The organism is Sorangium sp. KYC3313, assembly GCF_052075895.1.
GTDB lineage: Bacteria > Myxococcota_A > Polyangia > Polyangiales > Polyangiaceae > Sorangium > Sorangium cellulosum_B.
Window position 1 is genome coordinate 57,672 of sequence record NZ_CP197255.1, and the last position, 115,343, is coordinate 173,014.

Sequence of the window (115,343 nt, forward strand, 5' to 3'; positions counted from 1 at the left end):
GTTCCTCGACGGCTCGCACGACCGCGCGGCCGTGCTCGCCGATCTCGAGGCGTGGTGGCCCAGGCTCAAGCCTGGCGCCGTCCTGGCGGGCCATGACCACAACGAGGATCACCCGGGCGTCCTGGAGGCCGTCGCTCACTTCATGTCCCGCGCCGGGCGGGCGATCGAGCGCGGCGCAGGCTCGGTGTGGTGGGCGCGGCGGTAGGTGGGCCGGGGATGGGCAAACCCCTCTTCGTGGCGACAGGGGCCTATTCGTGCGGCAAGACCACGACGCTCCGTCACCTCGCGTCCACGCGGGGCTACCGCGTGCACGGCGAGGCGCACCGGCGCGTGCTCGACGAGCTCGGCGCGCGCACCCACGGCCACGCGCCGGACGCGCCGTTTCGCCCGATCGACGCGCCGGAGCACCTCTGTCCGATGTGCCGGAAGCGGGAGTTCGCCGCGCTCGTGCTGGAGGCCCAGAAGAAGATCGAGGCGGACGCGCGGGAGGGAGACTGGCTGGAGCGCGGGTACCTCGATCCGGTCGAGTACTACCTGCGCACGAGCGGAGAGGCGGAGTACCCCTGGCCGGCAGGCGAGCCCGCGTTCGAGCGCTATGCGCTGGTGTTCCTGTTCTCCGTGATGCCGGAGCTCCAGGAGCCGCGCTGGGGCAAGAGCAGAGAGGCGCGCGCGGCCGAGGCGGAGCGGATCAACCAGCGGCTCGGCGCGCTCTACCGCGCTGCGGGCTTCGAGGTGATCGACGTCGGCCCCGGCGCGGTGGAGGAGCGGGCCGAGCTCCTGGCGAGCCGCGCGCGGCTCATCGAGCGTGCTATCCTCGGCACGAGCCCATGGTAGCCGCTGCGCACATGCCGCTTCCGTCCTCGACCGCTCCTGCTGGGGAACAGCGGTTCGTGATGCACGACGTCCCCTGGCAGACCTACGTGAGGCTGCGGGACGAGCTCGACACCCCTGGCCTGCGGATGACCTTCTGCGAGGGAACGCTGGAGCTGATGAGCCCGTCGACCGATCACGAAGTGGCGAAGACGACCATCGCCCGCCTCATCGAGCTCTTCGCGCTGGAGCGGGACGTGCCTCTCTACGGCTACGGCTCGACCACGTTCCGGCGCGAGGCCAAGTCACGCGGCCTCGAGCCCGACGAGTGTTATTGCGTCGGCGGCACGCTGAAGGAATTCCCCGATATCGCGATCGAGGTGGTGTTGACGAGCGGCGGGCTCGACAAGCTGCCTGTGTACAGCGGGCTCGGCGTGCGCGAAGTCTGGTTCTGGGAGCGCGACGCGTTCCACATTCATGCGCTGCGCGGCGAGCAGTACGAGCCCATCGCGGCAAGCGAGCTCATTCCGGATCTGGATCTCGTCGCGCTCGCGCGCTTCGTGCGCTGGCCGGATCAACACGAGGCGGTCAAGGCGTTCCGCAGCTGGCTGCGAGACGGAGGCTGAGGCCGCCCCGCCGTCAGTCCACGGCCGTGCCCGGCGCGCCAGGGCGCATGGCGCGGCGGCGCGGGGCCCTCACCCGTCCGCGAAATCCTGAGCGAGCCGCACGTCCTTGAGCTCCGCGCCGAGCAGCTCGATCGCGGCCGTGACGAGCGGGTGGTCGGCCACGGCGCGCTTGGCGGCCTCGATGCGGGCCTTGCGCTCGGCGGTCTCGACCTGGGCGAGCGACGGGCCGGCGCTGCCGCGGGTGATCGTCTCGAAGACCAGCTCGGTGGGGGCGCCGAAGTGGGAGCCGAGGACGCGGGCGAGCAGGTCGCGGGACGCCGGCTCGGTGGCCTGGCCGGACAGAAACGAGTTCGCCTCGTAGCCGAGCGCGACGCGGGTCGGCGTGAGCTCCAGCACCGCCGCGTGCTCGAGGACGGAGGCGAGCGCCGGCCGCTGCACCCGGACCGCGGCGATCACCGCGCGCCAGGTGGCGAGGTCCTCGGCGCTCATCGATGGCGGCGGCGGCGCGCTCGACGCCGGCGCCGGGCTCTGCGCCGAGGGCGGCGCGCTCGACGCCGGCGCCGGGCCCTGCGCCGAGGGCGGCGCGCTCGACCTCGGCGCCGAGCCGGGCGCCACGAACTGCGGCGCGCTCTGCGGAACGGAGTACAGCGCGCCGCGCGGCGACGGAGGCGGAGCGCTGTCGGCGCGGTACGCGGGCGCGACCGCGCCGCTCGCGTACGGCGGCGCCTTCGCGAAGGCCGGCGCGGCGCCGCCGCTCGCGAAGCTGGTCGCGGCGCCGTGCACACCCGGCGCGCCGTTCACGAAGGGGACGACGTTGGCAGCCGACGTGCCGCTCGCCGCGACACCGCCGTTCGCCGCCATGCCGCCGTGCGCTCGCGCGACCCCGCCCCCGCCCGGCGCGCCATAGACGGCCGCCGCACCGTTCGCTCTCACCACGCCGTTCGCCGCTACCGCGCCGTTCGCCGCCGCGCCAGCCGGTCTCCCCGCCACGCCCGCGCCCGCCGCGCCGCTCGCGAAGGCGACGCCGTTCGCCGGTGCGCCGGTGGCCGCCACGCCGTTCGCTCTCGCCGCGCCGCTCGCCGCCGCGCCGTTGAACGCCGCCGCGTCATTCGCCCTCGCCGCGCCGGCCGCCGCCGCGCCGGAGGCGCGCGCGTCCTCGGGCGCTGCCTCGGCCGATGCCGCCCCGCGCCGGGGCGCAGCCGCTCCGCCGGACGGCGCGCCGGGCCGCTGCGGCCCGCGCTCCGGCGCGCCGCCGCCGCCACCCCCGCCGCCGCCTCCGCCGTTCAGGCGCCGCTCGAGATCGCCGAGGCGGCGCAAGAGCTCGTCGATCGGCAGGAGCGGCGGCCTCCGGGCGAGCCGGACGAGCGCCATCTCGAACGAGGCGCGCGGCTGGCCGCTCCGGGCGATGTCGTCGAACGCGCGCGAGAAGCCCTGGTGCAGCCGCGTGAGATCGTCCGCGTCCGCCCGCGCCGCGAGCGCGCGCGTGTCGGCGACCTCCTCGTCCGCGAGATCCAGGAGCGGCGCCGGGTCCTCGCAGACCTTGGCCACCACGAGATCGCGCAGGTGCGCGAGGAAATCGCGGGCAACGTGCGGCAGATCGTACCCCTCCTGCGCGAGCTCGCCGACGATGCGCACGCACGCCGCAGGGTCGCCGTCCACGAGCGCACCCGCGAGCCGGTGCAGCACGACGCGGTCGGCGACGCCGAGCACCTTCGCCACCCCCTCGGCCGTGATGCGATCGCCGCTCGTCCCCACCCACGCGATCACCTGGTCGAGCAGGCTCATCGCGTCGCGCATGCTCCCCGCCGCCTCCCGCGCGAGCGCGCTGAGCGCCGGGTCGTCGGCGGGGATCTTCTCCTGATCGAGCACCCAGCGGAGCCGCGCCGCGATCGCCTGCGCCCCGATGAGCTTGAAGTCGTAGCGCTGGCACCGGCTCAGGATCGTGACCGGGACCTTGTGCACCTCCGTCGTCGCGAAGATGAACTTCACGTGCGGCGGCGGCTCCTCGAGCGTCTTCAAGAACGCGTTCCACGCCGCGTTCGAGAGCATGTGGACCTCGTCCACGATGAAGATCTTGAACCGGTCGCGCGCCGGCCGGTACGGCAGGCTCTCCTGGAGCTTGCGCACCTCGTCGACGCCGTTGTAGCTCGCGCCGTCGATCTCCTGGACGTCGACGTCCGCGCCGACCGTGATCTCGGCGCACGGCGCGCACGTCTGGCAGGGCGTCGCCGTCGGCCCGTGGACGCAGTTCAGCGCCTTCGCGAGGATGCGGGCGCTCGTCGTCTTGCCGACCCCGCGGACGCCCGTGAAGAGGAACGCGTGGGCGACGCGATCCCGCGCGATGGCGTTGGCGAGCGTCGTGGAGACGTGCTCCTGTCCGACGAGATCCTCGAAGGACTGCGGGCGCCATTTCCGCGCGAGGACGACGTAGCTCATACGCTGCTCGACTAGCACCTTCTCGCGGGCGCGTCGCCGCGGCTGTGGCCGGTACGGAAGTCGCCCTGCATTCCGGAGAGTTTGCCAGAATTGCCGCACAAAATGCACCCCGCCCCGCGCCAGGGCCGGAACCGGCCGGAACCTGCCGGAACCTGCCGGAATCGAGCCACAGCACGCGCCAGGGAGCCCCTGGAGAGCGCGCCAACCAGCCCCCTGAAGAGACGGAGGAGCCCGCTCGCAGCGGGTAGCCCCGGAGGGCGACGCCCGCGGTGCCGCGCGCTGCGTCGAACGGCCGCGCGCTGCGTCGGCGGGCCACACGTCCAGCGCCCCTCCTCGTCCCCCGTCCCCCTCCCCTTCACGGTTGCGGCGCGGCGCGGTTCACGGCATAGACGCCGATCTGAATATGCAATTTCGCGGCGGAATGAACGAGCTGGTTCGCCAGGCGGCGCGCATGCAGCGCAAGATCGACCAGGTGAAGGGCGAGCTGAAGGACCGCGAGGTGAGCGCGACCGCCGCCGGCGACAAGGTCACCGTCGTGGTCTCCTGCGAGGGCAAGGTGCGCCGGATCGAGGTCGACCCCGCCTTCCTCGCGAGCGAGGGCCTGGAGATGGCGCTCGACGCCATCGTGGCCGCCTCGAACTCGGCGCTCGACGCGGCCGACAAGCTCGTCGAGACCGAGATCACCAAGGTGACCGGCGGCGTCAAGCTCCCCGGCATGCACACTTGACGGCGTTGCGCTCCCCGGCCTCGCTCCCCGGCTCCTCGAAGGTCCCGAACGGCGACCGGGGCGCGCCCGCGGCCGGCTTCCGGAGCGCGCCCGGCGGCCTGCCCGGCCGGCTGTCGCGGGTCGCCCAGCTGCTCGCGCGCCTGCCGGGCGTCGGCGAGAAGACGGCGCAGCGCTTCGCCCTCTTCCTCGTGACCGCCGGCGAGGACACCGCGCGCGACCTGGGCGGCGAGCTCGTCGAGCTCTGCGATCACATCAGGCCGTGCATCCGGTGCGGCCACATCACCGAGGTCGACGACGGCGGCCGGACGCTCTGCGCCATTTGCCTGGATACGCGGCGCGACGGCGCGCTCCTGTGCGTGGTCGCGCGCGTCCAGGACCTCCTGGCGATCGAGCGGAGCGGGGCGATGCGCGGGCGGTACTTCGTGCTCGGCCGGCTCCTCTCGCCCCTCGAGGGGGTCGGCGCCGAGGAGCTGCCGCTCGAGGCGCTCCGGGCGCGCGTGCGCGATCCCGAGCAGCCGGTGAGGGAGGTGCTGGTCGCCACCCCGCCTTCCGTCGACGGAGAGGCGACCGCGCTCCTGCTCGCGCGGGAGCTCGGCGCGATGGGGATCCAGGTCACGCGGATCGCCAGCGGCGTGCCGCACGGGGGAGATCTGGAGTTCGCCGACCAGGTGACGCTGGGGCGAGCCATCGAAGGCCGGAAGAGCTTCGGCTAGCAGGAAACGCGAGAATCGGCCCCAGCCCACGAAAGCGAGGGCCGGGGCGGGCGGGCGTTCTTCACGCCGAAGCGCTCACGAACTTCAGAGGTCCACATGTCCAAAATCGCCATCACATCTGATCGGGCCCCGCGCGCCATCGGCCCCTACTCGCAGGCCGTCAAGGCCGGAGATCTCGTGTTCTGCAGCGGCCAGATCCCGATCGATCCCGCGACGGGCGAGCTCGTCGCCGGGGGGATCGAGGAGCAGACGGCCCGGGTGATCAAGAACCTGACCGAGGTGCTGTCCGCGGCCGGCGCGAGCTGGAGCGACGTGGTGAAGACCACGATCTACCTGACGGACCTCGCGGATTTCGCCATCGTCAACCAGGTGTACGGAGCAGCCGTCGGCGGCGTGCTGCCCGCACGGGCGACGGTGCAGGTGGCGGCGCTGCCCAAGGGCGCCGCCGTCGAGATCGAAGCTGTTGCCCATCTTTCGCGATAATCGGGGAGCCGCGGCCGCGGTCCCCATCTCCACTATGTCCCCGGGAGCCTCGACATGAGCACAAAGAACGAGAGCGAGAGCACGGAGCGGACCGCCAGCGCAGTTCCCGAATCTGCGCGCGAAGGCGCCCCCGATGCAGAGAGCGGAGACAAGCCGCGCGCGCGGAGGGTCGTCCGCTCGGCGAGCACGTCCGTCGGCGCGAGCGGCGCGAGCGGCGTGAAGCGGACCGACGAGCCCTCCGAGGGCGCGCCGGCGCAGCCCGCAGGCGAGGCGCCGCGTCCCTCGTCGAAGGCCGCCGCAAAGGAACCGCAGGGCTCGCTGCTGGACCTCATCGCGCCCCGCAAGCGGCCGGCGCTCGCGGACGCGCCGCCGCCGACGACCGAGGACGCCGCGCCGCCGCCGGCCGCCGCGCCGCGGGTGGTGCGCGACTACCGCGCGCCCAGGCCCGAGCGGCCCGCCGTGGCCTCCGGCGGGCCGAGGCCCGACCGCGGGCCCAGGCCCGATCGCGGCCCGCGCCCCGACCGTGGACCGAGGCCCGACCGCGGGCCGCGCCCCGACCGCGGGCCCAGGCCCGACCGCGGGCCCAGGCCCGAGCAGGGCCCTGGAGCGGCGCAGGTAGCAGGCGCAGAGCAGGGCGCGAGGCCCGAGCGCGGGCCGCGCCCCGACCGCCCCTGGTCCGACCGTGGACCGAGGCCCGACCGTGGACCGAGGCCCGACCGCGGGCCGCGCCCCGACCGTGGGCCGCGCCCCGAGCGCGGGCCCAGGCCCGACCGCGGCTTCTCGGCGCGGCCGGCAGCAGAAGGCGGTCGGCCGCAGGGCCCCGGGGGCGCCGAAGGACGGGCGCCCGCCGCGGCGAAGCAGCAGCAGAGCGACCGGATGGTGACCGTGGTCGGCCAGGGCGCGACCGCGACGGTCGTGACGGGCAAGAGCGCCCGGCAGCCGCAGGGGCCGGCGAAGCCGGCGCACCTCCTCTTCGCGCTCCCGGCCGCCAAGGCGAAGCCGGTCGCGACGGCGGAGAAGCCGGCGCTCACGGCGCGCGAGGCGCTCGGCGCGCGCACCGCGAAGGCCCAGCAGGCCGCGGCCACCGCGAAGAGCAAGGCCGAGAGCGGCGCCCGCCCGGAAGGCAGCCCGAGCGCCGGGGCGACGAAGGTCGACTTCGACGCCGAGGTGCTCGCGGCGGGCTGGGATCGGGCGCTCGAGGCGCTGAAGTCGGCGGGCGACGCCGCGCCGGCGCTCGTCGACGCCTGGCTCGGCGCCTCCAACGCGGAGGCGATCGCGGCGGCCGCCGAGTCGGAGGACGCCTCCGGCGCGGCGCGGAAGGCGGCGCGGCGCGCGCTCAACGTGCTCAAGTCGCGCGGGGCGGCGATCCCGACGCGCCCGCGCGTGGTGCGGCTCGCGGAGGAGCGCGCCGAGGTGGTCGAGGCGACGCTCATCCCGCCCGACTCGAGCGGGACCGAGGCCATCGCGATCACGAGCCGCGACACCAGCGGCCGCTACCGGATCGCCGAGGTGATCGTGCGCGACTCGGTCGGCGTGCTGCACGCCGGCGCGGGGTGGCTCAGCGGCTCGCAGATCAAGGAGGGCCGCGCGCGCGCGTACGAGAACCTGGGGACGGCGCCCGTGCCGGTCTCCCTGGAGTGGGCGCGCCACCGGATCGCGGTCGCGAAGCGGCAGAACGCGGTGTCGGGGCAGGTCGTGCCGCTCGGGTTCGAGGGGTGTCGCGATCTCATCGAGCCCGCGCCGGACGCCGAGCCGAGGCACCCGGTGGCGGAACTCGAAGAGAGCCTGACGGACGAGCTGGTGACGGCGCAGATCGCTGGCTCCGCCGCGCTGCACGAGGAGCCCGAGTTCCGGCACTGGCTGCCCGCGCGGCAGGCGCTCGACGAGCTCCTGCAGAAGGTCGGCCAGCGGCTCGGCGCCGCCGGGATGCGCGATCCCGGGCTGGTGAACACGGCCATGCGGGAGGAGATCGACCTCGCGACCGACCGGTTCTTCTCGCCCGAGGTGCGCGGGCAGCTCGCGACGCGGATGCGGAGCAGCGCCGTGTCGCTGCGGGCGCGCAAGGGCGACGCGGCGGCCACCACCGCCCTCGCCGTCGCGCGCGCCATCAAGGACGCCGGGCTGATCACCTCGCCGCCGCGGGAAATCCCCTTCCTGGCGGCCTTCTTCCAGAAGGCGCTCGGCGTGCTCGCCCAGCAGGGTGGCGGGCAGCTGCGGATCCCGGTCCCGGCCGGCGCCGTCCCGCCCGCGAGGGAGGCCGCGGCGGGCGGCGAGGAGCCCGCCGAGGGCTCCGGCGCCGAGGCCCAGCCGTCGACCGGCGGGTGATCGGGAACGCCGGCCTCGCCGGCGCGCCGGCGACGCAAAGCCGGTGACCCAAAGACCAGGAGGCGAGCCCGGGGCGACCCGGCGCTCGCCTCTCGGCTTTTGTCCCGGCGGCGCTACTTCACCGCGATGGTGATGTCGCCGTTCTCGGTGAAGAGCTCGAGCAGGCCGCCGTCGCCGTCACCCATCGTGTACGACGTCGCGCTGCCCTCGCCGGCGGTGGCCCACGTCGAGGGGATGCCCTGCTCCACGACGTCGCCGTTGAGCGTCTGCGCGGTCATCGTCCCGTCCACCCCGGCCGGCACCGCGAGCTCGATCGCGCCGTTGCCGGAGCTGATCGCGCCATCGGAGGCGCTCCACGCGTCGAGGTCGACGAAGACATGGCCGTTGTCGGTGGCCACGTCGATCACGCCGCGCGCGCCGACCACATCGATGCTGCCGTTGTCGCTCACCACCGTGGTGCCGCGGGACGGGGCGCCGTCCAGGTTGATCTCGACGCCGCCGTTGTCCTGCTCGACGCGGAGCCCGCCGTCGAACGCGGCGGGCAGGACGACCTGGATGTCGGCGCCCAGCCCTCCCCACCCGCCCGAGACGCGCCGCGTCGAGATCACGACATCGCCGTCGATGATCGCGGCGAGCTTGAGGTCGTTCTCGATCTCCTCCACCGCGACCTCCCTCTCGTCCTTCTTGCGCATCGTGAACGGGGAGAAGCTGACCTCGACCTCGCTCACGTCCCCGGTGACGACCTCGACGTCCCCGTTCTCGCTCACGATGCGGACGCTCTGGGTGGGTAGGTAGTCGACCCGAGCACGCTCGTTGGTGCCCTCGTAACGCACGAGGGTCTCGGCGGTGATGGAGTTGTCGTCGATGCTCAGGGCACACCCGGCCGTCGCTGCAGCGGACACGGAGCACACCAGGAAGCAGGCGATTCGAAGCGAGCGATTCATCATGGATTCCTCTCGGGCAGATTGTACGGCGGGCGAACTGCGAGCCCCATCCGACCCGCGCAGGGAACATGCCGGCCAGTTCCTTGGACGCGCGCTCTGAACGGCACGTCATGGATCGCAAGATTTCGACGCTGTCGAGCCGGCCGCGGCGGGCTCAGGGCGTCTCCCACGGGAGGGGCATCGCACCGGCGCCCACCCTCCTGCGGAAAGCCGCGTGCAGCGCCCGGGCCTTCGGGCCGGGGACACCCGCGCCGATCGTGTGGGCGTCCACGCGAACGACGGGGACGATCTCCCGGAGGCTCGAGGTGATGAACACCTCCTCGGCGGCGAGGAGCCGGGCCATCGTGACCGGCTCGCAGCACACCGGCATGCCGAGCTCACCCGCGACGTGCATCACGTGGGCCCGGGTGATGCCGACGAGGATCCCTGCCTCCCTGGGCGGCGTGATCAGCATGTAACCCGGGTCCTCCGCGCCCTCGTGCGCCGCGGGCCGCCGCTCGACGAGGAAGACGTTGGACGTCGTGCCCTCGACGACATGACCGGACGGGTCGAGGATCAGCGCCTCGTGCGCCCCCGCGGCCCGCGCCTCGCGCAGGGCGAGCAGGCTCTCGAGGTAGTTCGAGACCTTGGCGCCCGGCGCCGCGTCGCCGGCCCGCTGGGTGCGGATCGTGACGACCGCGATCCCCTCGCGGTAGAGCCCGCCCGGCAGCGGCTTCAGCGGCTCGACGAGGATGACGCGCAGGGGCGCGCCCGCGAGCGAGGGATCGAGCCCGAGCGGGCCGCTGCCGCGCGTCAGCATCACGCGGATGGTGCTCTCGAGCGGCGCGGCGGAGCTGCCGGCGGACGCCGAGCCCGCCGTGGCCCCGGCGCTCCCGGCCGCCGTCGCTGCCCGGAGCAGCGCGACGACCTCGCGGCCGAGCTCGTCGCGCGGGATCGGCAGGGCGATCGCGATCCGCTCGGCCGAGCGCTCCAGGCGGGCGAGGTGCTCTTCCAGAGCGAACGGCTCGCCGCCGTAGGTGCGGATGGTCTCGAAGACACTATCGCCGTAGAGGAAGCCGCGGTCGTAGACCGAGACCCTGGCCTCCTCCGGCCGGTGGATGACACCGTCGATGCTGACTAGCCGCGTCACGCGGCGAGATTACGTCACTTCTTGAGCTGCGCCAGGAGCTCCTTCGCCGGGGCGAAGTCGCGATCGTTGTCGAGCGCGCGCTCCAGCATCTGGATCGCCTTTTTGTCGTCGTTCTGACGGTGGCTGATCACGCCGAGGTAATAGAAGACCTCGCCCTTGCTGATCGGCGCGCTCTCGTCGAGCTTCTGGAGGAGCAGGGCGCGGAAGGTCTTCTGCGCGCGATCGATGTGCGCCGTCTTCGCCGCGTCGTCGCCCGACTCCGACAGATCGAGCGCCAGCACGCCGAGGTCGCGGAGGATGGCGATCGAGCCCGGGTCGATCTTGAAGGCGATGTCGAGCTCGGCGAGCGCCCGCTCCCGCTGCCCCTCGGCCAGGTAGGCCTTGGCGAGGCGGTGGTGGATCGCGGCGAGATCCTTCGAGCGGCGGCCGCCGTAGGACTCGACGATCTGCTGGAGCGCCTCGGCGGCCTTCTGGCCGCGGCCCGAGGCGCTGTACGCGTCGCACAGCGCGAGCAGGAGCTCGCGGTCGCCCGGCACGAGCTCGGTGGCCTTGACCAGGAGGTCCGCCGCGCGGCCGGGATCGCTCCGCTTCGCCAGGTGGATGCCGGCCGCCTTGCGGTAGAGCGCCACCTTCTCGGCCGGCTGCGCGGCCGCGTCGGCGTCGCCGGTGATGAGATCGGCGAGCTCGGTGAAGGCCTGCTGCTTCTCGTAGAGGGCGAGGAGCTGCTTCCTGATCTCCTGCGCCGACCCGTCCGCCGCGAGCCCCCGCTCGAGCACGCGCCGGACCGCGCCCTCGTCGCCGAGGGACCGGTGCAGCTCCGCGAGCCGGAGCGCCGTGCCCACCGCCTCCGCGGCGCGGGCGTCCTCGAGGATCACCTCGAGCCGCTGCGCCGCATCGGCCTTCTCCCCGCGCTGCTCGTGCAGGCGCGCCAGCGCGAGGAGCGCGCCGTGGTGGCGCGGCTCGCGCTCGAGGACCGCGCGGTAGGTCTCGATCGCCCGCGCCGTGTCGTTCAGCCGCGCCTCGTAGACCTCGCCGAGGCGAACGCTGTACGAGAGCTCCGCCGCGACGTCGCCGCGGTCCTTCGCGCGCTCGATCTGCGTGACGAACAGGTCCGACAGCTCCTGATCGCGGCCGGTCTTCTCGAGCAGCTGCGCGAGCAGGACCGTCGCCTTCTCGTTGTCGGGCTGCTCGTCGAGGACCGCGCGCAGGTGCTCGGTCGCCTCGCTCACGGCGTCGAGCCGCGAGAGGCAGATCTCCGCGCTCTCGAGGCGCAGCGCCGAGCGGGCCTCGGGCGACTCGGCCAGGTCGGTGAGCCGCTCGAGCAGCGCGAGGAGCTCCTTGTGCTTGCCGGCCTTCGCGTAGAGCTCGCGCAGCGCCGTCGCGGCGCGCTCGTCGCCCGGATCCGCCTCGAAGAGCGTCTCGTAGAGCTCGATCGCCGCCGCGTCGTCCCCGAGCCGCTCGCGCGCGACCGCCGCGGCGGCGTGCCGCGCGTCGCGGATGCGCTCGGCCTCGGCGTAGAGCTCGGACTGGCGCACGAGCAGCCGGAAGACCTCCTTGTGGTCGCCCGCCTCCTCCCGCACCTTCGTGAGCTCGGCGAGCGCCCAGGTGTCGCCCTCGTCCGCGGCGATCATCTCGCGCAGGATCGCCTCGACGAGCTCGCGGTCGCCCAGCGCGCGCTCCGCCAGCTCCTTCGCCTCGCGGCGCAGCTCGCCCGCGCTCCCTTCCATGCCGTCGAGGGCGGCGATCCGGCGCAGCGTGCCGATGAGGTCGCGCTCGCGCCCCGGCGCCCGCTGCAGCTCCTCGATCGACCGCAGGATGTGCTCGCTCGTGGGATCGTGCGTGAGCGCCGCCTCGTACGCCGCCTCGGCGGCCTTGGCGTCGCCCACCTTGTTCTTCTGCCACTCGGCGATGCGCATCCAGAGGTCGCGCGCCGTGTCGCCGTCGAGCTCGGTCCCGGCCTGCACCGCCCGCTCCAGGGCGGAGGCGGCGCTCGCCCAGCCGCCCGTCAGCGGGGCCAGGCGCTCGATCTCGCCGAGCACGTCGGGGTCCGACGGGTCGTCGGCGAGCGCCTTCTCGAGGGTCTCCAGCGCCGCCCTCGGGTCGTTCGAGCGCACCTCGAGCACCTTCGCCAGGTCGAGGCGCATGCGGATCCGCTCCGCGCCGCCCGGCGCGAAGCGGATGCGCTTCTCGTAGAGGCGCGCCAGCGCGGCGTTGTCGCCCCGCGTCCGGTAGACGCCCTCGAGCGCCTCGGCCGCCTCGTCGAAGAGCCCCGGGTCCTCGGTGAGCGCCTCGAGCGCGCCGCTCGCCCGCTCGTGATCGACCGCGCGATCGAGCGCCTGCCGCAGGGTGTTCAGGCCCTGGGACTTGTCGCCGAACGACCCGATCTGGATCACCGCGAGCCGGTAGAAGAGATCCGCCTGGTCGCGATCGCCGGGCGTGACCGCGACGCGGCGCTCGAGCACGTCCGCGAGCGCCCGCTCGTCGCCGAGGCGGCCGTAGAGCCGGTCCAGCGCCTCGAGCAGCTCCGGCGTGTCGCCGGCGTGCTCGACGGCCTTCGCGTAGGCCTGGGCGCTGCGCCGGTCGTCGCCGAGCTTCTCCTCGGCGATGCGGCCGATCCGCAGGAACAGGTCCTTCGCGATCGTCGCGTCGAACGTCGCCCCGGCCCGCTGCGCGAGCGCGTCGCAGTAGCGGCCGAAGCCGCCCGTGCGCTCCGCGAGCCGCTCGATCTCGCCGTGCAGCGACGCGTCGTCCGGCGCGTCCTCCAGCGCGCGGAGCAGCGCCTGCTCCGCCTCGAGCGGGCGCCCGAGCTGGACGTCCTGCACGAGGGCGATCGCCCGGAGGGTCGCGGCCCGATCGGTCGGCTCGGTCTGCGCGCGCAGGCGCAGCTCGAGCGCGGCCGCGAGCTCCTCGTGGCGGCCGGCCGCGCGCAGGACGGGCTCGAGCACCTCGGCGGCGTCGAGCCGCAGCTCCTCGCGGCCCTCGCCGATGGCGCGGACCGCCTGGATCGCGTGGTCGTTCACCGCGTCCTCGTCGAGGACGAGCCGGTACTGCTCGATCGCGTCGCTCGGGCTCTCCAGCTCCCCCGCGTAGAGGTCGCCGATCGCCGTCCGCAGCTTGATGCGCGCGTCCCTGTCCGCGGCCGCGCTCGCCTGGAGCATCAGGTTCGACAGGAGCTCGTCCCACATCCGCTCGGCCCGGTAGAGCCGCTCCAGCGAGGACAGCACCGCCGGATCGCCCTGCTTCGCCTCGAGCGCCGCGTTGAGCGCCGCGATCGCGTCGCGCGGGCTCGAGAGATCCCGCTCGTAGCGCTCGGCGGCGCGCACGTTGAGGTCGTAGCGCAGCTCCTCCTCGTCGGGGCCCGCGAGCTCGACGCGCCGGCCGTAGAGCTCGACGAGGCGGCTCGCGGCGCCGCGCGGCTCGTGCAGCTCGATGAGGGCGTCGATCGTCATCGCGCTCTCGGGATCGAGCTCGAGCGCCCGCTCGTACGCCTGGATGGCGCCCTCCGTGTCCTCGAGCATCTCGAGCTTGGTCTCGGCGATGCGCCGGCAGATCGAGGCGTTCTCCTCGTCCGACGCCATCTCGCTCTTCTTCTCGAGGACGGAGATCAGCGTGTCCCAGTCGCTGAGCAGCACGGCCAGGGTGTCCATCTGCTCGAGCGGCTCGGGATCGCTCGGGTCGAGCGCGGACAGCCGCGCGTAGGCGCGGAGCGCCCGGCGCGGGTCGTCGATGCGCGTGTCGTAGACCTTGGCCAGCGACGAGAGCAGCTCGCGCTTCGTGAGCTCGTCCGACGTGGTGCTCACGCCCGCCTCGAGGCTGTCCGCGAGCTCCTCCCACGCGCCGAGCTGCTCGGCGAGCCGCTCGAGCTCGCCGCGCGTCTCGCCGTCGTCCGGATCGAGGCCGAACGCCGTCCGGGTCGCGTCGAAGGCGCGCAGCTCGTCGTTGCCGCGCGTCTCCCAGAGCTTCGCCGTCTCCCGGAGCACCGCGACCTTCTCGCGCGCGTCCGAGGCGAGGCCGAACCGCTCGTCGTTGAGCCGGACGAGCTGCCGCCAGTCGTCCGCCCCCTCGTAGAGCGGCCCGAGGATCTCGACGACCCGCGCCTTGTGCTCCGGGTCCTGGATGAGCGCCTCGAGCGCCCGGATCGCCTCGGCGTGCGAGGGCACCTCGCCGACGATCGCCTCGAGCTGATCGATCGCGCCCGAGGTGTCCTCGAGCCGCGTGCGCAAGAGCGCCGCGAGCGCGAGCCGGTAGGGCGCCGCCCGCTCGCCGTTCGGGGCCGCCTCGGCCCGGCGCAGGTAGAGGTCGGCGAGGTCCCGCGGCCGGTCGAGCTCGCGGTAGAGCTCCGTCAGCGCGTCGAGCGCCCGGGCGTCGTCCTCGTCGACGTCGAGCGCCGCGCGGTACGTCTCGATCGCGAGCGCGGGCTCGCGGAGCTCCGTCCGCTCCAGGCGCGCGATCGTGTGGAGGGCGTCGAGCCGGTCCTCGTCCTTCCGGTAGTCGAGCGCCGCGCGGTAGAGCTGGATGCGCTCCGCGTGGCGCCCTTCCTTGACGAGCAGCCCGTCGATCGCGTCGAACAGCTCGCGCGAGTCCGGCTCGAACTCGTGGGCGCGCCGGTACCACCGCAGCGCGTCGGCCACGTCGCCGAGCTGGGCGTAGAGCTCGCCGGTGCGCCGGCTGAGCTTCGCGCTCGACGCGTCGTCCGAGGTGAGCTCCCCGAGCTCCGCCGCGTAGATCTCCGCGAGCCGCCGCTCCGCGCTCGCCACCTTCGCGAGCCGCTCGAGCTCCGCCCAGACCCCCTCGTCGGTGAGGTCCTCGTGGAGGAGCTTCGCCACCGTCTCGAGCGCCGCGCGGTAATCCTCGAGCTGCTCCTCGTGCAGCGTCGCGAGCCGCTGCAGCAGATCGCGGCGCTCGACCGGGTCCTGGCTCGCGGCGAGGCGCGCGTCGAGCGCGATCTTCACGCGGTTCCAGTCCGCCCGGCGCAGGTACACCGGCTCGAGCATCTCCCCGGCGCGCGCCCGGTGCTCCGCCTCGGCCGAGCCCTCGAGGATCGCCTCGAGCAGCGAGACCGCGCCCTCGTGCGCCGGATCGATGAGCAGCGCCTCGGAGAGCTCGTCGAACGCGCGCTGCACGTCCTCGGTGTGCCGGTGCGCGACGAGCGCGATCTTGACGTGCAGCTCGGCGAGGTCGCCGGCGCGCACGTCGAGCTGCCGCTCGTAGAGCCGGATGAGGTCCTGGAAGCGCCCCGCCTCGCGGTAGAGGGCGTCCAGCGCCGCGATGGCGTCCGGGTGGAGCGCGATGTCGAGGATCGTCTCGTAGGTCGCGATCGCGCCGGCCTGGTCCCCGAGCGGGCCCCGCTCGAGCTCGGCGATCCGGAAGAGCAGCCCCGTCTTCTCCTCGTCGATCTCGGCGTTCTCGACCCGGAGCTTCAGGATCTCGAGCAGCCGCCCGGCGTCGCGCGCCTCGCCGTAGAGCTCCTCCAGCGCGATCATCGCCCGCCGGTCGTCCCCGCGGGCCTCGAGCGCCTTCTTGTACTGCTCGACCGCGAGCTCGCGGTCGTCGAGCTTGTGCCGCGCGAGCTCGCCGACCCGCAGCCGCACGTTCTGCTGCACGTCGCCGTCGAGGATGTCCGGCGCGATGCGCTGGAACAGCTCGCACACCTCGGACCAGCGCCCGGTGGCCTCGCCGAGCCGCTCGACCGTGGCGATCCAGGTCGTCACCTCGGGCTCGCCCGCCGCCTCCCGCACGCCGCGGAGCGCGTAGCCGAACGCCCGCGACGTGTCGCCGAGCGGCCCCTCCGCGGTGCGGAGCGACTTCTGCAGGGTGGCGAGCCGCTCGCTCGGGAGATCCGAGGTCTCGACCTTGATCTCCAGGACCCGGAGGAGGCGCTCGGCGTCGCCGTCCGCCTCGTAGAGCGGCTCGAGCGTCTCGGCCGCGTCGCGCCGCGCGTCCTCCCGCTCGAGCATCGCCTCGAGCGCCGCGCGGCAGCGCCCGTTCGACGGGTCGAGCGAGAGCGCCTGGCGGTACGCCTCGAGCGCCCCCGTCGCGTCGGCCTGGTGCAGCCGCCGCACGTCGCCGAGCCGCGCCAGCAGATCGAGCCGGGCGGGCGTCTCCACCGCGAGGGACAGGTCCACCTCGAGCGTCTCGGCGAGGTCGACCCAGCGCTCGTCGAGCTCGTAGAGCTCCTCGAGCGCCGCGAGCGTCGGGCGCTCGGGGCCGAACTCGTCGAGCACCGCGCGCCACGCGTTGATCGCCTCGGGCACGTCGGCGAGCTTCTGCGCGAGCGTCTCGGCCGCCTTGGTCATCGCGCGCCGCCGCTCCTCCGGATCCGTCGTCGACTGCTCCCGCGCCCGGAGCACGGAGACGAGCTCCCGCCACTGCGACGTCCGCTCGTAGAGCCGCTCGAGCGCCGCGAGCGCCGCCACGTCGGCGCCGTCGTCGCCGAGCCGCGCCTGCCAGGCCTCGATCGCCTTCGCCGGATCGTCCAGCACCGTCTCGTGCAGCGTCCCGATGCGCTCGTAGAGCGACCGCCGCGTCTCGACGTTCTCCTCGAGGCGCACCTCGATCGCGAGCACGCCCGCGAGCGCCTGGTGCTGCTCCTTCGCCGCGTAGATGCGGCCGAGCGCCTGGGCCGCCGGGATCACCAGCGTCGGATCGGTCGGATCGATGGCGAGCACGCGCTGGTAGACCTTCTCGGCCCGGTCGGCGTCGCCGAGGAGGTCCTCGCAGATCCTCGCGACTTCCATCAGGATTTCGCCGCGGATGGTCGCCGTCCCGCACGCGTCCGCGGCCGCCGTGAGCACCTCGGCGACCTGCTCGTGCTCGCCGAGGCGCCGGCCGATCTCGATGAGCCGCTCGCGCGCGGCGAGGTCCTCCGGCTCGAGCGGCAGGAGCTCCGACAGGCTGGCGAACGCGCCCGCGTCGTCCCTGAGCCGCTCGTCCTGGAGCACGCTGACCCGCCGGAGCAGCTCGCGCCGCTCCGACTCGGTCTCGGCGCCCTGGCGCCGGATCTCGAGGACCCGCACGAGCTGCCGGATCTCGTCCCGCGCCTCGTACACCGCCTCGAGCACGCGCGCCGCGCGGAGCCGGAGCGCCCCGATGTCGAGCAGCCGCTCGACGAGCTCGCGCGCCTTCGGGTCGTTCTGGCGGATCCGCAGCACGTCCTCGAGGTGCCCGAGCGAGCCATCGGGCTCGTGCAGCCGGTCGAGGTAGATGCTGCCGAGCGACAGCTTGATCTCGACGCTCTCGGCCTCGGTCGCCGTCTTCAGGCGCTGCTCGAGGAGCGCCGCGAGGTCGCGGAAGCGGCCCTCGCGCTCGTAGAGCTTCTCCAGCGAGTCGAGCGCCGCCGTGTAGAACGGATCGAGCTCGAGGATGCGCTCGTAGTAGCCGATCGCCTTGGCCGCATCGCCGATGATCTCCTCGGCGATGAGCGCCACCTCGTTGAGCAGCTCGATGCGCTCGCTCTGGTCCGTCGTGCCCTTCGCGGCGCGGTCGTAGAGCTCCTCGAGCTCGCCCCACCGCTCGGCCGCCGTCAGGATCTGCTTCAGCCGCTCGAACGCGCGGTGGTTGTTCGGGTCGAGGCTCAGCACCCGCTCCAGGTAGGGCTTCGCGCCCTCCGGGTCGCCGAGCTGCTCGTCGTGGAGGCTCGCCGCGCGCTCGCAGAGCTCGACCTCCACGGAGCTGCCGAGCACCTTGTCGCCCTCGGTGCGGCCCGCGACGAGGTGCACGCGGTACGCCTCGGCGAGGTCGGTCGGGCGGCCGGCGCGCCGCGACAGCTCGGCGGCGCGGTCCCAGAGCTCGATGTCGTCCGAGAACTCGTGCAGCGCCCGGAGGAGCGCGTCGAACGCCGTCCCGGCCGCGTGCAGCTTCGCCTCCTCGACGCTCGCGAGCGTGAGGTAGAGCTCCCGCCGCCGCGCCGGCTCCCGCTCCGCCTCGAGGATCACCCGGAGCGCCATGGCCTCGCGCCGGTGGTTGCCCGTCTCGGCGTACTCGACGGCGAGCACCTTGGCCGCGCGCACGCGCGTCTCCGGGCGCTCGACGAGCCGCGAGAGGACGGCGATCGCGTCCGGATCGTGCGCCGCCAGATCGAGCGCGCGCACCGCCGCATCGAACGCGTCCGCCGGCCGATCCAGCCGGTCCAGGTAGAGCGTCGCGAGCTCGATCTCGCGGCGCGCCCGCTCGTCGCCCTCGCTGACGTCGCGGTGCGTGGCCACGATCACGGACGCCGCCTCGTACTCGCCCGCGGCGTTCAGGAGGCGCGAGAGCACCCGCAGCGCGTTGATGCGCCCGGGCGTCAGCGCGATGACCTTGCGCAGGAGCTCGATCGCCTTCGCCGGGTCGCCGAAGACCTCCTCCTCGAGCGTCGCCCACTCCTCGAGGATCTCGGCGCGGTCCTCGCCCCCGACCTGGCTCGCCCTGAGCTCGAACAGCCACCGCAGATCGGCCTGCCGCTCGTTCGCCCGGAGGAGCGCGTCGAGCGCCCGCACCGTGTCGTCGTCGGACGGGTCGTCCTCGACGAGGCCGCGGTAGACCGTCACCGCCTCGTCGAGCTTGCCCATCTCCCGCGCGTACACCTCGGCGAGCTTCAGCCGCAGCGTGCGCTGCACGTCGGTCGCGAGGTCCTCCGCCGTCCGGAGCCGGCCCTCGACCGCCTCGACGAACGGCCCCCACGAGCCCGCCGCCCGCGACCAGGCCTCGAGCAGATCGAGCCCCTCGTCGTCCGGCTTCTGCTCGTAGGCGCGGCGCGCGTAGCCGAGCGCGCTCGGCTTATCCGAGAGCGGCCCGCCCGTCACCGCCGCGAGCTTGCGCAGCATGCCGACCTGCGCCTCGGCGTCGTCCGTCGCGTCGAGGAGGATCTCGTAGAGCGCCGGCAGCCGGGCCCACTTCTCCTCCTCCTCGTAGATCGGCACGAGCGCCGCCGCGGCGCGCGCGTCCTTCGGCGAGACGCTGAGCACGCGCTCGTACGAGCGCGCCGCGCGCTCGGGCGCCTTGAGCTGCGCCTCGAAGATGCGGGCGGCGCGGAAGGAGATGTCGAGCTTCGTGGCCGGGTCGGTCGCCTTGTCCGCCGCGCCCGAGAGGAAGTCGACGAGGCCCTCCCAGTCGTTCTGCGACGCGTAGAGCTCCTCGAGCCCGTCCCAGTCGCCCGCGGCGAAGTACGCGTCGCGCAGGACGCGGAGCGCGCGCGCGTGCCCCGGCGAGAGCGTGAGCACGCGCCGCCACGTCCGCGCCGCCTGGGCCGGATCCTTGAGGCGCTCGGCGTACACGGCCCCGAGCTTCTGCAGCGAGACGAGCCGCGCCGCGTCGTCGGGCGCGAGGTCGACGCGGCGCTCGAGCACCTCGGCGACCGTGGCGAAGTCCTTCTCGCGCTCGGCCTGCTTCTCCAGCGCGTCGAGCACCCCGGGGGCGCTCGGGTCGAGCTCGAGGATCCGCTTCTGCAGCGCGATCGCGTCCGCGCCGCGGTCGAGCCGCTCGGCGGCCAGCTTGGCCATCTCGCCGAGGAGCTCGATCTTCGCGGCGCCCTCGGCGGCCTCGAGCTTGCGCTCGTAGAGCGAGTAGAGCTGCGGCCAGGCGCGCCGCTTCAGGTACAGCTCGCGGAGCTTCTGCTGCGCCTCCTCGTCGATCGGCTCGACCGTGAGCAGCGCCTCGTACGCCGCGATGGCGTTCTGGACGTTGGAGAACTGGTCGAACCAGCGCCGCGCCACCGCGCGGTAGAGCCCCGCCTTCTCGGCGGGGCTCTCGGTCAGCTCGGCGAGGCGCTGCTGGTACGAGAGCAGGTCGCGCCAGCGCCCGAGCGACTCGTAGATGCGGGTCAGCTCCCGCACGGCGTCGGCGTCCTTGTCGTCGAGCTGGACGATCTGGGTGAGGACCGTGACGAGGGCCGCGTCGTTCTTGGCGCGATCGCGGTAGATCCCGGCGATCTCGCGGAGCACCGCGACCCTGCCGGCGACGTCGTCGGCGGGCGTGCGCTCCAGGTCCTGCCGGTGGAGCTCGACGAGGGCGTTGTACCCCTCGGTCTGCAGGTAGAGGCGCTTCAGGGCGTCGCGCGCCTGGCGGTTCTCCGGGTCGGTCCGGAGCACGGACTTGTACTGCTCGATCGCCTTGGCGGCGTTCTCCTGCGACTCGGCGAGCCGCGCGAGCTCCGTCGCGATGGCGCGCCTCTCGGGGCCGTCGGGCACGGCGCGCTGCGCGTCCGTGAGGATCGTCGTGAGCCGCGGCTTGTCGCCGCGCTGATCGAGCACCTCGCGGTAGAAGTTGAGCATCCCGGCGTGCGCGGGGTCGGCGCGGCGCACGCGGTCGAAATAGGGCTCGGCCGCCTGGGGCTGGCCGCGCATGCGCCAGTGGACCATCGCGATCTGCACGAGCATGCCGAGCTCCTCGCCGGGCTTCACGCCGCCGCTGCGGAGCTGGTCCTCGTAGAGGGCGACGAGGCGATCCCAGTCGCCCGCGGCGGAGTAGGCCTCGGTCAGGAACGAGAGCGCCTCGGGCTGGCCGGGCGAGAGGTCGAGCAGCTCCTCGTACGCCGCGACCGCGCGGGCCGGATCGCTCAGGTGGGCCTTGGTGGTGCGCGCCGCGCGGACGGCCGCCGCGATGCGGTCCTCCTTGAGCTGGGCCTCGCCCTTGACGAGCGACTGGACGCGGACGACGGCGTCCCAGTCCCCCGCGGTGGAAAAGGCGATCTCGGCGAGGTTGGCCGCGCGGAGGTTCTTCGGGTCGAGCATGAGGGCGAGCTCGATGAGCTCGGCCACCCTGGCGCCGAGCTCGGCGCGGCCGTAGCGGTAGCCGATGTCGGCCGCGCTCGTGTAGAGCGCGCTCTTGAAGGCGCCGTCGGTCGCGCCCTCGGCCTCGGCCACGTACCGGTCCACGAGGTCGCGCCAGCGCTCGCGCTTCGAGGCGTCGGTCTCGAGCGCCTCGGCCGCGGCGTCGTCGTCGGGGCGCAGCTCGAGCAGCCGCTTGTACGCGGCCGCCGCGCGGTCGACGTCGATGAGCTCCTCGTGGTAGACGCGGGCGAGCTCGGCCTGCATCGCGGGCTCGACGGCGCTGCCTGCGGCGAGGGCGATCTCCAGCTCGAGGAGGCGGGCCACGGCCTGCCATTCCTTCCGCTGCTCGTGCCGCCCGCGCGCCGCGCCGAGCAGGCGCTCGACGTCCCCGGGGCCCGCGCCGTTGTTCGGAGCAGTCACGGCCTCCGCGAGCTCGTTCCAGGCTGCCTCGTTCTCGGGCTCATCCTGCAGACGCCCAAGGGCCATCCGAATCGTCTCAACGCTCATCGTCTCTCCGCGGACCTCGCGAATTCGGTCCGGTCCGTTCACGGGCCGGGCGAAGATAGCCGGGCGGACGACACGGTTTCAAGGTTCCTCGCCCCCGCGGGCCTGGAAGGTCGGCCGGAGCTTTCGCGCCCTTCTGCTCCTGTGGCGCGGGGACGTCCGAGCGGGCGGGCCGTCGGGCCGCGGGCGAGGGCGGTTCACCGCGCTCTCGGCTTCGGCTATCAACCGCGGCCATGGAAGCTACGACGATCAAGCGCTTCGGGGTGATCGGCGCGGGCCAGATGGGGCGAGGCATCGCCCAGGTCGCCGCGGCCGCGGGCCTCGAGGTGGTCCTGTGCGACGTCTCGAGGGCGCTGGCGGAGTCGGGCAAGGCCCAGATCGCCGCCATCCTCGCGAAGCAGGTGGAGAAGGGCAAGCTGGCCGCGGAGGCGCGAGAGGCGCTCCTCGGCCGGGTCGCGGTGGCCGACGGGATCGCGGGGCTGGCCGGGGTCGACCTGGCCGTGGAGGCGGTGACCGAGAGCTTCGACGTGAAGAGCGGGATCTTCAAGCTCGCCGACGCGGCGCTGCCGAAGGGGGCGATCCTGGCGTCGAACACGTCGTCGATCTCGATCACGCGGCTCGGGGCGGTGACCGGGCGGCCTGAGCTGGTCATCGGGATGCACTTCATGAACCCGGTGCCGCTGATGAAGCTGGTCGAGCTCGTCCGCGGGGTCCAGACGTCGGACGCGACGTACGAGGCCGTCCGGGCGCTCTCGGTGGGGCTCGGCAAGACGGTGATCACCTCGAAGGACCAGCCCGGGTTCATCGTGAACCGGATGCTGATCCCGTTCCTCAACGAGGCGTGCTTCGCGCTCCAGGAGGGGCTGTCCACGCCGGAGGACATCGACGCGGGGGCGCGGCTCGGGCTGAACCACCCGATGGGGCCGCTCGAGCTCGCGGACCTGATCGGGCTCGACACGGTGCTCTCGATCGCGGAGGTGCTGCACCGGGAGTTCGGGGACTCGAAGTACCGGGCGGCCACGCTGCTCAGGAACCTGGTGGCTGCCGGGTGGTACGGGAAGAAGAGCGGGCGGGGGTTCTACGTGTACGACGAGAAGGGGCAGAAGAGCGGGCGGGCGGTGTAGGCGGCGGCTACGGAGCCAGGAAGGGAGGGGGCGCCGCGCGGGGGGCCGGCGGGGGCCCCTCCCACGAACTCGCGCCTTTTGGGGGGCTGTGGCCGGCTGAACGGGCGAGGCGGTCAGGGAGGGCGTCGCACGGAGCGGGCCGGCGCTCGGCTTCGTGGGGCCCTACCCCGCCGGCCCCCCGCGCGGCGCCCCCTCCCTCCCTGGCTCTCTCCAGGGGGGATGAGGGGGACGGCGACGGGATATGCGCGAGGCGAACACGGGTGTGCGGGTCGGAGGACGGGCGGTCTGCCCGACTGCCCACGATTGCGCGCGGGCTCGCGGCAGGGCGTCAGAGGATCGCTCCCGCACTCAAGCGGTGAGTTCGGATCATCGAGCGACGGGGCGTGTCCCGGAACAGGCGCGTGACGTCCTCTGGGAATCGCTCGAATCGCTCGCATGGGAATCGCTCGCTCGTCGGCTCGGCAACGGCCTCGGCACGGAATGCGGCCTTCGCGGGCGACGGCAGGCGCTTCCCACCGGCGCGGCGCGCTGCTAACCACGCTCCATGACCGCTCAAGAACAGCAGCCGGGGGCCCCTGCTCGCGGTACGCTCCAGTTCGTCGCCGTCGAGCGCGCGGATCACGTCGCCACCGTGACCATCCAGCGGCCCGACAAACTCAACGCGCTGAACCCCGCCGTGCTCGGCGAGCTCACCGCGGCCTTCCGCGACCTCCTCGCGCCCGCCGAGGGCAACGAGGTCCGCGCGGCCGTGCTGACCGGCGCCGGCAAGGCGTTCGTCGCCGGCGCCGACATCGCGGAGATGGCGACCATGAACAGCATCGCCGCGAAGCGGTTCGCCGACGCAGGCCACCGGCTCGCCGAGCTCATCGAGACTGCCCCCTTCCCCGTGATCGCCGCCGTCAACGGCTTCGCGCTGGGCGGCGGCTGCGAGCTCGCCCTCGCATGCGACTTCATCTACGCCGCCGAAGGCGCCAAGCTCGGCCAGCCCGAGGTGAACCTGGGCGTCATCCCGGGGTTCGGCGGGACCCAGCGGCTGCTGCGACGGGTCGGGCCCGGACGCGCGCGCGAGCTCGTCTATTCAGGTGACATGATCACCGCCCAGCAGGCGCTGTCGATCGGGCTCGTCAACGCCGTCTTCCCAGCGACCGAGCTGCTCGCGCGCGCCCGCGAGACCGCCCTCAAGATCGCCTCGCGCGGCCCGCTCGCCGTCGCCGCCGCCAAGCGCGTCCTCCTGCGCGGCGAGAGCCTCGACCTCGCCGCCGCCAACGAGCTGGAAGCACAGGCATTCGCCGCGCTCTTCGGCAGCGAAGATCAACAGCTCGGAATGAAAGCGTTCCTGGCGAAATCGCAGGCCACGTTCACCGGAAAGTGACGCCTCGGAAGGCGCGAACCGCGCGCTCGAGGGCAAAAAAAATACCGCGCATCACGCTGGAGGGGGGCCCAGAATGACCGCGGCAGGGAAACCGCGCCGGAGTCTTGAACGTCCGCCACGGTGCAGAAGAAAGACCGCATGCGCTCCGGGCTGGGGGGTCCGCGCCGGTGCGCATGCGGTAGTCAGATTGTGGCATCCGCAAGCGCGTTGTCGATAACAAAGTGCAACGCGTGCACGCCGAGCGAGCAGAACGCTCCAGGCGCGAAGGCGGCCAGGCAGCCAGGCGGGCGCGCGGCCCCCACACACACGATCTGCGGGAATTCACGTTCGAGCCGGGCATACCCCTCCACCAGAGACAGCACCCAGCACAGCGTTCGTCTCGCATTCCGAGACGAGCGAACACGAAATCCCTCATCTCTTCAATAAGAGAGGCCACGAGGCAACAGGCCGTACACCGGACACCTGCTCCCGAGTAAAGAGCCAGGACGAACAAAGCACACTGCGGAAGGAATGCGCCGCCGCCCGCATTCAAGCGCACGAGAGCCCCTCGTCCGGGCCCCAACCGAGACGGGGGCTGCGCCCGCGCGGCGACAAAGTAAACAGTCTTTATCTAAGGGGGACATAATTCGAGACGTGCGCTCGACGACTCGTCGCGTGATGCGTCTGGGTCAATTTCTCGACCTCGGGCCACAGCACGACAGGGCCTCGAGCGCTCGTCGGCGCCCATGACCGCTCGATGGGGGGCGCCGACGGGCGCGCGGCGCGCCTCGGCGGCGATGGCCTCGTGCGCCTCGGCAGCGCCCCCGAGGGCAGGGTGTCCACCAGCGCAGGCATCACCGCCGCGCCGACGCCGCGGACGAGGGGGCTCGCGGCGGGCCGCGAGCCCCCTCGTCCACGATCGGGGCGCGACGTCCTTGACGCCGGGCACGAAACGGGATTACCGAGCACCGGCCTGACAATCCATTCCTCGGGTGCCCTCCGGGGCATAACAGGGAAGCCGGTGCAAAACCGGCGCGGTCCCGCCACCGTGAGTGGGGAGCTGCTTCCGAAGACCACTGGGCCTCATTGAAAGAGGCCTGGGAAGGTGGACGCAGCGCTGGGAGCTCGAGCAGCTCCCTGAACCCATGAGCCGGGAGACCTACCCGAGCCTCCCACGAGGTGCAGCTTGCGCACGTCTTCGTGGCGTCCGGGTGCGGACTTCACCCGGAGCGCCGAAATCGGTCTTCACGGCCGCGCATTGTCGATCGCCGCCGTGTCCTTGGGAACGCTCCTCGCGCCCCGGCCCGCGGCGGCGATGCACCTCGCGGAAGGTGTCCTGCCGCTCGGCTGGTGCGCCTTCTGGAACGCGCTCGCCCTGCCCTTCGTCGCGATCGCCCTCCACCTGCTCCGGCGCCGCACCCGGCAGGACGCCTTCTACAAGCCGTTCGTCGGCCTCATCGCGGCAGCCGTCTTCGCGATCTCGTGCATGCCCGTGCCGGTGCCGACCGCCGGGACCTGCTCCCACCCGTGCGGCACAGGGCTCGCGGCGGTGCTCATCGGCCCCTGGATGACCGTCCTCGTCACCGTGGTGGCGCTCCTTATCCAGGCCCTCTTCCTCGCGCACGGCGGCCTCACAACGCTCGGCGCCGACGTCGCGTCGATGGGCATCGCGGGCGCCTTCACCGGATACTTCGCCTTCCATCTCGCGCGGCGCTGCGGCGCGAACCTCTGGGTCGCGGGCTTCCTCGCGGGCGTGACGTCGGACTGGGCAACGTACGCCACCACGGCGCTCGCGCTCGCGCTCGGGCTCTCGGGCGAGGGCTCGGTGACGTCCATGTTCACGGGCGTCGCCCTCGCCTTCGTCCCCACCCAGCTGCCGCTCGGCATCCTCGAGGGCGTCATGACCGCGGGGGCGCTCGTCTTCCTGCGCGCCCGGCGGCCCGACATCCTGGACCGGCTCCAGGTCGTCCGGCTCGCCCCGGGGGCCTCGTGACCCGGCGGCTCGGACAGCGCCCGCTGCCAGCGCCGCTCGCGCGGCGCGCGCGCGCGGCGCTCCTGCTCGCCGGTTCATTCTGGCTCGCCGCCTGCGGCAACGCGTCCTGGGACGGCGTCGACGAGGCCGTGGTCCGCCGCGTCGCCGAGGACGCGGGGCGCCACGACACGGGGCCGCTGTTCGCGGGCCTCGAGGGCGACCTCCTGCTCTTCGCGTTCCTCTGGGCCGGGCTCCTCGCCGGCTTCGCCGTCGGCTATTTCTCGCGCGTGCTCTTCGTCGAGCGCGCGGGCGCGCCGGCGGGCAGGGCCGACGGCGAAGGCCTCCGTGCGGACTGACCCCCCCGCGCGGCTCCGGGACGTGGACGCCCGGCTCCGCCTCGGGGCCGCCGTGGCGGCGTGCTGCGTCGCCGCGGGCGCGCGCTCGCCCGTCACCCCGGCCGCGCTGCTCCTCCTCGCGTGCGCGGCCCTCCGCCTCCAGGGCACGCCGGCGCGCGCCGTCCTCCGCGCCGCCGCGCCCGCCGCGTGGCTCGGAGCGGTCGCGGCGGCGCTCGCGCTCGCGCTCACGCCGGGGGCGCCGCTCCTCCCCGGCGCGCCGTTCCCCGTCGACGCGCTCACGGCCGAGGGGGCCCGCCGCGCCGCCGCCATCGGCGCGCGCGTCCTCGCGGCGGCCGCGGTGCTCCGGTGGCTCGCCGGCGCCGCCGCGCCCGCCGAGATCGAGGCGGCGCTCGCCGGGCTCGGCGTCCCCGCGGCCCTCGTCGAGCTGCTCGCGCTGACGCGGCGCTTCGCCGGCGTGCTCCAGAGCGCGGCCGACAGCGCGTGGAGCGCAGCCGCGCTCCGCGGCGGGTTCACCCGCCCCGGCGCCGCCGCGCGCTCGGCCGGCGCCGTCGCGGGCGTCGTGGCGCTCCGGACGCTGGAGCGCTCCGAGAGCGCCGCGCTCGCGATGCAGCTCCGCGGCTACAAGGGAAAGCTCCCCGTCGCCGACCGAAGGACGAGCGCGCCTACAGCGAACGTCGCGTTCGCCGCCGCCGCCCTCGCCGCCCTCGGGCTCAGCGTCGCCGCGGGAGAGGCCGGATGATCGCGCTGCGCGCCCCCCGGCTCGGCTACCGGCGCGGCGAGCCCGTGCTGCGCGACGTGCGCCTCGACGTCGCCGAGGGCGAGTCCGTGGCGGTGCTCGGCGGCAACGGCGCCGGCAAGACCGCGCTGCTCCGGACGCTCGTCGGGCTCCTCCCGGCGCCCGGCGGCGGCGTCGAGATCGCGGGCCGCCGCGTGGGCTCGCCCTCGGACGCCGTCGCCGCAGGCGCCGCGCTCGTGCTCCAGGACCCGGACGACCAGCTGCTCGGCGCGACGCTCCTCGACGACGTCCTGTTCGGCCCGCGAAACCTCGGCCTGCCCGCGCCCGAGGCGCGCCGCCGCGCCGAGGCGGCGCTCGCCGCCGTCCAGATCGCGCACCTCGCCGACCGGGCCATCGAGGCGCTGAGCTTCGGCGAGCGCAAGCGCGCGTGCATCGCCGGGATGCTCGCGATGCGGCCGCGGGTGCTGCTGCTCGACGAGCCGACCGCGGGGCTCGACCCGGAAGGCGAGCTCGCCCTGTGCGAGACGCTGCGCGCGCTCTCCGAGCAGCAGGGGACCACGCTGGTCACCGCGACCCACGCGGTGGACCTCGTGCCGCTCTTCGCCTCGCGCGCGGTCCTGCTGGGCGACGGCCAGGTCCTCGCGGACGGGCCGCCGCGGGAGGTGTTCGCGCGGGGGGAGCTCCTCGCGCGGGCGCGGGTGCGGCGGCCGTGGGTCGCCGAGCTCTGGACCCGGATGAGCCCCGTGCCGCCGCGGGGCGGCGCGGGCCTCCCGCTCACCCTGGAGGAGGCGCTCGCGTGCATGACGACGGTCTCCTGCTGATCGGCCACGGCAGCCGCGACGCCGCGTCGAACGCCGAGTTCGAGGCGATCGTGGCCGATTACGCCGCGGCGCGGCCCGGGATCGCCGTGCAGCACGGCTACATCGAGCTCGCGACGCCTCACCTCGCCGACGCGCTCGCGGCGCTCGCGGCGCGGGCGTCCCGCGTGGCGGTCGTGCCGCTCTTCCTGTTCGCGGCGGGGCACGTGAAGAACGACATCCCGCTCGCGCTCGAGCGGGCGCGGGCCGCGCACCCGGGCGTGCGCTTCTCGGCGGCGCGGCCGCTCGGCGTGCACCCGGCGCTCGCGGAGATCGCGTTCGAGCGCGCCGCGACAGCGCTGCCGGACGACCCGGCGGCGCGGGCCCGGTCGGCGCTCGTCGTCGTGGGGCGCGGGTCGAGCGACCCCGACGCGAACGGCGATTTCTGCAAGACGGCGCGCCTCATCGGCGAGGGCCGCGGGCTCCAGCTCGTCGAGCCGACCTTCATCGGCGTCACCCGGCCCTCGGTCGAGGAGACGCTGGAGCGGGTCGCGCGGCACCGGCCGGAGCGCGTCGTGGTGGTCCCCTACTTCCTCTTCGCCGGGCGGCTCATGACGAAGCTCGCCGAGCAGGTCGACCGCTTCTCGTCGACGTACCCGTGGATCCGGGCCTCGCTCGCGCCGCACCTCGGCCGGTCGAGCGCGCTCGAGGGCCTGATCGACGAGCGCGCGCGCCAGGCGTTCGCCGGCGAGGCGCCGCTCCCCTGCGACACGTGCATGTACCGCACCGCGCTGCCGGGGCTCGCCCGGGAGGTCGGCGGGCTCAAGGCGATGCTCTACAGCGTGCGCCACACGCTCACGCACACGCAGGCGTCGAACCACCCGCACGCGCACCGCTCGCTGCGCAAGCACGTGCTCGTCTGCGGCAACGCCGACTGCGTCGACCGCGGCAGCCTGGCGCTGCTCGATTCGGTGCGCCGGCTCGTGAAGCAGGCCGGCCAGCAGCAGCAGATCCGCGTGACGAGGACGTCGTGCATGGGGCGCTGCGGCGAGGGGCCGACGGTCGCCGTCTACCCCGACGGGGTCTGGTACCGCGGCGTCCGCGAGGAGGACGCGAAGGACCTCGTCGAGGAGCACCTTCTCGCCGACCGGCTGGTGGCCCGGCTCGTCGACGACATCATGCAATGAAGGATGGATAGGAGAGAACCGACATGGCCTGTCACGAGATCGCCGCGCTCCGCCTTGGGCTCATGAACATCCTGGGGATCGACGACCCGGGCGAGCGCGCGCACGAGCTCGCCGAGCTCGGCGCCGCGGCCGCCGAGCCGGGGCCGGTCTCGGCGATGCTGCGCGCCGGGGACCTGAAGAGCCTCTCGCGCCTCTTCGAGGGGTCGCTCGTGGAGCTCCAGGAGAAGGTCGCGAAGACCGCCGCCGGCGACCCGAAGCTGCCTTACCTGCGCTCGCTCCTCATCCTGACGAAGCAGGTCGAGCTCGATCTGCGCGCCCAGGTCGACGGGCTCGGCCGGCTCTACCGGGAGCTCGAGGAGATGCACGACTTCGTGCACGAGATCTACCCGGCCGAGTGAAGCGCGCGCCGCTCACGCCCCGCTCACCGGAAAGACCATGGGGCGCGTGATTGCGACCGCGCGGAGACAGGAGCGACGTCATGGCAACACAAGGCAACCCGAAGATCAGGATCGCCCACGCAACGCCGCTCGGCGACGCCGCCCGGCTGCTCCGCCTCGAGCGCGTCGACGGCGCGGAGGTCGGCTTCGCCGGCGGGCAGTACGTCATCATCAACACAGGCGTCACCCTGCCCGGCGGCAGGCTCGCGAAGCGCGCCTACTCGATGCTCTCCAGCGACGCCGAGCAGCGCACGGTCGAGATCGCGGTGAAGCGCGTCGGGGCCGGGCCGGGCTCGAACGTGCTCAACGACATCGCCGCCGGCGCCGAGCTCGAGTTCAGCGGACCCTGGGGCAAGCTGCGGCTCGCGCCGGGCTTCTCCGGCCGCGCGCTCGTGATCGCCACCGACACCGGCATCACCGCCGCCCTCGGGATCGCCCGGAGCGCGGCCGCCGCCGGCGCGGCGCAGCTCGACCTGCTCTGGCTCGTCGAGCCGAGCGCGACCTTCGCCTCCGAGCCGTTCGTCCGCGAGCGCCTCCCCGCCGCCGTCGGCCTCACGGTCGCCCGCGACCTCCCCCCGGTCGGCCACCCCGAGCGGCCGGCGCGCGCATGCGCCCTCGTGGAGCGAGAGCTCGCGGCAGGGCCCCACGACGCCGTGCTCTGCGCGGGCGACGGCGCGGTCCTCTACCCGCTCCGCGACCGGCTCGCCTCGCTCGGCGCGCCCGAGGGCAGCGTGCTCCTCGAGAGCTTCTTCAACAACCCGATGAAGAAATCCTCGTAATCGTTCAGGATCCCTGGATGGCAGAGCTCCGGCCAAGAGACCCGAAGGGGCAGCGCGAGGGGTTCACGACGGGCGCGTGCGCGGCCGCCGCGGCCAAGGCGGCGGCGCGCGTGCTCGCGCGCGGCGCGGCGGTCGACGCCATCGAGACCACCCTGCCGAACGGGCAGAAGGTCACCTTCCCGCTGAGCCGCTGCGATCGCGACGGGCCGCGCGCCACGTGCAGCGTCATCAAGGACGCCGGCGACGATCCCGACTGCACGCACGGCGCCGAGCTCGTCGCCGAGGTCGAGCTCCGCCGCGAGCCGGGCGTCGAGATCCGCGGCGGCGCCGGGGTCGCCGTCGTCACCAAGCCGGGGCTCGGGCTGCCCGTCGGCGCGCCGGCCGTGAACCCCGTGCCCCGCCGGAACATCACCGAGATGGTCCTCGAGGAGCTCGAGGGCTCGGGCTTCGCCGGGGCCACGGTGACCCTCAGCGTCCCCCAGGGCGAGGAGATGGCGAAGCAGACCATCAACGCGCGGCTCGGGCTCCTCGGCGGCATCTCCATCCTCGGGACGAGCGGGATCGTGAAGCCGTACTCGACCGCCGCCTTCCGCGCGAGCGTCGTGCAGGCGATCGACGTCGCCGCCGAGCGCGGCATCGCGGCGCTCGCGCTGACGACCGGCGGCAAGTCCGAGGCGTACGCGATGAAGCTCTACCCGGAGCTCCCGGAGGAGGCGTTCATCCAGGTGGGCGACTTCATCGGCACCGGGGTCCGCCACGCCGCGCGGCGGCGGATCGTGCGCGCTGTCATCGTCGGCATGATCGGCAAGCTCTCGAAGATGGCCGACGGCAAGATGATGACGCACGCCGCCGGCTCGGAGGTGAGCATGGAGCTGCTCGCGCAGATCGCCGAGGAGCTCGGCGCGCGGACGGAGATCGCCGCCGAGATCCGGCAGGCGAACACCGCGCGGCACGTGCTCGAGCTGTGCCAGCGCGAGGGGCTCACCGGCGTGCCGGGGGGGATCTGCCGGCGCGTCGTCGAGCACACCTCGCGTCACGCGGGCGGCGCCCTCGAGGTGCACGCCTGCCTCGTCGATTTCAACGGGGCGCTGCTCGGCCGGTATCCGGCCGGCGACGCCGGTGCCATCGGTGCGGACAGAGCGGAGAGAGCGGAGGAGCCATGAGCGGTGATGAGGTGCGCGCGGTGAACGACATGCGGCAGATGACCGCGCTCGGGCGGCGCATCGAGGACAAGAGCTTCGCGATCATCGACGAGGAGGCCGGCGCGCACGGGTTCCCGGAGGCCGAGTGGCAGGTCGTCCGCCGCGTGATCCACGCGACAGCGGACTTCGAGTTCTCGTCGCTCATGCGGCTCCACCCCGAGGCGATCGCGCGGGGCATCGCGGCGCTCCGGGGCGGCGCGCCGGTCCTGGTCGACGTGAAGATGATCGGCGTCGGCCTGAACGAGCAGCGGCTCGCGTCGTACGGCTGCGCGATCCACTGCTTCATCTCGGACGACGACGTGATCCAGGCCGCCTCCGCGGCCGGCTCGACCCGCGCGATCGAGTCGATGCGCAAGGCGCACCGGCTCGGGCTCCTCGACGGCGCGATCGTCGCGATCGGCAACGCGCCGACGGCCCTGCTCGAGGTCGTGCGCCTCGCCCGGGAGGAGGGGGCGCGGCCGGCGCTCGTCATCGGCGTGCCGGTCGGCTTCGTGTCGGCGGCGGAGTCCAAGGAGGCCCTGATCGCGTCCGGGCTCCCCTCCATCGTGGCGCGCGGCCGCAAGGGAGGCAGCCCCATCGCCGTCGCGATCGTCCACGCGCTGCTGCTCCTGTCGGCGGACTCGGCGGGACCGGCGGGATCGGCAGCATCCGCGGGCCCGGCCGAGCCGGCCAAGGTGGCGCGATGAGCGCGCGCCGCGCCGTCACCGTCGTCGGCATCGGCGACGACGGGTGCGCCAGCCTGTCGAGCCGCGCCGCGTCCGCGGTCGCCCGCGCCGAGGTGCTCGTGGGGGGCGAGCGGCACCTCGAGTTCTTCCCGCAGTTCCGCGGCGAGAAGATCGCCCTCAAGGGCGGCCTGTCCGCGGCGCTCGACCGCGTGGACGCCCTGTCCGCCGAGCAAAACGTGTGCATCCTCGCCTCGGGCGACCCGCTGTTCTTCGGCGTCGGCGCGCTCGTCGTCCGGAGGCTCGGCGGCGAGCACGTCGAGATCATCCCGAGCCTGAGCTCGGTCCAGTGGGCGTTCGCGCGCACCGGCATCGCCTGGGACGACGCCGCGTTCGTCTCGGTCCACGGGCGCTCCCCCGAGGGGTTCGCGACGCGCCTCCGCCGGCTCTCGAAGGTCGCGGTGCTGACCGACGGCGAGAACGGCCCGGCCCGCCTCGCGGCGCGGCTCCTCGAGCACGGCGACGCCGGCTGGAAGGCGTGGGTCTGCGAGAGCCTCGCCGGCGCCGGCGAGCGCGTGCGCGCGTTCGACCTCCCCGCGCTCGCCGCCTGCGAGGACATCGGCCCGCTGAACGTGCTCCTGCTCCTGCGGAGCGACCCCGCGTGGCGCCCGCCGCCGGCCGTCCCCTACCTGCACGAGGACGTGTTCGCGAAGCGCATGCCGAAGAACGGCCTCATCACGAAGCGCGAGGTGCGCATGCTCTCGATCGCCTCGATGGCGATCCGCCCCGACGCGGTCGTCTGGGACGTCGGCGCCGGCTCGGGGTCGGTCTCGATCGAGGCGGCGATGCTCTGCCCCCTCGGGCGGGTCCATGCGATCGAGGTCGACCCGGAGGGCGTGGAGATCTGCCGCGACAACGTCCGCGCGCACGGGGTCGACAACGTGCGCGTCGTCGCGGGCCGCGCGCCCGAGGCGCTCGCGGGGCTCGAGGACCCGGACGCGGTGTTCGTCGGAGGGAGCAAGGGCAGCATGGAGGAGATCGTCACGGTGGCGCTCGATCGGCTGCGGCCGGGCGGCCGGCTCGTAGTCAACGCCATCACGATGGAGAACGTCGCCGAGACGTACCGCGCGCTGCGGGCGCGGGGGCTCGACCCCGAGGTCACGCTGCTCTCGGTCTCGCGCGGCGTCCCGCTCGCGCGCTACGTGCGGTACGAGGCGCTGAACCCGATCCACATCTTCGCCGCGACGAAGCCGGCGAAGGCGCAGGAAGCCGTTGAAGCGGAGGGCGCGGAGCCGGCCCGGCCCGCGCCCTCCGGTACGCCGCGGTCCACCTCGGAGGCGTCATGAGCGGCCTCGGCAAGCTCTACGGCGTCGGCGTCGGCCCCGGCGCGCCGGACCTGCTCACGCTGCGCGCCGTGCGCGTGCTGCAGGAGGCGGACGTGCTCGCGCTCCCCCGCAGCTCGGACTTCGGCGCCTCGATGGCCTACCGGATCCTCGAGCCCGTCGTCGGCAAGCAGCGGGACAAGGAGCGGCTGCTCCTCACCTTCCCCATGAGCAAGGACCCGGATCGCGTCCGCCCCTACGTGGACGCGGCCGTCGAGAAGATCGGCGACCGGCTCTCGCGCGGCCTCACCGTCGCGTTCGCCACCGAGGGGGATCCGTCGCTCTTCAGCACCTTTGTCTATGTGCGCCGCGAGGCGCTCCGCCGCTTCCCCGGGCTCGAGGTCGAGGTCGTCCCCGGCGTCACCTCGGTCACGGCGGTCCCTGCCGTGAGCGGGCTCGCGCTCGCCGACGGGCAGGAGCGCATCGCCATCCTGCCCGCCACGTACGGCGTCGACGACCTGACCGACGTCCTCCGGCGCTTCGACACCGTGGTCCTGATGAAGATCGGCTCGGAGATGCCGAAGGTGACCGAGGCGCTCACGCGCGCCGGCCTCCTCGATCGGGCCGTGTTCGTGTCCAAGGCGACGATGCCCGAGCAGCGGATCGTCCGCGATCTCCGGGCCGCGCAGGGCGAGCGGGGCGACTGCTTCGCCATGGTCGTTGTCACGCGCGGCGAGCGCAGCGGGCTGCTCGTCGGGGAGGCCCCGGCCTCGCCGCCGGGCGGCTTCGACAAGGCTGTTACCGAACCGGAGGCCCCATGACCGCCGAGCGCAAGCCCTACGCCATCTACGCCATCACGCGGCACGGGATCTCGATCGCGCGCAAGCTCATCGAGGGGCTGCCGGGCGCGGATCTCTACGTGTCGCAGAAGCTGTTCGACGGGGCGCCGGCGGGGGCGAAGCCGCTGCCGTTGCCGATGGGGCCGCTCCTGACCGAGGCGTTCACGGCCTACGACTGCCATGTCTTCGTGATCAGCGTCGGCGCGGTCGTGCGCATGATCGCGCCCCTGCTCAAGAACAAGAAGGTCGATCCTGCGGTCGTGTGCGTCGACGACACGGCGCGCTTCTCGATCTGCGTGCTCTCCGGGCACGTCGGGCGGGGCAACGCGTTCACCGAGAAGGTGGCCGGGCTGCTCGGCGCGCAGCCGGTGGTGACCACGGCGTCCGACGCGCTCGGGACGCTGACGGTCGACATCCTCGGCCGGGAGCTCGGATGGACCCTTGACGATCCCGACCGCAACGTGACGCGCGGCTGCGCCGCCGTCGTGAACGCCGCGCCGGTGCTGTTCGTCCAGGAGACCGGCGAGCCCTCGTTCTGGCCCGAGGCGACGGCGCTGCCGCCGGGCGTGCGTTACGCAACGTCGCTCGACGGCGTGGACCCCGGCGCGTGGGAGATCCTGCTCGTCGCGAGCGATCGCGATCTCTCCCGCTCGCACCCCGGGATCGTCGAGCGCGCCGTCGTCTACCGGCCGAAGAGCCTGGTCCTGGGTATCGGCTGCGATCGCGGCGCGCCGCTCGCCATGGTGGAGCGCGGCGTCGACCGGCTGCTCGAGGAGCACGGGCTGTCGGCGAGATCGGTGAAGGCGCTGGCGACGATCGACAAGAAGGCCGACGAGGAGGCGCTGCTCGCGCTGTCGGCGCGGCGGGGGTGGCCGCTGGTCACGTTCACGCCCGAGGAGCTCGACGCCACCGAGGGCATCGAGAACCCGTCGGAGACGGTGAAGAAGCACGTCGGCGCCCGGGGCGTCGCCGAGCCGGCCGCGCTGCGGGCGGCGGGGGCCGCGAGGCTGCTCGTGCCGAAGCGGGCGTACACCGAGGAGGGCGTGGGGCGGTCCATGACGCTCGCGGTGGCGCGCGTCCCGTTCGCGAAGCGCAGCGTGGAGGAGAGCCATGGGTGACAGCAAAGGAGTCCTGTCGATCGTCGGGATCGGCCCTGGCGCCGAGGAGCACGCGTCCCGCGCCGCCCTCGAGGCGATCGCGGCCTCGGACCTCATCGTCGGGTACACGACCTACATCCGGCTGGTGAAGCACCTGATCGAGGGCAAGGAGGTGATCAAGACCGGCATGACCGAGGAGATCGGCCGGGCGCGCGCCGCGGTGGAGCGGGCGCGGGACGGGGCGCGCGTCGCGATCATCTCGTCGGGCGACGCGGGCGTTTACGGCATGGCCGGGCTCGTCTTCCAGGTGCTGGAGGAGATCGGCTGGAAGCGCGGCGGGTCGCCAGAGCTCCGCATCGTGCCCGGGATGACGGCGCTCAACGCGTGCGCGTCGCTCGTCGGCGCGCCGCTCGGCCACGACTTCTGCGCCATCTCGCTCTCGGACCTCCTGACCCCGTGGCCGGTCATCGAGCGGCGGCTCGAGGCCGCGGCCGCGGCCGACTTCGTCATCGGCCTTTACAATCCGGCGAGCGGGCGGCGGACGCGCCAGATCGTGCGGGCCCAGGAGATCATCCGCCAGCACCGCGCGGGCACGACGCCGGTCGCGCTGGTGAAGAGCGCCTACCGCAAGCTGGAGAGCGCGGTGCTCACCGATCTCGACCATTTCCTCGAGTACGAGATCGGGATGCTGACGACGGTGCTCGTCGGGTCGACCAACACCTTCATGTTCGAGGGGTACATGGTCACGCCGCGCGGGTATACCAACAAGTACACATGGGATGGAGCCGCGCTCCCCGGCCAGACGCCGGGGCGCACGCTCGTGCTCTCCGAGGAGAGCGGCACCGCGGAGGAGGTCTAGATGGCACGCGTAGGGAGGCTGGGCGGCGCGATCCTCGCCGAGACCCAGGGGGCGTATTACCTCATCGGCAACACCAAGGCGCCGTGCGACTTCCGCGCGGCGGGGTTCGAGCCGCCGGACGAGGTCGACCTCGTGAAGGGGGCTTATGTCCGGCTCAAGCCGCTGCGCGACGCGGGCGAGATCGAGGTGGCGCCGCCGGTGCTGCTGCTCGACGTCGAGGGCGAGGAGCTCGCGAAGAAGCTCGTCCACCGCTTCGTGATCGACCGGAACGGCTCGGTGAGCGAGCGGCTGTGGCGGCTCGTCTACAGCCACGACGACCCGCTCGACGACGCCGAGGCGCCGGTCGAGCGGGACGCGCGCTGGCTGGGCGGGATCCCCGAGCCGATCTGGCAGCTCGTGCGGGACAACGTCCTGCGCTGCCTCTGAGCTCGGCTCCTGACGCACGCCGGCGAAGCTCGCGAGCGGCCGACGCCGGGCGCGATCTCACCATGCGCCTCGATCCCCAGCACAGGACCGAACTCGCGCTAGTTCCGCGTGGTGACGGTCCAGTTGTCCGACGTGTTCTGACCGCCTGTATCGGCCACCACGTCGTATGTGATATTCCCGCTCTTGATGGAGAACGAGATTGTGCCCGAGATATAGTTGAGCGCCTGCTGCGTGGGCGTCACGAAGAAGCCCTGCGTCGGAGACGTCGTGGAAGGGGCCACGGAGGAGAAGACCATCTTACCTCCCGGGATCACTATCGAAAAGCTAGACGTCACCGGGTCCTTGCTCGCCGACCACCAAACGATGATATCCTCCTGCTTCAGGGTAACATTCTGCAGCGCGTATTCGCTTTTGTTGGTCACCGAGATATTCACGGTGTTCACATTGTTTACGCCGAGGTTGGTCTGGCCGAGCGAATACGTGAAATTGATCACGACGTCACTCGGATCGACCGTAAGGATTTGCCTGCTTTTGCTCATGATTCACTCCTGCTCGTTGGTGAGAGTTGCTGCCTGAGCGGCGACCTTGCGTCGAGGCCCCCTTGGCCTAGACCGGGCGCCGCCCGTCATGGCGCGAAGGGCAGGTTTGCCCCGTGCGCCAAACCTGTTTTGTGTGAAGGTTGCCGCGTCGGGCCTACGTTCGTACGACCCCCGAAGCGCGGCAAAGCGGGGACACGGGAAGTCGGCTTTCTCCGCGGCGAGGAACGCAAACGTCACGCCCCTCGCCCGCGGCGCCTCGAATTGTCTCTAGAGCCGGGTCACCTCGATCCCCTGTCCCCTGTCCACTGTCCACTGTCCACTGTCACTTGCAGCACGCATACCAGGCACTCGAACCGCCTCCCGCGAGCCGCCGACGTGGCGATCGGCGCGGCCCGCGCGGGCATGCAGGGGCCCCCGGCAGCCGACGACGGCCGGGCTGCGTCACCTGGAGACACGACGCTTCTTCCAGAGACATGCGCGGCCGGCCATGGAGCCGGGGGGCACGTGGGCAGACGAACCTCACCCCGATTGGCCGGCTGCTTCCGTTGCACGAGGCGCGCGTGCGTGCCCTCGTGGAGGAGGATCTCGCATGCGCGGATCCTCGGCAGCTAGACGAACAGAGAAACCGGGTTGAGCTCGCCCTCGGCGAGCGGGCGGGCGAGCCACCCCAGCGCGCAGGGCACCTGGTAGAGCCTCCCCGGGCCGAACCGGGGCCAGAAATGGCGTAGCCCCGGGACGATGACCTGGACCACGGGCAAGCCGATGTCGGGGCGGGTCTTGTCCACCGCGACGAGCTCCAGGCCCGCGGCGTCGAGGCGACCCAGGCATTGCTCGATATCGGCGCGCAGATCGGCGCCGCCGATCCGGGGCAGGTGCTCGGCCGCGACCCGGCGGAGATCGGGGCTCGGGAAGAGATGCGCGCGGTCCGGCAGCCGCTCGAGGTCCCACGGCGCCCGGCGCGCGCCTTCAGGCTCGAAGAGCTGATTCAGCTCGGTGAGCGATCGCTGCACGGCGAGGCGCGGGTCGAGGTGGCAGCCGAACCCGATGGTGAACCGATCCTCCCGGGCCTCGTGGGCGAGCGCGACGCAGGTGGGGATACCGAGGTCGTGCGTCAGATCGAGCACCCAGACGGCCCAGCCGAACCGGGCATAGTCCGCCTGGAGGGCTTCGAAGTACGGGTCCCCGAAGCTGTCGAGCGCGATGGCCGGGCGCGCGAGCCGGTTGTACCACCAGACCGCAGCGGCATCGCGCTCCACGAGCTCGAGCAGGGCCTGGAGCACGGCCTCCTCGAGGCAGGTGCCGGCCGCCACCCCGTTGCCGCAGGGGCCGCAGAACGCGGTGCCGCTCTCGGCCGGGGCCTCGGCGTAGCAGTAGGCCAGCGGGACGTAGCGCCGCTCGCGCTTGCTCAGCGACCAGGCCGGGGTCCAGTCGATCCGGGTGCCGGCGTCGAGCGGCTCGGGTACCCACTGGCGACGATCCGCTGCCCGCGCGTTGAGGTGAGCGCGCTCGCGGTACTGCGCCTCGCTGAAGTTCAGCAGATCGCCGGGCGAGAGCGCCGCCGCGCCGAGCTCGTCCTTGCTGCCGCGGACGCGCGCCTCGTCCCCCTGGTAGACGCCGCTGGTTCGCTCGAGCGCCTCGCAGAGCGCGCTCACCCTGGCCTGGTCCGCGCTGCGCCCCTTGCCGGCGCAGCTCTTGTCGAAGACGTTGGTGCGCGGGACGCCCTCCCGGGGGCAGGCCAGGTAGCCGGACGCGTACACGGCGCGGAGCTCGGTGTCCCGCCCCGGCATCGGCACGAGGTACGTCACGGCGCCGGTGATCGGGCTGACGAGGTGCTGATAGCGCTCGTAGGTCCGCCGCGGGGTCTGCCGGCGATATCCACCGTCCTCGTAATGCGCCTTCTCCACCGGCTGCAATTCGATCGGGCGCTCGCCGACGGCCGCCATCCGCGCCGGATCGCCGCACGCCGGGCACTGCGGCCTCCGGACGACCGCGTGCGCGGTGATCTCGAACGTGGCCAGGTCGAGGGCGAGCACCCGGGAACCGAGCGCCTGAGGAGAGCTGGACTCCTCCCTGGCGAGCGCGCGGGCGATGGCCGAGGCGCCGAGCCCGCAGGCGGTCCGTACGCTCGCCTCGGTGGCCGCCCTGGGGGGAGGGACGTGGCCCTCGTGCCCCCGGCGCCGGCGAACGAGCTCCTCGACCGGGCGGTTCTGGCGCATCCGGAACGCCAGGCATTCCCAGCAGGGGCCGGCGCCGGGCTCGAAGACGGGCCCGATGAGCGGCCGGACGCCGGCAGGCTTGATCAGGAACCAGCGCGCCCCTTCACGCAGCGCGCGGCGGTTGATCGAGGCCAGCTCGGGCTGCAAGCAGTCGTCGGCCACGACCACGTGCACCGCCGCCTCGCCGTCGATCCGCACGCCTGCCTGTTCGAGCGCCTCGGTCATCCATGCAGCGGGAGCGGCTTCGCCGACGGCCAGGACCGACACCGGGGTCCGGCTCAAGGCCTCGGCAGCCGCCTTGCCGTCGAGACCCACCCCGCGCCAGAACGCCGCGTGCTCGGAGGGGAGCTCCGGTGTTGCGGGGACCAGGTAGCCGCGCGCCGCGAGCCGGCTCAGGGCATACAGGGTCTCGGGCTCGGAGAACCGACCGCGCGCGGCGCTCAGGATCTCGTGCACCGTGCGCCGGCCGTCGACGAGCGCGGCCACCTCGGCGGCGCAGGCGCCGGATACGACGAAGCGCTCGCGCTCGCCGATCAGGAAGACCACGCCCGCATCCATGCGCTCGACGCGCAGGGTGGGCTTGAACGCCAGCACCTGGCTCAATTCCAGAGGATCCATCGCCGTTCCTGTTTTCACCCGCCAAGGAGCATGTGCAAGTGGCTCGCTCGAGGAGAGCGACCGCCGGATGGCCGGGGATCGCCTCGCCTCCCTGGACCCATCAGGATCCGGGCGGAGCGGAGCCGCCCGCGGCCGTGCCCCTACACCCCCATGAGGCCGCAGGGGCTCTCCCAGAGGATCGTCCGCAGCGCCTCGTCCCCGAGCGCGTCCCGCAGCGCCATCACCTCGTCGACCATCCCGGGCCCGTGGTCGAGGTGGGGGAAATCGGTTCCGAATACCATCCGCGTCGCGCCGATCTCCTTCACCACCCGGTCGAGCATCGCCTCGCCGGGCTCGAGCGCTATCCAGCACTGCCGCTGGAAGTACTCGGAGGGCGGCCGGCGCACCCGGCCGCGCACCTCGCCGCGCATCTGCGCGTACTCGACGTGGTCGAGCCGCCAGAGCCAGTAAGGCAGAAAGCCGCACCCCGCCTCGAGCAGGCCCACCCGCAGCGTCGGGTGGGCCTCGAGAACACCACCCTCGATCAGAGAGAGCAGCGCCATCATCGCCTCCATCGGATGAGAGCAGGCATGCCGGCCAAATTGGGTCTGGAAGCGATCAGCGCCTGCCGTGGGGAGACGCGCGTGTGTGCCCTCGTGCAGGAGGACGGCGACCGCGTGGTGCTCGCACGCGGCCCAGAATCGCGCATAGGCAGGAGCGCTCAGCGTGCGGCCCTGCACCGGGTTGGGCCGGAGGACCACCGAGCGCACGCCGCCATGGACCGCTTGCTCGAGATCGCCCACCATGGCCTCCGGATCGTGGCGTGAGATGAGCGCCGGGCCCAGGAGTCTCTCGGGCGCGCTCGAGCAGAAATCGCCCAGCCATCGATTGTATCCGCGGGCGTAGGCGCGCGAGCGCTCCGCGTCGATGGAGTCGTCGTTGACCAGGTAGGTCGCGAACGTGGGGAGCATGACGGCGACGTCGACGCCGGTCTTGTCCATCTCGTCGAGGTGCCCCCGAGGCGTCGTTGCGGCGGCAAGAAGCTCGCGACGCCCCTCGGCGATGAGCCCGACCTCGATGTACGCCGCCTCGGGGACGCGCATGACGGGCTCGCCAGCCACACAGAGGATCTGGGGCGTGGGCAGGAGCGCGTGCTCACCCAGGCGACTCAGCCGCTCGGCCAGGGGCTCGGGGGGGCCGAAGGGCTCGAACCGAGGCGCAACTTCTCGCATCCGCGCCGGCAGGTACTCCGGCCACATGGCGACGGGCTCGAGGACGTGACGGTCCACATCGATGATCCGAAATCCATCTCGCATCCTCAGCTCCTCGGCGGCTAGACGAACAGAGGGACAGGGTTGAGCTCGCCCTCGGCGAGCGGCCGGTCGAGCCACCCCAGCGCGCACGGTACCTCGTAAAGCCTCCCCGGGCCGAATCGCGGCCAGAAATGACGCAACCCCGGGACGATCACCTGGACCACATGCAAGCCGATATCCGGGCGGGTCTTGTCCACCACGATGAGCTCCAGGCCCGCCTTGTCGAGGCGCCTCATGCATTCCTGGATGTCAGCGCGCAGATCGGGGCCGCAGATCCGGGGCAAGTTCTCCGCCGTGACCCGCGGGAGGTCGGGGCGGGGGAAAAGATACGCGCGGTCAGGCAGCCGCTCGAGGTCCCACGGCGCCCGGCGCGCGCCTTCGGGATCGAAGAGCTGGTTGAGCTCGGTGAGCGCTCGCTGCACGGCGAGGTGCGGGTCGACGTGGCAGCCGAACCCGATGGCGAACCGATCCGCCCGGACCTCGTGGGCGAACGCGACGCAGGCGGGGATGCCGAGGTCATGGGTCAGGTCAAGCGCCCAGACGGCCCAGCCGAGACGAGCGTAGTCGGCCTGGAGGGCCGCGAAGTACGGGTCCCCGAAGCTGTCGAGGTCAATGGCCGGGCGACAGAGTCGGTTGTACCACCAGATGGCGGCGGCGTCGCGCTCCACGAGCTCGAGCAGGGCTTGCAATACGGCCTCTTCGAGGCAGGTGCCGGCCGCCACCCCGTTGCCGCAGGGGCCGCAGAACGCGGTGCCGCTCTCGGCCGGGGCCTCGGCGTAGCAGTAGGCCAGCGGGACATAGCGCCGCTCGCGCCTGCTCAGCGACCAGGCCGGAGTCCAGTCGATCCGGACGCCGGCATCGAACGGCTCGCGCACCGACTTGGGCCGATCTGCCCCATGCGCGTTGACATTGAGACGATCGCGCGCGCGGTACTGAGCCTCGCTGAAGTTCAACAGATCGCCGACGGCCAGCGCCGCCGCGCCGAGCTCGTCCTTGCTGCCGCGGACGCGCGCCTCGTCCCCCTGGTACACGCCGCTGTAGCGCTCGAGGGCCTCGCAGAGCGCGCTCACCCTGGCTTGGTCCGCGCTGCGTCCCTTGCCCGCGCAGCCCTTGTCGAAGACGTTGGTGCGCGGCACGCCGTCCTGAGGGCAAACCAGGTAACCGGACGCGTACACGGCGCGAAGCTCGGTGTCCCGTCCTGGCATCGGCACGACATAGGTCACGGCGCCGGTTATCGGGCTGATGAGGTGCTGGTAGCGCTCGTACGTCTGCCGCGGGGTCTGCCGGCGATATCCGCCGTCCTCGTAGCTCGCCTTCTCGACCGGTTGCAGGTCGATCGGGCGCTCGCCGACGGCCGCCATCCGCCCTGGATCTCCGCACGTCGCGCACTGCGGCCTCCGGACAACCGCATGCGCGCTGGTCTGGAAAGTGGCCAGGTCGAGGGCGAGCACCCTGGAGCCGAACGCAGGGGTGGAGCAGGTCTTCTCCCTGGCGAGCACGCGGGCGATGATCTGGGCGCCAAGCCCGCAGGCGGTCCGTACGCTCGCTTCGGTGGCCGCCCTGGGGGGAGAGATGTGGCCCTCGAGCTTCCGGTGACGGCGCACCAGCTCCTCGACCGGGCGGTTCCGGCGCACCCAGAACGAGAGGCAATCCCAGCAGGGGCCTGCGCCCGGCTCGAAGACAGGCCCGAGGAGCGGCTCTACGCCGATGGGCTTGATCAGGAGCCAGGGCGTCCCCTCATGCAGCGCGCGGCGGTTGATCGAGGAGAGCTCGGGCCGCAGGTAGTCGTCGCTCACGACGACTCGCACGGGAGCCTCGCTGTCGATACGCACGCCCGCCTGTTCGAGCGCCTCGATCATCCACCTGGACAGAGCGGCTTCGCCGAGGATCTGGACCGATACGGGGGTGCGGCGCAGCGTCTCGGCGGCGACCTTGCCGTCAATGCCTACCCCGCGCCAGAACGCGGCGCTCTCGGGGGGAAGCTCTGGAGCTGCGGGGACCAGGTAGCCTCGCGCCGCGAGCTGGCCCAGGGTGTACAGGGCTTCTGGTTCGGAGACGCAAGCGCGCGCCGCGACCAGGATGTCGCGGACGGTGCGCCGACCGTCGACGAGCACGGCCACCTCGGCCGTGCGCGCGCCGGAGAGGACGAAGCGCTCCCGCTCACCGGTCAGGAAGACCACGCCGGGATCCATGCGCTCGACCCGCAAGGTGGGCTTGAACGCCAGCACCTGGCTCAGCTCCAGAGGTTCCATCATCGGTCCTGACTCCGCCCGCTAAGAACAGCAGCTAAACGGGTACGCGGCTCCCGTGGCGTTGTATACGGCGAGCGCGATGGACTCGGACTCCACGTTGCTCGGCTTGGGGGGCAGATAGAGCATGAGCGTGTGAGGCTGGATCGAATCCCAGTACGACGGATGGTCCTTGTCGAGTGGAGATCCCGGCCGATGCCACCGGGCTGCGCCATCCTCCTCGACGCGCAGGCTCATCTTCCAAGGCAACCTGTAACCTCGGATGGTTTGCAGCGCTGATGCAGGATCGATCTTGAGCGCCCGTCTAAAACCCTCGTCGCTCCAAGCTTTGGCCATCGCCGCAAGCAGCACGACATTGAACTCGGCGAACGAGTTGTCGTCGGGAACGAAGCCTCCTGCAGGAGGGCCGCTGTGGAGGCCGACGCGCTCTTCACCCGCCTGTTCGCCCTCATGATGGCTCTCCTCGGGCTCCCGGCCTCGTTCGCGGCGACCGGGGTGCTGCAGCTCCCCGTGGTCCGCCAGGAGCGCCCGAAGGTCGAACCCGCCCCCTTTGTCCTGAGAGCGTGCATGAACCCCGTGCTGGTCGTACTCCTGGCTCCAGTGATCGCTGAACAGCGACGGGCGCTGCTTATAATAATCCGCGAGCGCCCTCGAGTAGTCCCCCGGATGGAGATCTTCCCGCAGACCACGGTTTCCTGAACGAGTTGCGGAGCCCTTTGGCGCGAGCGGCAGGCGCAGCGTCAGGCAGTCGAGCAGGTCCCTGGGCCAGACCCACTCATCGCGGATCCACCTGAACTCCTCGTCGGCTCGTGCAATCTGGAGCTCGCACGTTCTCGGCCACGGCCAGATATAGCCAAATCGATCCTTGAGCGCGGAAGTGGGGTTGTCCCCGGTCAACTCCTCGCCAAAACCGTTCGGATCGGCCCACGCCTCTGCAATCGCGCGCAGGTACGTCGTGCGAAACTCCATCAATTTGTTCATGCTCATGATTCTCTCCTTCGTGACCGTCTATCGCAATCTCTTGCAGGCGAGGGTGAAGCGCTCGTTCACGCACCGCGCGGGCGCGCTGCTTCCGAAAACCCCATGAGCCGCGCAGCGTTGTCCCACAAGGCTGCCCGGAGCACGTCGTCGGCGAGCGGCGCGCCGCTGTCGAACAACCTGGCGACGATCATGGGAACGTGGTCGACGTGGGCTGTGGTCTTGGTGCCCATGGGTCACCGCTCCGTGAGAGGTAACTTCAACAGCGCTGTATGCTCGAGCTCGTGTCCGTTGGAAGCATTCGAGAGTGCCGACAGGAGAGCGCAAGACGGCGCGACGTGTCAAGCGGTAGCACACTTGCGGACGGGCTCGTCACCCATCCGTGAAGGCTGGTTGTCGGCGTCGAGCACCGCCAGGAGATTCGGATCGACCTCACCAGGGCGTCCCCTCACGCAGCGCGCGGCGGCTGATCGAGGAGAGCTCGGGCCGCAGGGAGTCGTCGCTCACGACGACCTGCACGGGAGCCTCGCTGTCGACGCGCACGCTCGCCTGCCCGAGCGCCTCGATCATCGAAGCCGCCGGGGCCGCCGTGCCAACGGCTCGGACCGACACCGCGGCGCAGCGCCTGGACGGCCGACTTGCCGTCCAGGCCCTGCCCGTACCAGAACGCCACGCGCTCGGCGGGCAGCTCGGAGGCCGCGCAGGCCAGGTAGCCGCGCGCCACGAGCTGGCTCAGCGTATACAGGGCCTCTGGCTCGCAGACCCGGCCGCGCGCCGCGCACAGGATGTCGTGCACGCTGCGCCGGCCGTCGACGAGCGCAGCCACCTCGATCGTCCGTGCGCCGGAGAGGACGAAGCGCTCCCGCCCACCGATCAGAAAGAGCGCGTCGTCCTCCATGCGCTCGACCCGCAAGGTGGGCTTGAACGCCAGCACCTGGCTCAGCTCGAGAGGGGCCATGATCAGTCCTGGCTCCATCCATCACGTGCAGCAGGTGAACGGATATTCTGCTCCCGTGGCGTTGTATATGGCGAGGGCGAGCGGCTCGCTCTTCGGATCGCTCGGTTTCGTGGGCAAATAGAGCGTGAGCTTGTGCTTCTCGTTGAACTCCCAGTACGACTGCTTCAGCTTCGGCCGCGAGAGAGCAAGTTGCTCCTCGCCACGCGGCGAGCTGGGGTCAATTGGCGGGTGCCACTTGGACGTGGTATCCTCCTTGACGCAGATCATCATCTTCCATGGGACCTTGTAACCTCGGACGGCATGCAGGGCGACCGTGGGGTCGACCTCAAGCGTCTCTCTGAAGGCGTCGTCGTTCCAGGCCTTGGCCATCGCCGCGAGCAGCGCGACCTTGAACGCGGGAAACTCCGCGTCATCAGGGATGAAGCCGCCAACAGGAGGCGGGCTGCTAGGGCCACTCTCCCCGAGTCTCGATTGCATCCGATCCGTGTTGTCGTTATCGTGACGAGGACCTCTCGGGCCGTTCTCGTCGTACTTCGTTCCCCAGTCGTCGCTGAACAACGACGCGCGCTGTTTGTAAAAATCCGCGAGCGCCATCGCGTTGTAGTCAGCGTCCTCGGACGGGGGCTTGAGCGGCAAGGCCAGCGTCAGGTTGTCCGCCAGGCCCTTGGACCAGACCCAGTCGTTGCCAATCCACTTGAACTGGTCGGGGGCGGCCTTGATTTCGAGATCGCATACGTCCTTCCACGGCCAGTGATAGCCAAAGTAATCTTTGAGAGCCTTGCAGACGTCCTGCGTCAGATAGTCATGAAATGACGGATCACTCCACGCCTGCGCGATGGCGCGAAGGTATGTCGTGCGAAACTGCATCAATTTGTTCATGCTCATCGATTCAAGCCCTCGTGATTGTCGACCTCGATCTCTCGCAGCCCAGGGTGGAGCGCGAGCAGCTGTTCGAGCCGGGCTCGGCCCTGCTCGGTGCTCCCGAAGCGCCGGTGCAGCTCCATCGTGGCCAGCGCCTCGATCCTGGGGATGTCCTGCAGCCGCGCCATCCGAGCCGCCTGCTCCAGCGAGGTCCGCACGCCCTCGGCCGCGGGATCCGCGCGCGACTGGTACATGGCACGGCGCCAATGCAGCTCGGGCTCGTAGAAGTGCTCGTCGTCCTCGCGACACAGGGACAAGCAATGGTCGATGCACGCAATGGCCGCGTCCAGGTGGCCGCGCTCCGCCGCGCCGTGCGCCGCCAGGGAGCCATAATACGAGAGGCTGAGCTTGCACCCGAGGCGGGCGAGGCTATCGAGGATCGCTCGACCGCGCCGCTCGTCGCCGAGCGCCCAGTCGTGAAGGAGCGCCGCGTACCCTTCATACGCAGGCAGCCCGTATTTGGCGGCCAACGTGAGGAGCTCGCCCGTCATGGCGGCGACCGCGCTCCTATCGCCGGCGAGCTGATAGACCACGCACCCGTAAAGCAAGCCGATGGCGATGGATGGGATATGGCCGACCTCGCGCGCCCACTCCACGGCGCTCGTCACGAGCGCGAAGGCGGCAGCCGCGTCGCCGGAGAACCAGCGGAGCTGCGCCGCGAGCGTCTTCGCCAGGACCAGCGAGTCCAGACCGAAGCGCGCCCCGTGGTCCCGATGAACGGCGGGATCGTACAGCTCGATCGCGCGCTCCAGAGATTGCCATGCGGCGCCGTGGTCGCCGTCCGCGTGCAGCGCGACCCCATGGACCGCCGCGGCGGCAGCGCGGAGCCCCTGGTCGCCGCTGCGCTCGGCGACGGCGATCAGCTCCTCCGCCACCGCGCGCGCCGCCCGGCGGTTGCTCGCGACATGATGGTAGGTGAACAGAAACCACAGCGTCGGCACCCTGTGCTCGCTGTCCTGCTCGAGCCGCTGCAACAGGCTGGCCGAGCGATCGGCGGTCGCCTTGACCTGCGGATCGGCCCAGCTCCGGGTCGCCATGAGGGCCTGGGTCAAGACGCCGTTCGCGGCCAGCTCCGCCTCGACCGCCTCGGCGCCTGGCAGCGCTTCGATCCATGCGAGGACGTTGGAAGCGTGCGCGATGGCCTCGGCATAGGTCGAGCGTTGCAGCCCCTGCTCCGCGGCCCGCTGCGCGTAACCCACTGCCTCCCGCTTCTGCTCCGCCGCCGCGTGATGCTGCGCGAGCAGATCCGGCCGCGTCCGGACCACTTCGGGAAACCCCTCCTCCAGCGTCTCCGCGATGCGCGCGTGGATCCGCTGCCGCGCGCCGGTGGACAGCGACTCGTACGCCGCATCCCGCACCAGCGCGTGCTTGAACATCCCCACCGCCTCCTTCCCCCGCCGCCTGCGCAGCACGAGCCCCGCGCTCATCAGGCGCTCCAGATCCTCCGCCACCGCCGCCGGGCCGAGCGGGCTCGCGGCCGAAAGCGCCTTCAGGCTGAACTCCCGGCCCAGCGCCGCCGCGAGCTGGGCTGTCTGCTTGGCGCGCGCAAGCCGATCCAGGCGCGCCGTGAGCAGCGCCCGCAGCGTCCCCGGGATCGCCGCGCTCGAGAGCGGCCGGGTGAGCTCGTAGCGATCGTCCCGCTCCACCAAGAGCAGCGCGTCGAGCATCATCCGGAGCAGCTCCTCCGCGAAGAGCGGCACCCCGTCCGCGCGGTCCGTCACCTGCTCGATCACGGCGGGAGGCAGCGCCTTGTGGCCCACCAGCCCGGCGAGCATCTCCTCCATCTGCCGACGCTCCAGGCGGCTCAGCGGGAGCAGCAGCACGTCGGCCGTCGAGAACGACGGTGAGAACTCAGGGCGAGCCGTCATGACGACGCACATGGGGACCGCGGGCACCTCGCGAACCAGCTCCGCGAGGAACTCCATCGTGGTGGGGTCGGCCCAGTGCAAATCTTCGGCCAGCAGAAGGACGGGCCGCATGTCGGCCATCGCGAGGAGCAGCGACGCGACCGCCTTGAGCGTCAGCGCCTTCTGCCGCTGCGCCGAGACGTCGAGCGGGGCATACGGGGCGCCGAGGGGCAGGGAGAAGAGCGGCACGAAGAGCGGCATGGACTCGGCCAGCGCGAAGCCGTGGCCGGCGAGCTCCCCCTCGAGCCGCGCGATCTTGCTGCCCGCGTCGGGCTCCTGGTCGAGCCCGAGCGCGCGCTCGAGGAGCTCGATCACCGGGCGCAGGGGGCTGTTTTGCGTGGCGGGCGAGCACCGCGCCTCGAGGAAGGTGTGGTCCTCGTGCGCTACCCGATCGCGCAGCGCGCGCGCCAGGCGGCTCTTGCCGATGCCGGGCTCGCCGGTGATGAGGCTCGACTGGCCCGCCCCCTCGCACGCGCGGCGCCACCGCTCCAGGAGGAGCCCGATCTCCCCATCTCGACCGGAGAGCGGCGGCTTCGAGCCGTCGGGGGTCGGCCACCTCGCCGCGGCGCCGTGCTCCTGCCCGAGGCGGTAGGTCTCCACCGGCGCCGCGGTTCCCTCGATGGAGCAGGCCCCTTCGCTCTCGAGGTCGAAGGAGGCGCGCAGCAGCGCTTGCGACGCGGCGCTGACCGCCACGGCCCCCGGCGGTGCCAGCGCGGCGAGCCGCGCGGCGAGCCGCGGGGTGGCGCCGGTGACGAGGCACGCGCCGTCGAGATCCCCCAGGTTCCCGTCGACGACCAGGCCGGTGTGGAGGCCGACGCTCACGTCGATCCGCACGCCCGGCGCCGCGCTGCGTGGGTCCTCGGCGTCCTCGGGTTGCGCGGCGCCGGCCATCGCCAGCGCCGCGCGGGCAGCGCGCCTGGCGTCGTCCTCCGCCGCGCTGGGGTAGCCGAAGTAGACCAGCAGATCGTCGCCGAGCGCCGCGGCCACGTACCCCCCGTACCGGCGCCCGACGTCCGCGCAGAGGGCGAGCGCCGCGCGCAGGGGGTCGTCCAGCCCCTCGGCGTCGGCGGCCTGCCCGGCGGCCGCGCGCGCCCTCAGGTGACAGCAGAGCGCCGTCAGCTGCCGGCGCTCGCCGTCGAGCGCGGGCCCCCTCCGCCGGTCGAGCGACGTGGCGACCGCCGCGGCCGAGGCGAGCGACCGCGTGTCGGCGCCGGCCGGAGCGCCGCCGGCGCCGAGCATCGCCTCGCGCGAGAGCCCGCGCAGGGTGCAGGCCTCGAGCGCCTCGAAGAGCCCACGGGCGGTGACATCGCGCGCGCCCTCGTCCTTGCGGAGAGCGCGGGCGAGCAGGTCGCCCAAGGGGTGGCGCTCGAGCGCGGCGGGGATCGGGACGGGATCGGGGCCGAGCAGCCGGTAGAAGATCTCGGCCTCCGTGCCGCCGTAGGCCGGCTTGCCCGTCAGGCACTCGAGGAACACGAGGCCCCACGAGAACAGATCCGCGCGCGGCGAAGCCTCGGCGCCGCGCCACTGCTCCGGCGCCCCGTAGCCGGGCGTGCCCAGCGCGTCGTGGCTGCCAGTCAGGCGCGTGGATCGCCCGTCGTCGAGCGTGGCGCCGATCCCGAAGTCGAGCACCAGCGCGTTGCGGCGGGCGCCCGTGGGGATCACCATGATGTTGCTGGGCTTGAGGTCGCGGTGGACAACGCCCGCCGCGTGGGCGCAGGCGAGGGCGTCGAGCACCTGGAGCATCAGGTGCCGCGCCTCGGACGGCGCGAGCGCGCCCTCTCGCTCGAGCAGGGCGGCGAGGTTGTCGCCGGGCGCGAAGGCGAACGCGGCGTAGAGGGTCCCATCTTCCACCTGCCCCGCGTCGACGAGCTGGACGAGGTTGGGGTGGTGGAGCTGGGCGCAGAGCCGCATCTCGCGCAGGAAGCGCGTGACCCGCCTGTCGGCCTGCGCGACGCCTCCCTGCTCGGCGAGGCGCAGGATCTTCAGGGCGATCGGCTGCCCGGTGGTGAGCTGGCGGGCCTTGTGCACCACGCCGAAGCCGCCCTCGCCGAGCTTGGCCAGGATCTCGTAACGCCCGTCGAACGTGGCGCCTGGCGCGAGCGCGGCACCGTTTGCGACATCGCATTGCATGCTCGATCTCGTGGTCGCAGGAGGCGCTCGGAGAGCGCTGGCACCGCGCGCCGTCAAAGCTCCTTGTCGGCGTCGAGCACCGCCAGGAGATCCGGATCGACCTCACCTCCAAGCAGGTCCAGGACCTCGCGCACCCGCGAGAGCTCGCGCCGCAGCGTCCGATGATGGTTGCGGTTCTTGAGCAGCATCTCCTGGCCGAGCAGCGTGAAGGCGTCGTCCCGGTTGCCCGCCCGCTGCACCGCCGCGCCGAGGACCATGCCTCGGAAGGCGTCGGTCAGCTCGAGCGGGAGCGGGGCGCTGCCGCCCCGGCGTCGCTCGGCCTCGTTCACGAAGCTGAGCGCCGCCCGCCAGAGCAGCTTGGCCAGCGCGCTCGGCTCGGCGTCGCTGTCGAAGGTGAGCGCGCGCTCGACGTGGCGCCGCTGGATCACCAGATCGCCGCCGAGGCCGCTCTGCCCCGCGAGCTGGAGCGCGTAAGCGCGCCGGACGATGTTGTCGAGCTGCCGCAGGTTGCCCGGCCAGGGCGCGGACACGAGGAGCTTCATGGCGTCGGGCTCGAAGCGCGCCGTACCCGTGCCGTCGGCCTCCTGATGGCGCCGGTTCAGCATGTAGTCGGCCCAGCGCGGGAGCTCGTCGAGCCGCTCGGCGAGCGGGAGCAGCCGCACCGGCAGGACGTTGATGCGGTAGTACAGGTCCTCGCGGAAGCGGCCGGCGCGCACGGCGGCGCGCAGATCGGCGTTGGTGCCGACGAGGAGGCGCGCGTCGGCGCGGCGCTCCCCCGCCCCGTCATCGCCCAGCATCCGGTAAGCGCGCTCCTCGATGAAGCGAAGGAGGCCCGCCTGGGCCTTGAGCGAGAGCTTGTCGATCTCGTCGAGGAAGAGCGTGCCCTTCGCGGCGCGGGCGACCGCGCCAGGGTTGTCCTTGACCGCTCCGGTGAAGGCGCCCCGCTTCCAGCCGAACAGCTCGGCCATCTGCAGGTCCTCGGGCACGCCGAGGAGGTCCAGCGATTCGAAGGGCTGGCCCCGGCGCTGCGAGTGCTCGTGGCACCAGCGCGCGAGCCTGGATTTCCCGGCGCCGGTCGGGCCGGTGATCAGGATGGTGTCGTCCCGCGGGGCGAAGGCGCGGAGCAGCTCGACGAGGTGCGCGGTGCTCTGACCGACGACCGGCAGGAACTCGTCCGGGCTCGCCGGCTCGTCCGAGCGAAGCGGCAGCGCGCGGGCGGCGATGAAGGCCCCGGCGATGCTGGCGAGGATCGCCAGCTCCTCGTGGCACTCCGCCCAGGGGAGCTCGAGCCCGACGGCCCCCCTGCAGCTCGCCTCGATCGTGATCATGCCGTCGACGCTGCCGCCCGGCGCGCGCAGCGGGACGACATGGACGTGGGTCGCGTCGCGACCGAGCATCCGCTCGCGTGTCGCGTCGCCGGGCATGCCGGCCGCATCCGGCAGGTGGCGGAGCGCCATGGCCCCGTCCGGCATCCAGGAGCGGAGCGAGGCGCGCTGGACGTCGATCGAGACCGAACAGCGGTGCTTCTCGATCCAGCTCCAGACGCTGCCGGAGGTGAGATAGCCGGTGCCTTCGATGCGCGCGCCGCTCAGGCGGTCGACGCCGAAGAGGCGCTGGTAGCTGTCCTCGGGGCGGAGGTGGACCACGCCACGCAGGATCCGAGCGCGGCTGGCGAACGGGCTGTCGGCGAGCGCCTCTTCGACGCAGGTGAACATGGCCTGGAGGACCGCCGTGGCAGCTTCGTCGAAGTACGTGGCCGACACGAGGCGGGGGACGAGGGAGATGAAGCGCTCGTCACGGGATGCGGTCACGGTGGGCAGCAGGAAAGCAGGAGAACCGGGACGGGTCCAGGTGGAACGAACAGGCTCGCGTCTCCAGCGGACGCAGCGCGTCCGGGCGGGACGCGCGCCCCCTCTTGCCTCGGAGGCCGTGGCAGCGCCGGCGCCCTGCCGGAGGGACCACGGGGGGCCGCCGCGGGTCCGAAAGCCGGACGCGCCATGAGGTGGCCGAATGCCATGCGTGGATGCCGTCCAATGCGGCCGGTGCAATGCAAATAGAAGCGTCGGTGCTGGAGCCAGAAGACGCCAGCTCCTGCAGGCGTCACCTCGTCTTCTCGAGCGGGCGTGAGAAGACGAGCGCCGGGAGCCCGCTCACCGGCACCACGCTCTCGTCCACCAGCGTGAAGCCCTGCTTGCGGTAGAACGCGGCGTTGCGCGGCTGCTCGGTACGCAGAACGCAGGTCGTCCACCGCTCCGAAAGCACCGCGAGGGTGCGCTGGAGCAGTCGGCCCCCGTGTCCGCGCCCGGCCAGCGACGGCTCGACGCCCAGCGTGCCGAGGTAGACGCTTCCTTGCCCGAGAAAGGGGCGAACGCGGGCCATCGCGGCGTCTTCGTGCGCCGACAGCCGCCACCACACCGCCGGCGGAGCGACGAGCATCACCTGCCACATGCCGCTGCGGACGACGTCTCCGAGGCCCATGCCCGCGCGCACGGGAGGCTTCCAGTCCACCGAGCCGACCCCGGGCTCGAACAGCCGCCCGCCGTGCCGGTCCGCGTGCGCCAGCATCGCTCCGAACACCGTGGTCATCGTTTGCGGCCGCCGGGCAGGGTCGGGCTCCGCCCAGGAGATGAAAGGATCTTCGTGAAACGCCCTGGCCAGTATCTGTGCAGCAGTCGTGCGCCCACTATGCATTCGGGCATTTGTCCTCACACGCCAGTCGCTTGTCTTCGTGCGCCACGTGGTCGGGCGACTGGACGACGCCGCTGCGCAGCGCTGACCCGCGGCTGCTGGCGACCCTCGAGGCCACGGTGGGGGCCGAGCAGCGCACCAGCGACGCGCTGCTCGTGGCCGTGCGCGCCCTTGCGCTGCGGCGCCTGCCCGACACGCCGCCCCTCGGCGAGGTGGCCTCGGCGCTGGGGCTCAGCGTGCGCTCGCAGCAGCGCAAACTCTCGCTGAGCCGCACCTCGTTCGTGGAGGTGCTGGACGAGGTACGCCGCGATCACGCGGAGCAGCTGCTGGACGAAGGGGTGCTGACGCTCGGCGAGATCGCCGCCCGTGTGGGGTTCGCCGAGCCGGCCTCCTTCACGCGCGCGTGGCGGCGCTGGCGCGGAGAGGCCCCGTCACGGAGGCGCCGCCACGGATCGGCGCTCACGCCACGGCGAGGCCGGTGAAGCGCCCGGGGTTCCTCGTGGGAGAACGCGTATCTCACCAGCTCGGCGAACGCGACGGCGGCGCCCTGCGAGACCGCCGTCGCCAGCCGGCTCGTCCACCGCGGTGCGCCGGAGGTGATCTGGTAACGTTTCGAGCATGCGGATTACGGCGTGGATCGGTTGCGCCTGGTGGACGCTCGGGTGCGTGGCGTGCGGCGGCTCGTCGAGCGACGGCGACCCCCCGGGCGCTGGCGGCGGAGCAGCCACGGGCACCGCGACTACCGGGACCGGCGGCGCCGCCGCGACCTCCGGGGTCGGTGGCTCTGCGGGCGGCGCGGGCGGCGCGGGCGGCGCGGGCGGCGCGGGCGGCGCGCCGCGCGAGCTGCACGTGGACACGAGCTCACCCGAGCTCAGCGAGATCCGGTTCAAGCCCAGCGAGCTCGATCCAGAGGTCTCCGACCGCGACCTGGAGCAGGTGGCCCTCCTCGACACTCGGGTCGCGCGGTTCGCGGGCAAGCTCGTCGTCACGCTGTCGGGGAGCAACCAGCCTCCTGGCCCGCTCGACCTCACCCGCTTCGTCGCCGCGCGCGGCTTTCACGCGTTCGCGGTCGCCTACAAGAACGACTACAACATCGTTCAAAATGATCCGGACACGTTCGGCGACGCGCGGCTCGAGGCGTTCGACGGTCAGGACCACACCGCGCTCATCGAGGTGACAAGGGCCGACAGCATCGAAGCGCGGCTGGCGAAGGCGCTCGCGCACCTGAAAGAGGTCCACCCGCGAGGCGACTGGGGCTACTTCCTCGAAGACGACGGGAGCCCGCGCTGGTCGGTCATCATCTTCAGCGGCCACTCGCACGGCGCGAGCTCGGCCGCCCGCATCGGCAAGGTCGTCCGGCTCGACCGGGTGGTGTCGCTGGCCGGGCCGCGCGACACGACCCCGGTGAGCGCCAGCTGGCTGTCGGAGCCGTCGGCGACGCCCGTGGATCGCATGTTCGGATTGACCGGCGAGCGCGATGAGCAGCACCCGGATCACCTCAAAGCATTCGACCTCATCGGACTCCCCGGCGAGCTCGTCGAGGTCGACGTCCCGGGCGCGGCGCCGCCGTACGGCGGATCGCACCGGCTCGCGCTCAAGGACGGCGACCACGGAGCCTCCGGTAATTGCGGCGCGCACGTCGCCGTCTGCGAGGCGATGTTCGGCTTGCCGCTGCCGTGATAGCCGACCTCGGCGTGCGAATCGACCGGTGACCGAGGAGCATCTGACGTGCAGATCGGTGCCCAGCTCGAGCAGATGCGTGGCGAACGGCATTTCCCTGAGCCCATCTGGCAGCTCGTGCGCGACAACGTCCTGCGCTGCCTGTAGTAGTCTCGGCCGGATCGCTTTTCCCGCGGCGACCGCGGGCGTGACGATCGGAGGTCGAACGTGAAACGGTCTTTCCTCGCCCTCGCGGCGGCGTTGCTCGCGGTGGGTTGCTCGGCGAAGTCGAGGACGTTCTCCGGCGAAGAGCCCCAGGGCGGGGGCGGGAACGGCGGCGGCAGCAGAAACGACGGCGGCGGCGATGCAGGCACCGGCGGGAGGAACGACGGCGGCGGTGACGCGGGCACCGGCGGCGGGCCGCTGTGCGCCGGCGTGGACTGCAGCCACCTCGACGGCGGCTGCATGCGCGGCGTGTGTATCGAGGGCGAGTGCCTCGCCGCGCCGCGGCGAGCAGGCACCGAGTGCGCGGCCGCGGACGGCGAGTGCGACGCGGCCGACACGTGCGACGGCGCGGGCAAGTGCGTCGCGAACCGAGCGCCGGAGGGCACGGCGTGCACGGGGTGCCCGAGCGGCGCGTGCGGCGGCTGCGCGATGGGGGTGTGCGCCGATGGGCCCGCGGTCACCTGCGGCCTCCGCTTCACCGACGTGACCGCCGCCTCGGGCCTGCCGGCGACGACAGGCAGCTCGGTCGTCGCGTGGCTCGACGTCGAGAACGACGGCGACCCCGACGTGTTCCTGCGCGGCAGCGGCCTGTACATCAACAACGGCGCGGGCGTGTTCACGGAGGGAGCCGCCGCGCGCGGCATCAAGGATCTCGGCACCACCTCCGAGCATTACCCGGTGATCGCCGCCGACTTCGACAACGACGGCGACATGGACATCTTCGTCGCCAACGATACCCGCTACGGCACGATCCCGAACCGGCTCTATCGCAACGACGGCACCGGCACGTTCACGAACGTCGCGCTCTCGGCCAACCTCGAGCTCACGACGACGCCCGGCCCGGCCGTGTGGGTCGATCACGATCGCGACAACGATCTCGATCTGTTCTTCGGCTCGGAGTTCGGCACGTCCGCCATGTTCCGGAACGACGGGGCCCTGCCGTTCGCGGATGACAGCGCGCGCTTCAGCACCTTCCTCCAGGGCGACAGCGCGGCGTGGGCCGATCCAGACGCCGACGGCGATCTCGACCTCTACATGGCCACCGGCTCGACCGGAAACGGTAACCGCTTCTTCCGCTTCACGTCGCCGAGCTGGACCGACGTCTCGACATCGGCCGGGCTCGAGGGCACGCCGGCGGCCAGCTCCCGCTGGGGCGGCGCGACCTGGATCGATATCGACGCCGACGGCGATCTCGATCTCCTCTCGGTGCGCGACGGGGACGCGGACGATCTGCTCTATTACAATGCCGGCGCCGGCGCGCCGTTCTCCGCCGCCACGGCGGCGAGCGTCGGGCTCGGAGACGGCTCGTTCATGAGCGCGAGCGTGTGGGCCGACTGGGACCAGGACGGCGACCTCGACGCGTACGCGGGCGACACGCTCTACCGCAATGACGCGGGCAGGTTCGTGGCCGCCGGCGCCTCGCTCGGGGTCGCCGCGCAGCAGGTCGGCTCGTTCGCGGACATCGACGGCGACGGCGACCTCGACCTCCTCACCACGAGCTTCGGGGGCACGGCGCTCTACCGCCGCGACGTGACCGGAATGCCTTGTCGCGCGCCGGGCTACGCGGTCGTCCGCGTGCTCACCGATCGCGACGGCAATGCGACCGACGCGAACGTGAGGGAAGATCGCGACGCGATCGGCGCGCGCGTCGACGTGGACCTCGACAGCGACGGGGACTTCCGCGCGGGCGGCTATACAGGGGCCGATCGCGTGGCGACCTACCTCGTGGGCGCCGGCCAGTGGGGCAACCGGCAGCAGAGCCAGCTCCCGCTGATCATCGGGATGGGGGCCGCGGCGTCGGTCGATATCCGCGTGACGTTCCCCGACGGCTCGGTGGTGACACGCAACGACGTCGCCCCGGGCGCGCGCATCACGATCAACGATATCTAGCGAGAGGGGTGAGCCAGATCGGCGCGATCCGGAGCAGCGACGCGCGCGAGGGGGCCGAGCGCTGGCGCAATCGGCAGCGCGGCCTCCAGCACCACCGCCTCGACGTCGATGAACGCCTGTCAAAGCGCGATCACTGCTCTCGACATCCGGTGCCCACGGCCGCTCGTCGAGGCCGAAGAGCCAAGACGCGAATCAAGGGAAGAATTAGCCGCCAAGGCGCCAAGGACGCCAAGAACAAACACAATCTTGGCGGCCTTGGCGCGCTTGGCGGTTCAATTCCTGCTCTTTTCTGGGGTTTCAACCCATTTGTCGCTCCAGCTAGACGGCCGTCCCGCCACCATCGATGGGCTCAGCGGCCTTGCCTCTGAGCGCCGATTTCACGTGGTCATGAGAGGCGCGCAGAATATCGCCCAGCTTGTCGAGCTCATCGATCGAATCCATCGTTATGCACGACCAGCCCAGCTGGGGGACGGTGACTGGAAGCGAGGCAGCCATAGGGAGCACCCTCTCACTCGGCAGAGGTACCCAGACGCACGGCTTCTTGCGACCAGCCAGCAGCCTGCAGAACACCGCCGTCCGCCTCTCGTGGAGGTGTATCTTGAAATAGGAGACGGAGTCCTCGTATGCGATCGGACGTTCGGTCCCGAGCAGCCGCTGAACCGTCGCGAAGGCGTTGAGCTCTTCCTGCGTCGTTTCGACCCTGTTGACCTGCGGCTCCTCGGGGAGAGCGCTGATGCGCGACTGTGTCTCCAGGACCGACGCTAGCGCGCGCTGCTTGGCCCATTCATTGATGGCATTGGCGACGATCGGCTTCCAGCTCTCGACCACCGCCGTGGTCAGATTCCTCGTCTCGATCCGGGCGACGGCGAGCTTGGTGAACTCCGGCGCCGGTTCAAGGAGCCTGGCCAGCTCCTGCACAAGGAGGTTCTGCTGTCGGGTCCGCTGAGCGAACGTCCTAAGGAGGCCGGAGTTGTACTCGGACCTCTGCAGCACCGTGAGAAAGTCGAGGGGCGGCTGCTCGTCGATCAGGACGTCCCACTGCACGAACGGCTCCTTGTCCATCACGTTCTCGTTCACCATGTCGGTGAAGAAGCGCCATTGGATACCGTTCGTCAGAATGCCGAGCTTCGCCTCCGGCGCTTTCGCGAAATAGTCCGCCAGTTGCTCGTCGAAGCCGGCCAGCTTCCGTCCCGCTTCCTTGGCCTCCACGAAGAAGATGGGGCGGCTATTTTGCAGAAACGCCCAGTCAATCGGCTTGACCGAGCGTTCCTTGCCAAAGTCGACGCGATACTCGGGAATACACTGGCGAGGATCCGTCAGATCGTAGCCAAGAAGAGTGAACAGCGGTCCGATCAGGCTTTGCTTCGTTGCCTGCTCGTTGCCCTTGACGTGCTCCGCCAGCTCCCGAACACGGTTGACATAGGATCCGAGCGCCTCCCTCATCGTCTTCCCCTTTCGCCCTGACGAGGCTACAGGAACGCGGCGCCGGGTGTCGAGTGCGCCACGCCTGATTTCGCCGATCTGAAGGCTCGCGGAGAAAGCCGAGGCTCTTCAGGATTGTGGGGCGGGTCTTGGCGAGGGGGCGCGAGACCGGCAAGCGCCATGCGATGGCGACGAAGTGCGTCATCGTGATACAGGAGCGGCCTCGCTCACCCTGGGCGCGCTGGTCGGCCAGCCACGCCTTCGCGGCGGGGGCGTCCAGCACATCGGACAGCTCCGCCACCTGCGCGAACAGCTCGGGGAAGAATCGGTAGTTTCACGACGCGTGCCGCGACAGAAGCTCCGGGCGCGCGCCGGAAGCCTTCGTGCTCGTGCCAATTACCGGGGAAAAGAGTGCTTCGAGAGTGCGAAGGGCGAAGTCGACCTCGACCATTACGAAGTCCGCAGCTTCACGGGCTGGCGCGGTTCTGCGCTGATCCTGGTGGCGATGGCATCATCAGGCGCTGGCGCGCAGCTGTCACTACCGGCGCCGTGGCGCTCGACCGCCATGAGTACGACTGTAGTAGGAGGGAACGCGCTCACCGCCTAGCGCCGCGCCCGCAGCGCGCCGAGCCGCGCCCGCGCCTGCTCCGCGGAGATGGATCGCGGGCGCGCCTTGCCCCAGCGCTCGAGGACAACCTCGTACGCCGCGGCGGCGCCGCGCAGATCGCCTGTCGCCTCCAGGGCCATGCCCAGATAGAGCCGCGCCTCCGTGGTCGAGAACGGGTCGGCCAGGGCTGCGCACGAGCGCGCCACGCGCGTCAGCGGCCCGATCGCCTCCTGCCCCTTCCCCACGAGCGCGTACACCTTGCCGATGTGCAGATCGAGCAGGAGCCACCGGCCGCTCTCCGACGGGAGCGGCTGGTCGAGCGGCATCGTCTCGAACGCCGCCGCCGCGTCGGCCGCGGTCTCCACGCCGGCGGCGTAGGCCTCGGTCCAGAGCAGCCAGCGGTGCTCCGGCTTGATCTCCTGCGCCGCGGCGCGCCACTTCGACTGGACCCGCTCCACCCACGCCGAGCGCGCCGCGTCGTACGCCTCCTGCGTCATCGACGCGGCCCGGAGGCCGTACGGCAAGAACGCGATGGTCCAGTCGGCCGTGGTCGCCGGCTCGGACCAGGCGCTCATCCGGCGGAGGAAATCGTCCGCCACCCGCCCGGCCTCCCGCGGCAAACCCATCTCACGGTAGAGCTCCGCCAGCTTGAGGGCCGGGCTCGCGTGCGCGTCCTGATCGTTCCTGCCGGCGACCTCCCGCTGCCACGCGCGGGCGTGCTCCACCGCCAGCTCGAAATCGCCGTCCAGGACCGCGAGCGAGCTCCGATCGAGCAGCTCCTTCGCCCTCCGCTCGCCCTCGGGGACCGCCGCCCAGCCCTGCTCCAGCGCCACGAGCACGCTCTCGCGCGGCGCGCCCCGCGCGTGGAGCGCCAGCGCCAGGTGCCGGTGCGCCGGCGCCGCCTTCGGATCGATCGAGAGCCAGCGGCGCGCGTGCTCCTCGACTTGCCGGCAATCGCCCTGGCGATGGAGGAGGCGGACCCGGTTCGCGAGGCAGAGCGTCGCGCCGGGAGCCGTCTCGGCGCAGGCCTGGTAGGCGGCGAGCTCCGCCGCGACATCCCCCTTCATCCCGAGCGACTCTCCCTTGAGCCCCCACGCGAGCACGTGGCCCCGGTCCAGGGCGAGCGCCCGATCGTAGGCCTCGACGGCGGCGTCGAACCGGAGCTGCGCGAACCTCGCCCCGCCGAGGTACACGAGGAGCTCCGGATCGGCCGGGAACCTCGCGGCCGCGGCCTCGATCCGCCGCTCCCATGCCACGGCGTCGGAGGGCTGGCGCACGTACGGCTCGGCCGCGTCGAGCAGCGCCATGTCCCGCTCGCCGAGGGCGGCCCGGTGCCGGAGCGCGAGCTGGAAGTGCTCGCGCGCCGCGGCCGGCTTCTGTCGAAACGTCCAGATCGCCACGCGCAGGTGGCCGGCGCCGAGGCCGCGATCCAGCGCCACGGCGCGCTCCATCGTGCGCGCGGCCACGTCCGGCGCGCCGTCACGGTAGGCCTGGAGCGCTTCCTGGTAGAGCGCCGCGGCCTCCGGGTTGCTCGAGGCGGGGCGCGGCGACTCCGGGGCGGCGACGGCTGCGCCGCTCGGCCGGGGCGGCGGCTCCGGGGGACGCCGGAGCACCGCGACCGCGGCGCCTGCGACCGCCGAGGCCACCAGCGCGAGCGCGACGAGCCCGCGCCGGCCCGGGCGCGCGCGCTCGTCGGGTGCGGTCCGCACCGCGACGGCCTCGCCCGACGCGGCCCCGTGCTCCGGCCGCGGCGCAGGCTCCGCACCGGCGGGCGCGGGCGGCGCGCCATCGGGGCGCAGCGACGCCGGGTCGGTCCGGTGCGGCACGGTCGGCTCGAAGCCGATCCCCGCGGGCGTGCCCGCGTGCCCGGCGCCTGGCGCAGGGCCGCCCCGCGCGTTCCCGCTCTCGACCCGCGTCTCGGCCTCTCGCGCCGCGGGCGGCGAGCGCGGCGGGAGGCTCGGCAGCTCGTCCTCGAGCCCCTCCGCGGCAATCAGCGCGCGCCAGAACGCGCCGGCGTCGGGGTACCGGTCGCGCGGAGAGACGCTGAGCGCCCGCGAGAGCACGCGCTCGACCGCGTCCGGCGCCGAGACGCCGCGCGCTCGCAGCGTGGGGCGCAGCGCGGGATCGACGACAACCGAATAGAGCTCGACGATCCCCTCCCCCTCCAGCGCCCGAGCGCCCGTCACGAGCTCCACGAAGACGAGCGCGAGCGCGAAGACATCGGTCCATGGCCCCGTCGCGCCCCGCTGCTTGTCGAACTGCTCCGGAGCGCCGTAGCGGGGCGTGAACACCGACGGCCCCTCCGCGGTGCTCGCGAGCGCCGCGGTGCGCGAGCGCTGATCGCCGATGATCTTGGCGATGCCGAAATCGAGGACCTTGAGCGTCCTCGCGCCCCCCGCCTCGGCGAGGAAGAGGTTCTCCGGCTTGACGTCGCGGTGCGCGATGTTCTGCTCGTGCGCCACCGCGAGGGCGCGCACCGCCGGGTCGAGCAGGCGTATCGCCTCGCGGCGGGACAGGGCGCCGCCGCCTCCGGCGCGCAGGCGCTCGAGGTGGCCGGCGAGCGTCTCGCCGTCCAGCCACTCGAGCACGAGGTAGGGCACGCGAGCGCCGTCCTGGGTCGTGAAGGCGCCGATGTCGAGCGCCTGGACGATGCCGGGCGAGAGGCGCGAGAGCTGGAGCAGGAGCCGCCCCTCGTCGCGCAGCCGTCGGACGAAATCCTGCTGCGCCTCGGGCGAGAGCTCGTCGGGCAGCCTGAGGCACTTGATCGCGACGGGCGCGTCGAACCCCTCGTGCACGCCGCGATAGACGACGCCGAACCCGCCGGCGCCGACGGCGGAGAGGACACGGTATTTGCCGTCGATCGTGGCCCCGCAGAGCCGAAATACGTCGCGCTGGGCGCCGGACATCGGCGGAAGTATACGCCATCTCCGGGGGACAGACTCAGGGCGACTCGGCGTTCGCCATGGCGGCCCTTAGCCGACCGCAGGCGTCCACGAACCCGGTCGAGAGGATCTGGTCGAGGTGCCAGAAGTTCCTCTGCCGCTCGTGCTCGTAGAACCGGGCGATCGTCACCAGGAGCAGGTCCACGCACAGCGCCGGGTCGCGCCAGGCGAGCTCCGTCCGCGGCCCGCTCCGCGACCCGCTCCGCGGCCCGCCCGCGCACGACGCGGCGAGCGTCCGCTCGAGCACCGCGGCGACCTGCGCGAGCTGCAGGACCATGCGGCGGCATGCGCTCGCGCGGATCCCTCCGCCCTTGGCAGCCACCGGCCGCAGCGTGTCGTCGAACGCCGTCGCGAACTCGCGCCACAGCAGCGCGCCCGCCTGATCCACCGCCTCCTTGAGCCCCGCAGCCGGAACGCGCGGCGAGAGCGCGTCGACGAGGCGGGCGCGCGCCCCCTCGTCCTCGGCCAGCGCGCGGTACGGCTTCGACCAGCGGGCGACCTGGCGGCGAACGTCGCCCACCGTCAGATCGAGCTTGAGCCCCGTGATGGGGAGGAGCGACGCGTCCGGCAGCTTCAGGGAGGGCCTGTGCCATGCGTACTTGCTCTCCATGAAATCGGCGAGCATCTCGGCGATGCCGTTGCTCGCGGCCACCTGGAGTCGCGCCCTGATGTCGGCCTCGGCGAAGCGGAGCAGCGCCGCCTCGTCGAGCTCGGTGCGGCCCCCGCGCTCGACGAAGGCCGAGGCGATGCCGGGGCCGACCGCGCCGGGAAAGACGGTGTCGAGCGCGAGCGGCTCCTCGATCCGCGGCAGCACCGCGTACTCCCACTCGAACTCGGCCAGCGCCTCCTGCCACGCATGGCCCCAGGCGTCATGAACCACGTAGTCTTCGACCTCCGGCGTCCGGAGGACCATCACCATGGTGGCGAGGGTCTGAGTGACGACCTCCGTCGGGACCGCCGCCGCGTCCGCGAGGGAGCGCGCGAGCGCCGGATCGATGGCCGCGCGGTCGAAGTAGCCGAACGCGGGAAACCGCGCCGTCGCCGCGGTGTTCGTGTCGTCGCATCGGGCGATGAAGGCGGAGATGGCGCGCCGCTCCTCCTCCGGGCGTTCGTCCCAGCCGGGCACCTCGAGCCGCGGCGCCTCGCCGGAGCCCTCCGCGCCGGGCGAGCCGGTCGCCGGCGCCGACGCGCGGAGGCACAGGAAGATCGCGGTCGACGTCATGAGCAGATCCACGTCGCCCGGGCGCCACGGCAACGGGCCGTAGATCGCGCTCATGAGCTCGGCGCACGCGGCGGGCGACGCGCCCCCCTTCGCGGCGAGCTGCGAGGCGATCGCCTTCGTGATCGCGTGCTTCACCGCGAGGTTGGAGGTCATGTGATCCATCGCGGCCTCGACCTGCGCGAGCTCCGCCTCGTCCCACGCGAGCGCCTCTCGCAGCGCCCGCCGGACGCGCGGGATCCCCTCGCTGCCCTCCGGCAGATCGAGCGGGAAATCGAGGAGCGGTCGCGACGCGACGGTATCGATGAGCGGCGCGGAGCTGCTGCCGGCGAACCGGAGCCAGAGCAGCACCGCCTCGGTGAACCAGGCCCGGAAGGACGCGCTCGCCGCGTGGAACTCGTCCGGGGTCGGCTCGCTCAGGGCGTCGATGCCGCGCATCAGCCGGTCGTGAAGATCGCGCCCCCTCGCCTCCCGCTCCTCGCGGCTGCCTTTCGTCGCGTCCTGCAGCTCCTCGATGTCGGCGAGCAGATCGAGCGTGGGCCCCCACGCGGCCGGGAGCGCCGGCTCGAAGAGGGCTGCCGCGCACAGGATGGGCGCCGAGGGCTGAGACCCGGTGTTCTTCTGGTCCATCGCGTTTCCTTGGAGAGGGGTGCGACCTCCCATCGCATCACAGGCGCATGCCCTGAGCAAGGCCCCGGACCAGCACGTCCGAGGGAGAAGACGGAGCCTTCCGGCACACACCGCAGGTTCGTGTCCTCGGGCCTGCGCTTCGTCTTCGTCATCATCCGTCATCTTCGCCCCTCGCGCACAGCGCGCGGGCTCCACCATGAACGCTGGCGTTCGCTTCGGGACCGCTCTAGTTTCGCGCGCCCGCGGTCCCTTCCGGGATCGCCGCCGCACGAAGCAAGGAAAGAACCCCCCATGCGCGTCTACATCATCGGCGCGGGCCCGGGCGATCCCGGGCTCATCACGGTCCGCGGCGCCGAGCTCGTCGCTCGCTGCCCGGTCGTCATGTACACGGGCTCGCTCGTCCCCCGGGAGATCGTCGCGTCCGCGCGGCCGGACGCCCGGGTCATCGACTCCTCCGGCATGACCCTCGACCAGATCGTGGAGGTCCTCGTCGAGGCCAGGGACGCAGGGCACGACGTGGCGCGCGTCCACACGGGCGATCCCGTCCTCTTCGGGTCGACGGCCGAGCAGATGCGCCGGATGGATGCGCTCGGGATACCGTACGAGATCATCCCCGGCGTCTCCTCCTTCACCGCGGCGGCCGCGGCGCTCGGGCGCGAGCTCACGCTGCCCGAGCTCTCGCAGACCGTCATCCTGACGCGCGCCGAGGGGCGCACGCCGGTGCCGCCCGCCGAGCGGCTCGAGGAGCTCGCCCGCCACCAGGCGACCCTGTGCCTGTTCCTGAGCATCACCCTGCTCAAGGACGTGGCCGCGGCCCTCATCCCGGCGTACGGCGCCGATTGCCCGGTCGCGGTGGTGCACAAGGCGAGCTGCCCCGATCAGAAGATCGTGAGAGGCACGCTCGCCGACATCCGGGACAAGGTGCGGGCCGAGGGCATCAAGAGCCAGTCGATGATCCTGGTCGGCCGGGTGCTCACCTCCACCGATTTCGCCGACTCGCGGCTCTATGATCCGGAGTTCAGCCACCGCTTCCGCAAGGCCGAGAAGAAGCTCCTCGTCCCTGGCACGACCGAGGAGGACTCGTGAGCGCGGAGGAGAGCGCCGGGACGGGCGCAGCGACGGCAGGTAGAAAAGGGCTCGTCATCGTCTATACGGGCCACGGCAAGGGCAAGACGACGGCCGCGCTCGGCATGGTGTTCCGCGCGCTCGGCCGGGGCATGCGCGTCGCGGTCGTGCAGTTCATCAAGGGCAAGTGGAAGACGGGAGAGCGGCTGTTCGCCGAGACGCTCCCCAACCTGACCTTCCTCGTCATGGGGCGCGGCTTCACCTGGGAGAGCGACGATCTCTCGCGCGACAAGGCCGCGGCGCGCGCGGCCTTCCAGGAGGCCGCGGCGCTCATCGCGGGCGGCGAGCAGGACATCGTGGTGCTCGACGAGATCACGTATGCGCTCCATTACGGCTTCGTCGCCGAGGACGAGCTGCTCGCGGCGCTGCGCGCGAGGCCCGCGCACGTGCACGTCGTGATCACCGGCAGGAACGCGCCCGACGCGCTCCTCGCGCTCGCCGACCTGGTGACGGAGATGAAATCGGTGAAGCACCCGTTCGAGCAGGGGCAAAAGGCCCAGATCGGAGTCGATTTCTGATGTCCCGGGCCATCCCCCGGCTCGTCGTCGCCGGCACGGCGAGCGGCGCCGGCAAGACGACCGCCACGGTGGCGATCGCGCGCGCGCTCCGCGCCCGCGGCCTGCGGGTCGCGCTGTTCAAGTGCGGCCCCGACTACCTGGATCCGACGTACCACGCCCGCGCCGTGGCCGGGACATCGCACAACCTCGACGGCTGGATGATGGGCCGGGAAGCGGTCCTGTCGACGTTCGCGGCGGAGGCCGCTGACGCCGACGTCGCGCTGATCGAGGGGGTGATGGGGCTGTTCGATGGGGCGAGCCCGACCGGGGAGGAGGGCTCGACCGCCGAGATCGCGAAGTGGCTCGAGGCGCCGGTCGCGCTCGTGATCGACGCGTCCGGGATGGCCCGCAGCGTCGCGGCGCTCGTCCAGGGCTTCGCGGGCTTCGATCCGGCGCTGCGTGTCGCCGCGGTCGTGTGCAACCAGGTCGGCAGCCGCGGCCACCTCGACATCCTCCGACAGGCGCAGGCGCAGGTGAACCGGTCGCTGCCGGTCCTCGGCGGCCTGCCGCGGGACGAGGCGCAGCGCTTCCCCGAGCGCCACCTCGGCCTGCGCACGGCCGACGAGGCCGCGCTCCCCGAGGAGCGCCTCGACCACTGGGGCGCGCAGGCCGAGGCGTGGATCGGGCTCGACGCGCTGCTCGAGATCGCGCGTGGAGCGCCGCCGTTGCCGGAGGTGGCAGCGACGAGGTCGGCGGCCAGCATCACGGCGCCGCCGCGCCAGGCGCGCATCGGCGTGGCGTTCGACGACGCCTTCCACTTCTACTACGCGGATAACCTGCGCCGCCTCGAGGCCGCCGGGGCCGAGCTCATCCGGTTCTCGCCGATCCGCGACGCGCGCTTGCCCGACGTCGACGCGCTCTACCTCGGGGGCGGCTACCCCGAGGTGCACGCGGAGCGCCTGGCCGCGAACGCCGCGCTTCGCGGCGAGATCCGCGCGTTCGCCGGCCGTGGGGGCCCGATCTACGCCGAGTGCGGCGGGCTCATGTACCTGACCGAGGCGATCCGCACGCTGGACGGGCGCGCGCACCCCATGGTCGGGCTCGTGCCCGCGGAGGCCGCGATGTGCGAGAAGCTGCAGGCGCTCGGGTACGTGGAGGTCGAGACGCAGGCGCGCACGATCCTCGGCGGCGCGGGGCTCCGCTTCCGCGGGCACCAGTTCCGCTACTCCGAGCTCCGCCCGTCGCCGCGCGCCGTGCCGGCGCCGGCCGAGCCGGCCGCGGCGCCGGCCGAGCCGCCGCCCGCGCAGGCGCCGGCGTCCCCGCCCGAGCACGCGCCCTTGCCGATCGAGCACGCCTACTCCGTTCGGCGCCGGCGCGGCGGCCAGGTCGCGCGCGAGGGGTACCGGGCGGGGAGCGTCCTCGCCTCGTACGTGCACGCGCACTGGGCCTCGAACCCGCTCGTCCCCGAGGGGCTCGTCGCGAGCGCCGCCGCGCACCGGAAGGAGCGCGCGCGATGAGCGGCCCGGGCACCGCGCCGCGCCGGGTCGCGCTCATCGGCGGCGGCGTGCGCTCCGGCAAGAGCGCGTTCGCGCTCTCCCTCGCGCGCTCGCTCGGCGAGCGCCGCGCCTTCATCGCGACCGCCGAGCCGTTCGACGACGAGATGAGGGCGCGCATCGACGCGCACGTCCTCGAGCGAGGCGGCGCGTTCCTCACCGTGGAGGAGCCGATCGCGCTCCCCGAGCGCATCGCCTCGCTCACCGGCGTCGACGTCATCGTGGTCGACTGCCTCACGCTCTGGCTGTCGAACCTGCTGCTCCGCGACGAGACCGAGGGCCGCGCGCTCGGGCCCATCGAGGAGCGCATCGAGGCGCTCGCCGCGGCGGTCGAGTCGGCGGCGCCGCACGTCGTCCTCGTCTCGAACGAGGTCGGCATGGGCGTGGTCCCGGAGAGCCGGCTCGGCCGCGCGTTCCGCGACCTCGCGGGGCGCGCGCACCAGCGGCTCGGCCGCTCGGCCAGCGAGCTCTACGTGGCCGTGATGGGCGCGATCCTCCGCCTGCGCCCCGGCCCGGTCGCGCTCGTCGGCGGCGGCGAGGACGCGCGATGACGGCCGCCGCCGCGCTGCTCGTCGCGGTCGCGTTCGACCTCGCCTGCGGCGAGCCCCCCGCCGCCGTCCACCCGGTCGTGTGGATGGGCTCCGCGATCCAGGCCCTGAAGCGCGCCGCGCCCGCGGGCGGCCGCGCCGCGGAGCTCCTCTTCGGCGCGCTCATGGCCCTCGCCGTCCCCTGCCTCTTCGCCGCGCTGGGCGCCGGCGTCGCGGCGCTGCTCGCCCCGCACCCCGTCCTCGCGCTCGCTTTGTCAGGTCTCTTGCTGAAGCCCACCTTCGCGCTCCGCGCGCTCCGCGACGCGGCCTTCGGCGTGCGCGACGCCCTCGAAGCGGGCGACGTCACCGGGGCCCGCGGCGCGCTGCGGAGCCTCTGCAGCCGCGACCCGTCGGAGCTCGACGAGCCCGCGCTGGTCGCCGCGTCGGTCGAGTCGGTCGCGGAGAACGCGTCGGACAGCTTCGTCGCGCCGCTCTTCTATTTCGCCCTCTTCGGGCTCCCGGGCGCGCTCTTCTACCGCGCGGTGAACACGCTCGACGCGATGGTCGGCTACCACGGCCCCTACGAGTACCTCGGCAAGGCGTCGGCGCGGCTCGACGACGCGCTGAACTTCGTGCCGGCGCGGCTCACCGCGCTCCTCCTGCTCGCCGCCGGGTGGCTCCGCGGCGCCGACGCGCGCCGCGGCCTCGCCGTGCTCCTGCGCGACGGCGGCCTCACCGAGAGCCCGAACGCCGGCCGGCCCATGGCGGCGATGGCCGGGCTGCTCCGGGTCGAGCTCGAGAAGCGCGGCCACTACCGCCTCGGCGACCCCGTGGAGCCGCTCCGGCGGGGGCTCATCGACGAGGCCTGCCGGATCGTGGTGCTCGCGGCGCTGCTCTTCGCCGGGCTCGCGGCGGCCCTGCTGGCGGCGGTTTCCTTTGGGCTTGGACAGGAGCTCTTCCGATGACGGCGCTCACGGTGATGGTGCAAGGCACGGCGTCCTCGGTCGGCAAGAGCCTCCTCTGCACGGCGCTCTGCCGCATCTTCCAGCGGCGGGGCCTCCGGGTCGCGCCGTTCAAGTCGCAGAACATGGCGCTGAACTCGTTCGCGACCCTGGACGGCGGCGAGATCGGAAGGGCGCAGGCGGTGCAGGCCGAGGCGGCGCGCGTCGCGCCGACGGTCGACATGAACCCGGTGCTGCTCAAGCCCGAGGGCGACTCCCGCTCTCAGGTGATCGTGCTCGGCAAGCCGGTCGGCAGCCTGCACGCGCGCGACTACTTCGCGTACCGGGGAGAGCTCAAGGACATCATCGCCCGCTCGCTCGGGCGGCTGCGCGAGGCGCACGACGTCGTGGTGATCGAGGGCGCGGGCAGCCCCGCGGAGATCAACCTGAAGGACCGCGACATCGTGAACATGCACGTCGCGCGCGTCGCCGACGCGCCGGTGCTGCTCGCCGGCGACATCGACCGAGGCGGCGTGTTCGCGGCGCTGGTCGGGACGATGGCGCTGCTCGAGCCCGACGAGCGCGCGCGCGTGGCCGCGTTCGTGATCAACAAGTTCCGCGGCGACCTCAAGCTGCTGGAGCCGGGGCTCGACATGCTGACGGCGCGGACGGGCGTCCCGGTGCTCGGCGTGGTGCCTTACCTGAAGCAGCTGCGCATCGCGGACGAGGACTCGGTGTCGCTGGAGGGCCGGCGGCGCCGGGCGCCGGCGGGCCCGGGGGAGCTCGACATCGCGGTGGTCCGGCTGCCGCGGATATCGAATTACGACGACGTGGAGCCGCTGGAGCACGAGCCCGGCGTGGTGGTGCGGTTCATCGAGCGGCCGGACGAGATCGGCGATGCGGACCTCGTGCTGCTCCCCGGGACGAAGAGCACGATGGCCGATCTCGCGTGGCTGCGCGCGAGCGGCCTCGCGGAGGCGATCGCGGCGCGCGCCCGGCGGGGCGGCTGGACGCTCGGGATCTGCGGCGGCTGCCAGATGCTCGGCGGGGCGATCGAAGATCCGGAAGGCGTCGAGTCGGCCGAGCCGGCGGCGCGCGGGCTGGGGCTAATCGAGGTGTGGACGCGGTTCGAGCGGACCAAGACGGTGGCGCAGGTGCGGGCGCGGCTCGCGGGCGGCTCGTTCCTGGGGGCGGCGGGCGCGGCGAGCGTGGGAGAGGCCGAGGGCGAGGGCGCCGGAGAGCTGACCGGCTACGAGATCCACATGGGCCGCGTGGAGCGGGTGGGCGGCGCGGCCGCGGCGTTCGCGATCGGGTCGAGGGGCGGCAAGGCCGAGGCGGCGCTCGACGGGGCCGTCTCGGCGGACGGCGCCGTGGTGGGCACGATGATCCACGGGATCCTCGACAACGACGGGCTCCGGCGGTCGCTCCTCGCGGCGCTGCGCGAGCGGAGGGGGCTCCCCAGGGCCGCGGGCGAGCCGGCGATACCGAGCCGGCACGAGGAGTACGAGCGGCTCGCGAACGCGGTGGAGGCGAGCCTCGACCGGGCGCTGCTCGACCGCATCGTGGGGCTCGACCGGCGCTGAGCGGCGCCCCGACACCCGCGCTCGCCGCGGCTCACTCCTTCGTGAACTTCAGGTAGGACTTGATCGGCCCCGACGCATTCTCTCCCGCCGACGTCGGCATGCCCATCGTGAGCGAGGATCCCTGCGCGCAGAACGGCGCAACATCGGGCTCCTCGCCCTCGGACTCGACGGTCAAGATGGAGCCGGAGACCGACCAGGTGCCCATCGACGTCGTCGTGTCCCGCCCGAAGACAAACGTACATGCGCAGTCGGCGCCCGCTTGAGCGCACTCCGCCGACGTTAAGGGCGACTCTTTCCCAGCTGCGGCTCGCTGCATTTTCACGCTGAGCTGCGCGCACGTGATCGGGATGTCCTCGGCCGCGAGGCACGCCGCAGGGTACACCACCTTGATCGGCCCTTGCTGCGTGATGGTCGTGACATAGGTGGTATCGGCCCGAAATTCGGCGCGTCCGCTCACCACCATGCCGCTCACGTCGATCTCCGCGTCACACCCCTCGTCGAGGTCCTCGAACATCGAGGGATCCAGGCACGCCTCATCCATCGTCCACGTTCCCGTCGGATCGCCGCCGCACGCCGCGACCAGCCCGCAGGAGGGGCCTTCTTCCTTGCTCTTTCCCTCGTCGTCGACGCTGCCGCCGCACGCGGACAGCGCCAGCAGGGACGTCACGATCACGGCCGAGCACGCACGAGAAACCCATTTCATCCCATCCTCCATGGCAACGAGCCAGCCACCAGCACATGCCGTGCATAACACGGGAGGCGTCATGGCTTGCGGGGAAGCGGAGCCCCTGATCACGCTGTCACGGCGGCGTGCCTGCCGGGCAACAGTAGTCGAGGCTCGTCAGCGGTACGCACCCGGGGGGCGGTTCTTTCCCTGTCTTGCACGTCGCCCAGTCCGGAGGGTCGCCGAAGTGGGTGCAGGACTCGACGTCCGTGGCCACCACCGCGCAGTCCGCGCCTCCGGTCCTCCGGCACTGCGTATACGCCGTCCACTCGGGTCTGCACGCCGGCGCCCACGGGCCGAAGAAGTTCTCGTCTGCTCCGCAGGCGAGCTGCGCGGGCTCCTGGGCCGCCAGGCAGGCGTGGTAGGCGTCGAACTCGGCAAAACACGCCTCCGTGGGGTACTGGTCCACCGCCACGAAGCACGCGATCGAGCAGTTCTCCGGCGCGCAGCCGGCGCTGAACACGTCGCACGCGGCCTCGCACACGGCTGTCGACCGAGCCTCCGAGTACCCTTCTACGCCCCCGCCCTCTCCAGCTCCCCCGCCGCTCGAACCGCCGCCACAGGCGACCAGAGCCGCTGCGAACAACATCCCCGCAGTCCCGATAATTTCAACACGAACAGCAATTTTAACAGAACCAGGAACAGGCCAAACGCTCATTCCGCGCTCGCGCTGCAAGGCGTGAGCCGCCCCGGCGAGCGCGTATCGAGACGCTCATTCGGGCGCCGGCGGCGGGGCGAGGTGGGGGCCGCGCCGCCCTCACCCCTCCGGCATCCGCGCAGGCGCTGGCTTCGACGATGTCTCGTGGCGCCTTCTCCTCGCCGCCGTTTCGCGCCATCGTGCTCGTGGGATGAACAGGGCACGAACGATCCACGGCGGCCGGGCGCGGCGGGCTCCCCGCGCGATCGCGGCGCTCCCGGCGCTGCTCGCCGTCCTTTCGGGCTGCGGGGACCGGCAACGCCAGCCGGGCGGCGGTCCCGGCGACGGCGGCCCCGCCCCGCAGCCGCCGCCCGACGCGGCGGCGTCCTCGCCGGCGCCGACACAGGCAGCCTCCTCGTTCGCCGCCGCCTCCGCGCATCCGGCCGTGCCGACCGCGGTGCCGAGCGCGTCGAGCGACGTGGTCGCGGGCGCGTCGCAGCGGTACGAGGCCGGGCCCTCGGTGATCGCGTCGGACAGCATCGACGGCGCCGCCCTCAGGAAGCGGCACGTCGAGCGCATCAAGGCCGACGACTCGCCCGTCACCGTGCTCCGCGGCCAGGGTCCCCTGGAGCTCGGCAAGCGCATCTGCGAGGCGGTGGTGCCGAGGCGCCCCGCGGCGACTCCCGTGCTCCTCAAGCCGAACATCTGCGGGTTCGACAGCGTGAAGGACCCGGCGAAGTCGAAGGGCGACGACGGCGTAACCGGCCGGATCACCCAGCCGGAGTTCGTTCGAGGCGTCGTCGAGTGCCTCAAGGCGCGCGGGCACACGAAGATCACGATCGCCGAGGGCTGCGGCCACTCCCACAAGTTCTGGAAGGACATCGCGCAGCGCACCGGCTATGAGGCGATGGCCGCGGAGGAGGGCGCCGCGCTCGTCGCGATGGACGACGACGGGGTCTACGACGTCGCCGGGGACAGGCCCGGAAAGCCGCTCGCCATCCGCGGCATCCAGGCGACCCACGTCCCGACGCTGCTCATGCCGAAGGTGCTGGCAGAGCACCTCGACCACGGGCTCTTCCTGTCGCTCCCCCGGCTCAAGATGCACCGGTACGCGGTCATCTCCGCCGGCATCAAGGGCATGCAGGGCACGGTCATGCTGTCGGACAGCGCGCCTGCGTACAAGCAGAAGTGGAGGATGCACAGGGAGCTCAAGGGGTACCTGGACACGAGGTCCGCCGGCCAGGAAGATAGAGCTCTTTACTTATCGTCGCTCCGCGTCTTCTCCGAGCGGATGGTCGACGTGCTCGAGATATCCGCGCCGGACGCGGTGCTCGGCGACGGCGCCCCGGCGATGGGCGGAGACGGCTTCCAGGTCCTGCAGCCCACGGCGGAGATGGTGGCGATCGGCGGCACGAACCCGGTGCGGGTCGACCGCGTGGCGGCGGAGCTCCTCGGCGTGTGGAACAGCCCCGCGCTCGCGCGCGAGCTCGGCGGCCACAGGACCTCGCCGCTCATCGACGCCGCGGCGAAGCGCTTTGGGCTCGATCTCAAGGCGACGGCGATCACGGGAGACGGGGCAGATCTCCTGAAGAGCCCGAGGCCCGTCCACTACAAGGCGATGGCGCCCTTCCGGCTCGACTGGGAGCCCGGACAGGCAGCCTTGCCCGGCGGGCCCGCGAAGGGGCTGGATCCCGCGCCGCCGGCCTCGCAGGAGGCGCCCGAGGGGAAGCAGCGCGGCGGCTCGGACGGAGGCCCCGCGAAGCCGGAGGCGCACGCGTCACCGCTGCCGCCGGGAGAGCAGATCGTGCTCGACGGAAAGGCCGACGACGCGGCATGGAGCCGCGCGAAGGCCGTGCAGTGGGACACCGACTATGCCGGCAAGCGCACCGGGTTCCCCACGCGGGCGCGCTTCCTCTGGTCGAAGCAGGGGCTCCACGCGCTCTTCGAGCTCTCGAACGCGGGGCTCAACACGGATCGCTCGAAGCCGGTCGGCGCGGAGCGAAATGGTCTTTACAAAGAGGACTGCATCGAGCTCTTCCTGACGCCGGCCCCGGGCTCGCCAAGGCGGTATTTCGAGGTGGAGATAGGGCCGTTCGGTCATTTCTTCGATATCGCCATCGACCGCGACGCGCGCCAGGAAGACACGGCGTGGTCGAGCGGCGCGACGATCGCGACGAGCCAGGACGCGCAGGCGCGCACGGCCGTCATCGAGGCGCTGCTGGCGGCGCCGGGGATCGTGGGCGCGCTCGCCCCGAACGCGCGTCTGCCCATGAACCTGTACCGGATGGAGGGCAAGGATCCGCGGCAGTACCTCGCGTGGAGCCCGCCCCGCACGAGCAAGCCGAACTTCCATGTCCCCGAGGCGTTTGGAACGCTCGTGATCGATCCGTGAGACAAGGCAGCAGGCGCCCCGCCGCGGCCGGGAGCAGGCGGGGTGAACAGGGGCTTGCGGCCCGCGCCAGGTGCGCCATCGTCCCTCGCGCATGCCGATCATCACGGGAATCGCCCCCTCGCCCGACAACCCCGGCCACGTCGTCATCCTGGTGGATGGGGTCCCCTTCGCCACGGTGCCCGAGCAGGCCGCCGCCGGCCTGGCCCCCGGCCAGGAGAGCCCCGGGGCCGCGGCCGAGTCGCCCCGGAAGACCGCCGCGGGCGAGCAGAAGACCTACGAGCGGGCGCTGCGGCTCCTGTCGTTCCGGGGGCGATCGGCCAGGGAGCTGGAGAAGCGCCTGATCGAGAAGGGCGAGCCCAGGGAGCACGTGACGACCGCCATCGAGCGCCTCACCGCGAACGGGCTGCTCGACGACGCGCGCTTCGCGGAGGCGAAGGCGCGCTCCGGCATCGTGGGCAAGCCCCGGTCGCGCCGCAGGATCGAGCAGGACCTCGCCCGCAAAGGCGTCTCGCGCGACGTGGCGGACGCGGCCATACGGCAGGTCATGGCCGAGGAGGAAACGGACGAGTCCGCCGTGGCCGAGCGGGCGGCGCGCAAGAAGCTCCGCTCGCTCTCGGGGCTCGCTCCGGCGGAGCAGCGGCAGAAGCTCTACGCTTTCCTCGCCCGCCAGGGCTATTCGCCCGACGTGGCGCGCCGGGCGCTGCGCGCGGTGCTCGACGCGCCGCCGTGAGCGGCGCCGCCGCGCCGGCCCCTCCGCGGTGCGGCGGATCACCCGGGCAACCCAAACACATTGTTTTTCTGCCCTTCTCCCGCCACCTACAGCCCGCTACAAAGGGCCCGTGTCGCTCGATCTGGATGGCCCGCCGCTGGATCGCGCGGACGCTCGCGCGGTCCTCGCCGGCGGAGGCGAGATGGGCGCGCGCATGCGCGCGATCGACTGGTCGACGACGCCGCTCGGGCCGGTCTCGTCGTGGCCGCAGAGCCTCAAGACGTGCGTGCGCATCGTCCTGACGTCGCGCGGATAGGGCTCTCCGTCGTGAAGAAGATCGTGCAGAGCCGCGGAGGGAGCGTGTCCGTCTCGTCGCGCCCCGGCGCAGGAGCCACCTTCATCGTGCGCTGGCCCAGGCGGGTGAAGGACGAGGCCTGACTCGGCGCCGGCGCGTCCCGCGAGCTGCCCTGGGTTGACGCAGGCCCCGCGGCGGTCGAAGGTGCGGGCATGCATGCGCGCCGAGAGTCGTTGGAGCCGTGGCTTCGGAGCTTCGTCGCCGATAGCGGGGGTATCGCTGGCACGGTGCACCTCGTCGAGGGCGATGCGCTCGCGCTGGCCGCCGCCGTGAACATCCCCGAAAAGGTGCAGGAGATCACGCGCCGCGTCCCGCGGGGCAAGGGGATGGCCGGGCTCGCCTGGGAGCGCGACCAGCCCGTGCAGACGTGCAACCTGCAGACGGACACGTCCGGCGACGTGCGGCCCGGGGCCAAGGCGGTCGCGGCGCAGGCGGCGGTGGCGCTGCCCGTGCGCGACGCCTCCGCGAGCGTGCGCGCCGTCGTGGGGATCGCGTTCGCCGGCGAGCGCGAGCTCGGCCAGGACGAGCTCGATCGCCTCGCGCAGGGCGCTGGCGCGCTGCCGGCCTGACAAGAGCGCTCCCGCGCCGGCCCACCCCGCTGCCCGCCGCAGCGCCGCTGTCCTGCCGCGCCGCTCCGCTGCGGCGCTGGCGCACCGCCGCGCCACAAGGCCCTTGTTTTTCGCGGCTACGATGCTAGCGATGCCCGCTCTCCCATGGAGACGAACGGACGCAGCGCCCCGAAAGCCGCGATCGACGCTCCGCTCGACGCGCGCGATCCGGGCGCCCGCCCGCACGTCCGCGTGGAGGACCTCGTTCGCGGCGCCGCGAACGAGCCCGCGGGCGAGCGCGCCGCAGCCGGGCCTGGCGAGGGCGGCGCCGCGGGCGAGCCCCTCACGGCGAAGCTCGCCCGCCGCACCGTGCCCGGCGCGCTCGTCGAGCCCGGCCCCGAGGAGGGGTATCTCCGGTGCACCGCGTGCGCGCACCGCTGCGTCCTCGCGCCGGGGCGCGCCGGCGCGTGCGGGATCCGCTTCGAGAAGGACGGCGAGCTGCGCGTCCCGTTCGGCTACGTCGCGCGCCATTACGTGCGCTCGGTCGAGACGAACACGATCTTCCATGTGCGCCCCGGCGCGAGGTCCCTCACCTTCGGGATGTTCGGGTGCGACCTGCGCTGTCCTTATTGCCAGAACTGGAAGGTCTCCCAGGCCCTCCGCGAGCCGGAGGGCGACGGCGAGCCCATCGACATCAGCGCCGCGGATCTCGTCGAGGTGGCCGTCGCGGCGGGCTGCGGGGTGCTCGCGAGCGCCTACAACGAGCCGATGATCACCGCCGAGTGGGCGCGCGCCGTCTTCGCCGAGGCGCAGCGGCGGGGGCTCGTCACGGCGCTCATCTCGGATGGCAACACGACGCCCGAGGCGCTCGCGTACATGCGCCCGGTCGCCGACGTGTTCCGCGTCGACCTGAAGGGGTGGAGCGCGGATCAGTACCGGACGCTCGGCGGCCGCGTCGAGCCGGTGCTCGCGGCGATCGGCGAGGCCCGGCGCCTCGGCTACTGGGTCGAGGTCGTGACGCTCGTCGTCCCCGGCTTCAACGACGAGGCGGCCGGCCTCCGCGCCCTCGGCGCCGAGATCGCCGGGGTCGACCCGGACATCCCCTGGCACCTCAACGCCTTCTATCCGCGTTACAAGATGCGCGATCGCATGACGACCGACCCGGCGTTCCTCGTGGACGTGGCGGGCGTCGCCTATGCGCGGGGGATGAAGTACGTTTACGTCAGCAACGTGGCCGACCGCGTCCGTGAGCTCTCGCATACACGCTGCCCCGCCTGCCACGAGGTCGTGGTGCGTCGGTTCAACTACGAGACGCAGGAGGTCCTCCTCTCCGGCGGCGCGTGCCCTTCCTGCGCGACGCGCGTGCCCGGGCTGTGGGGACCGGCGGCGCCGTAGCGCCGCACAGGCGGACGCCCGGCTCCTGCCGAGCCGGCGCGCGCATTGACGCCCGGAGCCGACTGGGCCTGTTGCTGAGAGATTTCTGTCTCATTTCACCAGACGCCCTGTCCGGTGCTCCGCGCATCCCGGCAGAGCCATATTGCGTCCCTGCCGAACTCCCCGATCGCAGGAGCATCGCGGGCCACTTCGGCCGACCTCTCCGATCACAGAAGCTCCCACAAGGAGGCTTGCTGCGGCGCCGCATGTGGTAATTTTCCAGCATGTCGTCGCCGTCCGAACGTCTCGCGCAGATCCTCGCGGAAGGCCGAGTCATCGCGACGCGCGAGCTCGGCGAAGAGTGTGCGGCGGAGCTCCACACGCGCGCCAAGGAGCGGTATCTCGCGCTGGAGGCGACGATGCCGCGGTTCCGGAGCAGCATGAACCGCAAGCTCTTCGAGCTCGGCCCGCCGGTGCTCGCGATCTACCAGGCGCTCCTGCACGACCTCGGCGTGGACCGGGAGCCGGCCCTGCGCCTCGCCGAGGACATCCTGCTGGCCTTCTACCGCAAGCAGCTGAACCGGAGCCCGCTCCTCGGCGCCGCGATGGATGTGGTGTTCCGGCTGAAGCCAGCGCGGAGCCTGCTCATGATGAGCCTGCGCGCGGACGAGCCGGGGGGCATCCGCTTCGACGAGGCCAGCGGCACCGGCGCGCTCCTCGCCTTCGACGTGCGCGCGTGCCCGATCGTGGCGTTCGCGCGGCGGCACGGCGCGCCGGAGATCGTCCCCATGATCTGCCGCCTCGACGACCTCAAGGTGAAAGAGCTCCACGGCGTCGAGCTCCGCCGCACGGGCACCCTCGGCACGGGCGCCGAGCGGTGCGACTTCCGGTACGTGACGGCGAAGAAGTAACGTCGCGCTCCGCTCGGGTGCGCCGTTGGGCTGCGCGCCTTCACCTGTCGAGTCATCGCACCTGCACGCCGGCGCGGAGCGCGCAGTCCGGGTCGGCCGGGAACGCGCAGGCGAGGGCGCACACCCCATCTTGGGCGCAGTGGAGATCGGCGCAATCGGGGTCGACGATCTCGGGCCCGACGTCACACGCCGCCTCGCAGAGGCCATCCGCGCGGCACGGGTTGTCCGCCTCGAACTCGTCGATCGTCGGCTGGATGAACTGAGATATCTGGGCGAGATCGGTGCGCGCCTGCACCCCGTCCAGCGTGCAGGGGTCGTCGCCGAACGAGGTCACGCCGGCGTGGCGCTCGACGCCCCCGCGCACGAGGAACGCCGGACCTCCGGAGTCGCCGGCGCACGTGTTCATGTCGGGAACCTGGTAATAGAACTGGGTCGCGTCGATCGTCCCCGGCGTCCCGCCGACCTGGGCGGGGCCGACCGCCACGATGGGGAACGTCACGGCGCGGCGCATGCCGAACCCCGTCCCCGCGACGCCGTCGGAGACACCGTAACCGACGAAGGTGTAGTCCGGCCCGACGTACCAGGTGGTATTCTCCATCGATTCGCGCAGGAGGGGCGCGGGCTGCACGGGCGCGTCGCTCTCCAGCCGGATGAGGGTAAGGTCGTTCTGGAGGCTCCCGGGATCGAAGGCGGGGTGCCTCCTCGACGTCTCGATCCGCACGCTCTCCGACCGCCGCCCGAGGGTCGGGCCGAAGAAGACGCGCGTGAGCGCGCCGTGGCAGTGTCCCGCCGTGATCACGGTGCGCCGCGAGATGACGGTCCCGCTGCAGTACGCCCTGTTGCGATTGCCCACGCCCACGACATAGGCGTGCGTCGTGTCCACAGCGCCTCCAATGATGCGCTGCCGGGACGTGAGCAATGGCTGCTCGCCGTCGCCCCCGGGAGGTGCGTCCGCGCAGCCGAGCCCGCCGAGGCACAGGATCGCGATCGGGATGGCATTCTTCATACTGCAACCTTTCCGTCCAGAAATGGTGTCTAGAGCGGCGGATTGCGGAGGCGCCCACGGTTCGGCGCCGCTCGGCCCCGCGGGCGCGCGGGGGGCATAACAAGCGCAGTGCCAGCGCCATGCTCGGCGAGCGCGCGTGTCGGCCGCGCGGCGCGGCGGGGAGTCCTGGAATGGCGCGCGAGCGGGGCGATCTCGTCGGGGCGATCGCCGCTGGAGGGACGGCGCGGACGTTCGCCCCGCTCCGGAGCGGGCATGGCGCCGCGGTCGCGGCCCTCGCGCGCTCTCCCATGGAGACCCGCCGGCCCAGCGGCGGGTCAGGACGCCGGCGTCGCCCGGGCCGGCAGGGCGAAGCCCTCGGCGGTGCTCGCGATGTAAGCGCGGTTGAGCTCGCGGCACGCGGGCTCGTGGACCCCGACCACCACCTCGATACCGGCGCTCTCCAGGAGGGCGGCGCCCTTTCCGGAGACCCGGGGGTCCGGATCGATCATGCCGATCACGACGCGCCGGATACCGGCGCGGAGGACGGCGTCCGTGCACGGGGGCGTCCGGCCGTGGTGGCAGCACGGCTCGAGGTTGACGTAGAGCGTGGCGCCCTCGGCGCGGCCGGCGAGCTTGCGGAGCGCGTCGACCTCGGCGTGGGCCATGCCGGCGCGCTCGTGGAACCCCTCGGCGAGGAGCTCTTCCCCGCGCACGACGACCGCGCCGACCATCGGGTTCGGCGCGGTGCGCCCCGCGGCGAGCGCCGCGAGCTCGAGGCAGCGCTCCATCCAGCGAACGTCGGACTCGTTCATGCCGGCCCCGTGGCACGGCGGTCCAGCAACGGGCGGAGAGGCTGCCCGGCGGCAACATCGCACAGCATCACGCCGCCACTATAGCGGAGGACCGCGGGCGGGGCAGCGGCCGTCGGCGAGCCCGTCCGCTCGTCGATCCGCGGCCGGCGCGCCGCCTTCGTCACGCGCCGGCGCGCCCAGGGGCGCCTCGCCGCCGCGCTCGCGACGCCGGCGCGTGACGAAGGCAGCGCGCCGGCGAGCGCCCACGCGCACGCCAGGACAAGCTACGTTGCACCTTGAGCGCGGCGGCGCCGGCGCTGACCGCTCTCGCTCTCTGAGAGGAAACCATGGAGACCGCCAGAGCAGAAGTCGCCCCCGCAGCGGGCGTGAACGATCTATCGACGCTCCCGGGACCGCGGAGGCTGCCGCTGCTCGGCAACCTTCTCGAGATCCGGCCGACCCAGCTTCACCTCACGCTCGAGGGCTGGAACCGCAAGTATGGCGATCTCTACACCTTCTGGCTCGGCCGCACGCCGGTCGTCGTCGTCGGCAGGGTCGAGCTCGTCCAGCGCATCCTGCGCGAGCGGCCGAAGGAGTTCCGCCGCTGGAGCCCGCTGCAGGAGCTCATCGACGAGATGGGCTTCGGCGGCGTCTTCTCGGCCGAGGGCGACCAGTGGACGCGGCAGCGGCGGCTCGTGATGAGCGCGTTCACCGCCGGGCAGCTGCGCGAGAGCCACGGCACGCTCTCCACGATCACCCGCCGGCTCCGGGAGCGATGGCGCGCGTCGGCCGCGCGGGGAGCGTCCGTCGACGCGCGGCGAGACCTCGCCCGTTACACGGTGGATGTCACCACCGCGGTGGCGTTCGGCCTCGACATGAACCTCATCGAGCGCGGCACCGACCCCCTGTCGCACCAGCTCGAGACGGTCTTCGCGGCGCTCAACCGCCGCCTCTTCGCGCCGTTTCCGTACTGGCGGCACGTCAAGCTGCCCGCCGATCGGGCCCTCGATCAGGCGCTCTCGGAGGTGCGCACGCGGATGCTGGGCATCCTCCGGACGACGCGCGCGGAGCTCGACGGGGATCCGGCGCGGGCCGCGGCGCCGCGCTCGCTGCTGGAGGCATTGCTCGTGGCGCGCGACGCCGACGACCCCAAGGCGCGGCTGTCGGAGCAGGAGGTGCTCGGCAACGTGCTCACGCTGCTGCTCGCCGGGGAGGACACGACGGCCGACACGATGGCCTGGATGCTCCACTTCATGGCCCTGCGCCCCGACGTCCAGGCGCGGATGCGGGCCGAGGTCGACGCCGAGCTCGGCGACGCGGACCTGCCCGAGAGCCCGGAGCACGCGCAGCGGCTGCGCTATCTCGGCGCGGTCGCGCAGGAGACGCTCCGCCTGAAGTCCGCCGCGCCGATCATCTTCATGGAAGCCTGCTCGGACACGGTGGTCGGCCCGCTGCGGCTCGCGGCGGGGGCGCGGATGATCCTGCTGACGCGGCAGCTCGGCCTGAAGGACGAGCACTTCCACGACGCGGCCTCGTTCGTGCCCGAGCGCTGGCTGACCCCGCGGCCGGCGGGCGCCGGCAAACACGACCCGCGCGCCGCCCTCGCCTTCGGCAGCGGCCCGCGGGTCTGCCCCGGGCGCGCGCTCTCGATGGTCGAGAGCGCCATGGTGGGCGCCATGGTCGCGCGCGACTTCGATGTATCGCTGGTCGATCCGGCGCGGCCCGTGAAGGAGCTCCTCGGGTTCACGATGAAGCCGGAAGGGCTGTTCGTCCGCTTCACCCCCCGCCGCCGCTGACGTCCCATCGAGCCTCGCTCCGGGGCAATGCCGGGCAGGATCCCACCGAGAAAGACGCCCTGAGCCCATCGGGACACGACGTGCACACCTCCCTCCAATCCGCAAAATTGCGCTACCTCCTGGTCCTCGGTGTCGCCGTCGTTTCCTTTGCGCTCGGATGGTTTCTCAGGCCATCCGTCCGCGTCGCTGGCTTTCCGGAGCTGGGGGAGCTGCAGCCGTTCACGAAGAGAGGCTGCACCAAGGTGGGAGTGCCGTTAACGGAGCTCGGGGCGTTCTCGGAGGCCTCGCTCCGCTTCTCGCCCGGCGACAGCGCGCGGCTCCAGGTGGTGGCCTTCCGCCGCGCGGGCCCGGACGCGGAGCTGCTGCAGCTCGACGCGGGCGAATACGATGACGAGTTCGACGCCAGCGGGGAGGTTTTCAAGCTGCGGTGGGATGCCACCAAGGGCTGGCAGGTCGGCGACTGTCACACGCTCGTGAGGTACTGGCCTGGAAGACCTTGAGCTGGGCGTCGCGCTCATTCGCCCCAGGCCGTGCCGGACCTGCCGATGCGCGTGGTGGTGCTCGCGGAGCTGCCCCGGGCGCGCGCAACCCTGCTGCTGCGGCTGCTCGGCTCGGGCCGCCGCTTTCGCGAGGCGGCGGCGGATCTGGCGGCGTTGCCCTGCGATGCCTGGGAGAAGAGCATCGCCGCGCCGCTGCTGTTACACTTCGAGCTCGATCAACGCCGGATTGCCAGGCTCGTAAGCGTCGGTCATCACCTCCCCGCGGCCTCCGCCGCCTCCCGAGCCCCCCCGTGCCCCACGCCGTCATCACCTCCCCCAGCGCCGCCGCCCGCCTCGATCGGGCCGTGGGCTGGCTGCGCCGCCGGCGCCCCGCGGAGCGCGTGCTCCTCGTCGGCGCCTCGGTCGAGGCCGTGGGCGAGCTCGCCCGCGCGTCGATCCGCGGCCGCCGCGCCACCTTCGGCTGGCACCGGCTCACCCTGGGGCGCCTCGCCGCCGCGCTCGCGATGCCGGCGCTCGCCGAGCGCGGCCTCGTCCCGGCCAGCCCGCTCGCCATCGAGGCCCTCTGCGCGCGCACCCTCGACGGGCTCGCGCAGGACGGGCTGCTCGGCCGCTTCGCCCGCGTCGCGGATCGACCCGGGTTGCCGCGCGCCGTCGCGCGGACGCTCGACGAGGCGCGGCTCTCCGGCGTCGCGCCGGACGCGCTCGCGCCGGCCGATCTCGACCGCATCGCCCACGCGTTCGACGCCGCCCTGGACGACGCGGGGCTCGCCGATCGCGCGATCGTCCTGCGCCTCGCGGCCGAGCGCGCCCGGGCCGCGGACGACGGCGACCCCCGCTCGCGCCACCCGCTGCTCGGGCTGCCGATGCTCCTGCTCGACCTGCCCGTGCGGTTCGCGCTGGAGCGCGAGCTCCTTGAGGCCGTCGCCGCACGCTCGCCCGACGCGCTCGCCACGGTGCCGGCCGGCGACGCCGCGTCGCTGCGCCACCTGCAGGCGGCGCTCCGATCGCCGCCGCGGCGGGTCTCGCTGACCGCGGTCTCCGCCGCGCACGACGGCGCCGGCGCGGGCAATGGCGTGGACGACGGCGCCGACGACGGCGCGGGCGACGAGCCGCCGCCGGTCGCGCCCAGCACCTCGCTCGCGCGCCTGCAGGAGCACCTGTTCGACCCGCTGACCGACGAGGCCCCCGGGCTCGGCGACGAGGTCGAGATCCTCTCCGCGCCCGGCGAGAGCCGGGAGTGCGTGGAGCTCGCGCGCATCGCGCTGCGCGAGGCCGCCCGCGGCGTGCCGTTCGAGCGGATGGCGATCCTCCTGCGCGCGCCCGAGCAGTACCGCGCGCACCTCGTCGAGGCGCTGCGCCGTGCCGGGATCCCTGCGCACTTCGCGCAGGGCTCGGTGCAGCCCGACCCGGCGGGCCGCGCGCTGCTCGCGCTGCTCGCGTGCGCCGCCGAGCACCTGTCGGCGTCGCGCTTCGCCGAGTACCTCTCGCTCGCGCAGGTCCCCGACGCGACGCCCGCGGGCGAGCCGCCGCCGGCCGCACCCGAGGCCGACCGCTGGGTGCCGCCGGACGACGATCTCTTCCCCGAGCTCCTGCGAGGCGGCTTCGACGAGACGCCTCCGGACGACGAGATGGCGGGGGAAGATCTCGGGGTCGATCCGCCAGGGAAAAGCTTCCGTCCGGCCGCCCAGAACCCCGATCGGACAGTCCAGGGCCCCGATCCGACAGCCCCGACGCCCGATCCGACAGCCCAGGGCCCCGACGCCCCCGTGCACGACGGCACCCTGCGCGCCCCGCGGCGCTGGGAGCGCATCCTCGTCGACGCGGCGGTGATCGGCGGGCTCGATCGGTGGGAGGCGCGGCTCTCGGGCTTCGAGCGGGAGCTCCGGCTTTCGCTCTCCCGCGCCCCCGAGGATCGCGACGCCGCGCGCGTCGCGCGGACGCTCGCGGACCTCTCGGCCCTCCGCGCCTTCGCGCTGCCGCTGCTCGCGGCGCTGCCCGGCCCGGGCGAGCGCGCGACCTTCGGCGAGTGGCAGCGCCGCCTCTCGGCCCTCGCGACGCGCGCGCTCCGGCGGCCCGAGCGCGTGCTCGCCGTGCTCGCCGAGCTCGCGCCGATGGCGCACGTCGGCCCGGTGGACCTCGGCGAGATCCGCCTCTGCCTCTCGCGCCGCCTCACCGACCTCGTGCTGCCGCCGGCCGCCCGCCGCGACGGGCGCCTCTTCGTCTCGCCCATCGAGGGCGCCCGCGGGCGCTCGTTCGACGTGGTCTTCGTCCCCGGGCTCGCCGAGCGGATCTTCCCGCAGAAGGTCGTCGAGGACCCGATCCTCCGCGACGCCCTCCGCCGGACGATCGCCGGGGGCGACTCGGGCCTCGACACGAGCGACGACCGCGTGGCGCGCGAGCGCCTCGCGCTCCGGCTCGCGGTCGGCGCGGCCCGCCAGCGGCTCGTCGTGTCGTACCCGCGCGTGGACATGGATCAGTCCCGCCCTCGGGTGCCCTCGTTCTACGGCCTCGAGCTCCTGCGCGCGGCCGAGGGCAGGCTGCCCGGCTTCGGGGAGCTCGAGCGCCGCGCCGAGCAGGGCGGCGCCGCGCGCATCGGCTGGCCCGCGCCCGCGCGGCCCGAGGACGCCATCGACGCGGCCGAGCACGACCTCGCGCTCCTCGAGACGCTCTTCAGCCTGCCGGAGGCGCAGACGGTCGGCACCGCGCGCTACCTGCTCAACGCCAACCCCCACCTCGCGCGGGCGCTCCGGTTCCGCGCGCGGCGCTGGATCCCGGGCTGGACGAGCGCCGACGGGCTGTTCAAGCCGATCGCGGAGGCGCGCGAGGCGCTCGCGAAGCACGCGTTCGGGCGCAGGTCGTTCTCGCCGACCGCCCTCCAGCACTTCGCCGCGTGCCCTTACCGCTTCTTCCTCTACGCCGTGCACAGGCTCGCCCCGCGCCCGGCGCCCGAGGCGATCGAGGAGCTCGACCCGCTCCAGCGCGGCCGGCTCGTGCACGACGTGCTCTACGAGGTGCTGGTCGCCCTGCGCGACGCGGGCAAGCTGCCGCTCGGCCTGCCAGCGCTCGACGAGGCGCGGGCCGAGCTCGATCGGGCGCTCGACCGCGTCGCCGCGCGCTACGCGGACGAGCTCGCGCCGGCGATCCGGCGCGTCTGGGACGACGGCATCGCGTCGGTGCGGGCCGACCTCCGGGAGTGGCTGCGGCGCGCCGCGGAGGACCGCGACTGGGAGCCGATCCATTTCGAGCTGTCGTTCGGGCTGCCGCGCCGCCTCGCCACCCGCGATCCGGGGAGCTCGGACGCGCCCGTGGAGCTCGACTGCGGCGTCCGGCTCCGGGGCTCGATCGACCTGGTCGAGCGGAGCGTGTGGGGCGCGATGCGGGCGACCGACTACAAGACGGGCAAGGCGCGGGCGCCGCGCGACGCGGTCGTGAGCGGCGGCGGCACGCTCCAGCCGGTCCTCTACGCGCTCGCGCTGGAGAAGCTCATGCCCCCGGGCACGCAGGTCGAGTCCGGGCGGCTCTATTACTGCACCTCCGCCGGCGGGTTCACGGAGGTGCCGATCTACCTGGACGCGCGGGCGCGCGACGCGGCCGCCCAGGTGGCGGGGATCATCGGGGACGCGCTCGACAAGGCGGCCCTCCTGCCGATGCCGGCGGAGGGGGCGTGCGCGCAGTGCGATTACCGGCCGGTGTGCGGGCCCTACGAGGAGCTCAGGACCGGGAAGATCAAGCGGCGCGACATCGAGCCGCGGCGCCGGCTGGAGCAGCTCCGACGGCTCGCGTGAGCGCGGGTGTCGCACGGAAGCGTCGCCCCCGGCCGGCGGCCCGCGATCGCCGGGGGCGTGGCCGGGGATGTATACACTCCATCATGCACAGCAAGATCGCTTTGCCCTGCGCCCTGCTCGCGCTCGCGGCGACGGGCACCGGTTGCAATCTCATTTTCGGCATCGAGCCTGGCACGGAGGGGGCTTCCTCCGCTTCCTCGACGACGACCACGGGATCCGGGGACGGAGGCTCTTCCCAGATGACGTCGGGCACCGGCGGAGACGGCGGCGATGGCACCGGCGGCGATGACGGCAACGGCGGCGACGGCGGCAGCGCCGGGGGCACGCCGTCGTGCCCCCCGTCGAACTGCGCCGTGGGGGAGTGCCCCGTGACGCAGATACCAGGGGAGCTCGGGGCCAATGCGAAGGGCATGGTGGTCACCCGGGATCTCGTGCTCATGGCCAGCAACCAGGCCATCGTCGCCATCCCGAAGGACGGCGGGGCCGCGCGCACGCTCCCGGGCACCCTCGGCTTCGGAGATACCGCCTGGGTCACCTACTCGGGCGGGCAGCTCTCGTGGACCAACTGGGGCAACGGCGACGTGCTGGGGATCTCCATCGATCCGCCGAGCTCGAGCCCGATCCGGATCGCGACGGTCCCCCCGCCGGAGGGCGAGCATGTCGTCACGGGCTTCGGCCGCATCGCCTCGTTCGGCGACAGCATCTACTGGGCGACGCAGACGCCCACAGCCGTCTGGCGGGCGAAGGCCGACGGCAGCCAGGCGCTGGCCGAGCAGGTCGCCTCCGGCGAGCAGGTGGTCGGCGTCGCCGTCGACGCGACGCACATCTACTGGTCGGAGTATTTCGCGCGCCAGATCCTGCGCAAGACGAAGGACCCCCTCGGCGACACCGCCGAGGTCTTCGCGGAGACCAACGGCTACCCGTCAGCGCTCGTCCTCGCCAACGGCGTCGTGCACTGGGTGACCGACGGCACCGGCGCGATCCAGTCCAAGGCGACAAGCGCGGCGCCGAGCACCCCGCCGTTCACCACCACGGTCGACGCTCAGGCCGTCGCCAAGTCGCTCGCGGTGGACGACGAGTTCCTCTACTGGACCGTTTACATGAACAGCGAGGGGAAAGGCGAGGTGCGGAGGGCGCACCTCGGCATGGGGGACGCGGTCACCCTCGCGACCGGGCAGCCGTACTTCTTCGAGATCGCCGTCGACTGCGGCTCCATCTACTGGAACATCAACAACCTAGAAGCCGAAGAGGAAGCCGTGGTGTTCCAGATGCCGAAGCCCTCGAACTGAGCACCTCGTCCCCCGAGCCCGTCGCTGGCAGCGCGCTCCCGGGCAGCTCGGCGGGCGCGACGACTACCCGGCGCCCTCCGCCTCTTCCCTCCTGGGCCACGTGAACCGGAACGTCGCGCCGCTCTTGCCGTCCGACTCGACCCACGCCCGCCCGCCGCGGCTCTCCACGATCTTTCGCACGATGGCGAGGCCGATCCCCGTGCTCTCCACCTTGTCCCTCGCCTGCAGCGTCTGGAACATCCCCCACACCTTCTCCTGGAACGCTGGCGCGATACCAGGCCCGTTGTCGGACACGGAGACCTCGATCCTATCGCCGTGCTCCCGGGCGGACACGGAGACCGCCGCGTCCTCGCGGCCCGCGTGCTTGAGGCCGTTCGTGACGAGGTTCATGAGCACCTGTTGCAAGGGCACCCTGTAAGTCCGCAGGGTCGCCGGCGGCACGTCGAGCGTCACCCGCGCGGGCGGCCTCGGTGCGATGAGCTCGACCACCTCCCTCGCCAGCCTCTCGAGGTCGACGCTCTCCGGCTTCTGGCGGAACCTCGTGGCGCGGGAGTAGGCCAGGATTCCCTCGATCAAGGCCTCCATGCGCCGCACGCGCCCGCGCAGGAGCTCCATCTGATGGCGCGTGTCCGCGGTGAGCTTGTCGGAGAGGTCCTCCTCGATCCACTGGGCGAGGCTCGCGATGCCCCGGAGGGGGGCCTTCAGATCGTGGCTCGTCACGTACGCGAACTGGTCGAGCTCGGCGTTGGTCCGCTCCAGCGCGCGGATGAGCGATTGCGCCTCCTGGAACCGCCTCGCGTTGTCGATCAGCAGGGCGACGCGGCTCCCGAGCTCCTCGGCGAGCGCGACGTCCGCCTGGCTGAAGCGACGGCCCGACTCCGCGTGGACCAGCGTCAGCGCGCCGATGGTCCGGTCGTGCGCCCGGAGCGGGACGACGACATACGACCTCAGCCCGAGCGACCGGATCAGGCGAAGGTGCTCGGGGCTCAGCGCCGCGGACTCGATGGCGGCGTCCGGGATGTCGGCCATCCACTCGGAGCGACCGGCGCGGATCACCGCGGGCACGCCCGCCGGGGCGTCGGGCCGGGGCGGAGCCATCGCGCGGAGGCGCTCGGCGAGCTCGATCTTCGCGGGATCGCAGTGGTGGACGGCCACGCGCTCGATGGAATCGCCGTTCAGCATGTCGACCGCGCACCAGTCGGCCAGGGTGGGGACCGCCAGGTGGGTCAGCTGCGTGAGCCGCGACGCGACGTCGAGCGAGCCGGAGAGCGCGGCGCCCGCCTCGCTCAGGAGGCGGAGCGTCGCCTGCTGCCGCTCGAGCTCCGCCGCGAGCATCTCCGCGCGTGCCCGGGCCTCGCGCTCCCGCTCGAGGAGGCGCGCCCTGTCCAGCGCCGACGCGCACTGCGCCGCCACGCTGAGCAGGAACTCGCGCTCTTCGGGGCTCCACGCCCGCTCGTTCGCGAACGTGAACGCGAGGCCGCCGAGCAGCGCCGCGTGGGCGACGATCGGCAGGACGGCGAGCGCCTTCACGTCGTCGCGGACAGGCCGCAGGGCCGCGAGCTCGGGGTACGCGGCGTGCAGGCTTTGCCTCGTGTCCACCCAGATGGGGCGGCGCTCGCGGAGCGCGTCCGAGAGCGGCAGTCGGGCGTCGAGGGGCACCCTCGCGTAAGGGCTCGTGCGCTGCTCCTCGAGCCCCGAGTGGTCGACGAGCGCCGCGACGCCGGCCGCGTCGTCCGCCGTGTACATCATCGTCGTCGAGGCGCCGAGCACCCGGTGGATGTCGCTCACGACGGCGGCGGACACCTGCTCGACCGTCACGGCGCCGCCCAGCGCGGTGCTGACCGCGAGCAGCGCCTGGGTGAGCCGGGCGCGGCGATCGAGCTCCTCGACCTGCCTCGTGAGCTGCGCGGCGAGCTCGCCGCGCTCGGCCTCGACCTGCTTGAGGCGCGAGATGTCGGCGAACACCGAGATCCCGCCCTCGAGCTCTCCGCCAGGCCCGATGATGGGGGCGGCGCTCCCGAGGACCATGCCATACGTCCCGTCGAAGCGCTGAATCCGGGTCTCCTCGCTCTCGATGACCCGTCGTTCGGACATCGCGCGGGCCATGGCCCAGTCCTTTGCCTCGTACGGGCGGCCGCCCTCGTGGAAGGCGCGATACAGCGTCCAGTCGTTGATCGATTCGGTCGAGGCGCTGCCGGCCCAGATGCGTTCTGCCGCCCGGTTGTGCAGGACGAGCTTCCCGGAGGCGTCGCAAAGGATGACGCCGTGCGGGCTGTGCTCGAGCACGGCGTCGAGCCACCCGCGATCCCGGGACCCCACGGCGTGGAGCCGCTCGAGCTCACGCTTCAGGGCCTCGATGTCCGTCGTATCGACGCGGGCGGCGGGCCCGGGAGACGGGCCGTTGTGCGCGGAGGTTTTCATAGGATGACGGCGACCGGCGCCTCGGCAGAGGGCCGAGGCGGCGCTCGGTCGGACGTCGCCGGAGCTTACGCGCATCGATGGCGCGGCGGAAGGCGGCGCGACCCGGCCGAGCGGGTTCCTCGGCGCGCGTGCGCGGCGCGGCGCGCGCATGCCCGGCTGCCTGGCGGCGATCCGGCCGCCTGGCAGCTTGTCCGGCGCCGCGCACGGCGCCGGCGCGCCCTCGCGCGGGCGAGTGCCCGAGCGGGTCCTTGGGATCATGATCGATCGCCGGGCCGGCCGCTGCGCGCCGGCTGGGTCTGGGTCGACGCCGAGCAGGACTGCGACTCTCGGCGCGATCGCGCAGGGGCGCAGGGGCGCTCGGGGAAATGACGATGCAGGCTTAGGGCTCCACCTCGCTCACCATCCTCGCTTCCCGAACCCAGATGTTCGGGGCCGATAACCGGCAGGTGAGCGCGACAGCGCGCCGGTGTCGGCCAAGGAGCAAGCAATGATGGGCAATCGTTCAGGTCGCCTCATGGCGATCATGTTCGCTGGGAGCTTTGTCCTCGCGGGGGCCGGCGGCTGCCTCGGCAGCGACGATGACGCCGAGACGAATCGCGGTGGAACGGATGGGCAAGAGCGGACCGGCACGGGCCCCGACGGCAGGAGCCACGGACAGACGGGCCGAGACGGCGCGCGAGGCGCCGGGAGGGGCGGTGGAGCGCAGGCAGGCGGCAGGCAGGGAGGCCGCGAGCAGCCCGGTCATCAAGGCGGCAGACAGGGCGGCGAACGGGCCGGCGGCCAGCGCGCGGGCGACAGGCAGATGTGCGGCGAGCAGGCCGGCCATCAAGGCGGCAGGCAAGGGGGCCGCGGACAGATCGGCAGTCAGGGCGACAGGCAGGGAGGCCGCGGAGAGCGCGGCGCGACGCAGCAGCCGTCGGACGCGGAGCTCACGATGCTGATCTCGTTCATCCACCAGAAGGAGGTGGATCTGTCGCAGATCGCCTTGGACAAGGCCGAGTCCCCGGACGTGAAGCGCTACGCCGAGCAGATCGTCGAGGAGCACTCCCAGTCGGAGCAGATCGGCGCGGGCTCGCGAGATTCAGGTATGAACATGGAGTCGTGCCCGCGCTGCCGGGAGCTCGACGAGAGCTCGACCGAGATGAGCGGAGCGCTGGAAGAGGAGGAAGGCGCCGAGTTCGACACGGCCTTCATCTGGGCTCAGATCTCCTTCCATCGCCGCGCCCTCGAGCTCCTCGACGTGCCGGGCGTCGCGAACGCGGAGAACGCCAGGATACGAACCAGCGTGAAGGCGATGCGAGCGGACGTCGAGCAGCACCTGACGGAGGCCGAGCAGCTGTTCTGCTTGCTGCTCCACGAGCAGCGGACAGGCGGCCAGCAGCAACGCACCCAACAGGAAGGCACCCAGCACGGCCAGCAGCAACGCGGCCAGTTCGGCTGGGCGCAAACCGGCCAGCAGCAGGGCATCCAGGTCGGCCATCAGCAACGCGGCCAGGTCAGCCAGATGCAGCCCGGCCAGCGGCAGGGCGCCCAGCTCGGCCAGCAGCAACGCGGACAGCAGCAACGCGGCCAGGTCAGCCAGATGCAGCCCGGCCAGCGGCAGGGCGCCCAGCTCGGCCAGCAGCAACGCGGCCAGGTCAGCCAGGTGCAGCCCGGCCAGCGGCAGGGCGCCCAGCTCGGCCAGCAGCAAGGCCCCCAGGCCTACGCGCAGCGGCAAGGGGAATCGCAGAAGTCCCAGTAACAGAGCTTCATGTCCCGCAGGGCGGCGGCGACGGCGCCTGCTCGCGGCCTTCGCGAGCGCCGAGCACCCCGAGCGCGACCCCGCCTACCCAATCCAATAACGGCGTCCATGGTCTCGTGACCGCGATCGCGGTCGAGTAGGCGCCTGCGCGCGGTCGCTCAGGCGAGCCGCGCGCGTCATGCGTCGATCCACGTCCACGGGAAGTCGACCTCCACAACCGTGTCGGCGCCGTCGAACACGTCGACGCTCTCGACGCGCACGATATCGCTCATCGCGTCTCCGTCGAAATCCACGAGCCAGACATCGACGTCATAGTACCCCTCGGAGAGGCCGTCGATGGTGAGGCCGAAATCATCGCAGTCCCCCACCGCCTCGAGGACGAGGAAGCCATCCTCGTCCTCGACGCTGACCGCGACCCCGCTCACGTCGTGATCGAAGCACGCCCACGGGTCGTCGCTGCCGTCGATGGTCAGGGCGACGGTGAGCGAGCCGCGCGTGAGGTGATCGTGGTCATCGTCATGATCGACGACGATGCACCCCGTGAGCGAAGCGGTGGCGAGGACGCAGCCAGCGAGGCCGGTGAGCACCTTCGAAAGTTTCATGAGGATCGCCTTCCTTTATCCAAGTCTGGCGCTGTCGCGCCGATGCGCGGCACGGCAGCAAGCGCTATACCAGCGAGCGGCGCCCTGCGGTGCCACGCGGCGGCGCTCCGCCTTCGCCGGGTGGCACCGCAGTTGCTCCTGTGAACCCCCCATGGAGATGAACGTGCCAGGCCTCGATATTTCCTCCCCCAGAGCTGCGGCGCGCGCTCAGCCGCGCAGCAGCAGGCTCGTCGTGCTGGTCGCGCTCGTTGCGCTCGCGCTCCTCGGCGCGACCGGGTGCGCGGCAGAAGTCCACACCAGGGCCGCTGCGCCGGCGCATGCGACCGTCACGTACCAGGAGTTCGCGGTGTACGAGGAGCCGGTCGTTCACATCGCAGCGGCGCCGGTCCACGTCGAGACCTACCCGCGCGTGTACTACCGCGGGACCTACGTCTACTACGTGGACGGCCGCTGGTACTACCCGTCGCACCACGGCTGGGTGTACTACCGGGACGAGCCACGCGCCCTGGTCCGCTACCGCGTCGGCTTCGAGCGACACGGCCACCATCACCATCAGCATCACCACGTGCACCGCACAACCACGGTCAGGCCGGCAGCGACGGTCAGGGCGGGGGCCTCGGTCAGGCCGGCAACCTCGGTCAGGCCGGCAACCTCGGTCAGGCCGGCAACCTCGGTGAGGGCGGGGGCGACGGTGAAGGCGGGGGCCTCGGTCAGGCCGGCGAAGCCAGCGAAGCCGGCGAAGAAGCATCGCGTGGAGCGTCGACGGCACCACGTCGAGGAGAGGCGCCCCGAGCGCTGACTGCCGCCTCGGCGTTGGCACAATCGTTGCGCATGCACCAGCGACGAGGCGGCGACGCGAGTCGCGGCATGACCGCGCTCCCTTCGAGGTCGCCTCGGCCCGCGCGCGAGCCCAGCCTCCCCCGATCCCCTCGCCCGCCCTTCCGCTACCCGCCCTTCGCGGCGTCCGCGAAGGCCCTCCAGGTCGCCTCGGCCGCGCCCACGCAGGCGCGCGTCCCGTCGCGCACGATGGGCGTGCGGAGCAAGAGCGGATCATCGACGAGGAGCTCCGCGATCCGCTCATCGCTCGGGCCGAGGTGCTGGAGGCCTCGCTCCTTCACCCGCGCGCTCTCCGCATCGTAAAGCGCGCGCACGCCGCCCACCGCGCGCGCTACGCTGGCGAGCTCCCCCTTGGAGAGACCCTTCTCGCGCAGATCGACGAGCTGCACCTTGATGCCCCGGTCGGCGAAGAACCGCTGCGCCGCCCGCGTCGCCTTGCACTTGGCCGTGCCGAAGATCTGGATCATGCGCGTCGCTCCTCGGTGGAATGGCTACTGCGCGCTCCGGAGGGCAGCGCGGGCGTGGAGCATAGCAACCGCTGCTCGAACGGCGCAGGGCCAGCGGCGCGCAGGACGCTCCGCGTCGTGCCCGAAGCGCATCGCCCCCAAGCGCGGCTCAGCAGCAGCGCCGCCGCGCGCAAGGGTCGATTCTTCCGACCTACGTTGCCGATTCTTCCGACCTACGTTGCCGTCCGCTGCCGTCTCGGAGCACTCCGCCCCGTCGCGGCCGCTCCACCCGACGGGCGGCGACCTCGCTCCGCCCCCTCCGAGGCCGCCCCCGTCGGGTCAAGAGCTCCCCCTCTCGACGCCGTCCGCCAGCGCCCTCACGTCGCGCCCTCCAACGCCCGCTCCTCCGCCCCGCAGCGCGATCGAGCGGAACGCGTCCGCTCGTCCGGCGACGTCCGCTCGTCCGGCAACGCACACGCGCGCGCCACCATCCCAGGACAACGAGAACGGGCCGCGCCGAGCGGGGCAACAACACCGAAAAACGCCGTGAAAATGCGCCATGTCGGCGGTCGATTCGTTTTCCTATTTACGTCCTCAGCGGTTAGGATATCGAGGCGCATTGATGATCGTGCCCCCTCACACCCTTCGCGGTCGGGTACGACGCAGCGGCAACACTGGAGCGCATTGAATGAGGTTCCGTCCCTCGCTCTCGACGAGCGAGTCCGAATCGAGTCATCCCGTTTCCATCGCTTCCGCGGGTGGACGCGCGGGCGAGCGCGCGCCAGCTCGGCGCGCGAAGGCCGCCGGCGCGCAAACCACGCTCGGCGCGACCGAGCTCTACTTCCGGGCGCTCGCCGGCAGCCAGCCGCTGACGCGCGAGGGCGAGGTCGCGATCGGCCGTCGTATCGAGGCGGGCGCGCTCGCCTGCTTCGAGGCGTGGGTCCGGTCGCCCGTCGCGCTGCGCGAGCTCGCCTCGACGGCGGAGGACGTCCAGGTCGGGGCGCTCAGCCTCCGGGATCTGCTGTGCGAGGCCGACGCGGGTGATCCCGAGGCGGACGCCTGCGCGAAGCGGCTCGCGGTGCTGCTCGATCTCGCCCGCTCGCTCCTCGGCCGGCAGATCACCGAGGACGGCGTGGAGACCGCCCTCGCGGGCCTCGCCGCGGGCCTCGCCGAGCTGCGCCTCGATCCGACCTTCGAGGAGCGCATCGAGCGGAGCCTTCGCGCAGCAGCGGCCGAGGCGGACAAGGCGGAGCGCGCCGCGATCGAGGCCACGATCGCGGCGATCGCCCGGGGGCGCCGCGCCGTCGCGCAGGCGAAGTCCGAGCTCGTCCAGGCGAACCTCCGGCTCGCGGTCGCCATCGCGCGGGAGCACCAGCGCTTCGGCGTCCCGCTGCTGGACCTCGTGCAGGAGGGGAACCTCGGTCTGATCCGCGCCGCCGACAAGTTCGAGTACCGCCGAGGCCACCGCTTCGGCACCTACGCCGCGTGGTGGATCAAGCAGGCGATCAAGAGGACGATCCTCAACCAGGGAAAGCCCGTTCGGATGCCGGTCCACCTCACCGCGATCCGGAGCCAGGTGGTGCGCGCCCGGCGAGATCTGGTGCAGGAGCGGGGGCGCGAGCCTTCCGTCGAGGAGATCGCGGAGCGCAGCGGCCTCACCGTGGAGAAGGTGCGGGTGATCAGCGAGCTCGCGCTCGAGCCGCTCAGCCTCGACGCCCCCGTCGGCGAGGAGGGCGATACCCGGTACGGCGATCTGCTGGCCAACGACGAGCCCACGCCCGCGGACATGCTGGCCCGGCGTCGGCTGATCGAGCAGACGCGCGAGCTGCTCGACTCGCTGCAGCCGCGTGAGCGCGAGCTCCTGCGGCGCCGCTTCGGCCTCGACGGCAACGAGGACGAGACGCTCGAGGAGATCGGGCAGTCGTTCTCGCTGACGCGGGAGCGCATCCGTCAGATCGAGGCGAAGCTGCTCGAGAAGCTCCGGACGCGCTCGCGGCAGCGAGAGCTCGGCTCCTATCTCGAGGGGTGAGGGCGCGGGAAGCGCCGGCGCGCTTCAGAAGCTGTACCCGCCGCCCCGCTCAGCCGGCGCGCCGGCCACGTTCTCGTACGCGAGCTCGACGTGGTTGGGGACGAGGAAGCGCAGGGCATCGACGAGCAGGCAGTCGTCCTTGCCGTCGCACAGCCGCTCGTCCCGGCTCCCGAAGATCATGCGCCACTTCACGGGCAGGCCGAGGGCCGCGCGCGCCGAGCGCGCCGCCGGCCTCGGGGAGCCTGTCGCTCAGCGTCCCGGCGACGAGGTAGACCGGCGCGACGGCCAGATAGACGTAGTGGTTCATCGGGCTGCTCTCGCCGGCAAAGCCGGCGGCGATCGTCAACGTCGGTCGAGCCTACGCTCGCCGAGAGCCCCGCGGAGAAGTACGGGACCCACGACGCGCTGTCGGGGCCGGTAGACCCGCACCAGCCGAGAAACAGCCTGCCCGCCAAGACCCGTACGCCGCTGCCCGCGCGCGCCGAAGGCGAGATCCATCTGAAAGGGCCGCACCGGATCGGCGAGAGCAGCACCCGAGGCGAGGGCGCGGCCATCCCTGCCACGGCCGCGAGGAACCACGCGGCGCGCATCACTGTCGCCCGGTCCCGATCTGACCTTGGCCGTCACCGCCCCAGCAGAACACCCCACTCTGCTCGTCGAGCGCGCAGGTGTGCTCTCGCCCGGCAGCGAGGGCGACCGCGCGCACGTCGAGCGCCGCCAGCACCGGCGCGGAGACCAGGTTGGTCTCCTCGGAGCCGAGCTGGCCGCTCTATTTGGAGCCCCAGCACACGACGCCGCCGTCGTCGAGCAGCGCGCAGCCGTGCCGCCCGCTGGCGACGACGGCCTTCGCACCGGCGACGCCCTCAACGAGGGTGACGACGAGGACCTCGTCGGCGCAGTCGACGATGGGCCCGCTGCCGCTCTGGCCGTTGAGGTTACAATGCCAGCACGCCACCTGTCCCGTTCCGAGCGCAGCGCAGCTGTGGCACGCGCCCGCCGCCCGCCCGCCCGCCGCAACGTCAGTCGCGCCGTCGCCCGCCGCAACGTCGGCCGCGCCGCGCACGCCCTCCTTGCGGGCAGCTCCGACGGCGCCGTCTCCCCAGCGCCACACGTCACCCTGCGCGTCGAGGGCGCACGCCTGCGCTTCGCCGGGAACCCACCCAGGTTGAGGAAGGAAAGGAACGACGAGCGCGGGCTCGCTCCTCCCGGTGGCCGAGCCGAGCAGGTGGCTCCGGTTGTCACCCCAGCAGACCACGGTGTCGGCACCGCGCACGGCGCACGTGAACTCGAGCGACGGATCGTCCGCCTCCACGAGCCCGTCGGCCGCGAGCTCAACCACGCCCTCCAGGCCGGGCACGTTGCGCGGTAGCACCGGGCAACGCCCACCAGCCACGACGTCCGCGCCCCCCGGAAATGTCGGTGCAGCCCGCCGGCAGGACGCCGAGGGAGCCGCCCACGTCATCCCCCCAGCACCTGCCCCTCCCCTCGTCGAAGAGCGCGCGCGTGTGCCACGGATCAGTGGCGAGACGCACAGGGTCCGCGGCGAGCGAGACCCACCTCGGGGAGGTCCTCAGTGAGCCGATGGAAACGCCGCCAAGCTGGCCCGCGTCGTGGTCGCCCCAGCACGCGGTATTACCGTTCCTGAGAATCGCGCAGGTAGGGTAGGCACCGGCGACGATCTGCGCCGCGGGTTCGAGCGCCTTCACGCGCACGGGGGTGAAGTGGTAGTCCTCCGTACATAAACGCCTTACCCAGGTTGCGCCGCGCCGCGCCGCCGCCGCGCCGGCGCCACGCCCGAAAACGACCGACCTACGTTGCGATGCGGCCAGGTTGCGTTGCGGCCGGGGCGCAGCGGCAACCCACCTCGGAATGACTATCCCATGGGTCCACCTTTCGAGAGGAATCATTCCGCGCTGCCAACCATCGCGTACAGCACTCTGCCCCTGACGCCGCTTCCTGTGCGTTCGGCACCGCCCGCAGACGTACGAAGGCGTACGAAGGCACGGGTACACCGCTGCACGAGACTCGTCCGTCCACACCACCGCCCCCATACGGAGGCGCCCCACGACAAGGCAATGATGACCTCGCCTGTCCCGCCCACCTCCCTGCCACGGCGCCGCTAGGGCTTTACACCGTGAGCACGACGTCGGCCACGCTGGCGCCGTGAAACGTGCTCATCCACCACGTCCCCGCGGGGAACACCGCGCTGCGTACGCCGGCACGCCATCGCTCCAGCGCCGCACGGTACGACGCTCGAAACGCACGTACAGCGGCACCAGCGATTCGCCACGCATCTCCCTGCTCGCGACCCACCGCAAACGTCGGATTGCCGTCGCGCAGCGGCTCGAAGCTCGTCACGCGCTCGTAAGGGGACACCTTGCAGGCTCTCTCGGCGCCCAAGAAGCGAAGTCCTCGCCGCTGCACCTCCGCGCGGGCCCGCGCTTCCTGTCGCTCGAGCTCGGCAGAGACGTCCTGGCGAAAGCCCTCCGCGCTGTCCTGCTCGATGGCCGGCGGCAGCGCGAGCGAGACCGTCGCTTCCTCGGGCCACTGGGGGTTTTCCGGGTCGAGATACACCGAAGGTCGTGCCGCGCGCAGCACGCCGCGACCGAGCTCGTCCACATCCACCTTGGCGCCCGGCCACTCGCGAGCATGCTGCACCAGGCCAGCGGCGACAGGATTCGCCATGACATAAGCAATCTTCTCCACCACCGCTGCGCGCGTCAGCAGCCGCACCACGCTCGTGGCCTCGTGGTCCCATACCGGGCCCTCCCACCCGCGAAGCACCTTCGTGCCGAGCGCGACGACGCGATGGAAGAATTGCAAGAACCGCGGCAGGACGCCCCTCGGGTCGGTCACGACCAGGTGCAGATGCGTTGACATGGCGCAGAGCGCATGGACCTCGATATCGTAACGGCGGGTCGACACCGCGAGGACGTAGACCAAGAGCTGGGTGATTGCCGCATCCGGGCGGAAGAGCAGGTGCCGGCGCAGGACACGGCGGGTGATGAGGTACGTGGCTCCGGCAGCGATCTCGCGGGGCTGGCTCATGACAGGCGCAATAAGACAAGCGCCGTGCCAGGGATTTTCATCAATCATTTCGCTGCGCGACCAAGCTTCGTGGGTGGCGGCCGCCTGGCGGGCCGCCACCCGAGCTGGAGCCGTTGCGACGACGACTAGCCCGACTAGCCCGACCTGGGTTGCGGTCAGTCCGCGATGCGATGCGGCTGCAACCTGGTCGGAGCCACCGCCGCGCCGCGCCGCAACCTGGGTCGGGTCCACGCCGCGCCGCAACCTGGGTCGCGCCGCCGCGGGGTCGCGCCGCCGCGATGGACGGCCGCGTGAACCAGGTTGCGGCGCGAAGGCTCGTGATAGTCTCGCTTCGCGCTCACCAGGATCCGGGTAGAACGCGCGAGGGGCGGATTGAACAGCGACGACAGAGGGCGCGGAGCCGAACGGGGTGGACCGTCCAGGGAGCGACACCGCGGGGATCCGCCGGCGTCGGGCGACACGCTCGCCCGCGCCGTGGCCGACGCGTCGATGGCCCTCTCGCGCGCCGGCGATGACAGTCCGCAGCAAGCGATCGTGGCGGCGGCGGTGCGCCTCCTCCACGTCGACATCGCCTGCCTCTACGATGTCGCGCAGGCGCCGCCCACGCTCGGCCTCGTCGCCTGCGCGGGCGGCAGCGCGGGCTCGCTGGACGCCCTCCGGCGCCTGCCGCTCGACGCCCCGAGCCTCGCCGGCGCCGCCGCCCGCTCGAACATCGCGCAGGTCGCGCCCGAGGACGAGAGCGCCGACGCGCTCCTCGACGCCGGCCATCTGCGCCGACGCTGCGGCTGCACCCACGCGTTCGCGATCCCCATCGCCTTCGCCGGCACCCTGCGCGCGGTGCTGCTCTGCGCCACGGCGCAGCCCGCCCTCCCGCAGACCGAGCAGGTCGAGATCGCGGGCGCCCTGTCGAGCGTCTTCGGGATGGCGCTCACCGCCCCCGAGCTGCACGCCCAGCGCGCGCGGATCGAGGAGCTCGAGCGGGAGAACCACGAGATCGAGCGCGCGCGCGAGCAGCTCCACGCGACGCTCGCGGAAGCCAGGCAGACGGAGGCCGCGCTCCGGCTGAGCGAGGAGAGCCTCGCCCGCGCGCAGAGGTTGGCGAAGCTGGGCAACTGGAACTGGCACATTCCGAGCAACGAGCTGCTCTGGTCCGACGAGTGTTATCGGATGCTGGGCCTGTCCCGCGACGCCGGCGCGCTCACGTACGAGCGGTTCCTCGCCTGCATCCACCCGGAGGACCGCGAGCGTGTGATACGCTCCATCGGCCTCGCGCTCCAGGGCACCCTGCCCTATTGCATCGTTTACCGGATCGTCCGCCCGAACGGCGAAGAGCGCTTTCTCCACACCGAGGCGGACGTGATCCGCGCCGAGGACGGCTCTCCGCTACAGATGATCGGCACGGCGCTCGACATCACCGAGCAGCGGCGCGCCGATCGCGCCTTGCGGCTCAGCGAGGAGCGCCTGCGGATGATCGCGGAGCACGCGAGCGACGTCATCTTCCATGTACGGCTCGGCCCGGAGGGGGGCTACGAGTACATCAACCCCGCCGTCCTCGAGCACACCGGCTATCCGCCCGCGGCCTGGTACGAGAACCCCGAGCTGTTCGTCACCCTGATCCATCCCGAGGACGTCGGGCGCTATCGTGCGTTCGTCGAGCACATGGCCGCGGCCGGCGGCCGGCTCACCTTCCGGATCATCGACAGGAGCGGCCGGACCCGCTGGGTCTCGACCCACATCACGATCCAGCACGACGAGCACGGAAACCCGATCGCCGGGATCGGCATCTCGCGCGACGTCACCACGGAGAAGCTCGCCGACGAGGAGCGCGACCAGCTCCTCGGACAGCTCGCGGCCGAGCGGCGCTGGCTCCACGCGGTCATCGAGCGCTCGCCTGTCGGCATCCTCCTCCTCGACCGGGCCGGCGCGCAGATCGCCCGGAATCGCCGCGCCCAGGAGCTCGCCGGGACAGACGCGCCGCCCGGGCCCCCGGGCGCATGGCGCCTGTGTCTGCCCGACGGGCAGCCCCTCATGGACGAGGAGCAACCGTCGGCGAGCGCGCTGCGTGGCGAGGTCACGAGCTCGAGGGAGCTGTCGCTCCGGCGCGCCGACGGCAGCATGCTGGCGGTGCTCGCGAGCGCTGGCCCCATCGTCGACGGGAACGGCAAGCTGCTCGGCGCGGTCGTCGTCTTCGACGACATCACCCGGCTCAAGGAGCTCGAGCGGCTCAAGGAAGAGTGGACGTCGGTCGTCGCGCACGACCTGAAGCAGCCCGTGACGACCATCATCGGCTACGCGACCCAGCTCGAACGGAAGCCCCAGGTCACGACCGCGGTGAAGACGAGGGCGGGGCACATCCTGGCGAGCGCCAAGCGGCTCGGGCGGATGGTCTCCGATCTCACGGACATCTCCCAGATCGAGTCGCGTCGCCTCGCGACCGAGCGCGCCCCTGTCGACCCGCGCGCGCTCGTGGAGGCGGTCGTCGAGCGGATGGAGAGCGAGACCGAGGGGCGCGCTGTCGACGTCGAGAGCCGCGGGGAGATCCCGATCGTGCACGCAGACGCCGGGCGCGTCGAGCAGGTGCTCGCCAATCTCATCTCCAACGCCGTGAAATACGGTGATCCAGAGACGCCGATACAGGTGACGCTGGAGCGGCGCGACGACGCGGTGCAGATCTCCATCCGCAACAGCGGCCGCGGGATCCCGGCCCAGGACCTCCCGCTCCTGTTCGAGCGCTTCTTCCGGGGAAAGGCGAAGGAGGAGCGCGTGGTCGGCCTCGGCCTCGGCCTGTACATCGCGAAGCGCCTCGTCGAGGCCCACGACGGCAGGATCTGGGTCGAGAGCCCCGAGGGGGGCCACACGACGTTCCATTTCACGCTTCCGGTGGGCGCGGCGCCGCGCCGGGATGCGATGTAATCACGAACCGCCCTGGCCTGCCGTGCGCGGTCAGCGCGACCCCGCGACCGAAGCGGGGGTCCACAGCGGTGGCTCCGACACGCCCCTCCCCGCTCCGGCCGGCACAGCATGGCTTCGTCCGGTGATGCGCTCGAACTCCACGACGTCATGAGAGCACACGAGCCTTACCTCGTGGCCGCGCTCCTCGCGCAGCGCGCGCAGCCGCCGCTGGTTCTCGAGCCGCGCGCCGCGGTCCTTCTCCATCATGAACTGATAGAAACGCAGACCCGGCGTGCACGCCGGCCGAACCGGGTCCATCTCTCGGTGATAGAAGTAGGCGTCGCCGGCGAGCAGCAGCCAGCCGCCATCGCTCCGGATAGCCACGCCAGCGTGGCCCAGCGTGTGACCGATGAGCGGGACGAAGAGCACCTCGTCCTTCAACCCCCCCACCGGCCGCGCGCCCTCGAAGCCAAACCAGCGCTCGCCACCGCCCGAGGGGTAGGCAATCCAGCTCGGCTGCGTCGACCACTGAGCCGGCCGGTAGCGCATCCGGTCGAGGAGCGTCCGCTGCGCGACCGCGGCGTCACGCTCGTCGGCGAGCAGATGGACCTGGGCTCCAGGAAAGTCGTCGAGGCCTCCGGCATGGTCGAAATCGAGGTGGGTGAGCACGATATGGCGGACCTCCTCGGGCCGAAGGCCGAGGCGCTCGATCTGCCGGCGCGCGGTCATCTCGGCGCGAAGCTCCGGTCGCACGAGGAAGAGGAAGAACCGGCTGAGCCGCTTCCTCGCCATCGAGACGTCCAGCAGCCCAAGCCCGGTGTCCACGAGGACCAGGCCGCTCTCCGTCTCGAGGAGCAAGCAATGGCACGTCAGCCTCCCGCGGAGCCCCAGGGTCCGCCCGTCCATCAGCGCGCCGCCGACCGGACAGGTCGAGATGCAGTTGAGATGATGGATTCGCACACCGGAGCGCATGAGGCGCTGTGGCTGCACGGGGTATGCCGATCTCCGGGCCCCTGACGGCGTAAACGACGGAAAAACGGACGCCTGGCCACGAGCGGAGGCGCCCCCACGGGAGGCGCCCTGGATGGGCCGCCTTGACGTTCGTGCCGCGCCTGGACACGTCCCGCCCCGGAGCGCCCCCATGTCCGCGCCCGCGCCACCGCGCGCCCCCCCCGAGCTCTGCCGCGGCGCACGCGAGGCGCTGCACGCGTCGCTCGGCGTCGCCGACGAGCTGAGGACCTGAGTCGACCTTCGACTTCCTCTACCGCCACCCCCTCGGGCGGACGCACGACCTCGTGATCCAGATCGACGAGACCGACGCCTGCCCGTGAGATCGCTCGCGGTGAGCCCGAGGGCCCACCGACGCCGCATCTCTGCCCGCGAGCGATCGGCCCGAGGCGGTGTGTGGTAGCCTGCCGGCGCCATGACCGAGCTACTTGGCCTCGTTTTCTCGCCGTGGACGGAGAAGGCCCGCTGGGCGCTCGACGTCCGGCGCGTCCCCTACACCTTCCGGCACTACCAGCCGCTCGTCGGCGAGCCGGCGCTCCGGGTGAAGTTCCGCCGGCTCACGGGCCGTGTCTCGGTGCCGGTTCTCACCACCGACGACGGGCGCGTGCTCGGGGACTCGGCCGACATCGCGCGCTGGGCCGACGGGCGCGGCGCGGGACCGACCCTGTTCCCTGTCGAGCACGAGGCCGACATCGCGCGGCTCATCGATCTCTCGGAGCGCGGCCTCGCCGCCGGGCGCGCCCGCGCGCTGACACGCATGCTGGCCGACGACGAGGCGCTCGCCGAGATGGCGCCGAGGCCGGTCCGCCGCGCGCTCGGCCCCCTCGCCTCGCGGCTGGGGGCGCTGGGGGTCGCCCGCACCCTCCGCAAGTACGACAGCGACAAGATCGACGGCGAGGCGCACATGCAAACGCAGGTCGCCGTGCTGGAGGAGATCCGCGAGACCCTCGCGCGGGCGGCGCCGTCCGGAGACGCGCCTCGGACGCTCCTCGGCCGCTTCACGTTCGCGGATATCGCGATGAGCCAGGTCCTCGTGAACGTCGCGCCGCCCGCCCAGCTGAAGCTCGGCGCCGCCAGCCGCCGGTGCTTCTCCGACCCCGACCTGAGAGATCGCTACGACGACCTGGTCGCGTGGCGCGACGAGCTCTACCGCGCCTTCCGCACGAGCTGACCGGCCCCGCCGGGCGAGCGCGGTATCTCAAGCGCGGTGAAGCCCGGGGAAACCAGCATGGTCATGGGCTTCATCGGGGGCTCTCTCCTTCAGGCGTTGAGGGCGACTGACCAGGAGCGCGGCCGTCCAGCACACACCCCCCGACCATTTGCAGGCGCGTCCGCCGCGCTGAGGCTCGCGTCGCGCCAGAGGCTCGATCACGGACGCCGGATCTGGTAGCCGTGAAATTTACCATGAAACAAGCGTGGCAAACGGACGAGGTGGGGCGCTTCTTCGAGATGTCCGTGGATCTGATCGGCACCGCCGGCTTCGACGGGCGCCTCAAGCGGATTGGCCAGGCGTGGGAGCGCACGCTCGGGTTCTCGCGCGAAGAGCTCTTGTCGACGCCGTTCATCGACTTCGTGCACCCCGACGATCGAGAGCGCACGCTGGCCGAGTCGGCGCAGGTGTTCGGCGGTAGCGGCAGCGTGACGTTCACGAACCGCTACCGGTGTCGCGACGGCTCTTACCGGTGGATCGAGTGGAACTCGTCGGTTCACACGGAGGAGGAGCTCGTCTATTTCGTCGCTCGTGATATCACGGATCGCAAGCGCGCGGAGGAGTCGCTGCTCGAGGCCGAGTCCCGGTTCCGGGCGGCGGTCGAAGGGAGCCTGGACGCCTTCTTCGTGCTCCGGAGCGTGTTCGACGAGGCCGGGACACCCGTGGATTTCGTGATCACCGACGCCAACCAGAGGGCCCTCACGGGGATATCGATGCCCCGCGAGGAGATCGTCGGCAAGCGGCTCAGCGAGCTTTCGCCCGCCGCGCGCCAGCAGCTGGACAAGTACGCGCGCGTCGTTCGGACCGGCGAGCGGCTCCTCGAGGAGGAGCAGAGCGAGGGTCCAGTGCACAAGGATGTGTGGTTCCAGCATCAGGTCATCCCGCTGAGCGACGGTGTCGCGATCACGATCAGGGACATCACGCCCTTCAAGCAGCTGGAGGCCGAGCTCAGGGAGGCGCTCCATCGCCGGGCGATCCACGCGGAGGAGCTCGAGGAGAAGAACCGCCTGCTCGCGGCGGAGAACGCCGAGCGCGAGCGCGCCGAGGCGCGGATGCGGCAGCAGCAGGAGACGATGCGCGCCATGTCCACGCCCATCATCCAGGCGTGGGAGGGGGTCCTCGTGCTGCCGATCATCGGGACCGTGGAGACCGGGCGGGCGAATGACATCATGGAGCGGCTCCTCACCGAGATCGTGCGGACCAGCGCGCGCTTCGCCGTCCTCGACCTGACCGGCGTGAACGCGGTGGACGCCGCGACCGTGGCGCACCTCCTCGCCGTGGTGCGCGCGGCGAACCTCCTCGGCAGCAGCTGCCTCGTCTCCGGGATCTCGCCCGAGATCGCGCGGACGATGACGGAGCTCGGCGCGGCGGACGGCGGGTTCAAGACCTTCGGCGTGCTCCAGAGCGCCTTGCGTTACGCGCTCTCCCGCTGCAGCGCCGGGGGCGCGCGGTGAGCCGCCGGGCGCGCACATCGACGCGCCCTTGAGCTCACGTGATGTGGCGGGGAGCGCCTCTGCGTCGCTCGACGGCTGTCGGGACTGCAAGCTGCCTGCAACAAGCTGATGACAGGCTGATGACGCCGCGCGGTCGATGCCGGGCGTGATTTCCGGGTGGCGCCTCCTCCCGCGGTTGCCCGGGAGGAGCGTGGGCCCTATGGGAGCATCCCCGAACGGCGCGGCCCGGTCGGGCCGTGCCCGGCGGGGACGCGCTGCCCGTGACCGGGCTCATCGCCACGAAAGGAACGCTCCAATGCCTGTTGACGTGAAGTACACGACGCAAGCCACGGCCCATGGCGGCCGCGATGGCCACGCTGCCACTGCCGACGGTGCTTTCAAGGTCAAGCTCTCGACGCCGAAGGAGCTCGGCGGCGCTGGGGGCGAGGGGAACAACCCGGAGCAGCTGTTCGCGGCGGGTTACGCGGCCTGCTTCCTGGGCGCCCTCAAGTTCGTGGCCGCGCAGGAGAAGGCCCGCATCCCGGCCGAGGCCACCGTGACGGCGACCGTCGGCATCGGCCCGCGCTCCGAGGGCGGGTTTGGCCTCGACATCGGCCTGCGGATCGCGCTGCCGGGCCTGGAGCGCTCGCACGCCGAGCAGCTGGTCGAGAAGGCGCACCAGGTTTGCCCCTACTCGAACGCCACCCGCAACAACGTCCCTGTCCGCCTAGAGGTCGCCTGACCTTCTGACGCCGCGCGCTCCCTCCGCGGGGGCCGGCCCATCCTTCATGAGCTCCCGGTGGAGCGCCGCGAACGCTCCCCCCCGCGCGAGCAGCTCCGCGTGCGTCCCCTGCTCGACGACCCGCCCGTGGTCGAGCACGACGACGCGATCGGCGTGCCGGATCGTGCTCAGCCGGTGGGCCACGACGAAGCTCGTCCGCCCTCGCAAGAGCCTCCCGAGCGCCGCCTGCAGCCGCGCCTCGGTGAGGGCGTCCACGGCGCTCGTCGCCTCGTCGAGCAGCACGATGCGCGGATTGGCGACCATGGCGCGCAGGAAGCACACGATCTGCCGCTGCCCGAGCGACAGCGCCGCCCCGCGCTCGCCTACCTCGGTACGCAGGCCGTCCGGCAGCGCGTCGAGCATGTCGAGCACGTCGAGGCCTCGCGCCGCGTCGCGGATCTCGGCGTCCGTCGCGGCGGGGCTGCCGAGGCGCACGTTGTCGAGCACCGTCCCGCTGAAGAGGAAGTTGCTCTGCAGCACCAGCCCGAGCTGCGCGCGCAGCGAGGCGGACGAGGTCGCCGCGAGATCGTGCCCGTCGACGGTGATCGACCCCGCCGTCGGCAGGTAGAGCTTCGCGAGCAGGTTCAGGATCGACGTCTTGCCGCTGCCCGTGTGCCCGACCAGCGCGATCATCTGCCCCGGCTCGGCGACGAGATCGACGCCGTGGAGCACCGGCTTGCCTGGATCGTACGCGAAGTGGACCCCCTCGAACACGACCCGGCCGCGCGCGGGCGGCAGCGCCGGGAGGCCGCGCTCGTCCGGCCAGTCGGGCGCCGTGTCGAGCACGCGGAAGAGCCGCTCGGCGCCCGCCATCGCCGTGAGGGCCTGGTTGTACTGATTGCCCAGGACGGGGATCGGGTTGAACAGGAGGTTCGCGAGGAAGAAGAACTCCACGAGCACGCGCAGCTCGAGCGCGCCGTGGAGCGCCTGATAGCCGCCGACGACCACGAGGACGGCCAGGAACAGCTGCCCGTTGAACTCGAGGAGCGGGAGGAACGTCGCCGAGTGGCGCGCCGCATCCATGTTGTAGCGGGAGTGGTCGAAGATCAGCGCGCGGAACAGCCCGCCGTTGATGTCCTGCCGCACGAAGCCCTGCGTCACGCGCACCCCCGTGACCGACTCGGCGAGCGTCGCGGTCACGCGGGTGAAGCTCTCCTGCGCGCGCTGGTGGGCGGCCCCGAGGCGCTTGTGGAAATAGACGATCAGCCCCCAGAAGACGGGGACCATCGCGACCACCACGAGGAAGAGCTGCCAGTGCGCGTGGGCCATCAGCGCCATCGCGACCGCCATGGTGCCGAGGTTCACCGTGCTCACGAACACGACGTCCTGCACCGCCACCCGGATCGCGTCGATGTCGGACGTCATGCGGCCGATGAGGCGCCCCACCTTCGTCTTCACGAAGAAGCGCATCGGCATGCGCAGGAGGTGGCTCTCCAGCCGATCGCGCATGTCGAACACCACCGCCTCGCCGAGCTCGAGCGCGAGCCGCGCGCGGTAGTGGAAGACGATCTCGGTGAAGAGGACGAGCGCCGCGAAGCCGAGGACGGCGAGCAGCGTGGCGCGCGCGTCGCGCCGGGCCACCGGGCCGCTGATGATGGCGCCGACCGCCCAGGTCAGGATCGGGAGCTGGATCGACCTGACCACCACGAGGGCGAAGAGCGCGTTCCGCTTGCGCGCGTACGGGCGGGTGAAGGCGAACACGCGCCGCGCGAGCCCGAGATCGAGCGTGCGGTGGTGCTGGTCCGGCTCGTCCCCGAGCGCCACGCGCGCGAGGCCGAGGCGCGCGTCGATCGGCGCCGCCTCGGCCGCGGAGCGGGCCGCCCCCGACGCCGTCGCGGGGCGGCTCGGCGCGTTGGCCCCGCGGCTCACGCCGGGTCCTCGGCGGGGCGCGCGCCCGCGGCGGCGCGGCGCGAGGGGGTGTCGTCCGCCTGCGGCCCGAGGGCGTGGGCGTCGTGCAGCGCGAGGGCGCTCGCGTAGTGGCCGCGCCGCCGGAGCAGCTCCTCGTGGGTCCCCCGCTCGGCGATGCGGCCCCGGTCGAGCACGATCACCTGGTGCGCGCGGCGGAGCAGGTGCGCCCTGTGCGTCGCCATGATCGTCGTCCGCCCCCGCGTCGCGCTGAGGATCGCGTCGAGGATCTCGCGCTCGGTGCTCGCGTCCACCGCCGCGGTCGGGTCGTCGAGCAGGAGCAGCGGCGGGTCGAGCAGCACCGCGCGCGCGATGGCCAGCCGCTGCCGCTGGCCGCCCGAGAGGTTGGCCGCCGCCTCGCCGAGCTCGGTGTCGTAGCCCTCGGGCAGCTCCCGGATGAACTCGTGGGCGCAGGCGATGACCGCGGCGCGCTCGATCTGCTCGCGCGTCGCGTGCGGGGCGCCGAACGCGATGTTCGCCGCCACCGTGTTGCTGAAGAGGAAGTTGTCCTGGAAGACGACCCCCATGCGCCGCCGGATCTGGTCGAGGTCGTGGCGCCGGAGGTCGACGCCGTCGAGGAGGACGCGGCCCGACGTCGGATCGTAGAAGCGCGGGATCAGGCTGAGCAGCGTGCTCTTGCCCGCGCCGGTCGGGCCGATCACCGCGACGAACTGCCCGGGCGCGACGTCGAGGTGGACGTCGTGGAGGACGGGCCTCTCCGGATCGTACCCGAACGTGACGCGCTCGAACACGAGGCGCCCCTCCACCCGCGCAGGGCGCGCCGGCGCCTCGGGGCTCGTGATCTCGACGGGGGTGTCGAGCACCTCGAAGACGCGCTTCGCCCCGATGAAGCTCTGCTGCGCGGTGTTGACGATCGTCGCCATGCTCGCGATCTGCCCCGAGAACTGCTGCAGGATGCCGGCGAACACAACGAGCTGCCCGAGCGTCATCCGGTCGCGCGTGACGAGCAGCCCGCCCATGCCGAGCAGGATGACGAGGCTCACCTGCCCGAGCAGATCGATGATCGGGCTGAGCACGCTGACGGTCCGGAACGTCTCCTGCTGCTGCTCGCGCACCTCGCGGCTGCGCTCGTCGAAGCGGCGGTGGGCCTCGCGCTCTCGCCCGAGCCCCTTGATGACCTGGATGCCATGCAGCCCCTCCGTGAAGCTCAGGACCATGCGATCCACGAGCTCCCGGTTGCGCAGGTAGGCGGGCTGCGCCCACCGGGCGAAGAGCGTGCTCGCGATCCAGAGCAGCGGCGCCGGGGCGAGGCACGCGAGCGTCAGCAGGACGTGCGCGCGGAGCATGTACGCGACGTACACGCCGAGCGACAGGACCATGATGACGCTCGGGAGCAGCACCCCGTCCACGAAGGAGCGCACGAGCTGCACGTCGCCGGTGACGCGGTTGATGAGCGAGCCGCTCTTGTTGGCGTCGAAGAACCGGAAGCTCAGCCGCTGGAGCTTGTCGTACACCCGCGCCCGGAGATCCGGGACGATCTCCATGTGGACGAGGTAGCCCACCGAGAGCGCGTAACCGTAGTTGATCACCGCGCGCGCGGCCGCCATCGCGAGGATGGCGGCGCCGATCGAGAGGACCGCGCGCATGGGCTCACGCTCGGCGTCGACCAGCCGCCCGAGGCCGACAGGCAGATCGGGGAGGCGGTTCGACGGATCGAGCCGATGGCGGAGGATGTCGATGGCGAGGCCGGTCAGGCCGAGCCCGGCGAGCCCCAGCGAGAGCAGGACGATCTGGTAGCCGAGGACACGGAGGACGCGCCCCCGGTACGCCCAGCTCAGCTCGAGGAGCCGCAGCAGGAGCGAGCCCCCCTCGCGGGAGCGCCCTGTTTCAGACGAAGCGAGGGAACCGACATCAGGACGTGAACCGGACAACATCAGCGCAGGGCACCTGACATACCGGCCATGCCGGGGCCCGTAAGCTACCGATTTGTGCGGCCTTCGCCAGCGGCGGGGGCACGAACCCCGTGGCGCGGCCCGCGTGTCGCCCCGACCGCCGGGCCAGCGCCCTGACAGGGCTCCTGGCGCTCCGCTAGTACATCAGGTTGCCCTTGCCGAGCTGGAAGTTGATGTTCGATCCGAACTGATCGCGCGCGTTCTGGACGCGCGAGATCGCGTTCGAGATCCGGCCCTGGCGCTGCGACCAGGTCGCCGCCGAGAGGCCCGCCGCGATCTCGGTCTTCGCCAGCTGGAGGCGATCCGTGGAGACGGGGTGCAGCGGCGTGCCGCCGACGGCGAGGACCTCCAGCGCGTCGTCGATCTCGGCCTCGGCCAGCTCCATCAGGCGCCGCTGGACGTCGGCCCGCGTGTCGTGGAACTGCTGGACGAGCACCTGGGCGGCGTTCAGGCGCTGCTTTGCGAGGTCGATGTTGAACGCGGCGTTCAGGACACGAAGGAAGCGGCCGATCTTGTTGATGTCGGAGTCGGGGAACTGGACGGGGCTCCCGAACCGCGCCTCGAGCTCCAGGCCGGCCGGCGAATTCTTGAAGAAGTCCGACAGATAGAACGCCACCGCGCCCTCGATCTGGTTCCCGAAGGCGTTCGTGTGGAAGAACGGCGGCGTGTCCACGGCCTCGATGAGGGGCGGGGTGCTGAACGTGCCGTCGCCGAACCCGTTGAGAAAGCCGATGTCCAGGACATCGATGTTGGGCGACGCCAGCCCGGAGCCGCCGAAGCCGCCGTCGAACGCGCCGATGGTGCCTGTCGCGGGGGCCTTCCGTGTGCCCGTGTCCAGGTTGCGGTTGCGCCCCGTGTCCAGGTGGTTCGCGCCCGCGTTGGAGTGGCACACGTTGCAGCGGCCCCGCGCCGGGTCGAGGAACGCCTGCCGCCCCTCGTTCGCCTCGAGATCGGCGAGGTTCACCTGCGTGAGGTCGAGCTCGTTCGTCCGGCCCAGGCTCACCTGGAAGGCGAGCGTCAGATCGAGCTCCTGCTCCGTCGGGAGCCGGAAGGCCACCCCCGGCTCGCGGCCGAGATCCGTCGGGTAATGCTGCGTGATCGCCCCGGTGAGGAACTCGCGCAGCGAGCCGGTGCCCGGGGCGCCGTCGCCCGACCAGCCCGTGCGATGGACCGGCGGGCTCGTTATCCCGTCCACCGGATCCGGCGTGATGCTCGTCGCCAGCGAGAGCGTGTGGGGGACCGCGCGCATCGAGAACTTGTTGTCGAGATCGTCGAAGCCGTCGATGTTCTCGCGGATCAGGCCGAGCGTCTTCAGCTCGGGCGTCTCGAGCTCGGTCAGCCCCGGGTCCTGCTCGAAGACGAACAGCGGGTCGAGCGGGTTATCCACGAGCAGAGCGTCGATGAAGGGGATGTCAATCGTGAAGTTGTTTCCGACAGGATGGCACGTCCCGCACGAGCGGCCGTTGCCCTCGAAGGTCTCGCGAAAGAAGATGTCGGCCCCCGCGCAGATCTCCCGCGTGACGAGCCCGGCGATCACGCGAGGATCCTGGTCGCACGCCGCGAGCCGCTGCTGCGCCGTGAGCGCGCTCGACGCGGCGCCGAGGGTTTCCACCTCGCCCTCCGGCGCGGCGGGGGCGCACGAGGCGAGGAGAGAAACAGAGACGATGGGAGCGAGGATCAAGGAACTCAATCTCGGACTTGGCATGACGCTCTCTCTTCCTGTTGCGGTTGTTCGACACCGATTTCGAACCACGGCGTTCATGGATGCGGCGCGCCGTTCGGCGGCAGCGCCGGGGAAACACAGGTGAAACCGACCTGGCGCTGCGCCGACGGCCGGCGGCCGACGTGGCGCCGGCGCCGCGGGCGAGATGGCCGATCCAGGCCATCCGCGCGGCGCTGGAGGCACGCCGGAGGCTCGAGGCCCGGCCCTCGCGCGCTCCATGCGACAAGCGCGCTCGGGCCGCTGTGCCTCGATACGACCCCCTACGGGGATCGGGCCACAGGCGATCTCAGGCGGCGATTACTTAGCGGACCGGACCAGACACAGCAATGCTCACGGACGCTCGCAGCACAATTCTGACTTCTTAATGAACCTTTACAAACAGGACCACGAGACGACATTCCCCGGCGGATCGGCCTGCGGCATCGCCGGGTATCGCCATGACGGCGGGCGGAGCGGGCGCGCGGAGGAGCCGTGAGCCCGGCTCCGCGGGCGTGCTCGGGAGATCGAAGCGGGGCATGGGCGCGAAGGCCGGCGGCATCCCCCCACCGCTCTCGGTGAGGTCAGTGACCGTGCCGGCTCAATGGCCAACCTTTAGGTCGGCCGATGGCGCCCTTCCAACTCATTAGTAGCATGGGCCCCATGCATTCCGTGCATCTCGCTTCCATCGACCTGAACCTGCTCGTCGTCCTCGACGCCCTGCTGGCGGAGGGGAACGTCACGCGCGCGGCGGCGCGCGTCGGGCTGAGCCAGTCGGCGATGAGCCACGCCCTCGGGCGCCTCCGCGTGTTGATCGACGATCCCGTCCTGGTGCGCACGCCGCGGGGGATGATCCCGACGCCGCGCGCGCAGGAGCTCATCGGCCCCATCCGTGAGGCCCTCGCCAAGATCGAGGCGACGGTCGCGCGCAGCCCTCGCTTCGAGCCCGCGACGGCGCGCCGCTCGTTCACCGTCGCCACGGTCGATTACGTGGAGCTCATCCTGCTGCCGCGGCTCGTGCAGAAGCTCGTCTCCGAGGCGCCCTTCATCGACCTCGTCGCGCGCCCCTACGACAGCGAGATGTGGAGCGCCATGGAGACAGGCAAGGTCGATCTCGCGATCGGCCTGCTCCCCGCCTTGCCCGCGGGGTTTTACCGGCAAAGGCTCATCGAGGAGCGCTACATGTGTGTCGTGCGGAGGAGCCACCCCGCGGTCCGGGGCAAGCTCACGCTCAAGACGTACACGAGCTTGCCGCACGCGCTCATCAGCCCGCGCGGCGAGGGCGGAGGCCGGGTGGACGAGGTCCTCGCCGAACGAGGGCTCTCGCGCCGCGTGGCGCTGCAGATCCCGCATTTCCTCGTGGCGGCCCACATCGTGGCCCAGACCGATCTCGTGCTGACCGTGCCGGCGCGCATCGCGCGCGTGTTCGCGGAGATGGAGGAGCTGCACGTCATGAAGCCGCCCGTGGAGCTCGGCGGGTTCTCGGTGGATCAGGTGTGGCACGAGCGGCACGCGAAGGACCCGGCGCACACCTGGCTGCGCGGCGTCTTCGCGGAGATCGCCCGCGACAGCTGACGCGCTCTCCCGCGCGGCGGCCACGTCTCGCGGGAGCAGGGGCGAGCCGACGTGCCGAGTGACGAAAGGGGAACCGGTCAACCCGGGCCGCCGGGCGCGGCGATGAACGGGGCGCCCTCGGTCTCGGCGAGCTGCCGGTGGAGCGAGGTCAGGCGGGCCGTGACAGGGCCGCGCTCGCCGCGGCCGATGGTGCGCCCGTCGAGGCCACGGATGGCGATCACGCCGGCGCCGGTGCCCGTCAGGAACGCCTCGTCGGCGGCGAAGAGGTCGAGCCGCCCGATCGAGCGCTCCACGACCGTGAGCCCGATGCCGCGCGCGAGCTCCATGACGGCCGCGCGGTTGATGCCCTCGAGGCACCCGTCGGTGGCCGGCGGCGTCGCGAGCACGTCGCCGCGGAGCGCGAATACGTTGGCCACGGAGGCCTCGGCGATGTGACCCCGCGCGTTCAGGAGCAGCGCGTCGTCGGCGCCGCGCTGCCTCGCCTCGAGCTTCGCGAGCGCGGAGCCGAGGTAGTTCAGGCTCTTGATCCGCATGTCGAGCGCGTCCGCGTTGGGCCTCCTGTGGCTCGACGTGATGAGCTCGAGGCCGCGCCGCCGCTGCTCGTCGTCGAAGAGGCGGATGGCCCCCACGATGCAGAACAGCCCCGGCCGCTCGCAGGTCGTCGGGTCGACGCCGAGCGGGCCCACGCCGCGCGTCACCACGAGGCGCACGTAGGCCTCGGGCTGGCCGTGCGCGCGCGCCGTCTCCTCGACGATGGCGCGGAGCCCGTCGAGCGAGCGCGGGAGCGCGATGCCGAGCGCCCTCGCGCCGATCTCGAGCCGCGCGAGGTGTCGCTCGATCCGGAAGACGCGCCCCGCCGCGACGCGCATGCCCTCGAACACGCCGTCGCCGTAGAGCAACCCGTGATCGGTCACGTTCACGGTCGCGTCCGCAGCGTCGACGATCCGCCCATCGATCCATGTCTTCATGCCGTTCACCTCCTGCCCTCGCCCTGGAGGGCGCGCGCGACCCGCTCGGCGGCGTCGCGCGTGTGATTCACCGCGGCGTCACGGCGATCGCCGCGCAGGCTCTGGGCGGCCGCGGCGCAGGCGACGCAGCCGTGCAGGCCGCCGCGCGCGAGCACCGGGGCCGCGATGACGGTCAGCCCGTCGATCCACTCCCCCTCGTTGACGTCGTAGCCGCGCTTCGCCGCGCGCCGCGCGGCGCGGAGCATGGCCGGGTCCGCGCCCGAGGCGCCCACGAGCTCGGGCGCGTGCGCGAGGTAGAGCCGGCCGCTCGCGGTGACGTCGAGCGGCACCTCGGCCCCGACGGTGGGCGCCGCGCGCAGGAGGCCCGTGCCCTCCGCCTTGTCGAGCACGACGAGCCTGCCAGCGCGCGCGGCGACGAGGAAGAACGTCTCGCCGAAGGCGCGCGCCGCCCGCTCCAGCTCGGGCCTCGCGACGCGCGCGACCGCGTCGAGCCCCTGCGCCCCGAGCCCGAGCCGGATGAGGCCGACGCCGAGCCGGTAGCGCCCCTCCCCGTCCTGCTCCACCAGCGCGTGCGCGGCGAGCGACGCGAGCAGCCGGTGCAGCGTCGCCTTCGGCATGCGGAGCCGCTCCGCGAGCTCCGAGAGCGAAGCGCTGCCGTCGCCCTCGCCCAGCGCCTCGAGGGCGCGCACCGCCTTGTCGACCGTCCCGGATCGCTCCATGCCAGTTCCACTATTCGGAATGACGTTCCGACTATTGGTATACATCCATCCCGCGCCGCGGTCGAGGGGGGCGGCGCGGGGGCGGCGCGGCGCAGCGGGATCCCCGCGGGATGGCGGGCGGAGGCGCGCGGGGGCCGGCGGAGGCGCGCGGGGGCCGGCGGAGGCGCGGGGAGAGCGGGCTCGGCGCCGCGGGCGACGCGCGCTGGTGTCGCTCGAGGGGGTCGGATAGCGTCCTTCGGTCCCGCCGTGAGCAGCGGAGGAGAGGAGCACATGCGCAAGATCTCATCGGTCGTACTGGTCCACGGCGCCTGGCACGGCCCGTCCTGCTGGTCCCAGGTCGCGTGTCGGCTGCTCGGCAGCGGGCTCGACGTCCGGGTGCCGGAGCTGCGGAGCGTCGGGCCCGCCGCGGACGGCCTCGCGGCGGACGCGGAGGTGGTGCGGGCGGCGCTGGCCGAGGCGCCGGGCGAGGCCGTCGTGGTCGCGCACTCCTACGGGGGATTGCCGGTCACGGAGGTGGCGGCCCGCGCGGGCAACGTCGCCCACCTCGTCTACCTGTGCGCGTTCATGCTCGGCCCGGGGGAATCCCTGCTCTCGGCGATCGGAGGCCAGGAGCCGCCATGGTGGATCACCTCCTCGGACGGCCGGACGATGCTGCCCGAACGCGCGCGCGACATCTTCTACAACGACTGCAGCGACGAGGTCGCAGCCGCCGCGGCAGCGGCGCTGCGGCCTCAGTCCAAGGTGTCCTTCACGGAGCCGCTGGGGGCCGCGGCCTGGCAGGAGCTGCCCTCCACCTACGTGATCTGCGAGCGCGACAACGCCATTCCGGTGTTCGTGCAGGAGGCGATGTCGCAGCGCGCGAGGCACGTGCGGCGCCTCGACGCGGGCCACTCTCCGTTCCTGTCGCAGCCGGACGAGGTGGCCGCGCTCGTGCGCGACATCGTCGCGGCCGCGGCCGGCTGAGCCGGCGCCGGCGCGCGGCGCCGGTCACCGTGGAGACGCCTGCCGGCGAGCGCATCGAGCTGCCGTGGGATCAGCGCCGCTTCGCTCGCGCAAAGTGCGAGGTCTGACATTCATGCCGCTGCGCAGGCTGAGCCAGGCCGCACGCCGCGTTCCGGCGAGCTCGCCTGCCTCGCGCAACCGGGCGGGCGTGCAGCCTTGTTCTGCCCGGCCGCAGCGCGCTGCTCGCACCGGAGCCACACGCGGCGTCCGGGCTCGTGGCACAGCGGTTGCCGTCTGACGCTGGCATGAAACCGAACACGCTCTTCAAGGTCCTTGCGCTGGTCGCTAGCTTCCCGTTCGCCGCCGGCTGCGCTCTCGGCGCCGAGGAGGAGCCAGCGCCTGGGCAACAGTCGCTCGGCGCTCCGTCCGACGCCGAGGGGATCTGGCTCTCCACGAAATACTCCTTCGGTC

At 72.4% G+C, this 115,343-nt stretch carries 87 protein-coding genes, 2 pseudogenes and 1 riboswitch (2 of these 90 cut by a window edge); of the genes and pseudogenes, 52 read left to right on the plus strand and 37 right to left on the minus strand.

Annotated features, from left to right (window positions below; all coding sequences use genetic code 11):
- The 3 genes in view from ACSRUE_RS00225 to ACSRUE_RS00235 are tightly spaced (at most 11 nt apart) and all read left to right on the plus strand, a layout consistent with a single transcriptional unit that may run on beyond the window.
- Nucleotides 1-205 carry the 3' end of a class I SAM-dependent methyltransferase gene (locus tag ACSRUE_RS00225; RefSeq protein WP_441289260.1) on the plus strand. The gene continues 788 nt to the left of window position 1, outside the view, so only the last 205 of its 993 coding nucleotides appear in the window; the start codon falls outside the window, past its left edge; the stop codon is at nucleotides 203-205.
- Nucleotides 206-216: 11 nt separating this feature from the next.
- A complete protein-coding gene (locus ACSRUE_RS00230; RefSeq protein WP_437762059.1) occupies nucleotides 217-834 on the plus strand; it encodes an AAA family ATPase in 618 nt (205 codons plus the stop codon).
- Entirely contained in the window at nucleotides 828-1,436 is a 609-nt protein-coding gene (locus ACSRUE_RS00235) for a Uma2 family endonuclease (RefSeq protein WP_441289261.1), read from the plus strand. Before ACSRUE_RS00230 ends, ACSRUE_RS00235 begins: the two co-directional genes overlap by 7 nt.
- Nucleotides 1,437-1,505: 69 nt before the next feature.
- Here ACSRUE_RS00235 and dnaX read toward each other — a convergent pair whose 3' ends face one another.
- A complete protein-coding gene (dnaX, locus tag ACSRUE_RS00240) occupies nucleotides 1,506-3,872 on the minus strand; it encodes a DNA polymerase III subunit gamma/tau (RefSeq protein ID WP_441289262.1) in 2,367 nt (788 codons plus the stop codon).
- A gap of 421 nt (nucleotides 3,873-4,293) precedes the next feature.
- Between dnaX and ACSRUE_RS00245 the strand changes: the two genes are divergently transcribed.
- The 4 genes from ACSRUE_RS00245 to ACSRUE_RS00260 all read left to right on the plus strand — a co-directional run bounded on the left by ACSRUE_RS00245 (nucleotide 4,294) and on the right by ACSRUE_RS00260 (nucleotide 8,120).
- Nucleotides 4,294-4,599, plus strand: coding sequence for a YbaB/EbfC family nucleoid-associated protein (locus tag ACSRUE_RS00245; protein ID WP_441289263.1), 306 nt, complete (start codon nucleotides 4,294-4,296; stop codon nucleotides 4,597-4,599).
- The gene (gene recR, locus ACSRUE_RS00250) at nucleotides 4,596-5,312 is read left to right on the plus strand and encodes a recombination mediator RecR (RefSeq protein ID WP_441289264.1); all 717 of its coding nucleotides are present in this window, start codon (nucleotides 4,596-4,598) and stop codon (nucleotides 5,310-5,312) included. The genes ACSRUE_RS00245 and recR overlap by 4 nt, the downstream gene beginning before the upstream one ends.
- A gap of 96 nt (nucleotides 5,313-5,408) precedes the next feature.
- Nucleotides 5,409-5,795: a RidA family protein gene (locus ACSRUE_RS00255; RefSeq protein ID WP_437279214.1), complete on the plus strand. Its 387-nt coding sequence runs from the start codon at nucleotides 5,409-5,411 to the stop codon at nucleotides 5,793-5,795.
- 54 nt (nucleotides 5,796-5,849) lie between these two features.
- Entirely contained in the window at nucleotides 5,850-8,120 is a 2,271-nt protein-coding gene (locus ACSRUE_RS00260; protein WP_441289265.1) for a hypothetical protein, read from the plus strand.
- 113 nt (nucleotides 8,121-8,233) lie between these two features.
- Here ACSRUE_RS00260 and ACSRUE_RS00265 read toward each other — a convergent pair whose 3' ends face one another.
- The 3 genes from ACSRUE_RS00265 to ACSRUE_RS00275 form a co-directional block, all read right to left on the minus strand.
- On the minus strand, nucleotides 8,234-9,067 hold the full coding sequence (locus tag ACSRUE_RS00265) for a hypothetical protein (RefSeq protein ID WP_441289266.1): 834 nt from the start codon (nucleotides 9,065-9,067) through the stop codon (nucleotides 8,234-8,236).
- 151 nt (nucleotides 9,068-9,218) lie between these two features.
- Nucleotides 9,219-10,193 carry an aminotransferase class IV gene (locus ACSRUE_RS00270; RefSeq protein ID WP_441289267.1) on the minus strand — a complete coding sequence of 325 codons (975 nt, stop codon included), beginning with the start codon at nucleotides 10,191-10,193 and terminating at the stop codon, nucleotides 9,219-9,221.
- Nucleotides 10,194-10,207: 14 nt separating this feature from the next.
- Nucleotides 10,208-21,427 carry a tetratricopeptide repeat protein gene (locus ACSRUE_RS00275; RefSeq protein ID WP_441289268.1) on the minus strand — a complete coding sequence of 3,740 codons (11,220 nt, stop codon included), beginning with the start codon at nucleotides 21,425-21,427 and terminating at the stop codon, nucleotides 10,208-10,210.
- Between the two features lie 251 nt (nucleotides 21,428-21,678).
- On the opposite strand from ACSRUE_RS00275, the gene ACSRUE_RS00280 reads away from it, so the two are divergent.
- Complete coding sequence (locus ACSRUE_RS00280) at nucleotides 21,679-22,569, plus strand: 3-hydroxyacyl-CoA dehydrogenase family protein (protein ID WP_441289269.1); 891 nt, start codon at nucleotides 21,679-21,681, stop codon at nucleotides 22,567-22,569.
- Nucleotides 22,570-23,113: 544 nt separating this feature from the next.
- Nucleotides 23,114-23,941: an enoyl-CoA hydratase/isomerase family protein gene (locus ACSRUE_RS00285; protein ID WP_438041335.1), complete on the plus strand. Its 828-nt coding sequence runs from the start codon at nucleotides 23,114-23,116 to the stop codon at nucleotides 23,939-23,941.
- Nucleotides 23,942-24,123: 182 nt separating this feature from the next.
- Here ACSRUE_RS00285 and ACSRUE_RS00290 read toward each other — a convergent pair whose 3' ends face one another.
- Nucleotides 24,124-24,303, minus strand: a complete 180-nt coding sequence (locus tag ACSRUE_RS00290; RefSeq protein ID WP_437762072.1) for a hypothetical protein — start codon at nucleotides 24,301-24,303, stop codon at nucleotides 24,124-24,126.
- 590 nt (nucleotides 24,304-24,893) lie between these two features.
- A riboswitch (cobalamin riboswitch) is annotated at nucleotides 24,894-25,101 on the plus strand.
- A gap of 98 nt (nucleotides 25,102-25,199) precedes the next feature.
- On the opposite strand from ACSRUE_RS00290, the gene ACSRUE_RS00295 reads away from it, so the two are divergent.
- From ACSRUE_RS00295 to cobJ, 13 genes and pseudogenes are all read left to right on the plus strand, one after another.
- On the plus strand, nucleotides 25,200-25,913 hold the full coding sequence (locus ACSRUE_RS00295) for an energy-coupling factor ABC transporter permease (RefSeq protein ID WP_441293045.1): 714 nt from the start codon (nucleotides 25,200-25,202) through the stop codon (nucleotides 25,911-25,913).
- Nucleotides 25,910-26,248: a hypothetical protein gene (locus ACSRUE_RS00300; RefSeq protein ID WP_441289270.1), complete on the plus strand. Its 339-nt coding sequence runs from the start codon at nucleotides 25,910-25,912 to the stop codon at nucleotides 26,246-26,248. The genes ACSRUE_RS00295 and ACSRUE_RS00300 overlap by 4 nt, the downstream gene beginning before the upstream one ends.
- The gene (locus ACSRUE_RS00305) at nucleotides 26,238-26,987 is read left to right on the plus strand and encodes a CbiQ family ECF transporter T component (RefSeq protein WP_441289271.1); all 750 of its coding nucleotides are present in this window, start codon (nucleotides 26,238-26,240) and stop codon (nucleotides 26,985-26,987) included. Before ACSRUE_RS00300 ends, ACSRUE_RS00305 begins: the two co-directional genes overlap by 11 nt.
- Nucleotides 26,984-27,805 (plus strand): energy-coupling factor ABC transporter ATP-binding protein, encoded by an 822-nt coding sequence (locus tag ACSRUE_RS00310; protein WP_441289272.1) that lies wholly within the window; start codon nucleotides 26,984-26,986, stop codon nucleotides 27,803-27,805. Before ACSRUE_RS00305 ends, ACSRUE_RS00310 begins: the two co-directional genes overlap by 4 nt.
- Nucleotides 27,781-28,968, plus strand: a complete 1,188-nt coding sequence (locus ACSRUE_RS00315) for a CbiX/SirB N-terminal domain-containing protein (RefSeq protein ID WP_441289273.1) — start codon at nucleotides 27,781-27,783, stop codon at nucleotides 28,966-28,968. The genes ACSRUE_RS00310 and ACSRUE_RS00315 overlap by 25 nt, the downstream gene beginning before the upstream one ends.
- A gap of 23 nt (nucleotides 28,969-28,991) precedes the next feature.
- Nucleotides 28,992-29,366, plus strand: a complete 375-nt coding sequence (locus ACSRUE_RS00320; RefSeq protein WP_437762077.1) for a DUF3209 family protein — start codon at nucleotides 28,992-28,994, stop codon at nucleotides 29,364-29,366.
- An 80-nt stretch (nucleotides 29,367-29,446) separates the two neighbouring features.
- Nucleotides 29,447-30,184: an FAD-dependent oxidoreductase gene (locus ACSRUE_RS00325; protein WP_441289274.1), complete on the plus strand. Its 738-nt coding sequence runs from the start codon at nucleotides 29,447-29,449 to the stop codon at nucleotides 30,182-30,184.
- Between the two features lie 17 nt (nucleotides 30,185-30,201).
- Nucleotides 30,202-31,347, plus strand: coding sequence for a cobalt-precorrin-5B (C(1))-methyltransferase (locus ACSRUE_RS00330; RefSeq protein ID WP_441289275.1), 1,146 nt, complete (start codon nucleotides 30,202-30,204; stop codon nucleotides 31,345-31,347).
- Nucleotides 31,344-32,072 (plus strand): precorrin-8X methylmutase, encoded by a 729-nt coding sequence (locus ACSRUE_RS00335; RefSeq protein WP_441289276.1) that lies wholly within the window; start codon nucleotides 31,344-31,346, stop codon nucleotides 32,070-32,072. Before ACSRUE_RS00330 ends, ACSRUE_RS00335 begins: the two co-directional genes overlap by 4 nt.
- Nucleotides 32,069-33,394, plus strand: a complete 1,326-nt coding sequence (cbiE, locus tag ACSRUE_RS00340; RefSeq protein ID WP_441289277.1) for a precorrin-6y C5,15-methyltransferase (decarboxylating) subunit CbiE — start codon at nucleotides 32,069-32,071, stop codon at nucleotides 33,392-33,394. Before ACSRUE_RS00335 ends, cbiE begins: the two co-directional genes overlap by 4 nt.
- The gene (cobI, locus tag ACSRUE_RS00345; RefSeq protein WP_437762082.1) at nucleotides 33,391-34,191 is read left to right on the plus strand and encodes a precorrin-2 C(20)-methyltransferase; all 801 of its coding nucleotides are present in this window, start codon (nucleotides 33,391-33,393) and stop codon (nucleotides 34,189-34,191) included. The genes cbiE and cobI overlap by 4 nt, the downstream gene beginning before the upstream one ends.
- Nucleotides 34,188-35,327 (plus strand): cobalt-precorrin 5A hydrolase, encoded by a 1,140-nt coding sequence (locus tag ACSRUE_RS00350; RefSeq protein WP_441289278.1) that lies wholly within the window; start codon nucleotides 34,188-34,190, stop codon nucleotides 35,325-35,327. Before cobI ends, ACSRUE_RS00350 begins: the two co-directional genes overlap by 4 nt.
- Nucleotides 35,320-36,591: pseudogene (gene cobJ / locus ACSRUE_RS00355) on the plus strand (precorrin-3B C(17)-methyltransferase). The gene ACSRUE_RS00350 and the pseudogene cobJ overlap by 8 nt, the downstream one beginning before the upstream one ends.
- Before the next feature lie 98 nt (nucleotides 36,592-36,689).
- Here the strand turns inward: cobJ and ACSRUE_RS00360 are convergent.
- The 11 genes from ACSRUE_RS00360 to ACSRUE_RS00410 all read right to left on the minus strand — a co-directional run bounded on the left by ACSRUE_RS00360 (nucleotide 36,690) and on the right by ACSRUE_RS00410 (nucleotide 52,976).
- Nucleotides 36,690-37,130: a hypothetical protein gene (locus tag ACSRUE_RS00360; protein WP_441289279.1), complete on the minus strand. Its 441-nt coding sequence runs from the start codon at nucleotides 37,128-37,130 to the stop codon at nucleotides 36,690-36,692.
- Nucleotides 37,131-37,738: 608 nt separating this feature from the next.
- Nucleotides 37,739-39,964: a TOMM precursor leader peptide-binding protein gene (locus ACSRUE_RS00365; RefSeq protein WP_441289280.1), complete on the minus strand. Its 2,226-nt coding sequence runs from the start codon at nucleotides 39,962-39,964 to the stop codon at nucleotides 37,739-37,741.
- Between the two features lie 140 nt (nucleotides 39,965-40,104).
- On the minus strand, nucleotides 40,105-41,259 hold the full coding sequence (locus tag ACSRUE_RS00370; RefSeq protein ID WP_441289281.1) for an amidohydrolase family protein: 1,155 nt from the start codon (nucleotides 41,257-41,259) through the stop codon (nucleotides 40,105-40,107).
- Nucleotides 41,260-41,276: 17 nt separating this feature from the next.
- The gene (locus tag ACSRUE_RS00375; RefSeq protein WP_441289282.1) at nucleotides 41,277-43,511 is read right to left on the minus strand and encodes a TOMM precursor leader peptide-binding protein; all 2,235 of its coding nucleotides are present in this window, start codon (nucleotides 43,509-43,511) and stop codon (nucleotides 41,277-41,279) included.
- 18 nt (nucleotides 43,512-43,529) lie between these two features.
- On the minus strand, nucleotides 43,530-44,492 hold the full coding sequence (locus ACSRUE_RS00380) for a BMA_0021/BMA_0022 family TOMM bacteriocin (protein WP_441289283.1): 963 nt from the start codon (nucleotides 44,490-44,492) through the stop codon (nucleotides 43,530-43,532).
- A 59-nt stretch (nucleotides 44,493-44,551) separates the two neighbouring features.
- Nucleotides 44,552-44,716 carry a hypothetical protein gene (locus ACSRUE_RS00385; RefSeq protein ID WP_441289284.1) on the minus strand — a complete coding sequence of 55 codons (165 nt, stop codon included), beginning with the start codon at nucleotides 44,714-44,716 and terminating at the stop codon, nucleotides 44,552-44,554.
- 215 nt (nucleotides 44,717-44,931) lie between these two features.
- On the minus strand, nucleotides 44,932-45,381 hold the full coding sequence (locus tag ACSRUE_RS00390; RefSeq protein ID WP_441289285.1) for a hypothetical protein: 450 nt from the start codon (nucleotides 45,379-45,381) through the stop codon (nucleotides 44,932-44,934).
- Between the two features lie 81 nt (nucleotides 45,382-45,462).
- Nucleotides 45,463-46,320, minus strand: a complete 858-nt coding sequence (locus ACSRUE_RS00395; RefSeq protein WP_441289286.1) for a BMA_0021/BMA_0022 family TOMM bacteriocin — start codon at nucleotides 46,318-46,320, stop codon at nucleotides 45,463-45,465.
- Nucleotides 46,321-46,322: 2 nt separating this feature from the next.
- Nucleotides 46,323-50,399, minus strand: a complete 4,077-nt coding sequence (locus ACSRUE_RS00400; RefSeq protein WP_441289287.1) for a TOMM system kinase/cyclase fusion protein — start codon at nucleotides 50,397-50,399, stop codon at nucleotides 46,323-46,325.
- Between the two features lie 53 nt (nucleotides 50,400-50,452).
- Complete coding sequence (locus ACSRUE_RS00405) at nucleotides 50,453-52,210, minus strand: sigma 54-interacting transcriptional regulator (protein ID WP_441289288.1); 1,758 nt, start codon at nucleotides 52,208-52,210, stop codon at nucleotides 50,453-50,455.
- Between the two features lie 289 nt (nucleotides 52,211-52,499).
- Nucleotides 52,500-52,976, minus strand: a complete 477-nt coding sequence (locus ACSRUE_RS00410) for a GNAT family N-acetyltransferase (RefSeq protein ID WP_441289289.1) — start codon at nucleotides 52,974-52,976, stop codon at nucleotides 52,500-52,502.
- A 143-nt stretch (nucleotides 52,977-53,119) separates the two neighbouring features.
- On the opposite strand from ACSRUE_RS00410, the gene ACSRUE_RS00415 reads away from it, so the two are divergent.
- The 3 genes from ACSRUE_RS00415 to ACSRUE_RS00425 all read left to right on the plus strand — a co-directional run bounded on the left by ACSRUE_RS00415 (nucleotide 53,120) and on the right by ACSRUE_RS00425 (nucleotide 56,861).
- A complete protein-coding gene (locus tag ACSRUE_RS00415; protein WP_441289290.1) occupies nucleotides 53,120-53,569 on the plus strand; it encodes a helix-turn-helix transcriptional regulator in 450 nt (149 codons plus the stop codon).
- A 136-nt stretch (nucleotides 53,570-53,705) separates the two neighbouring features.
- A complete protein-coding gene (locus ACSRUE_RS00420) occupies nucleotides 53,706-54,767 on the plus strand; it encodes a BPSS1187 family protein (RefSeq protein WP_441289291.1) in 1,062 nt (353 codons plus the stop codon).
- A 207-nt stretch (nucleotides 54,768-54,974) separates the two neighbouring features.
- Nucleotides 54,975-56,861: an FG-GAP-like repeat-containing protein gene (locus ACSRUE_RS00425; RefSeq protein WP_441289292.1), complete on the plus strand. Its 1,887-nt coding sequence runs from the start codon at nucleotides 54,975-54,977 to the stop codon at nucleotides 56,859-56,861.
- A gap of 318 nt (nucleotides 56,862-57,179) precedes the next feature.
- Here ACSRUE_RS00425 and ACSRUE_RS00430 read toward each other — a convergent pair whose 3' ends face one another.
- From ACSRUE_RS00430 to ACSRUE_RS00440, 3 genes are all read right to left on the minus strand, one after another.
- On the minus strand, nucleotides 57,180-58,304 hold the full coding sequence (locus ACSRUE_RS00430) for a hypothetical protein (protein WP_441289293.1): 1,125 nt from the start codon (nucleotides 58,302-58,304) through the stop codon (nucleotides 57,180-57,182).
- Nucleotides 58,305-58,886: 582 nt separating this feature from the next.
- A complete protein-coding gene (locus ACSRUE_RS00435; RefSeq protein ID WP_441289294.1) occupies nucleotides 58,887-61,796 on the minus strand; it encodes a protein kinase domain-containing protein in 2,910 nt (969 codons plus the stop codon).
- 34 nt (nucleotides 61,797-61,830) lie between these two features.
- Entirely contained in the window at nucleotides 61,831-63,681 is a 1,851-nt protein-coding gene (locus ACSRUE_RS00440; protein WP_441289295.1) for a hypothetical protein, read from the minus strand.
- Nucleotides 63,682-63,972: 291 nt separating this feature from the next.
- Here ACSRUE_RS00440 and cobM point away from each other — a divergent pair, with 291 nt between their 5' ends.
- The 6 genes from cobM to ACSRUE_RS00470 are packed head-to-tail and all read left to right on the plus strand — an operon-like array spanning nucleotide 63,973 to nucleotide 69,907.
- A complete protein-coding gene (gene cobM, locus ACSRUE_RS00445) occupies nucleotides 63,973-64,767 on the plus strand; it encodes a precorrin-4 C(11)-methyltransferase (RefSeq protein WP_441289296.1) in 795 nt (264 codons plus the stop codon).
- Entirely contained in the window at nucleotides 64,764-65,324 is a 561-nt protein-coding gene (gene cobO, locus ACSRUE_RS00450) for a cob(I)yrinic acid a,c-diamide adenosyltransferase (RefSeq protein WP_441289297.1), read from the plus strand. Before cobM ends, cobO begins: the two co-directional genes overlap by 4 nt.
- Nucleotides 65,324-66,820 (plus strand): cobyrinate a,c-diamide synthase, encoded by a 1,497-nt coding sequence (locus tag ACSRUE_RS00455; RefSeq protein ID WP_441289298.1) that lies wholly within the window; start codon nucleotides 65,324-65,326, stop codon nucleotides 66,818-66,820. The genes cobO and ACSRUE_RS00455 overlap by 1 nt, the downstream gene beginning before the upstream one ends.
- Nucleotides 66,817-67,407, plus strand: coding sequence for a bifunctional adenosylcobinamide kinase/adenosylcobinamide-phosphate guanylyltransferase (gene cobU / locus ACSRUE_RS00460; RefSeq protein ID WP_441289299.1), 591 nt, complete (start codon nucleotides 66,817-66,819; stop codon nucleotides 67,405-67,407). Before ACSRUE_RS00455 ends, cobU begins: the two co-directional genes overlap by 4 nt.
- Nucleotides 67,404-68,348, plus strand: a complete 945-nt coding sequence (gene cbiB / locus ACSRUE_RS00465; RefSeq protein ID WP_441289300.1) for an adenosylcobinamide-phosphate synthase CbiB — start codon at nucleotides 67,404-67,406, stop codon at nucleotides 68,346-68,348. Before cobU ends, cbiB begins: the two co-directional genes overlap by 4 nt.
- On the plus strand, nucleotides 68,345-69,907 hold the full coding sequence (locus tag ACSRUE_RS00470; protein ID WP_441289301.1) for a cobyric acid synthase: 1,563 nt from the start codon (nucleotides 68,345-68,347) through the stop codon (nucleotides 69,905-69,907). Before cbiB ends, ACSRUE_RS00470 begins: the two co-directional genes overlap by 4 nt.
- 31 nt (nucleotides 69,908-69,938) lie before the next feature.
- Here ACSRUE_RS00470 and ACSRUE_RS00475 read toward each other — a convergent pair whose 3' ends face one another.
- Both ACSRUE_RS00475 and ACSRUE_RS00480 read right to left on the minus strand, forming a co-directional pair.
- On the minus strand, nucleotides 69,939-70,610 hold the full coding sequence (locus ACSRUE_RS00475) for a hypothetical protein (RefSeq protein WP_441289302.1): 672 nt from the start codon (nucleotides 70,608-70,610) through the stop codon (nucleotides 69,939-69,941).
- A 97-nt stretch (nucleotides 70,611-70,707) separates the two neighbouring features.
- Nucleotides 70,708-71,115, minus strand: coding sequence for a hypothetical protein (locus tag ACSRUE_RS00480; RefSeq protein ID WP_441289303.1), 408 nt, complete (start codon nucleotides 71,113-71,115; stop codon nucleotides 70,708-70,710).
- Nucleotides 71,116-71,479: 364 nt separating this feature from the next.
- Between ACSRUE_RS00480 and ACSRUE_RS00485 the strand changes: the two genes are divergently transcribed.
- From ACSRUE_RS00485 to ACSRUE_RS00515, 7 genes and pseudogenes are all read left to right on the plus strand, one after another.
- Nucleotides 71,480-73,660: a DUF362 domain-containing protein gene (locus ACSRUE_RS00485; protein ID WP_441289304.1), complete on the plus strand. Its 2,181-nt coding sequence runs from the start codon at nucleotides 71,480-71,482 to the stop codon at nucleotides 73,658-73,660.
- A gap of 91 nt (nucleotides 73,661-73,751) precedes the next feature.
- Nucleotides 73,752-74,390 (plus strand): regulatory protein RecX, encoded by a 639-nt coding sequence (locus tag ACSRUE_RS00490; RefSeq protein ID WP_441289305.1) that lies wholly within the window; start codon nucleotides 73,752-73,754, stop codon nucleotides 74,388-74,390.
- A gap of 109 nt (nucleotides 74,391-74,499) precedes the next feature.
- Nucleotides 74,500-74,679: pseudogene (locus ACSRUE_RS00495) on the plus strand (hypothetical protein); the annotation flags it as partial.
- Nucleotides 74,680-74,696: 17 nt separating this feature from the next.
- A complete protein-coding gene (locus ACSRUE_RS00500; protein WP_441289306.1) occupies nucleotides 74,697-74,807 on the plus strand; it encodes a hypothetical protein in 111 nt (36 codons plus the stop codon).
- Nucleotides 74,808-74,876: 69 nt separating this feature from the next.
- Nucleotides 74,877-75,293, plus strand: a complete 417-nt coding sequence (locus ACSRUE_RS00505; RefSeq protein WP_437762128.1) for a GAF domain-containing protein — start codon at nucleotides 74,877-74,879, stop codon at nucleotides 75,291-75,293.
- Between the two features lie 144 nt (nucleotides 75,294-75,437).
- Nucleotides 75,438-76,667 carry a radical SAM protein gene (locus ACSRUE_RS00510; protein WP_441289307.1) on the plus strand — a complete coding sequence of 410 codons (1,230 nt, stop codon included), beginning with the start codon at nucleotides 75,438-75,440 and terminating at the stop codon, nucleotides 76,665-76,667.
- Nucleotides 76,668-76,930: 263 nt separating this feature from the next.
- A complete protein-coding gene (locus ACSRUE_RS00515) occupies nucleotides 76,931-77,557 on the plus strand; it encodes an L-2-amino-thiazoline-4-carboxylic acid hydrolase (RefSeq protein WP_441289308.1) in 627 nt (208 codons plus the stop codon).
- A gap of 52 nt (nucleotides 77,558-77,609) precedes the next feature.
- Here the strand turns inward: ACSRUE_RS00515 and ACSRUE_RS00520 are convergent, their stop codons facing one another.
- Nucleotides 77,610-78,563 carry a S1 family peptidase gene (locus tag ACSRUE_RS00520; protein WP_441289309.1) on the minus strand — a complete coding sequence of 318 codons (954 nt, stop codon included), beginning with the start codon at nucleotides 78,561-78,563 and terminating at the stop codon, nucleotides 77,610-77,612.
- A 314-nt stretch (nucleotides 78,564-78,877) separates the two neighbouring features.
- Nucleotides 78,878-79,354, minus strand: a complete 477-nt coding sequence (gene ribD, locus ACSRUE_RS00525; RefSeq protein ID WP_441289310.1) for a bifunctional diaminohydroxyphosphoribosylaminopyrimidine deaminase/5-amino-6-(5-phosphoribosylamino)uracil reductase RibD — start codon at nucleotides 79,352-79,354, stop codon at nucleotides 78,878-78,880.
- A gap of 326 nt (nucleotides 79,355-79,680) precedes the next feature.
- Here ribD and ACSRUE_RS00530 point away from each other — a divergent pair, with 326 nt between their 5' ends.
- From ACSRUE_RS00530 to ACSRUE_RS00545, 4 genes are all read left to right on the plus strand, one after another.
- Nucleotides 79,681-81,129: a cytochrome P450 gene (locus ACSRUE_RS00530; RefSeq protein WP_441289311.1), complete on the plus strand. Its 1,449-nt coding sequence runs from the start codon at nucleotides 79,681-79,683 to the stop codon at nucleotides 81,127-81,129.
- A 242-nt stretch (nucleotides 81,130-81,371) separates the two neighbouring features.
- Nucleotides 81,372-81,629 carry a hypothetical protein gene (locus ACSRUE_RS00535; RefSeq protein WP_437762135.1) on the plus strand — a complete coding sequence of 86 codons (258 nt, stop codon included), beginning with the start codon at nucleotides 81,372-81,374 and terminating at the stop codon, nucleotides 81,627-81,629.
- Between the two features lie 290 nt (nucleotides 81,630-81,919).
- On the plus strand, nucleotides 81,920-85,414 hold the full coding sequence (locus tag ACSRUE_RS00540) for a PD-(D/E)XK nuclease family protein (protein ID WP_441289312.1): 3,495 nt from the start codon (nucleotides 81,920-81,922) through the stop codon (nucleotides 85,412-85,414).
- Nucleotides 85,415-85,497: 83 nt separating this feature from the next.
- Entirely contained in the window at nucleotides 85,498-86,703 is a 1,206-nt protein-coding gene (locus ACSRUE_RS00545) for an ABC transporter permease (protein ID WP_441289313.1), read from the plus strand.
- A 63-nt stretch (nucleotides 86,704-86,766) separates the two neighbouring features.
- On the opposite strand, the gene ACSRUE_RS00550 is transcribed toward ACSRUE_RS00545, so the two are convergent.
- Together ACSRUE_RS00550 and ACSRUE_RS00555 are read right to left on the minus strand one after the other, a co-directional pair.
- The gene (locus ACSRUE_RS00550; protein ID WP_441289314.1) at nucleotides 86,767-89,124 is read right to left on the minus strand and encodes an ATP-binding protein; all 2,358 of its coding nucleotides are present in this window, start codon (nucleotides 89,122-89,124) and stop codon (nucleotides 86,767-86,769) included.
- A 502-nt stretch (nucleotides 89,125-89,626) separates the two neighbouring features.
- Nucleotides 89,627-90,079 carry a hypothetical protein gene (locus ACSRUE_RS00555; RefSeq protein ID WP_441289315.1) on the minus strand — a complete coding sequence of 151 codons (453 nt, stop codon included), beginning with the start codon at nucleotides 90,077-90,079 and terminating at the stop codon, nucleotides 89,627-89,629.
- Nucleotides 90,080-90,088: 9 nt separating this feature from the next.
- Here ACSRUE_RS00555 and ACSRUE_RS00560 point away from each other — a divergent pair, with 9 nt between their 5' ends.
- Nucleotides 90,089-90,865, plus strand: a complete 777-nt coding sequence (locus ACSRUE_RS00560) for a DUF4142 domain-containing protein (RefSeq protein ID WP_441289316.1) — start codon at nucleotides 90,089-90,091, stop codon at nucleotides 90,863-90,865.
- 176 nt (nucleotides 90,866-91,041) lie between these two features.
- On the opposite strand, the gene ACSRUE_RS00565 is transcribed toward ACSRUE_RS00560, so the two are convergent.
- Nucleotides 91,042-91,467 (minus strand): hypothetical protein, encoded by a 426-nt coding sequence (locus tag ACSRUE_RS00565; RefSeq protein ID WP_441289317.1) that lies wholly within the window; start codon nucleotides 91,465-91,467, stop codon nucleotides 91,042-91,044.
- Between the two features lie 151 nt (nucleotides 91,468-91,618).
- Here ACSRUE_RS00565 and ACSRUE_RS00570 point away from each other — a divergent pair, with 151 nt between their 5' ends.
- Nucleotides 91,619-92,266, plus strand: a complete 648-nt coding sequence (locus ACSRUE_RS00570; protein WP_441289318.1) for a hypothetical protein — start codon at nucleotides 91,619-91,621, stop codon at nucleotides 92,264-92,266.
- Nucleotides 92,267-92,411: 145 nt separating this feature from the next.
- On the opposite strand, the gene ACSRUE_RS00575 is transcribed toward ACSRUE_RS00570, so the two are convergent.
- On the minus strand, nucleotides 92,412-92,771 hold the full coding sequence (locus ACSRUE_RS00575) for an arsenate reductase family protein (RefSeq protein ID WP_441289319.1): 360 nt from the start codon (nucleotides 92,769-92,771) through the stop codon (nucleotides 92,412-92,414).
- Nucleotides 92,772-93,438: 667 nt separating this feature from the next.
- On the opposite strand from ACSRUE_RS00575, the gene ACSRUE_RS00580 reads away from it, so the two are divergent.
- The gene (locus ACSRUE_RS00580) at nucleotides 93,439-94,779 is read left to right on the plus strand and encodes a sigma-70 family RNA polymerase sigma factor (protein ID WP_441289320.1); all 1,341 of its coding nucleotides are present in this window, start codon (nucleotides 93,439-93,441) and stop codon (nucleotides 94,777-94,779) included.
- 24 nt (nucleotides 94,780-94,803) lie between these two features.
- Here the strand turns inward: ACSRUE_RS00580 and ACSRUE_RS00585 are convergent, their stop codons facing one another.
- From ACSRUE_RS00585 to ACSRUE_RS00600, 4 genes are all read right to left on the minus strand, one after another.
- Nucleotides 94,804-94,959 carry a hypothetical protein gene (locus ACSRUE_RS00585; RefSeq protein WP_437762145.1) on the minus strand — a complete coding sequence of 52 codons (156 nt, stop codon included), beginning with the start codon at nucleotides 94,957-94,959 and terminating at the stop codon, nucleotides 94,804-94,806.
- A 409-nt stretch (nucleotides 94,960-95,368) separates the two neighbouring features.
- Complete coding sequence (locus ACSRUE_RS00590; RefSeq protein ID WP_441289321.1) at nucleotides 95,369-95,503, minus strand: hypothetical protein; 135 nt, start codon at nucleotides 95,501-95,503, stop codon at nucleotides 95,369-95,371.
- Nucleotides 95,504-95,548: 45 nt separating this feature from the next.
- Nucleotides 95,549-96,151: a hypothetical protein gene (locus ACSRUE_RS00595; protein WP_441289322.1), complete on the minus strand. Its 603-nt coding sequence runs from the start codon at nucleotides 96,149-96,151 to the stop codon at nucleotides 95,549-95,551.
- 755 nt (nucleotides 96,152-96,906) lie between these two features.
- Nucleotides 96,907-97,827 carry a transposase gene (locus ACSRUE_RS00600; protein WP_441293046.1) on the minus strand — a complete coding sequence of 307 codons (921 nt, stop codon included), beginning with the start codon at nucleotides 97,825-97,827 and terminating at the stop codon, nucleotides 96,907-96,909.
- 474 nt (nucleotides 97,828-98,301) lie between these two features.
- On the opposite strand from ACSRUE_RS00600, the gene ACSRUE_RS00605 reads away from it, so the two are divergent.
- Complete coding sequence (locus ACSRUE_RS00605; protein ID WP_441289323.1) at nucleotides 98,302-100,740, plus strand: PAS domain-containing protein; 2,439 nt, start codon at nucleotides 98,302-98,304, stop codon at nucleotides 100,738-100,740.
- Nucleotides 100,741-100,770: 30 nt separating this feature from the next.
- Here ACSRUE_RS00605 and ACSRUE_RS00610 read toward each other — a convergent pair whose 3' ends face one another.
- Nucleotides 100,771-101,679 (minus strand): MBL fold metallo-hydrolase, encoded by a 909-nt coding sequence (locus tag ACSRUE_RS00610; protein ID WP_441289324.1) that lies wholly within the window; start codon nucleotides 101,677-101,679, stop codon nucleotides 100,771-100,773.
- Nucleotides 101,680-102,142: 463 nt separating this feature from the next.
- On the opposite strand from ACSRUE_RS00610, the gene ACSRUE_RS00615 reads away from it, so the two are divergent.
- From ACSRUE_RS00615 to ACSRUE_RS00625, 3 genes are all read left to right on the plus strand, one after another.
- Nucleotides 102,143-102,898 carry a glutathione S-transferase gene (locus ACSRUE_RS00615; protein ID WP_441289325.1) on the plus strand — a complete coding sequence of 252 codons (756 nt, stop codon included), beginning with the start codon at nucleotides 102,143-102,145 and terminating at the stop codon, nucleotides 102,896-102,898.
- Between the two features lie 233 nt (nucleotides 102,899-103,131).
- Nucleotides 103,132-104,391, plus strand: a complete 1,260-nt coding sequence (locus ACSRUE_RS00620; protein WP_441289326.1) for a PAS domain S-box protein — start codon at nucleotides 103,132-103,134, stop codon at nucleotides 104,389-104,391.
- Nucleotides 104,392-104,686: 295 nt separating this feature from the next.
- Nucleotides 104,687-105,112, plus strand: coding sequence for an organic hydroperoxide resistance protein (locus tag ACSRUE_RS00625; protein WP_441289327.1), 426 nt, complete (start codon nucleotides 104,687-104,689; stop codon nucleotides 105,110-105,112).
- On the opposite strand, the gene ACSRUE_RS00630 is transcribed toward ACSRUE_RS00625, so the two are convergent.
- The 3 genes from ACSRUE_RS00630 to ACSRUE_RS00640 form a co-directional block, all read right to left on the minus strand.
- Nucleotides 105,098-107,020, minus strand: a complete 1,923-nt coding sequence (locus ACSRUE_RS00630; protein WP_441289328.1) for an ABC transporter ATP-binding protein — start codon at nucleotides 107,018-107,020, stop codon at nucleotides 105,098-105,100. The two genes, ACSRUE_RS00625 and ACSRUE_RS00630, sit on opposite strands and share 15 nt — an antisense overlap.
- Complete coding sequence (locus ACSRUE_RS00635; RefSeq protein ID WP_441289329.1) at nucleotides 107,017-108,951, minus strand: ABC transporter ATP-binding protein; 1,935 nt, start codon at nucleotides 108,949-108,951, stop codon at nucleotides 107,017-107,019. The genes ACSRUE_RS00630 and ACSRUE_RS00635 overlap by 4 nt, the downstream gene beginning before the upstream one ends.
- A gap of 154 nt (nucleotides 108,952-109,105) precedes the next feature.
- Nucleotides 109,106-110,650: a hypothetical protein gene (locus tag ACSRUE_RS00640; RefSeq protein ID WP_441289330.1), complete on the minus strand. Its 1,545-nt coding sequence runs from the start codon at nucleotides 110,648-110,650 to the stop codon at nucleotides 109,106-109,108.
- Nucleotides 110,651-111,331: 681 nt separating this feature from the next.
- Between ACSRUE_RS00640 and ACSRUE_RS00645 the strand changes: the two genes are divergently transcribed.
- A complete protein-coding gene (locus tag ACSRUE_RS00645; RefSeq protein WP_437762155.1) occupies nucleotides 111,332-112,243 on the plus strand; it encodes a LysR family transcriptional regulator in 912 nt (303 codons plus the stop codon).
- Between the two features lie 77 nt (nucleotides 112,244-112,320).
- Here ACSRUE_RS00645 and ilvE read toward each other — a convergent pair whose 3' ends face one another.
- Entirely contained in the window at nucleotides 112,321-113,211 is an 891-nt protein-coding gene (ilvE, locus tag ACSRUE_RS00650) for a branched-chain-amino-acid transaminase (RefSeq protein WP_441289331.1), read from the minus strand.
- A 5-nt stretch (nucleotides 113,212-113,216) separates the two neighbouring features.
- On the minus strand, nucleotides 113,217-113,930 hold the full coding sequence (locus ACSRUE_RS00655; protein ID WP_441289332.1) for an IclR family transcriptional regulator: 714 nt from the start codon (nucleotides 113,928-113,930) through the stop codon (nucleotides 113,217-113,219).
- 270 nt (nucleotides 113,931-114,200) lie between these two features.
- Between ACSRUE_RS00655 and ACSRUE_RS00660 the strand changes: the two genes are divergently transcribed.
- Together ACSRUE_RS00660 and ACSRUE_RS00665 are read left to right on the plus strand one after the other, a co-directional pair.
- Nucleotides 114,201-114,893 (plus strand): alpha/beta hydrolase, encoded by a 693-nt coding sequence (locus ACSRUE_RS00660; RefSeq protein ID WP_441289333.1) that lies wholly within the window; start codon nucleotides 114,201-114,203, stop codon nucleotides 114,891-114,893.
- Nucleotides 114,894-115,177: 284 nt separating this feature from the next.
- Nucleotides 115,178-115,343 carry the start of a hypothetical protein gene (locus ACSRUE_RS00665; RefSeq protein WP_441289334.1) on the plus strand. Its footprint extends 383 nt past the window's final position, so 166 of the gene's 549 nt are visible here — the first part of the coding sequence; its start codon is at nucleotides 115,178-115,180; the stop codon falls past the right edge of the window.

Bases quoted from the DNA above. Each gene is read 5' to 3' on its own strand.
- ACSRUE_RS00320 (WP_437762077.1), top strand. From the start codon at position 28,992: ATGGCCTGTCACGAGATCGCCGCGCTCCGCCTTGGGCTCATGAACATC.
- ACSRUE_RS00235 (WP_441289261.1), top strand. From the start codon at position 828: ATGGTAGCCGCTGCGCACATGCCGCTTCCGTCCTCGACCGCTCCTGCT.
- ACSRUE_RS00420 (WP_441289291.1), top strand. From the start codon at position 53,706: ATGCGGATTACGGCGTGGATCGGTTGCGCCTGGTGGACGCTCGGGTGC.
- ACSRUE_RS00280 (WP_441289269.1), top strand. From the start codon at position 21,679: ATGGAAGCTACGACGATCAAGCGCTTCGGGGTGATCGGCGCGGGCCAG.
- ACSRUE_RS00325 (WP_441289274.1), top strand. From the start codon at position 29,447: ATGGCAACACAAGGCAACCCGAAGATCAGGATCGCCCACGCAACGCCG.
- ACSRUE_RS00565 (WP_441289317.1), bottom strand. From the start codon at position 91,467: ATGAAACTTTCGAAGGTGCTCACCGGCCTCGCTGGCTGCGTCCTCGCC.
- ACSRUE_RS00510 (WP_441289307.1), top strand. From the start codon at position 75,438: ATGGAGACGAACGGACGCAGCGCCCCGAAAGCCGCGATCGACGCTCCG.
- ACSRUE_RS00585 (WP_437762145.1), bottom strand. From the start codon at position 94,959: ATGATCTTCGGGAGCCGGGACGAGCGGCTGTGCGACGGCAAGGACGAC.
- ACSRUE_RS00395 (WP_441289286.1), bottom strand. From the start codon at position 46,320: ATGAACAAATTGATGCAGTTTCGCACGACATACCTTCGCGCCATCGCG.
- ACSRUE_RS00515 (WP_441289308.1), top strand. From the start codon at position 76,931: ATGTCGTCGCCGTCCGAACGTCTCGCGCAGATCCTCGCGGAAGGCCGA.
- ACSRUE_RS00400 (WP_441289287.1), bottom strand. From the start codon at position 50,399: ATGCAATGCGATGTCGCAAACGGTGCCGCGCTCGCGCCAGGCGCCACG.
- ACSRUE_RS00275 (WP_441289268.1), bottom strand. From the start codon at position 21,427: ATGGCCCTTGGGCGTCTGCAGGATGAGCCCGAGAACGAGGCAGCCTGG.
- ACSRUE_RS00470 (WP_441289301.1), top strand. From the start codon at position 68,345: ATGACGGCGCTCACGGTGATGGTGCAAGGCACGGCGTCCTCGGTCGGC.
- ilvE (WP_441289331.1), bottom strand. From the start codon at position 113,211: ATGAAGACATGGATCGATGGGCGGATCGTCGACGCTGCGGACGCGACC.
- ACSRUE_RS00520 (WP_441289309.1), bottom strand. From the start codon at position 78,563: ATGAAGAATGCCATCCCGATCGCGATCCTGTGCCTCGGCGGGCTCGGC.
- ACSRUE_RS00350 (WP_441289278.1), top strand. From the start codon at position 34,188: ATGACCGCCGAGCGCAAGCCCTACGCCATCTACGCCATCACGCGGCAC.
- ACSRUE_RS00330 (WP_441289275.1), top strand. From the start codon at position 30,202: ATGGCAGAGCTCCGGCCAAGAGACCCGAAGGGGCAGCGCGAGGGGTTC.
- ACSRUE_RS00625 (WP_441289327.1), top strand. From the start codon at position 104,687: ATGCCTGTTGACGTGAAGTACACGACGCAAGCCACGGCCCATGGCGGC.
- ACSRUE_RS00580 (WP_441289320.1), top strand. From the start codon at position 93,439: ATGAGGTTCCGTCCCTCGCTCTCGACGAGCGAGTCCGAATCGAGTCAT.
- dnaX (WP_441289262.1), bottom strand. From the start codon at position 3,872: ATGAGCTACGTCGTCCTCGCGCGGAAATGGCGCCCGCAGTCCTTCGAG.
- ACSRUE_RS00545 (WP_441289313.1), top strand. From the start codon at position 85,498: ATGCACAGCAAGATCGCTTTGCCCTGCGCCCTGCTCGCGCTCGCGGCG.
- ACSRUE_RS00385 (WP_441289284.1), bottom strand. From the start codon at position 44,716: ATGGGCACCAAGACCACAGCCCACGTCGACCACGTTCCCATGATCGTC.
- ACSRUE_RS00635 (WP_441289329.1), bottom strand. From the start codon at position 108,951: ATGTTGTCCGGTTCACGTCCTGATGTCGGTTCCCTCGCTTCGTCTGAA.
- ACSRUE_RS00310 (WP_441289272.1), top strand. From the start codon at position 26,984: ATGATCGCGCTGCGCGCCCCCCGGCTCGGCTACCGGCGCGGCGAGCCC.
- ACSRUE_RS00475 (WP_441289302.1), bottom strand. From the start codon at position 70,610: ATGAAATGGGTTTCTCGTGCGTGCTCGGCCGTGATCGTGACGTCCCTG.
- ACSRUE_RS00335 (WP_441289276.1), top strand. From the start codon at position 31,344: ATGAGCGGTGATGAGGTGCGCGCGGTGAACGACATGCGGCAGATGACC.
- ACSRUE_RS00230 (WP_437762059.1), top strand. From the start codon at position 217: ATGGGCAAACCCCTCTTCGTGGCGACAGGGGCCTATTCGTGCGGCAAG.
- ACSRUE_RS00440 (WP_441289295.1), bottom strand. From the start codon at position 63,681: ATGGACCAGAAGAACACCGGGTCTCAGCCCTCGGCGCCCATCCTGTGC.
- ACSRUE_RS00380 (WP_441289283.1), bottom strand. From the start codon at position 44,492: ATGAGCATGAACAAATTGATGGAGTTTCGCACGACGTACCTGCGCGCG.
- ACSRUE_RS00575 (WP_441289319.1), bottom strand. From the start codon at position 92,771: ATGATCCAGATCTTCGGCACGGCCAAGTGCAAGGCGACGCGGGCGGCG.
- ACSRUE_RS00550 (WP_441289314.1), bottom strand. From the start codon at position 89,124: ATGAAAACCTCCGCGCACAACGGCCCGTCTCCCGGGCCCGCCGCCCGC.
- ACSRUE_RS00245 (WP_441289263.1), top strand. From the start codon at position 4,294: ATGAACGAGCTGGTTCGCCAGGCGGCGCGCATGCAGCGCAAGATCGAC.
- ACSRUE_RS00530 (WP_441289311.1), top strand. From the start codon at position 79,681: ATGGAGACCGCCAGAGCAGAAGTCGCCCCCGCAGCGGGCGTGAACGAT.
- cobI (WP_437762082.1), top strand. From the start codon at position 33,391: ATGAGCGGCCTCGGCAAGCTCTACGGCGTCGGCGTCGGCCCCGGCGCG.
- ACSRUE_RS00485 (WP_441289304.1), top strand. From the start codon at position 71,480: ATGAACAGGGCACGAACGATCCACGGCGGCCGGGCGCGGCGGGCTCCC.
- ACSRUE_RS00615 (WP_441289325.1), top strand. From the start codon at position 102,143: ATGACCGAGCTACTTGGCCTCGTTTTCTCGCCGTGGACGGAGAAGGCC.
- cobM (WP_441289296.1), top strand. From the start codon at position 63,973: ATGCGCGTCTACATCATCGGCGCGGGCCCGGGCGATCCCGGGCTCATC.
- cbiB (WP_441289300.1), top strand. From the start codon at position 67,404: ATGACGGCCGCCGCCGCGCTGCTCGTCGCGGTCGCGTTCGACCTCGCC.
- ACSRUE_RS00505 (WP_437762128.1), top strand. From the start codon at position 74,877: ATGCATGCGCGCCGAGAGTCGTTGGAGCCGTGGCTTCGGAGCTTCGTC.
- ACSRUE_RS00570 (WP_441289318.1), top strand. From the start codon at position 91,619: ATGGAGATGAACGTGCCAGGCCTCGATATTTCCTCCCCCAGAGCTGCG.
- ACSRUE_RS00365 (WP_441289280.1), bottom strand. From the start codon at position 39,964: ATGGATCCTCTGGAATTGAGCCAGGTGCTGGCGTTCAAGCCCACCCTG.
- ribD (WP_441289310.1), bottom strand. From the start codon at position 79,354: ATGAACGAGTCCGACGTTCGCTGGATGGAGCGCTGCCTCGAGCTCGCG.
- ACSRUE_RS00600 (WP_441293046.1), bottom strand. From the start codon at position 97,827: ATGAGCCAGCCCCGCGAGATCGCTGCCGGAGCCACGTACCTCATCACC.
- ACSRUE_RS00285 (WP_438041335.1), top strand. From the start codon at position 23,114: ATGACCGCTCAAGAACAGCAGCCGGGGGCCCCTGCTCGCGGTACGCTC.
- ACSRUE_RS00660 (WP_441289333.1), top strand. From the start codon at position 114,201: ATGCGCAAGATCTCATCGGTCGTACTGGTCCACGGCGCCTGGCACGGC.
- ACSRUE_RS00375 (WP_441289282.1), bottom strand. From the start codon at position 43,511: ATGATGGAACCTCTGGAGCTGAGCCAGGTGCTGGCGTTCAAGCCCACC.
- ACSRUE_RS00435 (WP_441289294.1), bottom strand. From the start codon at position 61,796: ATGTCCGGCGCCCAGCGCGACGTATTTCGGCTCTGCGGGGCCACGATC.
- ACSRUE_RS00370 (WP_441289281.1), bottom strand. From the start codon at position 41,259: ATGCGAGATGGATTTCGGATCATCGATGTGGACCGTCACGTCCTCGAG.
- cobU (WP_441289299.1), top strand. From the start codon at position 66,817: ATGAGCGGCCCGGGCACCGCGCCGCGCCGGGTCGCGCTCATCGGCGGC.
- ACSRUE_RS00260 (WP_441289265.1), top strand. From the start codon at position 5,850: ATGAGCACAAAGAACGAGAGCGAGAGCACGGAGCGGACCGCCAGCGCA.
- ACSRUE_RS00620 (WP_441289326.1), top strand. From the start codon at position 103,132: ATGAAACAAGCGTGGCAAACGGACGAGGTGGGGCGCTTCTTCGAGATG.
- ACSRUE_RS00265 (WP_441289266.1), bottom strand. From the start codon at position 9,067: ATGATGAATCGCTCGCTTCGAATCGCCTGCTTCCTGGTGTGCTCCGTG.
- ACSRUE_RS00455 (WP_441289298.1), top strand. From the start codon at position 65,324: ATGTCCCGGGCCATCCCCCGGCTCGTCGTCGCCGGCACGGCGAGCGGC.
- ACSRUE_RS00360 (WP_441289279.1), bottom strand. From the start codon at position 37,130: ATGAGCAAAAGCAGGCAAATCCTTACGGTCGATCCGAGTGACGTCGTG.
- ACSRUE_RS00255 (WP_437279214.1), top strand. From the start codon at position 5,409: ATGTCCAAAATCGCCATCACATCTGATCGGGCCCCGCGCGCCATCGGC.
- ACSRUE_RS00645 (WP_437762155.1), top strand. From the start codon at position 111,332: ATGCATTCCGTGCATCTCGCTTCCATCGACCTGAACCTGCTCGTCGTC.
- ACSRUE_RS00430 (WP_441289293.1), bottom strand. From the start codon at position 58,304: ATGAGGGAGGCGCTCGGATCCTATGTCAACCGTGTTCGGGAGCTGGCG.
- cbiE (WP_441289277.1), top strand. From the start codon at position 32,069: ATGAGCGCGCGCCGCGCCGTCACCGTCGTCGGCATCGGCGACGACGGG.
- ACSRUE_RS00490 (WP_441289305.1), top strand. From the start codon at position 73,752: ATGCCGATCATCACGGGAATCGCCCCCTCGCCCGACAACCCCGGCCAC.
- ACSRUE_RS00655 (WP_441289332.1), bottom strand. From the start codon at position 113,930: ATGGAGCGATCCGGGACGGTCGACAAGGCGGTGCGCGCCCTCGAGGCG.
- ACSRUE_RS00390 (WP_441289285.1), bottom strand. From the start codon at position 45,381: ATGGAGGACGACGCGCTCTTTCTGATCGGTGGGCGGGAGCGCTTCGTC.